Here is a 108144-nt window from a genome sequence, read left to right as displayed (position 1 = left end):
AACGATTCCAACTGCACTGTTGTGAAAAGAGACTCCTGAAAAACATCCATACCGCGCACTGAACCAAAATCCTCTGTGGGTTATCGTTTTCCGTATTGTATCTAACCCAATGTTCTCAGGCGACAAAATCAACAGCCTGCTAGATTGCCGGGTTAATAGTTGCGATAAAAAAGGCCGCCCGGTTGATCCGGGCGGCCTTTTTGTTGCAGAAGGAGTAATTTGAGCGAGCGGCTTATCAGGCCTTGGCCTCCATTTGAGAACCGCCTTCTTCAGCCGCGCTATCACTGCTTTCCCAGTATTTGGATTTCAGGGCGATCAGCGAGAGGATAATGCCGGTGCCGATGATAAACAGGCTGATCTGCAGATACAGATTGGGCAGCTCGGAGATGTTGTTCGGATCGAAGTGCCCCGCCAGCAAACCCGAGAAGATGTTGCCGATGGAGTAGGTCAGTACAAAGACCCCCATCATCTGGCCGGCAAAACGGCGGGGGGACAGCTTGCTGACGGCACTCAGGGCTACCGGGCTCAGACACAGTTCGCCCACTGTGTGCAGAAAGTAAGTGGTGATCAGCCAGTAGGGGGCCACTTTCAGGCCCTGGGCGGCATACTGGGCGGCGAAGAACATCACCACAAAGCCACTGCCCATGATGACCAGGCCGATAGCGCACTTCATCCCGTAGGAGGGGTCCATCATACGCTTGCCCAGGTTGATCCAGAGCGCCGCAAAGAAGGGGGACAGGAGGATAATGAACATGGGGTTGACGAACTGAAGCCAGGACGCCGGAATCTCGAAGGCACCAATGACGCGGTCAGTGTAATCGCGACCGAACAGGTTCAGGGAGGAGCCGGCCTGCTCGAAGCCGGACCAGAAACAGGTGGAGGCGACGCAGACCAGGAACAGGGCCCAGAGTTTCTTTTTCTCCGCGCCGCTCAGCTGGCCAGCGAAGTAGATGAAGGCGTAATAGGCCAGAAACGTGAGGGTGAAGACTACGGCCACATATTGGGCCGCGGTGACGGGATCGATGGTGATGACCCCCTGCATGGTCAGGCCGGTGATCAATGCCACAGCCACCAGTACAGCGCCAATTGTGCGCCAGGCCAGTTTGGCTTTCTGCGGTGACAGGGGGTTTTCCGGTTTCAGGCTGGCATCGCCCAGGTTGCCGATAGTCAGGCGGTACTGAACCAGGCCTATGGCCATACCCACAGCGGCGGCACCGAAACCCCAGTGCCAGCCCACCTTTTCACCGAAGTAGCCGCAGATGATGTAGCCGAGGGTGGAGCCTATGTTGATACCCATATAGTAGAGGGCGTAACCGCTGTCCCGGCGCACGTCCTCTGGCTGATACAGGTGGCCCACCAGGGCGCTGATATTGGGTTTGAGCAGCCCGGTTCCGCTTGCAACCAGTATCAGGCCAATAAAGAAGGTGTGATCACTGGGAATCGCCAGCACTATGTGGCCGCACATGATGATGATGCCACCGTACCAGACGGTGCGTTGTCCGCCCAGCAATCGGTCTGCAATCCAGCCGCCCGGCAGGCCGAGGAAATAGACTGCACCGGTATAGAGTCCGTAGATGGCGGTTGCAGCGGCGACGGTAAAGGCGAGGCCCTCTTCCTGCAGGCTGGCGGTCATAAACAGTACGAGCAGGACGCGCATACCATAGTAACTCATCCGTTCCCACATTTCGGTGAAGAACAGTGTGGAGAGTCCTTTGGGATGGCCGAAAAAGCCATCACTGTTCTGATACGTATTCGACGACATAAGCTGAAGTTCCAGTTGTTATAGCTCTAATCGAGCATACCTCGGCGCGCCGAGGTGCTCCCGGGTTTCAGGGGCGCTCGGGCACGGCACCCATTCGCTGGTCCGGCTATCTGTCCAGACCGCGGAGAGGGTTTCCCCCTCTGGTGTCATTGGCGATGGGACCGCAACTGCGCATACAGTGGCCGCCTCCAAAGCAACCTCCGGAGTGTACCAGCTGTCAGTGATTCAAGCGACTCGTTACAAATGTAACCTTGCCGGTCATCTCATTGCGGTTCACAAGCTGGGGGAATGGTGGTAAACCCTGCGGTGGTAGATAGTGATTCGGCGGATGTATAACGATGAAAACCCCGCTAATGGCGGCCCTGCTGGTCGTCGCCGGCACCTTTGCGGGTTGCGCCGGCAAGATGCCGGTGGAACAACCGGTGGAGATAGCGCCGGAACACCTGCTGTCCGGCGCCGCGATACTCGGCCGGCCAGTGGATCCCGGCGAACTGCCGCGGGACCCGGTGATGACAATCACGGCGGAGATGCGCGATTTCCTGACGACCATAGCGCCGGATGTCTCGCCACAGCGGCGCTTGGCGGCGCTGATAGAAGCCTTTGAAACACAGAAGTTCCACGTCGAATACGACCAGGACAGCACCCTCACTGCCGGGGGTACTTTTAGCGAGCGGCGCGGTAACTGCCTGGCGTTTACCCTGATGATGGTAGCCATGGCCCGGGAACTCGGGGTAGAGGCGTCGTTCAACGAGGTGGACGTGCCCCCTGTATGGGGACATGAAGATCCACAGACGTTCGTTGTTTACCGCCATATCAACATGGTGTCCGAACACCCCCGGGGGCGCCGGGTGGTGGATTTCAATCTGGCCGCCTATGACCCGGTGTACGAGCAGCGCAAACTGCCTGATGTTGTTGTGCTGGCGCAGTACTACAGCAACCGGGGCGTAGAGCTTATGAATGCCGGCGACGGTAAAAGGGCTTTCCTCTATCTGCGCAAGGCATTGGCACTACAGCCGGGAAATTCAAATCTGTGGTCCAATTTAGGTGCGCTGTATAGCCGCTTTGGGCACAAAGAGGAGGCGGAGCAGAGCTATCAGCGGGCGCTGTTGTTCAAGCCGGAAAACCTGGTGGCGCTCAGCAATCTGGAGCGCCTGTATCGGCGTCAGGGAGCTTTTGAGGTCGCGGACTATTATGCCGGGCGGGTGCGCTACCACCGGGAGAGAAACCCCTATTATCTCTATTATCTTGCCCGATCCGCGTACGAAGAGGGGGAATACCGGCGGGCACAAAAGCAGTTACGGCGCGCTCTGTGGAAATATGACAGTGACCATAGGTTCCATTTTCTCCTGGGTTTGACGCGCTACCGGTTGGGCGAATTTGAAGATTCCCAGGACAGTTTTCGTGCGGCCTTTGCCCTGGCGGAACGGGCAGAGACCCGCAGCGCCTATATGAACAAGCTGAAATACCTGATTCGGAATGGGGAACAGAACTAATTAACGGCTATCTCAGTTAGTGTGCACAGGCCTAATAATTCCAGTAAACAAGCCCGAGGGCAGGACAGTGCCGGTCGGGAAAGCTTGTGTCGGTTAACGCGATGTACCATCGGCTCCTAAATCGCGATCTGCTGCAACTCTGCTCGAAGTACTCGCATCACCAGCCCCATAACTTCGTTGACAAAGCTCATCCGCCTTTCAGCCATAAACGGTTGTGCTTGGCGGCTCTCTTCAGGCCAGCCAGCCGGGTGTCTCTATACTGAAAAAACACTGTGTGTTTTTTGGTCAGTGCGATGGTGCGAGACTACTTTTTACCGTTTTTTTCGAAAAATGGTATGACAACGCTGTCATTGATATTGTAGTATCACCCGCACACTGACACAGGTGCCCGGGACTGCGGTAAATCAACCGGCGAGCCCGGATCAGTCATATGGCACTGGAAAATCTTAGGGGCCGGTACAGATGGTTGCTTTCGGGGATAGGCTTTGGATCGGTATTGACGGCGGTGGCAGCAAGTGCCAGGCCGTTATCGTGGATGTGAACGATCGGGTCCTTGGTACCGGATTGGCGGGGCCCGCAAACCCCCTGCATGGTTATGACCAGACCCTTGATTCGATATTGGGCTCCACAACCCTGGCACTGGCCGACGCCGGGCTGCCGCCAGAAACCCTGGGCGAACTGGTCGCCGGAGTGGGGCTGGCCGGGGTCAATATGCCGCGACTCTACCAGGAGATGTCTTCCTGGTCGCACCCTTTCAAGAAAATGTATCTGACCACCGATCAGCACTCGGCCTGTCTGGGTGCCCATCGCGGTGGCAGCGGCGCAGTGCTGATTGCCGGTACCGGATCCTGTGGCTATGCCTGGGTCGATGGTCAGAGCACACTGCTCGGCGGTCATGGCTTCCCTCACGGCGACAAGGGCAGTGGTGCCTGGATAGGCCTGGAAGCGGTCAAGTATCTCCTGATGGCTCTGGACGGCCTGGCCCCGGAATCGCAGCTGCAAGGCGAGTTGCTGAAAGTGTTGGCGGCGACTACCCCCAACGAGGTATTCGAACGAATCCGGGGAGAGTGCCCCAGTTACTATGCGCGATTGGCCATTCCGGTATTTCAGTGTGCGGAAGCCGGCGATCCGGTGGCGGAGGCGATAGTGCGCGACGGCGCCGGCTATATCAGCGCTATGGCGGACAAGCTGCTGCAATTGGAGCCACCGCGGCTGTCGATGATTGGCGGCCTCGCCGCCAGTATGACCCGCTGGCTGGAGCCCCGGGTGATTGAGCGTTTGGAGGAGCCGCTGGAGCCTCCCGAGATCGGTTGTGTTTATCTGGCGCGACAGGAACTGGAGCGCGAGGAAGGCAATGTCAAACCGGTGAGCGCCGGGCTGGGTGGCAAGGCGCTGTTTGGTTAGTGTCAACAGGCCCTAGGCAGCGCGCCCGGGTCTTTTCAACGGTGGCGTTACCGTCGCCAACAATATTGCACAGGTCGACAGGCAATGGTCACAACGGTTATGGAATCTGAAGCCCGTGAGGCGCCGGGCCGTATCGATGAACAGCTAAAGAAGAATGCACCAATTATGGCCGAGCTGGGCGCACGACTGCGTCGCAAGCCTCCCCGCCTGGTAATGATTGTGGGGCGCGGCTCTTCAGATCACGCCGGTGTTTTTGCCAAGTATCTTATTGAGATAGAAACCGGTACCCCCACCTTTGCCGCTGCTCCCTCCGTATCCAGCGTCTACGGCCGCAAACTCAAGCTCGAGGACGCCCTGGTTCTGGTGATTTCACAGTCCGGTCGCAGCCCCGATATTCTCGCCCTAGCTGAAATGGCCCAACAGGCCGGTGCTTACACAGTGGCACTGGTCAACGACGAGAGCGCGCCCGTGGGCGATGTCGTTGATCTGGTGGTGCCTTTGTGGGCCGGGCCGGAAAAGGCGGTGGCGGCCACCAAGAGTTATCTCGCCACCCTGTCGGCGGTGTTGCAGCTTGTTGCGAACTGGACCCAGGACAGCGACCTGCTGGACGCTGTGGAAACCCTGCCCGGGACCCTGGCACAGGCAGTCGAGGCCAGTCCGCAGCTGCGCCCTGAAGACCTGGCCGATGTGAACAACCTGGTGGTGCTCGGGCGTGGGCCCGGCTACGGCATTACCCGGGAATTGGCGCTTAAGTTGAAAGAGGTGTGCAACATCCACGCAGAATCCTTTTCCAGCGCGGAATTCCTGCACGGGCCGGTGACCCTGGTGGAGCGGCAGCTGACGGTGGTCAATGTGCCCATCGAAGATGAATCCTACACAGTGCACAGTGAACAGATTGCAGACGTCATGCGCCGCGGCGGTACCCTGGTGAATCTTCATGTGCCCAGTGGGGGGGTGCATCCGCGGGTGGCACCGCTGGCACTGCTACAGCGTTTCTACCTGGATGTGGCACATGTTGCAGTGAGCCGGGGTATCAACCCGGACCAGCCCGCCGGGCTCAAAAAAGTGACCCGTACCCTCTGACCGCAGGCGGAGATTCCAGTGGCTCAAAATTACATTGTGGAGCAGTTATTTGACGGTGAGCGCCTGCACCGGGATGTATCGATGGTGGTAGATGACGCTGGCCGGGTGCAGTCTATCGACCCAGCTGGGTTGCCGGAGGCGGAGCGGTTGTGTGGACTGTTGGCGCCGGGCCTGATCGATGTGCAGGTAAATGGCGGCGGCGGTGCCCTGTTCAATAACGACCCCTCTCTGGACACTTTGCGCAGGATGGGTGCGGCACACGCCCGCTATGGCACCACGGGTTTTATGCCGACCCTGATTACAGACGAAGCGCCGGTAATGGAAAGGGCCGCGGATGCGGTGGCGGCGGCGTTGCGGGATGCTGTTCCGGGAGTACTGGGCCTGCATTTTGAGGGACCGCACCTGAGTGTCCCCAAAAAAGGCACCCACGAGGAGCGTTTTATCCGTCCTCTCAGCCCAGCGGAATTGCGCCTTTACGGCCGTGGGGACCTGGGGCTGAAAATGGTTACCCTGGCGCCGGAGAATGTTTCGGCGGAGGATATCCGCCGCCTGGTATCTTTGGGGGTCAGGGTTTGTCTCGGTCATTCCGGCGCCGATGGCGATACTGTGGCGGCCGCTCTGAGGGCCGGGGCCACAGGCTTTACTCACCTGTATAACGCCATGTCTCCACTGGAGTCCCGGGAGCCGGGGATGGTGGGATTGGCGCTGATCAGCGATGATGCCTGGTGCGGTTTGATCGCCGACGGCCACCATGTAAGTGCGGAGGCCATGCTGTTGGCGCTCAAGGCCAAACCGCGGGGCAAGCTGATGCTGGTTACCGATGCCATGTCCCTGGTGGGAAGCGATGAAGCGTCTTTTCCTCTGTTTGACCGGGTGGTGACCAGGGAGGGGGACAAATTAACTTCCAGTACCGGCGAGCTGGCGGGGTCGCACCTGGATATGATTGCTGCGGTGCGCAACATACATCATTGGTGCGGCGTGGATCTGTTCGAGGCGTTGCGCATGGCTTCGCTGTATCCCGCGCAGTATCTGGGCATAGAGGGTGGGCGCATCGAGGAAGGGGCGCGGGCTAATTATATTTTGCTCAACAGCGAGCTACAGGTGCAAAAGACCTGGATAGACGGGCGGGAAGTCTTTTCCCAATAGGCCCGTCCCATGGTTGCCCGGTCAACATCGGGCCGTTGGTCGAGCGAATCGCGGAGGCAAAAATGGTATCGAAAGCTGTCGGCCGGAGCGGCTCTACAGTGGGTATAAAAAGGTTTGTTGGATGGCCAAAGTTAAAAAACGATAACAAAGGGTAGGTTTATGATGCGAGCAGCCGTTGTTGAAAGTGAGATAAGCGACAGCAAATTGCCGATGGTGATTATCGGCCTTTTGTTTTTTATCTTTGGTTTTGTCACCTGGCTTAATGGTGCCCTGATCCCCTTTTTACAGACAATTTGTGAACTGAGCGCTTTCGAAGCCATGCTGGTGGCGTCCGCCTTTTATATCGCCTATACGGTTATGGCACTGCCGATGGCCGCCATCATCGAAAAAACGGGTTATAAAAATGGTATGGCGCTGGGGCTGGCGCTGGTGGCGCTCGGTGCGCTTGTTTTTATTCCCGCCGCCTACAGTCGTATGTTCGGTATTTTTCTGCTGGCGCAATTCGTGGTGGGTTCAGGCCTCACTATTCTACAGACTGCGTCCAACCCCTATATCGTCAGGCTGGGGTCACAAGAGACCGCGGCGGTACGGATTTGCATCATGGGGTTGCTCAATAAGGGAGCGGGAATTGTCGCCCCGATAGTTTTTGCCGTGCTGGTGATGTCCGGTATCAGCGGTATATCCACTGTCGAGTTGGATGCTTTGAGTCCATTGGCGAAGGAGGCGAAACTGGACGAGCTGGCGGGTCAGCTGGTCAGTCCCTACCTGGGTATGGCTCTGCTCGGCGGTATCCTGGCGGTGGCCATGCTGTTTGCGCCTCTGCCCGACATCGACGAAGGTGTTGTCGAGGGTCAGGAGGGGACAACCGTAACCCTGGGGGGGCTGATGAAATTTCCCCGGCTGGTATTGGGCTCAGTGGCGCTGTTTTTTTACGTGGGAATGGAGGTCATTGCCGGCGACGCTATCGGCTTGCTGGGGATACAGGCGGGAATGGATACTGCGGATGCGGCTGTTCTGACCTCTTATACGATGATTTTTATGGTGCTGGGGTACCTTTACGGCACCGCCGTCATTCCCCGCCTTATGAGTCAGCAGACAGCGCTTTTGATCTCTGCCATTCTGGGTATCCTTTTTACCTTACTGGTTATGACCGGATCCCTGGAAAATACTGCACTGTCCGCCGCCAGTCTGTCGTTGCTGGGCCTGCCGGAAGTCCCCAATGCAGTATTCTTTGTCGCGTTACTGGGCTTTGCCAATGCCATGTGCTGGCCCGCTATCTGGCCGCTGGCGCTGGATGGGCTCGGCAAGTTTACCTCCAGGGGCTCGGCATTGCTGATCATGGGCATTTCCGGCGGTGCAATCTTACCGCCGCTGTACGGGCATTTTGCGGATACGGGCGATGGTCAGGCGGCTTACCTGATAGCGGTGCCCGCCTATCTTTTTATTCTGTTTTACGCCGTAAAAGGGCACAAGATGCGGAGCTGGTAGCCTGGGAGTGCCGGTTCAAGAGTTTGGGTTATCTCGCCCCTTTGACCAGGCTCTGTTGCCCGAGGTCTAGGCTTTGGGGCGCCGGGCCGCTGGAGTCCCGGATCACCAGTGACGGGGTAAACTTTCTCACAATACCGGCGCCTTTGGAGGCAGCCGCGCTTTCCGCGGGCCCTTTACTGCGGGCCTTGCTCAGGACCAGAGCGGCGGCACATTTGGCAATTTCATTATTGGGCTGGTGCGCGGTGGTCAGTGTCGGCCAGGTTTGGCGGGAGAAGGGGCTGTCCTCGAAGCCCACAATGGAAAGCTGTTCCGGGATCGCTATGCCCATCAGACGTGCAGCGAACAGTGCCCCCGCGGCCATTTCATCGTTGCTGGCGAAAATTGCCGAGGGTGGGTTGTCCACATGCAGCAGTTTTTTGGCGCCCTGTACGCCGGAATCAAAAGAGTATTCCCCCTGGAGGATGAGGGATTCGTCGAGGGGAATGCCGGCGCCCTGCAGAGCCCGCTTGTAACCGTCCAGGCGGCCCTGGGTGGATACATGCTCCTCGCCGCCGCAGAGAAAGCCGATGCGCCGGTGACCGTACTGCAGCAGGTGCTGGGTGAGGTCAAAGGCGGCTTGGCTGTCGTCCACCATAATGCAGTTTTCTTCGTCGCCGCCGGCGGCCGAGGTGGAGATAATCCGTACGTAATCCACCCCGAGACTTTGCAGGGTATCGATCACCTGTTGTTGTTCGGAAAAGGGCGGCGTAAGGACCAGGCCCGCCACCCTTGAGTGTTCCACCAGGTTGCGCAGTTCCTCGTATACCTGAGTGGACTTGAAGTTGCTCGGGTGAATCAGCAACTCGTAGCCCCTTGCCTTGCAGGCATCGAGAATACCGTTCTGCATATCGATGACGTAGTAGGCATTGGGATTGTCATAAATGAACGCGATCGTATAGGAGCGGGTGCCGGCCAGGTTGCGCGCTGCAAGGTTGGGCTGGTAGTTGAGGGCCTCAACCGAGTCCATCACCTTTCGGCGGGTGGCCGGGCGTACGGACGGTTCGTTGTTGATGACGCGGGAGACCGTCTTGATCGAGACACCGGCACGGGCGGCGACGTCACTGATTGTTACTTTCATGGCGGAGTTTGTCCCTGTTGTTAGTGCAGCGGCGATCAGTCGGCCGGCTGGGCCTAGGGAGCTCTGATTAATTCGATGCAAAGTCTGAGGTTGCGCCGGTTTAATCGGGGTTCCCTGGGGTATGTTACCAGCAAATGGCTGCCACTTGATTTTCCGCGACGCGGGACCCCGGATATCCCGACTGGTGTATGGGCCGGCCTGGATACCACTGGCAAAGCATAGTCGATCCCGGTCAATTTGATAGCGCTGTCGTCGCTGGGAGCCTGAGTCAAAAGGCCCAAATACGGCGTTGGCATGCACAAGGGCGATCACCGATGCGGAATCCAAGTTGTCCCCAATCACCTGGGTTGGACTCCCGGCCGATGTGCCAAAGGCGCACTGACTGAATACAAGCTGTAGATTTATTACAAATTTTCGACAAAGAGCGGCGATTGGGCTCAAAACGGGGTGGCTGGCGAATAAGTGACCAGTCCGCCTCCCCGCCCGCCAGATACGATAATCTTGGGCTGAAGGGTAGCTGGGGCCTGCTGGGTGGGGCAGTAGAGGTTCTGACCCCGATGATTGAGTTCGTAGGGGATGGGTTGAAATGTTTTGTAGTTTTACTACATAATGGCACTCTGATGAACCATTTCGGGTGGCCTGCCCGATACCCCCAGCTGGGGGCAAGGCGCCTGTCGCGAGCAAATTGGGTGCAGATCCGTTAGGTGGCGCTTTAGAAGCCAGAAGAACAGGCAGGCAGCAATGGGTCCGCGTGGGGCCGGGTTCGGGGGGAATCAATCCGGTAACGCTATCTTATCAAGGGGGCCATGCGCATTTCGCGGCCACTTTGGTCACCCTGGAACATCACAATACAAAAATTTTCGTCAGGCCGACGATAGTGTTGCTGTAAGAGGGGGGAAGCTGGCAGCCCAAATTGTCCAGGCGCAGTCACTATCTTGCCAGTCGAAGGTTTTCGGCACACAGGCGCAAGTGCCTGGAAGCCACCCTACAGTGAACAACAGAGCGGATGCTACATGGTGCACAGCAAGTTAAAAGCAGTAACTGAGCGTATAGTCGAGCGCAGCGAAGAGACGCGCGGACAGTACCTGGCACAGGTGGAGCATGCGCGCCGGGAGGGTCGTGCAGCCAGCCACCTGTCTTGCGGTAACCTGGCTCATGCAATTGCGGCTTCCGGGGAGCGGGAGAAAAACCTGATCGCCTCTGGCCGCGGCCCCAATCTGGCCATAGTCACCGCCTACAACGATATGTTGTCGGCACACCAGCCCTATGGCACCTATCCGCAAAAATTAAAGCAGGCCGCGGCCAACTGCGGTGCGACCGCGCAGGTGGCCGGTGGTGTGCCGGCTATGTGCGATGGGGTGACGCAGGGCAGGGCGGGGATGGAACTCAGCCTGTTTTCCCGCGATGTCATAGCCATGGCCACCGCCATCTCCCTGTCCCACGATGTATTTGAAGGTGGCCTGTATCTGGGCATCTGCGACAAGATTGTACCGGGCCTGATCATCGGTGCGCTGGCATTCGGCCACCTGCCGGCAGTATTCGTACCCGCGGGCCCTATGCCCACCGGTATTGCCAACGCGGAAAAGGTACGGGTGCGGCAGCTGTACGCCGAGGGCAAGGCCAGTCGGGAGGAATTGCTGGCGGCGGAATGCGCGTCTTATCACAGCCCGGGAACCTGTACTTTTTACGGTACCGCCAACAGCAACCAGATGCTGGTGGAAATAATGGGGCTGCAACTGCCCGGCAGTTCCTTCGTGAACCCGGGCACCGAGCTGCGCGACGCCCTGAGCGAAGCCGCGGTAAGGCAACTGGCACAGATTACCGAACCCAGCCAGTACACACCCCTGGCCAGGATTCTCTCTGAGAAGACTTTCGTCAACGGCATAGTCGGCCTGCTGGCCACTGGTGGGTCAACCAACCATACCCTGCACCTGATCGCCATGGCCCGCGCGGCGGGGATTCAGATTACCTGGCGGGATATGGCGGAACTGTCCAGGGTGGTGCCACTGCTCTGCCACGTCTACCCCAACGGGACAGCGGATATCAATCAGTTTGCCGCCGCCGGAGGTATGCAACTGCTGATCCGCGAGTTGCTGGATGCGGGTTTGCTGCACGACGACGTGCATACCATTCTCGGCCAGTCCGGATTGAAGCCCTACTGTCACGACCCCTTCCTGAGCGAGGATCGGCAAGGGGTGGTCTGGCGTCCCACACCGGCGGAGAGCGGCGATGCCACCATTATCCGGCCCGCCAGTGATCCCTTTCTGGAGCATGGCGGCTTGCAGTTGCTGGAAGGGAATCTCGGCAAAAGTGTTATCAAGGTGTCGGCCCTGAAATCGGAGCAGCTCCATATCAAAGCGCCAGCCATAGTGTTCGAAAGTCAGGATGCGCTGCTGGAAAGCTTCAAGGCCGGTGAACTGGAAAGAGATTTTATCGCCGTGGTGCGCTTTCAGGGACCGCAAGCCAATGGTATGCCGGAGCTGCATAAACTGACTCCCACCCTGGGGGTGCTGCAGGATCGCGGCTATAAGGTGGCATTGGTTACTGACGGCCGCATGTCTGGAGCGTCCGGCAAAGTACCGGCGGCGATTCATGTATCGCCCGAGGCGGCTGAAGGCGGGCCAATAGCGCGGTTGCGCGATGGTGACATGATTGAACTGGACTCGGAGGCGGGTTCCCTGGTGGTCCATGTGGATGAGGCGGAACTGGCTGTGCGCGAGGCTGCCCGAGGGGATCTGAGTAGCCATGCCCGCGGTATGGGGCGCGAGCTGTTCGCCAATGCGCGTGCGCTGGCAAGCGGTGCCGAGAGCGGTGCCAGCATCCTTTATTGATTGAACCCACAGGCTCCAGGGCACAGGGCAGGAAACGGAAAATTAGAGCGAAAATCTATGGTTAACCCTTTTGATGTGGTGTTGTTTGGCGGTCGCGGTGATCTGGCCCTGCGAAAACTGATACCGGCCCTCTATCGCGCAAACATGGAAGGCAGTCTCGCCGAAGGCTGTCGGATTTTGCCGGTGTGCCGCCGTCGGGAAGACGCGGATCTGTATCTGGAGACAGCGCAGACAGCCCTGCAGACCCATCTCCGCGCCGGTGAGTACAGTGATTCCGTGTGGCGGGAGTTCAGCCAGCTGCTGCACTCGGTGGTTCTGGATATCGCCGTGCCGGATGCCCACTGGGATCAATTGGCGGATATCCTGGGTGCCGAGGGGGATAGAGTAAGGATTTTTTATCTGGCTGTCCCGCCGGCAGTATTCGGTCCCTGTTGCGAGAATTTGTCGCTCAAAGGGCTGATCAGCGAGCAGTCCCGTGTGGTAGTGGAAAAACCGCTCGGCTACAACGCGCAGACCTCCGACGAAATCAACGGCAAGATCGCCAGCCACTTCCCGGAAGCGCATATTTTTCGCATCGATCACTATCTCGGCAAGGAAACGGTCCAGAATTTACTGGCACTGCGTTTCAGCAACGTCCTGTTCGAACACCTCTGGGACGCGCAGACCATTGACCATATCCAGATCAGTATTTCCGAAACCGTCGGCCTGGAGGGCCGTGCCGGCTTTTACGATGCGACCGGTGCCCTGCGGGATATGGTGCAAAATCATTTACTGCAGCTGCTGTGCCTTATCGCAATGGAATCGCCCAACAGCATGACGGCGAAAAATATCCGCGCGGAAAAGATCAAGGTGTTGGAGGCGCTGCGCCCGCTGGTGGGTGAGACAGTGGATAACAACACTGTGCGCGGTCAGTACGTCGCCGGTGGTGTGGGCGAAGAATTGGTGCTGGGTTACCTGGAAGAGTTACAGGCGGCATCCAGTGGTACGGAAACCTTCGTGGCAATTCGCGCACATATCGATAACTGGCGCTGGGCGGGAGTGCCTTTCTACCTGCGCACCGGCAAGCGTATGGAAAAGCGCTGTGCGGAAATCGTGATTCAGTACAAGAAAGTGTCACACCGGGTATATCCACAGTCAGCCGGCGAAGTGATACCCAACCGGTTGGTGATCCGGCTGCAACCGGAAGAGAGCATCAAGCTTGTGTTAATGGCCAAGAAGATGGACAGCCTGTCCATGGAGCTGCAACCGGTGGAATTGAATCTGACACTCTCCGACACCTACGACAGCTTCCGCAGCGACGCCTACAAACGCCTAATGTTGGATGCCGCGGCCAACAACTCAGCGCTTTTTATCCACAGGGAAGAGGTGGCCGCGGCCTGGGCGTGGATAGACCCGATTGTGGAGCACTGGCGTGAGACCCAAAACCAGCCGCAACTCTATCGCGCCGGCAGCTGGGGACCCGATTCCTCCGATGTTCTGCTGGAGCAGGACGGGCGCCACTGGTTTAACGCCAAGTAAATGAGGTCGCGACAGAAAGTGACGCAAACATTAGCCGGCAGCCGGCCCCGCTCAGGGCCCAGTTTGAGTTCAAGACCATGATGACAGAAGAGAAATTTTACCCCGACCGGGAACGTTTGGTGCAGGCGCTGGCAAACGACTGTGCCTGTGGCCTGCAACAGGGTATCCGGGACAGGGGAGCTGCGAGTTTTCTGGTGTCCGGTGGAAGTACCCCGGAGCCGGTTTACCGGGAACTGTCCAAGCGACCACTGCCCTGGTCTGATATCACCCTGGCACTGGTGGATGAACGCTGGGTGGGCAAAAACGACAGTGGCAGCAACCAGGCGTTTATCGAGCAGTCCCTGCGGCAAAACTATGCGGCGGAGGCCCCCTTGCTTGGCATGAAGACAGAGCACCGTACGGCCGGGGAAGGGCAGGGTGAGTGTGAACACCGCTACAGTCGTCTGGTGCAGCCTTATGACGTCTGTGTGCTGGGCATGGGCAGTGACGGGCATACCGCTTCCCTGTTTCCCCACGCGGAGGGTTTAAAAGCCGCGCTGGACCCCGCCGGTAAACAACTATGCAGTGCCATCACCGCCCTGCCCAGTAAAGTTACCGGCGACTATACCGAGCGGATGACCCTCACACTGGCGGCAATTCTGCACGCGCGCGATATCAAACTGCTGATTACCGGTGAAGAGAAGCTCTGTGTCTACCGCGAGGCGCTGCTCGGCAGCGACGAGCTGGCCATGCCCGTACGCAGCCTCTTCAGGCAGGGGCAGACTCCGGTCACTGTCTACTGGTCTCCGTAGAAAGGGCAACAAAATAGGTATTTTTTGGAAAGAGTTATGCAACAGAAACTTGCACCCATATTGGAGCAGGCCGGTGTAGTGCCGGTGCTGGTGATCGACCGCAGCGAAGATGCCGTGCCACTGGCGCGGGCACTGTTTGCTGGTGGATTGAACGTGCTTGAAGTGACCCTGCGCACCGAAGCGGCGCTGGCGGCGGTTACAGAGATCAGTAAGCACCTCCCCGAGGCCCATGTGGGCACCGGGACGGTACTCAACGGTGAGGATCTGCGCAGGTCTGCGGATGCCGGTGCAAGCTTCGCGGTCAGTCCGGGGGCCACGCCGGCACTGCTGGATGCGGCCGAAACGGCCGAGATACCGCTGCTGCCAGGGGGCACCAGCCCTTCCCAGGTGATGGAGTTGCTCGAACGTGGCTATCGCTACCAGAAGTTCTTTCCCGCCGAAGCCGCCGGTGGCGCTGCGATGTTGAAGTCCATGGCCGGCCCTCTGCCACAGGTAAACTTCTGCCCTACCGGCGGTATAGGCCCAGCTAATGCCCCGGACTACCTGCGCCTGGGCAATGTCGTTTGCGTCGGCGGCTCCTGGATGGCGAATCCCAGATTGGTAGAGGAGAAAAACTGGGCGGAAATCACCCGTCTGGCCGCGCAGGCAAAGGCCCTTGCACAACCGTAAGGCTTGAGTCCGGTGGCAGTGCAAACTAGTCGACATATACCGCTAATTTAAGATGAAGGTAAAAATACAGAGGCTCCCGCAATGAAACTGAGGATTGCCATCAATGGCTATGGCCGCATCGGTCGCAATGTTACCCGCGCGATTTACGAATCCGCCTACACGGATCGTATCTGTCTGGTGGCCATCAATGATCTCGCTCCGGTGGAGGCCAACGCGCATTTGACGCGCTTCGATACTGTGCATGGACGATTCAATACGCCGGTGTCAGTGGAAGGGGATGCACTGGTGATCGACGGCGACCGGGTACAGGTCTGTCGGGAGCGGGACCCCAGCAAATTACCCTGGGACAAACTGGATGTCGATCTGGTGCTTGAGTGCACCGGCCGCTTTACCGACCGGGAGGCGGCGTCCGCACACCTGGCCGCAGGCGCGCGTGCGGTTCTGATTTCTGCGCCATCCAGGGATGCAGATCTGACCGTGGTCTATGGGGTGAACGAAGACAAGCTCAAGCCCGGTCACAATATCGTTTCCAATGCCTCCTGTACCACCAATTGCCTGGCGCCGGTGGCCCGGGCCCTGCATGCTGCACTGGAGATTGAGCGCGGCTTCATGACCACAGTGCACGCCTACACCAACGACCAAAATACGCAGGATGCGGTGCATGCCGATATCTATCGCGCGCGGGCCGCGGCGGACAATATGATTCCCACCAAAACCGGTGCCGCAGCAGCAGTGGGGCTGGTATTGCCGGAACTCAAGGGCAGACTGGACGGGATGGCAGTGAGGGTGCCCGTGAGCAATGTGTCACTGGTTGATTGCCAGTTTGTGGTCGGCCGTGAAACCAGCGTTGATGAAGTCAACAGTATCCTGCGAAAAGCGGCACAGGACAGCCGCGGCGTGTTAACTTACTGTGCCCAGCCCCTGGTGTCGGTGGATTTCAATCACACCACCGCATCCAGCCACTTTGACGCCAATCACACCCGCGTCAACGGCAACCTGGTCAAGGTGATGGCCTGGTACGACAATGAATGGGGCTTTTCGCACCGCATGCTCGACACCAGTCTGGCCATGGCGGAAGTGCTGCAAGCGCAAGAGCAAATGGCGGAAACCGCGTAATTATGATTCGACATACAAAAATCGTAGCAACCCTGGGACCGGGCACCGACAAACCGAGAGTCATAGAGGAAATGGTCAGGGCCGGCGTGAACATAGTGCGGCTCAATTTTTCCCACGGTGAAGCCGGGGACCATCGCCGCCGGGTCGAGGAAGTGCGCCGGGCCGCCGCTGCCCAGGGCAAGCTGATCGCCGTGCTGGGGGATTTACAGGGACCAAAGATCCGCATCGCCCGCTTTGCCGAGGGCAGTATCTGGCTGGAAAATGACAGTGAGTTCACTTTGGATCTCAACTGTCCGCCCGAGGGCGGGGATGAGCAGCGTGTCGGGGTCGATTACCCGAGCCTGGTGGACGACTGCCAGGCCGGTAATCTTCTGTTGCTGGACGACGGCAAAATCCGGCTGGAAGTTACCGGCAAGACCGCGGACAAGCTTTTTTGTCGTGTACTGCAGGGTGGCCAGTTGTCCGACAACAAAGGTATCAATTTGCTCGGTGGCGGCCTCTCCGCGTCTGCCCTGACCGACAAGGACTACAGGGATATCCAATTGGCGGCGGAATTGGATGTGGATTTTCTCGCGGTGAGTTTTCCGCGCAGCGCGGAAGATCTCGATACTGCGCGCGCCGCCCTGCGCCAGGTGGGAAGCCAGGCGGCCATAGTTGCAAAGATCGAGCGGGCGGAAGCGGTTCGCGACGATGCCCAGATGGACAGCCTGATACTCGCCTCCGATGCGATCATGGTGGCCCGTGGTGATCTGGGTGTAGAGATAGGCGACGCAGCGCTGATCGGGGTGCAGAAAAAACTCATCAATCGTGCCAATGCGCTGGACCGGGGTGTGATTACCGCGACCCAGATGATGGAGTCCATGATCACCAGCCCCACCCCTACCCGTGCGGAGGTGATGGATGTGGCCAACGCCGTGCTCGATGGTACCGATGCAGTGATGCTGTCTGCTGAAACGGCCGCGGGTGAATTCCCCGTGGCGGCAGTGGAATCCATGAGTGAAGTCATTGTAGGTGCGGAAGGATATCTGGGTAGTGTCGCGCGACCGGCAGCGCAGCAGAGCGCCTCTGACCGTATCGACACAGTTATTGCCCAGGCCGCAATCGACGTGGCCGCGAGGGTGGAAAACCTCTGTGCCGTGGTGGCACTGACCGAATCCGGGCGCACGCCACGCATCATGTCCAGAGCCTCTACTCGTCTGCCTATCTATGCTCTGACCCGCCACCCGCGCGTGGCGCGCCAGCTGGTGCTGCTACGCGGTGTGGAACCCGGAGACTTTGATCCAGCGTCGGTGCCACTCGGGCATCTGACCGAGTCGATCATCCAGGTATTGGGCTCCCATATTGAATTGCAGAAAGGTCAGCGTGTATTGATCACCCAGGGAGAGCGGCTCAATGCGGGTGGGCACACCAGCTCAATGCGGATCAAGGAAGTTGAGTGAACTTGTCGTGCAATCCCGGTACGCCAACTTCGTCCCTAAGTGTTTGCGGGAGGGGCTTTGGCCCTCCCTTTAGCACTCTCCAAAATAGCATCCTTGGAATCTTATACTTGTGGTAGGAAGCAATCTATAGAACCGGTTGTTGCTCCAATTAGAGTCCCACCTTACCGCATAACTGCTGGACTTCTTGTGTTAGCGGAAACCATATACCAACTATTGAAAAAAGGCTTAGAAAAATAGGTTGTGTATTTATAGCGTGTGACTTTAACTCCTCTTCTGGTCGCAATAATTTGCTTCTGCGGCATTTCGTCTACCGCACAATACAGGCTTTTCCCCAATCCATTCCGGGTGAAACTTTATCCATCGTTACCTGCCAAACACTGGAATAGTGCCATTTAACATCTGGAACTGGCCAGCGAGGGCTGATATGGCAATGTGAAACAGCTGGCGAAAGGCTTGAGCCTGTCAATTGTTGACAGCTGTACGAAATGAGTGCTGGTTAAATAGTGAGCTGTGGGCTTTTTTTGTGGACGTTAGTAGTAAGAGGAAGCTGATGAAAAGAACAATTTTTGCCCTGATGGCAACGATGACATTTGGGCCTTTGGCGATGGCAGAAGAATACGATGCACAGCAGATAGTTAACTGGGAAGATCGCAGTTTTGTAGGCGAAACACAGTATCGGCTGGACGAACAGCAAGACATGGCAGTGGTCGCTGCCAAGGCGGATAACAGTGCTTCGGGTTTGTTTTTTGAAAAAGACTTTGATGTTAGTAAGAAACCAATTTTGCAGTGGCAGTGGCGGGCCCTGCCCAAGCAGAACAGCCAGGAACGGTTAAAACATGGAGATGATTTTGCCGCTAGGGTTTATGTGGTCGCAAAGACCGGGCCATTTCCCTGGCAAACAATTGCCCTGAATTACATTTGGAGCAGTCAGGAAGCCATAGGCGAGAGCTGGCGCAATCCCTTTGTGCCAAAAAATGCTCAAATGGTGGTATTACAGACAGGCAATGATGGCCAGTGGCATCAACAGCGTCGCGATGTGGTCGCTGATTTCAAGCGCTTTTTTAACAAAGATATCGACGAGATCAAAGCGATTGCTATTATGACGGATAGCGACAACGCTGGAGGTGTCCAGCAGGCGTGGTATGGACCTATCAGCTGGTCGGCGCGTTAAATGGGAGTGTTCAACTGATCGTCCCATGAGAAATTTCGACAGGGTACCGAGGGTTATCAAATGGACGCCAGAATCACAAAGTTACTGATTACATAGAGGCCATGGGTCTGCCTGCGCAGCCCGGGTAAACTCCCGGTACCTCAATGATTATGCCTTAAGAATGAAAAGCAGCTCGATTATTTTGACTTTTATGCCATAAATTAATTTTCATTTTTTTCTTCATAAAAGATATATAAATGATTTCAGTTGCTTGTGTCGGCTCTTGACCCTTTTATGTCGCGGGTGAAGCCGAAGTAATCGCAAATCGCTGTTTCCAAAGTGCTATTTCCTCGCAAAGCGGTAGCTTTTTGATTTTTTTCTGTGTATGGTTTTCAGTTAGATGACAGCGCTATCATCTTTTTATGACAGCGCTATCATTTGGCAGTGCAAGGTAAAAAATCCAAATAAACCTTTTATATCAATAAGAAAGGAAGGGAAACACGATGTATAAGCGCAATAAACTCGCGTTGTCTGTCAGCGCGGCGGTGCTTAGTGGTGGCCTGATGGTGCCGCTGGCAACCGCTCAGCCCGACGAGGCTTTGGAAGAAATCACAGTGGTCGGCATTCGCGGTGCGCTCCAGTCCGCCCTCAATACCAAGCGTGATGCCAATGCTGTAGTTGATGCAATATCGGCCGAAGATATCGGCAAGTTTCCGGACAAGAATATTGCGGAATCCCTGCAGCGTGTGTCCGGTGTATCTATCAACCGCGGCTTTACCGGTGAGGGCAACGAGGTCTCCATTCGTGGTACCAATCCGGAGTTGACTCAGGTTTTGTTGAACGGACAGTTCGTTGCTTCCACTGGTTGGTTCTCTCAGCAGGCGAACAAACGCAGCTTCAACATGGATCTGATGCCATCTGAGATGGTATCCAGTGTTGAAGTTTATAAATCGCCGGTGGCCTCCCAGGATGAAGGTGGTGTTGGTGGCACCGTGGTGGTCAATACCCGCAAGCCCCTTGAGCTTGATCCTCTGACTGTGTATGCGTCTTCTGAGATGATGACCAACACCATAGACGACGAAGATGTGGGCTTGGGTCTCAGTAGCTTGGCCAGCTGGAAAAATGACGCTGAAACCTTCGGTGTTTTGGCCGCAGTTTCTCGTGTGGAAACCATTGGTCGCGCGCACAAAGGAGAAAACTATTGGGAAGAAGGCTGGGCGGGAGCGGGTATCGCCGAGTTCAATCAGGACCGCGTACGCGAAGCGTTTGATATTACCGCGCAGTTCCGCCCTAGCGACAGCCTTGAACTTGGCCTGCACTATTTCGCCACGGAAATTGATGCGGAAAACACCAATCAAAACTTCCTGGTTATTCCCAACCCGGATTCAGTCATCACCGCAGCATCCGGTTCCCGTACAACACCGGGTGGCTACCCGACTATCGGTACCGCTACAGACAACTTCTGGTTGGTGCAGGACACCAACAGCCGCAATGCGGTAATGGATTCCGAAGTGGTCAGTTTCACCGGTGATTTTCAAGGGGATAGCTATACCGTGCATGGCGCTCTAGGTATGACCCAGGCCAATGGGGGTAACGGCGGCAACTACAATGGTGGCTGGGGAACCAACGCTCTCGCAGCCGAAGGCATCACCATCGACTACAATTTTGACGGTACCAGCGGCATGATGATCGCTCCGCAAGGTGTCGATCCAGCGGATCCGAGCTGGCAAAAGTTTGTTTGGGGCGGTGTCAACTCGCTGGACCTGACTGATGAAGAAACCTATGGTCAAGTAGACTTCGGCTTTGACGTGGAGTGGGGTGCCATCAGCAGATTCAAAACCGGCTTGAAAATACGTCAGCACGCCTTTACCACCTCCTCGTACTCACGTGATGCTGACCTGTCCGGCATCGACAGTTTGGAGGAATTCGCCGATGGTACTATCAAGCATTCCGGTGAGGGCCTGTTCGGTTCCTTTACCTCCTTCGTCCGCCTCGATGCCGACGCATATAAAGCCTACGTCGATGAAAATTCCACTGCTACGGATAATGGCCTGAATTTTTTTAATGGCTTCGACCGGGCCGCGTGGGGCGAGGTGGAAGAAGACATCACCGCTTTATACGTGCAGGCCGACTTTGAAGGTGAAAGCTATCGCGGTAACGTCGGTGTGCGCTACGTCGGCACTGACGTGACTGGTACCCGCCACAGGTTCCATCCTGAAACTCGGATGATTGATGACGAGGAAGTGACGGTGGCTGTCTATGAGGAGGGCAAGGAATCCCTTCGGGCGGACTACTCCGATTGGCTGCCTAGCATGAACCTGGCGATTGACATATCCGAAGACGTGATCATGCGGATGTCTGCTGCGCGTGTGATGAGTCGCCCTGGCTACTCGCAGCTGACGCCAGTGATCAGCATCAGCAGTATTGTCACTCAGCAGGCTAACTCAGGAAACATCGAAATCGATCCGTTCCGAGCGACGCAGACCGACATTGGGTTGGAGTGGTATTTTTCAGAGGAGGCACTGGCTTCGGCGACGGTCTTTTCCAAAGATATCCAGTCTTTTGTAGTGCAGTCCACGGTGCCAATGGAGATCAATGGCAGTACTTGGCAGGTGGGCGTACCGACTCAGGGGCGTGGCGGCAAATTGCAGGGTCTTGAATTACAATACCAGCAGAACTTCAATGAATTCGGCGTGGTCGCCAACTACACATATGTAGAAGGGGAAGGTGAAGATGCCAGCGGTAACTCCATCGATCTGCCGGGCACTTCCAAGAACTCGTATAACCTGACCGGTTACTACGAGAACGATTTTTTGTCCGCGCGTCTGGCCTATACCTATCGGGACGAGTTTCTTGCTGAGGGCCTGGGTATTGGCGGTAGCAGTGTGTTTGCTGATCAGGCTTTTCTGGATGGTTCACTGACTTGGCATGTATTGGAAAACCTCGATATCAGCCTGGAAGGTGTAAATCTACTGGGTGAGGTCACTCGCGAACTACATGGAGATGGTCTGGGAACCCTGCGTGTATCTAACGACAATGGTACACGCTACTTCCTGAAAGCCAGTTATCGTCTGTAGGGAAAAATAGTCAAAGGGACGGTAACCTGTGCCCGCAGTAGCAGAAAAAAGGAAGGCTGGGGCCTTCCTTTCTCTGTTTCAGGTTGCCGGGCATGCAGAAAACGGGGAAAATCCATCGCAAATAATCAGAATAAAGCCCCCAGAGGTGCAGGGTGGACGTAAATCAAAGCAAAGTTAGATCAATAGTAATTCTCGGAGGGGGCACCGCAGGCTGGATAACTGCCGCCAAGCTTGCCCGACAGCTCAGTCTTTCTAATAGCACCAATTATAAGGTGACATTGGTAGAGTCTCTCGATATTCCGATTATCGGCGTTGGTGAGGGTACTTGGCCAACGATGCGTAAGACCCTGGCAGAGCTTGGAATTGATGAGGGTGACTTCCTGCGCGAGTGCAGGGCTACCTTCAAGCAGGGGACGCGCTTTGTAAATTGGCGGGCTGATGCTAGTGGTACTGACCGGCATTACTATCATTTATTTGGTTCAATTTTTGATCCTGCCGATTTTAATCTGGCACCTTATTGGTTGGCGGGCCTGGCCGGAGAAAAAGCCTATGCAGATGCGGTCAGCGCTCAGGCTCACGTCTGCGAGTTAGGACTTGCGCCGAAGCAAGTCACGACTCGTCAGTACGATGGGCTGATCAGTTACGCCTATCATCTGGATGCGGGGTCTTTTTCAAAATTTCTCGCCAAACACGCTGTTGAACGGCTTGGCGTGAAACACTGTGAGGGGAACTTCCATGGGGTTCGGTGGGCGGAAAATGGAGATATAGCCGCGCTCCAATTATCGGATGGCCGTGAGATTGAGGGGGATCTGTTTGTCGACTGCAGCGGCTTTCGCAGCCTGTTGCTGGGTAAGGCGTGCGGAATCGGTTTCGAATCGATAAACGATATTCTGTTGACAGATTCCGCCATAGCGATTCAAGCCCCTTATTCCAGTGATGATGCCCCTATTCCCTGCTTTACCAAATCCACAGCGCAGGATGCCGGCTGGATCTGGGATATCTCGTTACAGAACCGGCGTGGCACGGGACATGTTTTTTCGTCGGCACATGTGAGTGATGACGAGGCAGAAGCGACGTTACGCAAATATCTGGTCGACACAGGTGTGGTGGATGTGAGGGAACTGGAGTCCCGTACCATTCGCATGAATATTGGTTACCGGAAGCAATTTTGGCACAACAACTGCTTGGCAATTGGTCTGTCGGCAGCTTTCGTCGAGCCCCTTGAGGCATCCGCCATCTTTTTGGTTGAGGCGGCCGCGAATATGCTGGCGGAGATGTTGCCCCGAACTCGCGGAGATATGCCGTACGTGCGCAAAGTGTTCAATCAGTCCATGAGTTTTCGATGGAAAAGGACTATCGACTTTATCAAAATGCATTATGTACTTTCTGAACGAACCGGAAAATTCTGGCAGGATAACCGGCTCCCGGAAACAATACCGGCATCCCTGTCTGACGATCTGGCCTACTGGCGTAGCCACGGCGTCAGCAAGTATCAGTTCAGCAGTACCTTTGAGCCCTTCCCTCAGGAAAGCTACCAGCATGTACTCTATGGAATGCAAGCCAGTGGATATCAGGTAGAAACTCAGCGCCTTGCTTTCGAGGAGGAGGCAGTAAGGCGTCTAAATCAAGTGAGTGAGATCAAAGCCGCCCTGGCGAATGAACTCCCCGACCACAGAACACTGGTAGAGAAAGTGATTCGTTTTGGAATGCCAAAAATCTGATAATTCAGGAGAAAAATTCATGGCTCGTATCAAGCCCCTAAATAAGGCGGACCACCGGGAATTGACTTTGCGTTTGGATCCCGCCTTTCCGCACGCGGATAAGAGCCATATACTTCCCCTGACCCTTCATGAAGTTTTACAAGCCAGCCGGAGTTATCCGGTTCTTTTTGTCAAGGACTCCTCTACCGGGCAGTTTAACCTGGTAGTCCTAACAGGGTTGCGACCTGGTGAAAATCTGTTTGCTGAAATGGAAGATTGGGGGGGAGCCTATATTCCTCGGCAGGTGAAAGATTATCCATTTGTGTTGATTGCAAATCCAGACAATGGAGAGCAGGCGCTGGTTTGCATTGATGAAGAGGCCCCTGGTTTTGCAGAACCTGGGGGGGAGCGATTATTTACTGATGGGGGCGATCAAACCGAGTTTTTGCAGAATCGCTCAAAAGCGCTGCTCGAAACTGAGCGCCGTATGCGTGGTACAGGGCACTTGATTGACCTTTTAATAGAGAAGCAGCTGCTAACTCCTCGCCGGCTGACGGTGCAGTTAAGTGGTGAAGAACCGTATGATCTGACCGGATTCTATGTTATTGACGAAAGCCGTTTGAATGATTTGCCGGATGCGGACTTTCTGGAGTTACGCCGCAAGGCATTGCTGCCCGTAATTTACGCACTTGTTGTATCTACCGGTATGGTGCAATCGCTGATTCACCACAAGGAGAATAGATAAAATGACACTGGGCAGGCAAGTCGCGAAGGGGGGCAGATGCAACGGCGAACAGATGAAATATTGATCGTCGGGGGTGGTACAGCCGGCTGGCTTGTGGCGGGGATCTTGGCTGCCCGGCTCAATGTCCGTGGCCAGGATGCGGTGAAAATTACTCTGGTGGAGTCACCCACTGTGCCGATAATGGGCGTGGGTGAGGGTACCTGGCCGACGATGCGGACGACCCTGCAGACTATAGGGGTTGATGAAGGTGCTTTCATGCGCGAGTGCGAAGCGACCTTCAAGCAGGGCTCGGAGTTCATTAACTGGAGGGATAATCCGGAGCAGGTCGGCCGACACGGCTACTTTCATCCCCTCAGTGCTGTTTTTCATTCGGCCCACGAGTTTAACCTGGCACCCTACTGGTTGCTGGGAGAAGCAGGTGGCAATGCTTATGATGAAGCTTCGGCAAGCCAGGTGTTTACCTGTCGCAATGGCCTCGCCCCCAAGAAGATCACCACTCCCGCCTATATGGCCATTCAGAATTATTCATATCACCTGGATGCTCACAAATTTGCGTCATTTCTGACCCGCCACTGCACAGAAAATCTGGGCGTGCGCCATATTCGCGCCAATGTAACCCAGGTAAAAGTCGGGCACGATGGATTTATTGAGGGTGTGGCGACAGACCACGCACAATTTCCGGAACTGGAAGCGGATTTTTTTGTGGATTGCAGTGGCTCGCGGGCGCTGCTGCTGGGTGAAGCACTGGGTGTAGGGTGGAAGTCGATCCGGGATACGGTGTTTAACGACACTGCGCTTGCAGTCCAGGTTCCCTATGAATCCGAGGATGCGCCGATAGCGACGCATACAATTGCCACGGCCCACAGTATTGGCTGGACCTGGGATATCGGTCTTCATGCGCGGCGGGGCGTGGGGATGGTATACAGTAGCGGTCATTGCGAGCGCGATGAAGCGGAGCGGATATTGCGTGAATATATCGGGCCCCGGGGCAAAACGTTGGGTGTACGCAAGATAAATTTTTCTTTGGGCTATCGCCGTCAGTTCTGGAAGAACAACTGTGTCGCACTGGGAATGTCCGCAGCTTTTATAGAGCCATTGGAAGCATCCGCTATTTTTCTGATTGAGGCGGGGGCTAATATGCTGGCGGAACAGTTTCCCCGGGTGCGGGAGGCAATGCCTCTGGTAGAGAAAAAGTACAATAAGATATTTGCGTACCGTTGGGACAAAACGGTTGATTTCATAAAACTACATTATTGTATTTCCCGGCGGTGCGACACACAGTATTGGATCGATAACCGTGACCCGGCGACAGTGCCGGAAAGCCTCAGAGAGCGGTTGGAGTACTGGCGCTTCCACCCGCCAAGCAGGTTTGACTTCGATCATGCGTTCGAACCCTTCGTCCTGGATAACTACCTTTTTGTTCTCTACGGTATGGGTTTTAGTACCGACCTGACCATGAACCGGAGCGCTTTCGGGGATGAGGCATTGGCGAGAAGCCACTTCAAGGAAGTTCGGCAGTTGAACGAGAGGCTTGCCGGGGAGTTGCCATTGCAGCGGGAGCTGGTGGAGAAGGTGTACCGGTACGGATTTCCCGCAATATGACTAATCGGTCACAAGCGTGTATATTTTAACCTCTACGGGGTTTCGTCAAAAGCCGGTTTAAGTTGGTTTGCGCGAAAGCTGCGGTTAGTGCTTCCCTTTTCCTGTGCGGAAAATATACTGTCGGATTCGCTAAACCAGAATAACCAACTGACCTGATGGTGTTGTATGACCGATAACGAAGCCCCAAAGATTGTCCCCTTGAGTAAAGAAGCCCACCACAAGCTGAAAGTTCGCGAGCTGGGGGGCTTTGATCACGTCAAAAAGGCACATATGGTACCAGTGACCGCACACGAGATGACTCGTCTGGGGGCTGAATATCCGATTGTTTTTGTCAAGAACTCGGAATCTGAACAGTATCAGGCTGTTGCCCTGTTAGGCCTCAAGGTAGGTGAAAACCTTTTCCTCGATGCCGATGGTAATTGGCAGGGTGTTTTCCTGCCCGCCAGTATTCGCAACCACCCATTTTTGCTCGCTCCAAGTGGCAAGGAAGAGGGTCAGCTGATGGTTGGTATCATCGAAAACAGCCCGCTGGTGAATGAGGAGGAAGGTAATCCACTGTTTACGGAAGAGGGGAGTGAATCTGAATACCTCAAGGCCAAAAAAGAGAGCCTGGTGGGCTATTTGGAAAGCGACCAGATGACCCGTGCGTTTGTACAGGTATTGGTGGAGAAGGACCTGTTGATGGAGCAGACTGTCACCGTTACCGCCGGTGCCGAGAAGATCAACTTGAACGGCCTGCATATGGTTAATGAAAAAAAGTTGAACGAGCTATCTGCGGACGACTTTGCTGATTTCCACAAGCGAGGCTTCCTGCCGCCGCTCTACTGTCAGCTCAGCTCCATGCATCAGCTGACCCGTCTGGCCAAAATGCACGCGACCAATAATGCCTGAGGCTGCTTAACCATTGAGGGTCCCGGGTTATATTTGAGCGGCCTAGCCTGGGGCGAAATAAGTCTCTGGTGGGGAGAAGCGGCAATCAGATAGATCCTGGAGGAGCTGTTTGGTTGCCGACTGTTTCATCGAGAAGCACACAGGTGGTTCTGGCGGCACTGTCGATGACAATCGGCAGCTACTCGACAGTCCCGAGTCTGCGGGGCTGTGCAACAGTGGGTTTGAGGGTTGCGTTTCCTCTATTCTAATTACCCTGCCAGCCTCAGGTGGAGTTTTATCTGCGCAGCGTGCCCCAGCGGCATATTTCCAGTTCCTAGAGCTTGTATCCGCACCTTGTGCCAGCTTGCTGCAAGGTACTTTCTGGTGGGGAGGTACTGGGTGCTTGCCCGGTCCAACTCAAGCAGCTCTACGAGAGGGGTTTGCCGTCCTGTCATTGGCAAGCCTGGACTCTGGCACCCTAAATAGAGACTTGGTGATATGGCTGGGGCGGTAGGATTCGAACCTACGCATGACGGGATCAAAACCCGCTGCCTTACCGCTTGGCTACGCCCCAGTATCTTTGCCGAGAACAGTTTGCTCCCGACTGGAAAAGAAAATGGTAGCAAGGGGGAGACTTGAACTCCCGACCTCAGCATTATGAGTGCTGCGCTCTAACCGGCTGAGCTACCTTGCCATTGGTCGTTGCGGCTGACCGAGGGCGCGCATTATCAGGTGCCGGGCCGGGGCTGTCAACCCCTTGTTTTCGCTGCTAATTCAGTAAGTTAGCTTGACTGAGGGATTCGATTGCGGCCCTCGTGGGGTTCCTATCGGCCCCGGCCTATGGCGGCAAACAGGGAGCCGCAAACCACGAGTGCTGCCCCCAGCCAGCTGATCCAGTTTAGTGGCTCTACTTCTATGTACCCGGGCCAGAGAGCACCGATCACTGTGCTCAACCCCAGTGTCAGCAGGGGTATCAGGGCGAGCGTGGCGCTCACTCGCGAGGCCTCCCAAACCGTCAGGGCTTTGCTGAAGGCGCCGTAGGCAATCAGGGTGTTGGCAGTGAGGAACAGCAGTAAAATCCGGCTGGGTCCATCCAGTGCGCTAACGCTGAGGGGCTCCGCCAATGGCAGAAAGCAGAGGGTGCCGGCGAGATAAATCAGAACCAGCAGATCCTGGGGCCTGGCCTGGGCGAGGATCTTTTTCTGAAAGAAGCCGTAGGCGGCCCAGCCCAGGGCTGCGACCACTATGAGCCCCAGCCCCAGCAGGTAGTCAGTGTTGGCGCCACTGAACAGTTCCGGCAGGCGCTGGTTGAAAAACAGGAGCAGGCCGCCGGTGACCATGATTACGCCCAGCCACTGGCGCGGGGAGAAGTGTTCCCCCAGCCACAATACGCTGGAAACCATCAGCAGCAGTGGCGCCAGCTGAATGACTACCTGGGCCGCCCCGGGTGTGATGAAGTGCAGGCCGGTGGCATAGGTCAAATAGTTGCACAAGAGGCCGGCTACGGCGATGGCGGTGAAAGGCAGCAAGGGTCTGCGCAGCAGCTGGCTCAAATTCAGTTGCCGGGTCCAGGCGTAGTAGGTGCCAGCCAGTAATGCGGCCCCCACAAACCGATACCAGGTGGCAGTGGCGGCGCTGATGGTGTCGATCAGGCCTTTCAGAGCGATGGGCAGCAGGGCCCACATAAAGGCGGTGATGAGGGCGAGTGGCAGGCCGATACGCCAATTGGATTCATTCACGTGAGACTCGCCCTCTGTTATGTGTCCTGGTGCCTATCGGGGGGTAACTCTGGCATCTGAGACCGCCGTCGGCGTATTTGAGTGCCGGGGCAAATGGCCGGCACTGTCACTGCCGGCCGGGGCTCTGGAAAATACTTCAGACGTTGAAGCGGAAATGGATCACGTCGCCGTCGGCGACCACATAGTCTTTGCCTTCCAGTCGCCACTTGCCCGCTTCCTTGGCTCCGGATTCCCCATTGTGGGCCACAAAGTCGGCGTAGCTTACGATTTCAGCGCGGATAAAACCATGCTCAAAGTCGGTGTGAATCTTGCCTGCAGCCTGAGGTGCGGTGGCGCCAAGGGGCACTGTCCAGGCGCGAACCTCCTTTGGGCCGGCAGTGAAGTAGGTGTGTAGGCCAAGCAACTGGTAACCGGCGCGGATAACGCGATTGAGGCCGGGTTCCTCCATGCCCAACTCATCGAGGAACTCCTGCTTTTCCTCGTCTTCCAGCTCGGCAATTTCCGCTTCCAGTTTGTTGCAGATGGGTACGACTACGGCATTTTCCTCCGCGGCGATAGCGCTGACCGAGTCCAGGTGCGGATTGTTGTCAAAGCCGTCCTCATCCACATTGGCGATATACATGGTGGGCTTGACCGTCAGCAGGCTCAGTTCCCGCAGGTCTGCCAACTGGTCCGCATCCAGGCCGAAGGAGCGCAGCGGCCTGGCCTCGTTCAGGTGCGGCAATATTTCCTCCAGCAGGGCCTTCATCTTGATGGCGTGCTTGTCCTGTCCCTTGGCGGCACGGGTAAAGCGTTGCAGTGCCCGCTCCACGGTATCCAGGTCCGCCAGAGCCAGTTCCGTATTGATGACCTCTATGTCGGCCGCAGGGTGCACCTGATTGGCGACGTGGATGACATTGTCATCCTCGAAGCAGCGCACTACATGGGCGATGGCGTCGGTTTCGCGGATGTTGGCCAGGAACTTGTTGCCCAGGCCCTCGCCCTTGGACGCGCCGGCCACCAGGCCCGCAATGTCGGTGAATTCCATGGTGGTGGGAATCAGCTTCTGCGGTTTGACTATCTCCGCCAGTTTGTCGAGGCGCGGGTCCGGCACTGGCACTACACCGGCGTTGGGTTCGATAGTGCAGAAAGGGAAGTTCTCCGCATCGATACCCGCCTTGGTGAGCGCATTGAACAGGGTGGATTTGCCTACGTTGGGCAGGCCGACGATACCGCAAGTAAAACCCATGGTCTGGTTCCTGTTTGCTTTCGCTAATGGGCGGGCATTGCGCACCCACTGACTTGTGTTTGGTGAAGTGTTCCCGCCGGGCCTACTTCGCAGTTGCCTTGGCTGAGTGCAGTGCCTTCATGGCCGCGCCCCAGTCTCCGGCCGCTGCGGTGGCCAGGATATCGACCGCGCGATCGATGGACTCCGCCAGCAGCTGTTGTTCTGCTTGAGGGGCGCGCTGCAGCACAAAATTAACCACGTCGCGGGCGTTGCCCGGGTGGCCGATACCGAGGCGGAGGCGCATGAAGTCGCGGTTGTTGCCCAGCGAGGAGATGATGCTCCGCAGCCCATTGTGACCGCCGTGGCCGCCGCCGGATTTGAAACGCGCGGTACCGGGGGGCAGGTCCAGTTCATCGTGGGCGACGAGAATGGCTTCGATGGGGATCTTGAAAAAGTTCGCCAGCGGTGCAACCGATTGGCCACTGCGGTTCATGTAGGTGGTTGGAATCAGCAGGCGGATGTCCCGCCCACCCATATGTATCCGGCCGCAGAACCCCCGATACTTGCTGTCCTGTGCGAGCTGGGCGCCGTGGTGGCGCGCCAGCTCGGCGACAAAGTCGGCACCGGCGTTGTGGCGGGTCCGGTCATATTCCGGACCGGGATTGCCCAGCCCTACGATCAGTTGGATTGGCGTATCCGGTGCTGTCGACAAGGGGGTTACTCTTCCTCGGTTTCGCCTTCAGCTGCCTCGTCTGTCGCTTCGACAGCGCCGCGCGGCTTGTGTACGGACGCAACCACCAGGTCGTGGTCTTCGCCGTGGCTCAGGTCCACAGACACGACCCCGGAGGGCAGCTTGATGTCAGAGATGTGGATGTTGCCATCGATCTCCAGATTCGCCAGGTCCACTTCGATGAACTCGGGCAGCTTGGAAGCCGGCGCGCTGATCTCCAGTTCGTTCAGGGTGTGGGAGACGATACCGCCAGCCTTTACACCCAGGCAGGATTCTTCGTTCAAAAAGTGCAGTGGAACCTTGATGTGCACCTTGGTGTTGGCGGAGACCCGCTGGAAATCCGCGTGCAGCAGTATCTGCTTGGCCGGGTGGCGCTGCAGGTCGCGCAGGATCACTTTTTCTTCCTTGCCACCCTCGATGCTGATGGTCAGTACGGAGGAAAAGAAGGTCTCGTCTTCCAGGGCTTTAAACAGGTCCTTGCTCAGCAGGGAGATGGCAGTCGGCTTGGCCCTGCCACCGTATACGATGGCGGGGACACGGCCCTCCAGGCGACGCAGGCGGCGGCTCGCACCTTTCCCTTCATCGCTGCGGGCGTTGGCGTTCAATTTAATGTCAGACATGGGTTAAACCTCGAATCGTCTGCCCAGAGCGACCTGCGACCGGACCGCTCTGGCGTTGTCGAAAACTGGCCGGGGATTCCCCGAAGCCAATAGTAAACGCCCGGCATTGCCGGGCGGGCGCGTATTCTAAGGTAATAGGCCGACGGGCGCCAGTGGCTGGGCCCGGCCGGGGGTGGGGGAGAGTGCGGTGGCGGCCCCGCTAGCGGAACATGGCGGAGAGGGATTCCTCGTTGCTGATGCGGCGCACCGACTCCGCCAGCATCGCGGACAGCGTCAGCTGCCGGATTTTGGGGGCTCTTTCCATTTTGTCACCCAGGGGGATGGAATCGGTCACCACCAGTTCGTCCAATACGGAGTTGTTGAGGTTGTCGATGGCTTTGCCGGACAGTACCGGGTGGGTGCAGTAAGCGACCACTTTTTGCGCACCGCATTCCTTCAATGCGCTGGCGGCGTTGCAGAGGGTGCCGGCGGTGTCCACCATGTCGTCCACCAGCAGGCAGGTGCGGCCGTTGACCTCGCCAATAATATTCATGACTTCGGCCACATTGGCCGCGGGGCGGCGTTTGTCGATGATGGCGAGGTCGCAGTCGAGGCTTTTGGCTACCGCGCGGGCGCGCACGACACCGCCGATATCCGGGGATACCACCACCAGATCGCCATAGCTCTGGCGCTCGATGTCGTCCAGCAGTACTGAGGAGCCGTAGACGTTGTCTACCGGTACGTCGAAGAAGCCCTGAATCTGTTCGGCGTGGAGGTCGACAGTCAGCACCCGGTCAATGCCGACACTGACCATCATGTCCGCCACGACTTTGGCGGAAATCGGTACCCGCTGGGAGCGCACGCGGCGATCCTGGCGCGCGTAGCCGAAATAGGGCACCACCGCGGTGATGCGGCCCGCAGATGCGCGACGCAATGCGTCGACCAGGAGGATCAACTCCATCAGGTTGCGGTTGGTGGGCTGGCAGGTGGATTGAACCACAAAGACGTCGCGGCCGCGCACATTGTCGGTGATTTCGACCGCAATCTCGCCGTCGGAGAAGCGTTTCACCACTGCGTCACCCATTGGGATTGCCATCTGGTCGACAATCTTTTGTGCCAGTTCCGGGTTCGCATTTCCGGTAAAGACCATCAAGTCAGCCACTTCGAGTACCCTTTAGATTTTTACGTGAGTGTGGACGTGAAAAGTGTAGATGTCCCTGTTGGCGCAATCCGGCCGGGGTGCGCCAGCGTCATTTTGTTGCCGTCAACAATACAGGCGCCGAAGGGTGTGGTGCGGATCGGCAAAATTTGGCTGGGGCGGTAGGATTCGAACCTACGCATGACGGGATCAAAACCCGCTGCCTTACCGCTTGGCTACGCCCCAGCAGACCACGGCGACCATTTTACTTGGTGGCCGCCAGCTTCGCGAGCTTCTGTTGTAGCGGGGATTCCCGCACGCCAGTAGCGACAAAACCACCCCACTTTTCTGGCAGCTCCGCGAGCGCGGATTCCGCTGCGCGCCGCGATGCAAAAGCGGCGAAAACACAGCTCCCGGTGCCCGTCAATTGCGCTTCGGCAAATTGCTGCAGCCACTCTCTGGCGGAGCGCACCTGTGGACAGAGGCTTTCCACCAGGGCCTGGCAATCGTTTCCGGTATAGCGCCTCAGCCAGTTAGTATCCAGGTGCCCGTTGCGAAGGTGCGGTAATGTAATTGCGGCGGAATCCCTTGTCAATCGGGGATGGCGGAACACTGCCGCGGTGCTGACGCTGTGGCGCGGGTCGACCACCAGGAAGTGGCGCCCTGGTGTGATCACCGGCGTGAGCACCTCCCCCACACCTTCCGCCCAGGCGGTATGCCCGTGAATGAATACCGGCACATCGGCACCCAGCTCGCCGCCGAGCTGCGCCAGCCGTTCAGCTGAAAGCGCACACTGCCAGAGGTAATTCAGCCCCAGCAGAGTGGTGGCCGCGTCGCTGCTGCCGCCGCCAATACCGCCACCCTGGGGCAGAACCTTGTGCAGTTTGATGTGCACACCGCGCGCGCAGTTGCAGTGCCGTTGCAGGGCGCGTGCGGCGCGATAGATGAGGTTGTTCTCCAGTGGAATATCCAGGTCGCCCGCATCGATGGAGATTTTGTCGTCGTCGCGGGTGAAGAATTCCAGTGTGTCGCCGTAGTCCAACAGTTGAAACAGGGTTTGCAACTGGTGATAGCCATCGGCCCGGCGTCCGAGGACACGCAGTAGCAGGTTGAGTTTGGCCGGTGCCGGAAGTTGCAGAGAAGCTGTTGTCGGGATACTGGATTGCGGCATGGCGGGTGCAAGCTTTCTGTTCACCTGAAATGCGCATCTTAACGGGTGAGGCGTGTCGGCGCACCGCTGACCCGAATAGAGGGTTTGCGGACCGCTGCAAACCTGGATTGAGAAAAGCTTGGGAGGGCTTGCGGCAAACGGTCAGAGGCGGCTCAGGAACCTTTCGGCAGCCATTCCTTGATGACCAGGGTTACACTCACCGGCCCGGCGGCCTGGTTGGTTTCAGCCTTGATTCGGGTCGGCAGCGAGTAGGCGCCAATGGCCTGGTAGCCGCTAAAAATCAGCCGCCAACCCGCCTGATGCAAACTCAACAGCTGTCCCTGGCTGTTGCGTTGTTCATCGGCTTTGCTGCCCGGTGCGGCGAGTCCGCGCACCCAGTAGAACATCTCGCCCACCGGAAGCGGCCAGCCGAGTGTCTGCAGGGTGAGTTGGGCGGGATCGCGCGCATGCATGGCGGGTTCGTTGCCCCGTTGCAGGCTGACGCCGGCGGGGCTGCCGCTGATGACGGTAGCGCCGGCTCCAAGAGGGCCACTCAGGTGAATGTGGTAATTGGGTGCGGACTGCTGTTTCCAGGTGAGGTTGGCACTGCCGTTGTCCCGCGGCGAGCGCACACCGAGTTTGCCGATGATGGTCCACTGGTGTAGCTGCGCAACCGATGGCGTTTCGGTCCCGGGCGTCTCACGCGGTTGCTGTTCCGGTTGCGGTTGTGGCTGCTGGGGCTGGTTGCCGGCACAGGCGGTGAGCACCAGTGTCAGTGCCGCGAGGCGGGCTAAGCCAAACAGGAAAGGGCCGGTTTGTAGGCGGTATTCGTCAGTTGTCCGAGGCATGCTGTTCCGTTGCTGGTTTGATTTGTAAACGCTCGATGGCCGCGGGAATTAACTGGCTGTTGGGATTGAGTTGCAGCCCCTTTTGCCAGACTTCCATTGCCTGTTCGCGATTGCCCTGCATCCACAGAACCTCGCCGAGATGCGCGGCTATTTCGTGGTCCGGGTATTTTTCCAGCGCCCGCTGCAAATGCTCTACGGCCGCCGGATAATTGCCGAGACGGTATTCTATCCACCCCATGCTGTCGATAATGGCCGGATCGTCCGGGCGCAGCGCGAAGGCGCGCCGGATAAGCGAAGACGCCTCGTCCAGCCGCGCGTCGTCCTGGCTGAGCTTGTAGCCGAGGGTGTTGAGCAGTGTGGCGTTGTCGGGATCCCTTTGCAGCAGTCCGCGGATGCCTTGCTCGAATTCGGCATCGTACCCCAGGTGTTCGTTGACCAGGGCGCGGATGTACAGCAGGCGACCGCTTTGGGGGTGGCTGGCCAGCGCCCGATCGAGCAGCTCCAGCGCCGCCCGGTGCCGATCGTACTTGCGCAGCAGGTTGGCCTGCAGCAGGTAGAAGTGCTCCGCCTGCTCCGGGTGGTCTTCCCGCAGCTCGTTGAACCAGTCGTTGTTGCGGTCGTCGAGGCCCGCGGCAGCCAGCAGTTCGGTGCCGCGGGAAATGGCCTTGAGATAATCGTTGCCGGGTTCGACCGCCCGATAGTGGCTGACCGCCTCCAGGGCGTTGTCATTCTTGGCTTCGATACCGCCCAGATAAAAATGGGCTGCCGACTGGTGTTGCTGGAGTTGCAGCAGTCGCTGAAACAGTGGTTTGGATCCGGCCAAGTCGCCGGTTTCATAGCGAATCAGCGCCAGCGATAGGATCAGGCCGCCATCATCGGGACGCTGCTTCACCAGGGTGGCGAACTGCTGCCGGGCCAGATCGAGATCCTCGTGAATCAGCAGGCGCGCGTACTGGAGGCGCGGGCGGGTTTTGTCGGGATAGCGATCGACCAGCTGCTCCAGCAGTCGCAATGCCTGTTGCCGGTCACCTTGATCCGCCAGAATACGGGACTCCAGCAGTGGTGCGTCCATCAACAACGGATGCTGTTCCCGCACCCCGCGGGCTATGGCCAGCGCCGGCTGGTATTGCTCCGTGGCCCGCAGCAGCATGGCATGGGCCAGGAGTGCCTCGGGATTGGCGGGGTACCGCAGCGCCAGGCGGGCAAACTCTGGTATCACCCGTTCGGCCACGGCGCGGTTGGAGACAGCGGCGGCGGCCAGCGATTGCAGCGGCGCATTTCCACCCAGTTCCAGGGCGCGCTCCGCGTGCACCAGCGCCGAGTCCAGGTCGCCGGCCAGGGTCAGTTCTGCGGCCGCGGTCAGATGTGCTTCCGCTTCGTCCGGCTCCAGCTCCGCCCAGAGTCTGGCCGAGCTCAGGGCTGCGCGACGGGCATTGAGAAAGCGCGCTATGCGGGTCGCGCGGGCGGCGATACCCGCATCCCGGGTATATTCCGCCTGGTGGTGATAGTTCGCCAGTGCCAAGTCGTATTGTTCGCGACTGCCTGCGACTTCGGCCACCAGCAGGGTGTACAAAGTTTCGATGGGGAAGGGTCTCTCCCTTACCTCCGAGGATGCCGGTTCAGCTTTGGTATTCTGCGGGGGCGGCGGAGCGGGGGCTACGGCGGTATCTTCCGGTGCCGGCGCCTGGCCGACCGGGGCGCAGGAGGAGAGCAGAAAGGAAAGTACTGCGCCAGCAAGCCGGATGGAGACAACTTTGCCGGCGGCTGTGGAAATACTGGCAGACTGCATAGGGGCTTTTGTCCATGGTTGCGATGGCGCCGCAGTTAGCCTAGCGGGTTGTGGGCGGCAAGCGCAATTTCTGTGGTTTGGTGAACCTTGGATTATGCCGGTGAGCCAGAGTGCCGCTCTCGCCAACCGCCGTATAATTCTAGTCGCGATTTGGCCGGCAGGTTGAGCTGCCAGGGGGCCTGGCGGCAGAGGGATTGTCCCGGGCGCTTGCATGCGCAGCGGCTGGCCGGGAAAATGCGCGCCGGAGCACCGGCCGCCTTGCTATGGTTGGTGGGCCCTCCCCAGTCAGAAATTCAATACCGACGGAGTCCTATGCCGATCCTCGTTCTGGGAATCAACCACGACAGTGCGCCGGTTGCGGTGCGCGAACGTGTTGCTTTTGCCCCGGAAGTGGTCGCGGGCGCCCTGGCGGATGCGCGACATGCGCTGCAGTGTGCCGAGCTGGCAATACTGTCTACCTGCAACCGCACGGAGATCTACGGCGCTGTGGACGAGCTGCAGCTGCTCCAGTGGCTGGCGAGCTACCACCGGCTGCCACTGGACCAGTTGCAGCAGAGTTGTTACTCCTATAGCGGTGAGAATGCGGTGCGGCATATGATGGGCGTCGCCTGCGGGCTCGACTCAATGGTTCTGGGGGAGCCGCAGATCCTGGGTCAGATCAAGTCCGCTTACTCGGTAGCGCGGGAAAGCGGCAGCGTCGGCCCGGTGCTGCACAATGTATTCCAGCAGGTATTCGCCGTCGCCAAGCGGGTGCGGACAGAAACCGCGATCGGCGAAAACCCGGTCTCCGTGGCCTATGCCGCAGTGTCCCTGGCATCGCGGATCTTTACGGATTTGAGCCAGCAGACAGCGCTGTTGATCGGCGCCGGGGAGACGATCGAACTGGTCGCGCGCCACCTGCTGGAGCAGGGCATTACCCGCTTGATCGTCGCCAACCGAACCCTCAATCGTGCGGAGCTGTTGGCGCAGAACTTCGGTGCCGAGGCAATTTTGCTGGCGGATATCCCCGAACACCTGCCGCGCGCGGACATCGTTATCAGCTCTACTGCCAGCCAGCTGCCGATTTTGGGCAAGGGTGCGGTGGAGTCGGCACTCAAGCAGCGGCGGCACCGCCCTGTCTTTATGGTGGATATCGCCGTACCGAGGGATATCGAGCCCCAGGTGAGCCAGTTGGACGACGTCTACTTGTACACGGTGGATGACCTCCGCGGCGTGATTGACGAGGGTCGCAGGATGCGCCAGCAGGCGGCCGAAGCGGCGCAGGAAATCGTTGCGGGTGCGGCGCGGGAATTTATGCGCGAACGGCGCTCACTGGAAGCGGTGGACACTATTCGCGGCTATCGTCGCCGGGCCCAGGAAATCGGTGAGGGGGAACTGCGCCGGGTGTTACAGCAACTGGACCAGGGCGGCGATCCGCGGCAGTTGATGGAGCAGTTGGCGCGCTCACTGACCAATAAACTGATTCACGCACCCACAGTCAGCATCAGGCGCGCCACCGCCGAAGGCGATCTGGAACGGTTGCGTGTCGCCAGGGAAATCGTCGGCCTGGATGCCGTCGATGGAACTGAAGCTGAGAGTAAGAAGGACCGATGAAAGTATCGCTGTTAAACAAGCTGGATCATCTCGTTGAACGCCACCAGGAGGTCTCGGCGCTGCTCGGCGATGCGGAGATTATTGGCAACCAGGAGCAGTTCCGGGGTCTTTCCCGGGAGTATTCCGAACTTGAGGAGGTGGTCGAGTGTTACCGCCGCTACAAGCGCCTGCAGGAGGATATGGGTGCGGCGCGGGAAATGCTCGATGAGCGCGACGAGGAAATACGGCAGATGGCGCGGGAGGAGTTGCGCGCGGCGGAGGAGCAGCTGGCGCCCCTGGAGCGCGAGCTGCAGGCGCTGTTGCTGCCCCGGGATCCCAACGACCGCAAAAACGTGTTCCTGGAAATCCGTGCCGGCACCGGTGGCGACGAAGCGGCGATCTTTTCCGGGGATCTGTTCCGCATGTATTCGCGTTACGCGGAAAAGCGTGGCTGGCGCCTGGAAATCCTCAGCGAGAACCCCGGTGAGCACGGCGGTTACAAGGAAATCATCACCCGCGTGGCCGGTGAGGATGTGTTTGCCAGACTCAAGTTTGAATCGGGCGCCCACCGTGTGCAGCGGGTGCCGGAAACCGAATCCCAGGGGCGTATCCACACATCTGCCTGCACCGTCGCGGTCATGCCTGAACCCGACGAGCGCGACGCCATCGAGATCAACAAGGCGGATCTGCGTATCGATACTTACCGCGCTTCCGGGGCCGGTGGCCAGCATGTCAACAAGACGGATTCGGCGGTGCGTTTAACGCATATTCCCACCGGTATTGTTGTGGAGTGCCAGGATGAGCGCTCGCAACACAAAAACCGGGCCAGGGCCATGGCGCTGCTGCAGGCCAGGCTCACCAGTGAGCAGGAGGACGCCGCGGCCAGGGAAATCTCTGATGCGCGCCGCAACCTGGTGGGCAGCGGCGACCGCTCCGAGCGTATCCGTACCTACAACTACCCGCAGGGGCGGGTGACCGACCACCGTATCGGCCTGACTCTGTACAAGCTGGACGAGGTGATGCAGGGCGCGCTGGACGAAGTCATCGATCCGCTGCGCACCGAGCACCAGGCGGATCAGCTCGCGGCACTTGGCGGCTGACGCGGGCCGGCCGGTGGGCAGTGTCCGCGACAATCTGCGCCGTACCGCCGAGCTGCCGCAAAGCGACAGCGCGCGGCTGGACCTGGAGGTGCTGCTGGGCCACATACTGGGCAGAGGGCGCAGCTGGCTCTATGCATGGCCGGAATACCTGTTGTCGGACCGGGAGCAGGACGGCTTCGACAGTCTTCTGCGGCGGCGCGCCGGGGGCGAACCTGTGGCCTACCTGACCGGTCGGCGGGAATTCTGGTCGCTGCCTTTGGAGGTGAATGCCTCCACCCTGATCCCGCGCCCGGAAACCGAACTGCTGGTGGAAGTGGCGCTGGAGCTGAGTCCCCAGGCGCAATGCCGGGCCCTGGATCTCGGTACCGGTAGCGGCGCCATAGCACTGGCGCTGGCGCACGAGAGGCCGGGCTGGCAGATACTGGCGGTGGACAAATCCGCGAGTGCCGTGGCGATGGCGGAGCGCAATCGCGACGCGCTGGGATGCGGGAACCTGGTGCTGGTGCAGAGTGACTGGTTTGCCCGGGTCCCGCCAGAAACCTTCGACCTGATTGTCAGCAATCCCCCCTATATCGACGCCGCCGATCCCCACCTGCGCCGGGGTGATTTGCGCTTTGAACCCCGTTCGGCGCTGATCGCGCCCCGGCGCGGCCTCGCGGATATCGAGTCGATTGCCGCGGGGGCGCCGGAGTTTCTCGCACCGGATGGCTGGCTGGTGGTGGAACACGGCTGGCAACAGGCGCCCGCGGTACGCGATATTTTTACCCGCGCGGGGCTGGGGGAGGTGAGCAGTCGCCGCGACTATGGCGGGCGTGAGCGGCTGACCATAGGGCGGCGAGTCGCGCAATCCACGGAGCGAGTTCATGCACGATCACGTACATCACCATCAGGGTGACGGCCACCTGCGCCCGCTGGTATGGGGGCTGGTAATTACCCTGGCTTTCGCCGTGGTGGAGGCGGTGGGCGGCTGGCTGTCCGGCTCTCTGGCGTTACTCGGCGATGCGGGGCACATGGCCACCGACGGTCTGGCTCTGGCGCTGGGCGCTGTGGCGGCGATGCTGGCGCGGCGGCCGGCCGATCGCCAATTGTCGTTCGGCTGGGGGCGGGCCGAGGTGCTGGCCGCTATGGCCAATGCGGTATTCATGCTGTTGATCATCTTCGCCATCGGCTCTGCCGCCATCGACCGGCTGATGGACCCCCAGCCGGTTCGCGGGGGCATGGTCATGGCGATAGCGGCCATGGGGCTGCTGGTGAATGTGCTGGTGGCCTGGATGCTGCACCGGGGCGAGCAGACCCTGAATATCCGCGGTGCGCTGTTGCACGTCATGGGGGACCTGTTGGGTTCGGTGGCGGCGCTGCTGGCGGGTGCGGTTATCTTCTTTACCGGCTGGACACCCATAGACCCGCTGCTCTCGCTGCTGATTTGCGCCCTCATCGCGGTGTCCAGCCTGCGCCTGCTGCGGGATGCGGTGGACGTGTTGATGGAGCGGGTGCCGCGGGAGTTGAGTCTGCCGGTGGTGGACAGGACCCTGGCGGGGGTTGAGGGGGTGCGATCCCTGCACGACCTGCATATCTGGCGTCTGGATTCGCGCACTATCTCTCTGTCCGCCCATGTTGTGGTGGACGATCTGGAGTGCTGGCCGGCAGTGCTGGAGCGGCTGCGGGACACGCTGGTGCGACGCTTCGACATCGATCATATCACCTTGCAGCCGGAACCCCTGTCGGAGCACCGGCACTGGATTGGCGACTCTATCGGCGACCCACAGGCGCTGGACTAACGCGGAGAGCTGGGCTGCAGACCCGGGTTTAGCAGGCTGTTGAAATTCAAAGAATTTCGACGCCTGGTACCGGAATATGGATGTTCCGGCAAAATCAACGACGCCTAAGTCGTTGATTTTGGGAGAAAAGTGAAAATCACATTTTTCGCTTTTCGTGTGTTGAAACAGGCAGGATGCCTTTTTCAACAACCTGTTAGAAAAAACCGCTAGTCGTCTTCACCATCCGGATCGACGGTTGCAGCGGGATTGGCCTGAACGTCCGGCTCTTCTTCCTGTTGGGGATTCACCTCTCCAGCGTCTACAGGCACAGCTGGCGCAGCTCCTTCCACCCCGGCTTCCGCGGTGGTGATGTCCACCTGCTCTTCAGAACCGCTGTCCGCAGTCACCTCTTGCGGTGCACTGATTTGTGTCTGCGGTGCCTGGATACCTATGTGGTAGGCGGCAAATCCCGGTTGCACCACTTGATTGAGCGCCATTCCCAATACCCGTCCATCGTGCTCCGAGCGAATTTCGGTGCGCACGTTGGTGATGGGGTTGGTGACGGTGCCGAGCAGGTCGCCCTTGCGCACCACTTCGCCCAGTTTTACCTCGCTGAAGATAATGCCGCCGGTGGTGGCCCTCTGCCAGGTGGAGTTGTAGTACACCGGCTCCGGGTCGCCCCAGAGTCGGAACTGTTTGACCATATCCAGTTGGTTCAGCAGCGTACGAATGCCTTTCACGCTGTGGCTCACGGACACTTCGTCCAGTACCATCGGTGCGCCGGCTTCCAGGGTAACCGTGGGAATCCCCACATTGACTGCCGCGCGGCGCAATGTGCCCTTGGCGCCCTCGCTGTGCAGCACCACAGTGGAACCGAAACCCTTGGTGAGGGTGACTACTTTGGGGTCGGTCAGGTCGCCGCGCAGTTGCGGCAGGTTGGTGCGATAGAAAGAGCCTGTGTGCAGGTCCACAACGGCGTTGCAGTGGCTGATGATCTCGTGAAAAAACGAGTGGGCGATACGCGCTGCCGACGACCCCTGCGGGTCGCCGGGGAAGTGTCGGTTCAGATCCCGGCGGTCGGTCAGGTAGCGGGAGCCGCGGTGAAACCCCTGCAGATTGACAATGGGTACACCGATCACTGCTCCGCGCAACGTGGCGGCGTCCAGGTTGTACATCACCCGTCGCACCGTTTCGATACCGTTCAGTTCATCGCCGTGAACTGCGGCGGTGAGACACAGTGTGGGGCCCTCCGCTGCCCCGTTCACAACCAGTACCGCAGTGGGGCTGTAGACACCTTCGAAGTGCTGGCTCGGGGACCAGGCCAGGCGCGTGGAGGTTGCAGGCGGCACTTCCGCTCCCAGCAGGCGCAGGGGCCTGGGCTCCTCTCCGTCGCCCGCTTCCGGCTCTTCGCCTTCGCTCTCGACAGGCTGTGAATCGCTGTCGTCCACCACCGACACCGGCACGGGTGTGGCCAGCGCCTCTTCGCTGGTGGGCTGGTCCAGTTGCAGATTTTCCGCCTGGGGCAGTGATTCTTCACCCGGATTGCTTTCCCCCCCGGTCGAGGCGCCGACCGCTGTGGATGTCAGGCACAGCGCCAGCAACAGGACGCGATACGGCTGGCACAGGGACGGGTGGTGGGGCATACGGAGACTCTGTTGGTTGTATCGGTAAGGGCCTAACCGACCCTTGGGCCAGGGGTTGAGCGAAGGATTGGAGCGCGAGTATAGCGAAACCGTTCCATCAGGGTTGCGTTTCCTTTGCCGACAGCTGAAAGCCGCCCGGATAGTCAATGGCCCTGCGACTGATCCGCCACAGGCGAATCCCCAGCAGAATCGACGCGACACCCAGCCCGATACAAATACCCACCCAATAGCCATAGACGCCCCAGAGATTTTCTCCCAGCCAATAGGCGCTGGTCAGGCCGATGCCCCAGTAGGAAAAGATCTGCAGGTACATGGGGATTCTGGTGTCCTTGTAACCTCTGAGTGCGCCCCAGGCCATGGCCTGGGCCACGTCCACAAGCTGGAAGGCGGCGCACAGCAGCAGCAGATTGGCGGCCACTGCAATAATTTCGCTATCACTGGTATACACGGAGGCAAAAGCCTGGCGCAGTGTGATCAACAATAACCCTGTGCCGCAGGCGTACAAGAGACCGCTGGCAACCCCCACCTTGCTGGAGAAACGCGCCCGCCGCGGGCGCCCCTGACCCAGCAATTGGGCCACGCGAATACTCAGGGCCTGGGCCAGGGCCAGGGCGACAAGATAGAAAATCGAGCCGATATTCATAGCGATCTGGTGGGCGGCGACAATGGTGGCGCCATAGGGCGCCAGCAGTAGCGTGAGGCTGGCGAAGAAGGTCACCTCACTGCCGGAGCCGATACAGATGGGCAAACCGATAGCCATCTGCCGCCGCAGTGTTTCCCACCTGGGCCGGGGCAGGGCCAGCCGCAAATCCAGGTGGCGATAGGTGGGCTCGTGGCGCGCATGCCAGAACAGCGCCAGGGCGACAGCCCAGTTCACCAGGCTGGTGGCCCAGCCGCAGCCGGCGCCACCCATGGCGGGAATGGGCCCCCAGCCAAAAACCATGATCACATCCAGCGGTATATTCAGCAGCGCCGCCGCCAGGTAGATCCGCATCACCGCGCGCACTTGGGCCATGCCCTCACAGTAACCGCGCAGCGCGATGCCCAGGGCGAAAGGCAGGGCGCAGGTGGCCAGTGCCTGCAGGTAGTCCAGCATCACCTGGCGCACCGGCGCTTCGGTATCGATCCAGCCGCTCCACCAGGGTGCCGACAGCAGTGCCGCCAGGACTGTCAGCCCGCCCGCGAGGGCTATCCACAGGGACTGTTTCAGTTCCTGCGCAGCGCCGGCTTCGTTCCGTGCACCCCGCAGGTGGGCGACCAGGGGGGAGACAGCGGCCAGCAGGCCGATCAGGGTCACCGCACAGACCGCCCAGATACTGGAACCCAGAGCCAGTCCGGCCAGGTCCACATCTCCGGCGCGGCCGGCTACTATAGTGTCCGCGACCCCCATACTGATGACCGCCAGGTTGCTGATCACCAGTGGGCCGCCGAGTGTGGCAATACGGGACAGTTCGGCGGATGTGGCCCGTTTGTAAATCTTGACCATGGGGTGCAGCCGGTGGACCATGTTGCGAGATGTGTAACAGATGGGACTACAGCTCGACTAAAGCCAAATTAAAATCAATCGCAAAAGAGGGCGGGATTATGGATGGCGCTGTCAACGGGTTCAATCGACTTTACGGGAATTTTCTCCACTTTGTGCGCAGGCTGGACTGGCTGGGTCCACTGGCCTTGCGGCTGTTTCTGGCGCCGATATTCATTCTCGCCGGTCTCAACAAGGTAGCCAATATCGACGATGTGGCGGCCTGGTTCGGCAACCCCGACTGGGGACTGGGACTGCCCGCGCCGATGTTGATGGCGTGGCTGGCGGCGCTGACTGAACTGCTGGGCGGGGTGGCGCTGTTGGTGGGACTGGCTGTGCGCTTGGTGGCTGTCCCGCTGTTGGTGGTGATGGCAGTGGCCGCGGTGACCGCTCACTGGCAGTACGGATGGCACGCGCTGCCGGAAACCACGCTGACCATGCCCTGGGAGTGGCGCAAGGATCTGATCGAGGAGGCGGTGGTGCGCAAGGCGAAGGCGGTGGAACTGCTGCAGGAATACGGCAACTACGACTGGCTGACGCAAGCCGGCAACTTCACCATTCTGAAAAACGGCATCGAGTTTGCGGCGACCTACTTCATTATGCTGCTGGCGCTGCTCGGCAGTGGGGGCGGGCGTTTCGTCAGTCTCGACTATTGGCTGTGCCGGAGAATGTCGAATGGCGGGTCAGCTGCCACTTAGCTGGGGCCGGGCTTTCTGATACACACCGCGCTTTCTTGTCCATTTAGATGATATACTCGCCGATTATTTGATCATGTCAGCGAGTAATACATTTGATAGGAAAGTTGTTCCGCCGCACTTCAGCCAGCCAGGAAGCGCACAAGTCCCAGCCCGAACCGGCCTCGGCCGAGGTCAAGCCAAAAGGTAACAAAGCTGCCGCCAAAAAGGGTGGTGGCGGGCGTGCTCGTGGTCGTGGGCGCCGGGGTCAGAGATCGCGGCAAACTGCCAAGCCCTGGAGCCTGGATGAGTTCAAGTTGCCGGAGCAGCAGAAGGGCAAGGTTCGATTCCACGATCTGGGCCTGCCGCTGGAGCTGATGCACGGCATCTATGACCTCGGTTTTCAGTATTGCTCTCCGATCCAGGGGCGCTCCCTGCCCCACACCCTCAATGGACACGATCTGGTGGGCAAAGCGCAGACCGGCACCGGCAAGACGGCTGCGTTTTTGATCACCATCATAGATGACCTGCTGAAAAACCCCTTCGAGGGAGAGCGCTACGCGGGCGAGGCCCGTACCCTGATCATCGCCCCCACCCGCGAGTTGGTGATGCAGATCGCCGACGATGCCAAAGCCCTGTGCAAGTACACCGACCTGGAAATCCACACCCTGGTGGGCGGCATGGACTACACCAAGCAGCAGCGTAATTTAAACGAGCGGCTGGTGGACATCCTGGTGGCCACCCCCGGCCGCCTGCTGGATTTTGTCGGTAACCGGGATTGCTACCTGGATCAGGTGGAAGTGCTGGTGATCGATGAGGCGGACCGCATGCTGGATATGGGGTTTATCCCCCAGGTGCGCCGTATCGTGCGCCAGACGCCGCGCAAAAGTCACCGCCAGACCATGTTCTTCTCCGCCACCTTCACCCCGGAGGTCGATTCGCTGGTTGAACAGTGGACGGACAACCCGGTGGTGGTGGAAATCGAGCCGGAGCGGGTGGCCACTGACACAGTGGAGCAACATGTGTATCTCGCTGCCAGTGAGGAAAAGTACACATTGCTGTACAACATACTGCAGAGCGATCAGGTTGACAGCCTGATCGTGTTTGCCAACCGGCGCGACCAGTGTCGCCGGCTGCACGAACACCTGCTTGCCCACGGTGTGTCCGCCGGCTTGCTGTCGGGAGAGATAGCGCAAAACAAGCGTGTGCGCACGCTGGAGGATTTCAAAAGCGGCAGGACCAAGGTGCTGGTGGCCACCGATGTGGCCGGTCGCGGTATCCATATCGACGGTATCAGCCATGTGGTGAACTTCACTCTGCCGGAGGAGCCGGAGGACTATGTGCATCGCATTGGGCGCACTGGCCGGGCCGGCAAGAAGGGCACCTCCATCAGTTTTGCCTGTGAGGACGATGCCATGCGCCTGGAGCCAATCGAGGCGCTGCTGGGGCACAAATTAAAATGTGAGCAGCCCCCGGAGACGCTGTTGGTGCGGCCCCCAAAAGTCAGGGTTTCGCACAGTCAAAGTAGTCGCGGGGGCGGCCGTCGCGGAGCTGGCGAGAGAAGGCGCCGGTAGAGAACACAGGGTTCTCGGCCCCCGGGCGCAAGCCATCGCAAAACGCGCTGTGGCCCGGTGCTCTGTAGTTAGTTGCACAGGGTTGGATCGGTTGTTGAAAAAGTAGTTTTTAACAACCGGCTAAGCGGCCGGTAGGCCAACGATAGGGGATCATCGTTGGCTGGCAGAATTTACCGGGGCCAGGGTTTACCTTTTTTCCAAATCCCTTCCCGGGAGGGCGTCAGCACCCGGATCTCCCTCCTTGCGCAGCCGCTCCACCCACAGGGCTGTGCCGCCGGCAACCGCGGCCGGCATCACAAAGATATTCAATACCGGCACCATTTTGGCCAGCATTACTGTGCCGCCAAAACCCAGAGTGGTCAGCTTGCGTCGCATTAGCACGCTTTTGACTTCCCGAAAGGGGCGCTGATGGTTGTCGAGCGGGTAGTCCACATATTGAATCGCCATACACCAGGCACCCCAGAGTGCACCCAGTGCAGCGGGCAGGAACACGGTCCAGCTGGTCAGGAGTGCGACAATAAAAATCAGAATGCCCCAACCCAGGAAATACCCCAGTTTGCGCAATTCGCGGCCCAGGGTGCGCCAAACCATCCGGTGCAGGGGTTCCGAGGGCGGTGCCCTGCCGGTGAGGAGCTCCTCGACTTTCTCCGCCAGCAGGCCGTTGAAGGGTGCGGCGATGATATTGGTAATGATGCCGAACGCATACCCGTAGATAAACAGAAACATCAATACCACCGCAATGGCGATAAGCCAGGCCAGCCACTGGAACACCATCGCTGCCCAGGCCGCTGCTGTTGCCATCCAGGCGCGCCACCAGGACATGCTTTCCGTATCCACCGGCGAATGTGTAAGCAGACTGCGCAAATAGTCCACAAGGCCGCCGAGCTGCGACAGCATCAGGGCGGTAAGGGCTATAAACAGCACCAGATTGATTAACAGGGGCACTATGATAAAGGGGCGCAATTCCCGCTGAGTCAGCAGCTGCGCGCCGCGTACCAGTGCGTGGGCCCCGTGCGCTGGATTGGATGTCATGGTGTTTCCTGGGGCCTGTTCACACTAACTGAGATAGCCCTGCTGCCATTGGTTTTGTGGCCTGCAAGGCAGGAATTGCGCTGTGTGGTGGGTCCACATAAGCAATTTCTAACGACGCAGGGCGCGAAACCAGCGGCAGCCCTTCGGGTTGTGCCCAAAAAGGCGCCACGCTTCGTTGCTCGTTGCTCATTTGGAACAACCAAACCGCTCTCCTCGTGCCTCGATTGGCACCTTTTCTGTCACAACAGGGCCAACTCAGGTAGTGTGAACAGGCCCTAATTTATTAGCCACTGGCTCCAGCAGCCCGCAGAACTTCAGCATATTCTGCGCTCTGGCGGTGTCCTGTTATGCGCTCCAGCAGGGTTTTCCCGTCGGGTCCGGTACTGTTGATATCCAGGTTTTGCGCCAGGAACAGCTGTACAAAGGTGGCGAAGTTTTCCGCCTTCATGCCGCGGTAGGCGCGCTCCAGCAAATGGTAATCCCGGGAGACACCCGCCGGTGCTTCGCCCACCAGAAAGCCCGCGATACGCTGCTGGTCGAAAACTTCTCCGAGAACTTTCTGTTTGTCTTTCTTCAGGCTCATAGTGCCTCCCTAATTGCGGTGTCGTTGCAGCTCACAGCAATGCGTCGAGTTTTTCCTTGAGGATCTTGTTGATGATCTGCGGGTTGGCCTGGCCCTTGGAGGCTTTCATAATCTGGCCGACAAAATAGCCCATCATTTTCGGGCGCTTGGTTTCATCCGCGTTGCGATAGTTTGCCACCTGGGTGGCGCTGTTGGCGATGACCTGGTCCACCATCTGTTCAATGGCATCGGTATCCGAGACCTGCCGGAGTCCCTGCTGTTCGATAACTGTGTCCGCGTCACCCGCGCCGTTTGCCATGGCCTCGAACACCTGTTTGGCAATCTTGCTGGAGACAGTTTTATCCACGATACGCGCGATCAGCCCCGCCAGTTGCTGTGCGGTTACCGGTGTTTTCTCGATGGTCAACCCCTCGCGGTTCAGCAGCGCCGCCAGCTCGCCCATGACCCAGTTGGCCGCCAGTTTTGCCTCGCCGGACTGGCGCGCCGCTGCTTCGAAGTAATCGGCCACCGGCCGCTCCTGGGTGAGCTGGTCGGCGTCGTAGGCGGACAATCCGTATTCAGTGGCGAAGCGGGCGCTCTTGGCATCGGGTAGTTCCGGCAGTTGGGCGCGCAGCTTAGCGATATAGTCATCGGAAAGCTCGACCGGCAACAGGTCCGGACAGGGGAAGTAGCGATAGTCGTTGGCCGCCTCCTTGCTGCGCATGGAGCGGGTTTCGTCTTTGTCCGCATCGTAGAGGCGGGTTTCCTGTTCTATGTGGCCGCCATCCTCGAGAATGTCGATTTGTCGTTGTGCCTCCACTTTGATGGCCTTTTCCACAAAGCGAAAGGAGTTGATGTTCTTGAGTTCGGTGCGGGTGCCGAGCTTCTCGTCGCCCTTCAGGCGCACTGAGACATTGGCGTCGCAGCGCATGGACCCCTGGGACATGTCGCCGTCGGAAATACCCAGATAGGTGACGATACTGTGTAGTTTCTTGAGATAGGCCACCGCTTCGGCGGCGCTGCGCAGGTCCGGCTCGGAGACGATCTCGATCAATGGCGTGCCGGCGCGGTTCAGGTCTATGCCGGACATGCCGTGGAAATCCTCATGCAGTGATTTGCCGGCGTCCTCCTCCAGGTGCGCATGGTGCAGGCGAACTGTCCGGCGGTGCCCGTCCGGCAGATGAATTTCGATTTCCCCCGGTCCCACAATCGGTTGCGCCAGCTGGGTGGTCTGGTACCCCTTGGGCAGATCCGGGTAAAAGTAGTTTTTGCGTTCGAATACCGAGCGCTGGCCGATTTCCGCATTCATCGCCAAGCCAAACAGTACGGCGAAGCGAAATGCCTCTTCGTTGGGCACCGGCAGGGTGCCGGGCATGGCCAGGTCGATGGCACAGGCCTGGGTGTTGGGTGCAGCCCCAAACGCAGTGCTGGCGCCGGAGAATAGTTTCGACTTGGTGGCGAGCTGGACATGTACCTCCAGCCCGATAACGATTTCCCATTCCACAGCTATGCTCCCGTCCGGTCCGATACCAGGCCGGGTGCGGCGGCCAGATGCCAGTCCGTCGCCCGCTGGTAGATGTGCGCAATATTCAGCATGCGCGCCTCTTCGAGGTAATTGCCGATAATTTGCAGTCCCACCGGTAAGCCGTTCACAAGTCCGCAGGGCATCGACATTGCGGGCAGTCCGGCCAGATTGATGGCGATGGTGTAGGTGTCCTCCAGGTACATGGCAACCGGGTCCGCGCTCTTGGCTCCCAGGGGAAATGCCGGAGATGGCGAAGTAGGCCCCATAATCACGTCCACCCGTTCCAGGGCCTGGACAAAATCCTGCTTGATCAGGCGGCGCACCTGCTGCGCCTTGTTGTAGTAGGCATCGTAGTAACCGGCAGAGAGCACATAGGTGCCCACCAGAATCCGCCGCTGCACTTCTTCACCGAACCCTTCCCCCCGGGAGCGCATATACAGATCGCGCAAATCTTTGGGTTCTTCGCAGCGGTGGCCATAGCGGACACCATCGAAGCGCGAAAGGTTGGCGGAGGCCTCCGCCGGCGCAATGACATAGTAGGCCGGTACCGCCAGATGGACATGGGGCAGGCTGATATCCACCAGTTCGGCACCCAGTTTTTCGAATTCCCGCAGTGCCGCCTCTATCCGCGCGGCGGCATCATTGTCCAGACCGTCGCCAAAGTACTCCCTGGGCACGCCGATTCTCACACCGGAGATTTCCTTGTCCAGCCCTTTGGTGAAGTCTTGGGAGGCGTGCCCGAGATTGGTGGCATCGCGGTGGTCACTGCCGGCCATCACGGACAGCATCAGGGCGGCGTCTTCGGCGCTGCGGGCCAGGGGCCCGGCCTGATCGAGACTGGAGGCGAAGGCCACCATGCCCCAGCGGGAGATGCGACCATAGGTGGGTTTTACCCCGGTGGTATTGGTCAGGGCCGCCGGTTGGCGGATGGAGCCGCCGGTATCGGTGGCGGTGGCTCCCGGTGCCAGCAGGGCAGCCACGGAGGCGGCGGAACCGCCGGAAGAGCCGCCGGGCACGCGGGTGGTATCCCAGGGGTTTTTCACCGCACCATAATGGCTGGTTTCATTGGAGGAGCCCATGGCGAACTCGTCCATGTTGGTTTTCCCCAGGGTGACACTGCCGGCGCGGTTGAAGTTCTCCACCACCGCGGCATCGTAGGGTGGCACGAAATTGTCGAGCATCTTCGAGCCGCAACTGGTGCGCACACCACTGGTGCAGAAGATGTCCTTGTGGGCGATGGGAACACCGCACATGGCCGGCGCATCGCCGGCCGCCAGGCGCTTATCCGCCGCCTGCGCCTGCCGCAGTGCCTGCTCTTCGGTGACGGTAATGAAACTGTTGTAGCGCTGGTCCAGCTGTGCGATCCGGTCCAGAAAGTGTCGGGTGATCTCGGTGCTGGAAAACTGCCTGGCGCGCAGGCCGCGAATGATGTCGGCGATGGTTAGCTGGTGCATTGGGGGTTCCGGGAATGTGGTCAGTCGGCCAAAGTCGGGTCTGTCTCAGTCGATTACCTTGGGCACCAGATACAGGTCCCGCTCGGTCTCGGGAGCCAGAGCCAGTAGGGCCCGGCTCTGATCCGCTTCAGTGACTTCATCGGCGCGCAGACGCTGTACCGCGTCCAGCGGGTGGGACATGGGCTCGATTCCCCGGGTGTCGATACTCTGCAACTGATTCACCAGTTGCAGCACTTCTCCGAGCCGGTCGGCAACCTCTGCCACTGTTTCCGTGGAAATGGCGATGCGGGCCAGCTCCGCCAGTCGGTCGATAGTCTGAGTGTCCACGGCCATGGTGCTTTGGACTCCTTTGGATTGCTTGCTGTCTCTCCGGTGGGCGCTGCCAGATCCGCACTGGACTGTGGGACGCGGCGCAAAGAGGGGCAAATTTAGCACAAAAGAGCCGTTCGCTGACAAACGCCCCGGTTGCGGCTGTGGGTGATGTGCACCCGGACACTGGGCGGCAGGCCCGGATCGGCGGAACTTGAGCCGATGGCGATAACCCGGATTCAGCCTTGCCCTCAATTCCCGCCGTTGTTAGAGTTTGCCGATTCTGGCGCGGCTCTGGCCGGCGCCGGACCTACGGGTAAAAAATGCGGCCCGGAACTCAGAATTTTTTCCGTGGACCAACTAGGCTTTCAGCAGCGATTAACCCGGCGAATCAGGCAGACTGCCGGTTTAATGACGGTGCATTAAGTTCGCACTTGCGTTGCCCTTCTCCGGGCACCGCCATCAGTACAGGGTAACAGAATTTCATGTTTAAACGTTTGCGCGGCATGTTTTCCAGTGATCTATCCATCGACCTGGGAACCGCCAACACGCTGATTTATGTGCGCGACCGGGGGGTAGTGCTGGACGAGCCATCCGTTGTCGCCATTCGCCACTACAACGGCCAGAAGATCGTCGAGGCGGTAGGTGTCGAGGCAAAGCGCATGTTGGGCCGGACCCCCGGCAACATCACCGCTATCCGCCCCCTGAAAGATGGCGTTATCGCCGATTTTCAGGTCACTGAAAAGATGTTGCAGCACTTCATCAAGAAAGTGCACGAGCACAGCTGGATGCGCCCGAGCCCGCGGGTGTTGGTTTGCGTACCCTGTCAGTCCACGGAAGTGGAACGCCGCGCTATCCGCGAATCCGCCATGGGTGCCGGCGCCCGCGAGGTGTGGCTGATTGAAGAACCCATGGCCGCCGCCATTGGCGCCGGCCTGAAAGTGGAAGAGGCCAGCGGGTCCATGGTGGTGGATATTGGTGGGGGCACCACTGAGATCGCCATCATTTCCCTGAATGGTGTCGTTTACTCCGATTCCGTGCGTATCGGCGGCGACCGGTTTGACGAGGCCATCGTCAACTATGTGCGCCGCAATTACGGCAGTGTTATCGGGGATGCCACCGCCGAGCGCATCAAGGAGGAAATCGGCTGCGCCTACGCTGGCAGCGAAGTGCGTGAAATCGACGTGCGCGGCCGCAATCTCGCGGAAGGGGTGCCGCGCAGCTTTACGCTCAATTCCGACGAAATCCTGGAAGCGCTGCAGGAACCCCTGACGGGGATAGTACAGGCGGTGAAAAGCGCGCTGGAGCAGTCCCCGCCGGAGCTGGCATCGGACATCGCCGAGCGCGGCATGGTCCTGACCGGCGGTGGCTCCCTGCTGCGGGACCTGGACCGGTTGTTGATGGAGGAGTCCGGGCTGCCGGTGATCGTTGCCGATGACCCTCTGACCTGTGTCGCCCGGGGTGGAGGCAAGGCGCTCGATATGATGGACAAGAGCCGCCTCTACCTGGTGTCTAACTGAATTCGGGGAATCCCATTAAGCCGTTATTCAGCCGCGGCCCTTCGCCGGAGTCCCGTATCCTGCTACTGGGTCTGGTGGCGGTCGCACTTATCTCTATAGGCCTTTTCACCGATTGGCTGCAGCCCCTGCGCGAGCGTGCCGCGACCCTGGCAGCTCCGTTCTACCAGATCACCGATACCCCCGGTCGAGTCAGCGACTGGGTGGCTGAGAGCCTGCAATCCCGCGAAGAGTTGGAGCAGGAGAACGATCGTTTGCGGCGCCGCTTGCTGCTGCTGGAGCACCGCAGTCAGCTGCTGGCAGCGGTGAGGGCGGAAAATACCCAGCTCAAGGAACTGATGAATTCCGCCGAAACGGTCAGTGAGCGGGTTCTGGTGGCGGAGGTGATTGGCGTGTCCCCGGATCCGCAGGAGCATGTGCTGGTGATCGACAAGGGGCGCGACGACGGAGTCGGGCCCGGCACGCCGATTATGGATGCCACCGGTTTGCTGGGGCAGGTGATTGAGGCCGGCAGCTCCAGCAGCCGGGTTTTGCTGATTACGGATGCCAGTCACGCACTGCCGGTGCAGGTGCTGCGCAACAGTGTGCGCGCCGTGGTGGAGGGCACCGGTGACCTGTATCGCCTCAAGCTTCGCTATATGGCCAACACCAGTGATATCCGCGAGGGGGACCTGTTATTGACTTCCGGCCTGGGCGGGCGTTTTCCCTCCGGTTATCCGGTGGGGGAGGTCATTTCCGTGCGCCGGGATCCCGGGCGGCCATTTGCGGATGCGGAGGTGCGGCCCCAGGGGAGAATGAACCGCAGTCGGTTTGTGCTGGCGGTGATAAGCGAACAAGATGAATCTGCTGGAACCCCATAATCGCTGGTTTATCCTCGCCACCGCCGTAGCGGCGCTGCTACTGGCGGTGATGCCACTGCCGGTTGAGTGGCTGTGGTTCCGCCCGGCGTTTACAGCCCTGTTGGTAGTCTTCTGGACCACTCGTATGCCGGAGAGCCTGGGCGTTGTGTTTGCGTGGCTGGTGGGCATCGTGGAGGACCTGGTGACCGGTGCGGTGCTCGGCTCCCACGCACTGGCGCTGGCGGTGCTGGCGTACTTCAGCCTGCTGACCTACAGGCGCACGCGGGCGTTCAATCCGGCGCAGCAGCTGCTCTGGGTATTCGTTCTGGTGGGTATCAATCAGGTTGTTGGCAACTGGATTCACAGTTTCGCGGGCAAATCGGCTCCCGGCCTGGTCTTTTTGTGGCCGGCAGTCACCAGTGCCCTCCTGTGGCCCTGGCTGGCGTTCTGGCTGAACCTGATGGCCGACCGCCTGCAGGTGCGATGACCTCTGCGGGCGAATGCCCCGAAATCGGCCAGGTGCCGTTATCGAAGGTTAATTTGCGTAAAAATCGCTTATTTTTCGAGCGATATGATTATAATCAGCTGCTGATTCACCAACAATAAGTCCTGAAGTGCCAAATTCCCCCGCAGACAGCCGGCTTCTCCTTGCCTCCGCCTCGCCGCGCCGCGCACAGCTGCTGGCGCAGATAGGTGTGCCCTTTTGCCAGCGGCCGGTAGCACTGGTGGAGTGCCGGCACCCTTCCGAGTCGGCGCGGGCCTATGTGCTGCGACTGGCGCGGGAGAAGGCCGAGGCCGGCCGCCAGTGGCTGTCCGCCGGAGAGGCCGACTGGGTCCTGGGTGCCGACACCCTGGTCCTGGCGGAGGGCGGTGAAGTGCTGGAGAAGCCGCGGGATCTGGCGGATTTCCACCGTATGATGGCGCTACTGTGCGGGTCTGAACACAGGGTGCTGACCGCTGTGTGCCTTGCGGACTCAGGGCGCTCAGACTGCCAGTTGGCGGAGACCCGGGTGTGTTTCCGCTCCCTGGGCCGCGCACAGATCGACGCCTACTGGCGCACCGGTGAGCCGCAGGACAAGGCGGGAGGTTACGGCATACAGGGGCGTGGCGCCGTGCTGGTGGAGGCTATCAACGGCAGTTACAGCAATGTGGTGGGGCTGCCCCTGGAAACGCTGGCGCCGATGCTGGAGCAGGCTGGTATTCACTACTGGCAGGGGGCTTGCGGTGAGTGAGGAGCTGCTGATCAATGTGGCGCCGATGGAAACCCGCGTCGCCCTGGTGGAAAACGGCGTGCTGCAGGAAGTTTACCTGGAGCGCACCGCCCGCCGCGGACTTGTGGGCAACATCTACAAGGGCAAAGTGGTGCGGGTGCTCCCGGGTATGCAGGCGGCATTCGTGGATATCGGTCTGGAGCGGGCTGGGTTTATTCACGCCTCGGACATAGCGCCGCTGGATGATGAGGGCATGGAGGCGCGCGATGCTGAGGTGGCGGATATAGGCGCATCGGTGCGCGAAGGCCAGTCGCTGGTGGTGCAGGTGGTCAAGGACCCCATCGGCAGCAAGGGGGCCCGCCTGACTACCCACCTTTCGGTATCCACCCGCTTTCTGGTCTATATGCCACAGACACGCCACATTGGTATTTCCAACCGGATCGAGGAGGAGAGCGAGCGCGAGCGCCTGCGCGGGCTGGTGGAACAGGCTTCGGCAAAGCTGTCTGAGCAGGGCCAGCACGGCGATGGGGGCTTTATCCTGCGCACCGTCGCCGAGGGCGTGAGTGAAGAGGAGCTGCTGCGGGACATTCCTTTTTTGTACAAACTCTGGAGTGAGCTGGAACAGAGTATTGGCGCCGGTTCCGTGCCGTCGGTGATCTACGAGGACCTGCCGCTGTTTATGCGTGCCCTGCGCGACCTGGCGCGGCCGCATATGGAGAAGATTCGCATCGACTCTCGCGAGGCCCTGGGTCGGGCAGTCGAATTCGCCGACAGGTATGCTCCAGAAATCGCCGGCCGCCTGGAGCACTATCCCGGTGAGCGGCCCCTGTTTGACCTCTACGGTGTCGAGGAAGAGATTCAAAAGGCGCTGCACAACAAGGTGGCTCTGAAGTCCGGCGGCTACCTTCTGGTGGAGCAGACCGAGGCGATGAGCACAATCGATGTCAACACCGGGGCCTTTGTCGGCCACAGGAATCTCGAAGAGACAATTTTCAAGACCAACCTCGAGGCGGCCACCTCCATCGCCCGCCAGCTGCGACTGCGCAATTTGGGCGGAATCATCATTATCGACTTCATTGATATGAAGGATGCCGAGCACCAGCGGCAGGTGTTGCGCACACTGGAAAAGGCGCTGGAGAAGGACCACGCCAAAACCAGCATCACTGGTGTTTCCGAACTGGGCCTGGTGGAGATGACCCGCAAGCGTACCCGCGAGTCGCTGGGACAGTTTTTGTGCGAGACCTGCCCCGTATGCGCCGGGCGGGGCTCCCTCAAGAGCGCCGAAACCGTTTGCTACGAGATCTTTCGCGAAATTCTCCGCGAGGCGCGTGCTTACGATAGCGAAAAGATCATGGTCCTGGCGAGCCAGGTGGTGATTGACTTGCTCCTCGACGAGGAGTCGGCCAATGTCGCCGATTTGGAGGAGTTCATCGAGCGTCCGATTCAGTTTCAGGTGGAGCCCATCTATAACCAGGAGCAGTACGATATTGTTCTCGTGTAGCGTCGCAACAGACCGGCCGTACCCCAGACCGGGGCCGCAAAGGGCCAGCTCGCTGTGATGCGCGCCCTGCGCTGGTTGGCGCGCAAGTTCTGGCTGTTGGTGATCACACTGGTGATCGCCCTGGCGCTGATGGTGCAGACGGGTCGTCTCCTGTCGCCACAGGTGGAGCGGTACCGTCCACAGATCAGCGATTGGTTGGGAGAACAGCTGGGGGTGCCGGTACAGGTGGCGGGGCTGTCACTGCGCTGGCGGGCGCTGGAAGTAGCGCTGGAGCTGCACAATCTGCGACTCGGTGACGCCGGCCAGGTACAAATGGGCTTCGGTCTCTTCCACCTGGACCTGCTGGCCAGCCTGTGGAACCGCGAACTGGTCTGGAAGAACCTGGAGGTACACGATTTCAGCGCCGCTATTCGCCAACTGGACAATGGCCGCTGGCATATCGAGGGATTTCCCATCCCCGCAGCGGAGCCGCCAGCGGGTAGCGGCGGCTCCACCCTGGCTCTGGGGGATCCGGCGCGTATTTTTCAATTGAGTCCAAAGGTGCTGGTGCGGGATGCCGCGCTGGCGGTGCGCCTCGAAGACGGTGGGACCGCACAGTTGAATGTACCGCAGGTGTTGCTGGAGTACAGCGGCAACTTTCGCCGCTTGAGTGCGCGGGCATTCCTGTCCCGGGACAGTGACGACACGGATGCTCCGCCGGTCGGCCGGGAAACCCTGCGCCTGATACTGGAGGGGCGCGGCAATCCGCGGGACAGGGAAAACTTCGCGCTCAGCGGCTATCTGCATCTGGACGATCTGCAGGTGGATGAGGAGGTGATCACTCTGTTGCATCAGCTGACCCCGGTGCCGGAGCGCTTCCACTGGACGGGCAGCAAACTGGCCAGCGGCAGCCTGTGGTTAAGCTCCGATTCCCAGGTGGGCTACCGGTTGCAGGGCCAGGTGAGCCTGGCACAGGTGGGGGAAGCGGCGCCGGTGGCAGAAGGTGATGCGGAAGCGTCTGCGGACAGCCGGCCGCCGTTGCTGGCGCCATTGCAATCCCTGGCCGGAGATATTTCCGGGCAGTGGCAGCCGGGCCAGAACTGGCAGCTGGCGTTGCAGGATGTGCGCCTGGACTGGCGGGACCAGCCGATACCGGCGCTAAATCTGCTGGTCCGCAACGATGAGGAGACCGGTCTGCGGCTGTCCGCCGACCGGCTGGAGCTGGGGGCCTGGAGTCGTATATTGCGGCGGCTGCAAGTGTTGCAGGGGCCGGCGCGGGACTGGTTGGAGGCGCTGGCACCGGAGGGTCGACTGGAGTCAATCCAATTTGCTCGGGGCGTCGATGGAAAAATCACTCTGGCGGCCAACCTGGTGGATGTCACCGCCCAGGCGCATCTCGGCGCGCCGGCGGTGCGCGGCCTGAGCGGTTATCTGGAGTTGCAGGGCGCCAACGGGCGTGTCGACCTGGATAGCGGCAGCGCCCTGGACCTGCATTTCCCCAAACTCTATCCCCAGGGTTTCGAATTTGAGCGCACCGCCGGCTCGGTTGCCTGGCATGTGGATCGCGATCGAAACTCGGTGCAGGTCTATTCCGGCGAATTGCAAATGGACGGTGCCCTGGGGCAGGTTGCGGGGCAGTTTCTGTTAAGGCTGCCGTTCACTCCCGGCAGCCGCGCAACTGAATTCACTTTGGCGCTGGGGTTGCGCGATGCACCCGTATCCGCCCAAGGGGCGCTGGTACCGGTGACCACCAGTGAAAGTCTCCGCGCCTGGCTCGACGGGGCACTGGGAGCGGATAACCCCGGGCGGGTGCCCCAGGCCGCCTTTATCTATCGCGGCTACTCCTTCCAAAAGGGCGACGACGCGCAACTGCTGGCACTGGGCCGGCATGCGGAACGGCAGACTGTGCAGTTGCAGGCGGAGGTCAGTCAGGGGCGTATCGACTATGCGCCGGGGTGGCCAACAGCCCGCGAGGTTGACGCCCGGCTGCTGGTCAATGATCGCAATGTCCAGGTCAGCGCCAGTGCTGCAAAGCTTTGGGATATCACCGCGCGCAACATCGAGGTGGCCCTGACGCCGGCGCCTTTGGGAGAGGGTTCCTTACTGGGAGTGCGCGCGCAGGTGGCGGGGCCGGCCCAAAGTGGCCTGCGGTTGCTGCGGGATTCCCCTCTGCGCGAGCATCTGGGCGACGCTTTCGACAGCTGGGAACTGGATGGCGATCTGAGCGGCAGCTTGACCCTGTCCCAGCCGTTGGGGGGCAGTAGCCTGAAACCGCAGCAAACTGTGCAGGTGGATTTGCGGGAGGGAAAACTGCAACTGGGCGACCTGCGGCTGGATATCGAAGAACTCGCCGGGCGGGTGCTCTACGACAGCGACGGCGGCCTGAGCGGGACCCGCTTGAACGGCAGTCTGTGGGGCCGCCCGCTGACTGCCGAGATAGAGCACCCGGGTCAGGGTTCGCAGCGCGATACGCAGGTGGTGGTCCGCGGCAGTGCCGACGTGGCGGCGGTGGGCGACTGGTCCGGGCGCCCGGAGCTGAAGTGGCTGGATGGCATATTCGATTACCGCACCCTGGTGACCATTCCCGCGCGGACCAAAGAGATGCCCTACGCAGCGGTGGTGGAGGTGACTACTGACCTCAAAGGAGTGGCGGTTAACCTGCCGCCGCCACTGGACAAAACCGCAGAGGAGAGGAGCAATCTCGTACTGCGCGTACCGGTGGGCGAGCAGGGCAGTCTCTACCATCTCAGTTACGGCGAGCAACTGCAGGGGCGCTTTTGGCAGGTCGGGGGCGAGCTGGTGCGCGGCAACATCGCCCTCAATACAGCGGCCAAGCTCCCCACCGCTCGTGAACTGTCGATTACCGGGGACCTGTCACAAGTGGATTTGACCTCCTGGCGCCGGGTACTGGAAGTCTATGATATCGCCGCCGAAGGTCAGGCGCAGGGCGAGGATACGCCGGCGGCGGACAGCAGCCCGCTGCCCGTCACCCTGGATCTGGGGACCGACCGGCTGATCCTGGGCCAGAAAGAGATCGCCAACCTGCATGCGCGGGGTCGCGGGGTCGGCGCGGACTGGCGTATCGATTTCGACAGCGAGACCGCGAGTGGCCAGTTCAGCGGTATTTTGAATGCCGAGACCCCGCTGCAGCTGAAGTTGCGGTATCTGCGCCTGCCCGCACCAAAGGCATCGGAGAAGCCGTCACCGGAATCCGCCGAAGGCGAGTCCGAGGCAGTGGAGCTGGTCGCCGATCCCTGGTCGGGTTTCGATTTCAGCAGTTTGCCCCAACTGGACTTCAGTGCCGACAGTGTCAGCCTGGGGGAAGAGGATTTGGGCCCCTGGTCCTTTCGCCTGCGTCCCTCCGCGGACCGCCTGGTGTTGAGTGATATTCGCGGCACCGCGCGCGGGATCACGGTGGAGGGGCGCGGCTCGGGAGAGGACAGGCTGGGCGCACAGCTGATGTGGTTGCGCCACCCGGACGGCAGCGAGTCGTCCCAGTTTATCGGCGCTCTGCGCTCCGCCGACCTGGCCGATGTGCAGAAGGCCTGGGGGCAGGAGCCCGCGATCGAAAGTGAGTATGCGCGGTTTGATACCGCCCTGAGCTGGAGTGGCTCGCCGGCAGCGGCAGTGGGCAAACAGCTGGTGGGGGAGCTGAAAATCGATATCCGCAAGGGGCGCTTCTTGCGCTCCACGGGCAGCGCCGGTTCGGCGCTGCTGCGGCTTTTGTCGCTGTTCAATTTCGACACCTGGGCGCGGCGGCTGCGACTGGATTTCTCCGATCTGTATCAGAGCGGCATGGCGTTCGACCGGGTGCGCGGTGAAGTGAATTTCGAGGGGGATGGCCAGTTGTTGATCGCCGTGCCTATTCAGGTGGACGGGCCCACCAGTGAGTTGCAGATGGCGGGGCAGCTCAACGTGGCCCGCGAGGACCTGGACCTGACCCTGGTGGCCACCCTGCCGGTGGGCAACAACCTGGCGCTGGTGGCGGCGATTGCCGGTGGACTGCCCGCTGCCGCGGGTGTGTATCTGATCAGCAAGGTGTTCAAGAAGCAGGTGAACAAAGTGGCTTCGGTCAGCTACCGCATCAGTGGTGACTGGGCGGACCCGGATATTCGTTTCGACAAGATGTTTGATGACGAGGGAGCCCAGCGGCAGGGCAGTGCGGCCAGCGAACAGGGTGCCAAACCGGACGTGGCCGAGTGGCCGGGACCGGGCACGCCTTCGTCCCCTCCGCCCTAGGGACTGTTGAAAGAGGCTTTCCCACAGGTTGCCAGTTGAACTGTGGCGCGAAAGAATACTCAAAGCTGTACCCAATAAGTCAACATGAGAGGCAGTCTTCCATGGGTAATCTAAGGTTTCTCGCGCCGCTGTTACTGGTGTTCGCCACTCTGTCGGCCTGTACCGAGGCGGAGCACGAGCGGGACAAGTCGATGACCGCGGCCCAGGCCCGGGAAAATATTGCCGCGGGGACCAACCTGACTGCGATTCCCAAGTCGGTCTGGCGGCAGCTTTTGCCACCGGACCAGTTCGAGATACTGTGGGAAAAGGGCACTGAGCGCCCCTTTACGGGCAAGTGGCTGAACAACAAGGCGGAGGGGGTTTACGTCTCTGCCGGCTGTCGCCTGCCGGTGTTCAGCTCCTCTCACAAGTACAAGTCGGGCACCGGATGGCCGAGCTTCTGGGATGTGGCGCATCCGGAAAATGTAGTGCTCAAAGACGACTACAGTTGGGGGCTGAAACGCACCGAAGTTCTGTCGGCCTGCGGTGAGCACCTGGGCCATGTGTTCAAGGATGGCCCCGGACCCACCGGCCTGCGCTACTGCCTGAACTCACTGGCACTGGATTTCGTTCCCAGTGTTGCAAAAACCGAATAATTGTTCGATATTGTTGCCTGCGGCCCAAGGGTCGTGCCGCAGGCAGGGATTGAGCAGTGGTATTGCGAAGCGCCGGTTGCCCGGCGTTTTGCCACTCGCTGCACAGTGACAAATGTACCCGCCGCCGGCTTCCGCGAAGCATAATCAATAAGCTGAGGTCCGTGCAGATGTCTGATGCCACCACGGCGGGAATACCCATAGACCGCTACACCCTGTTCCGGGTGTTCAAGTACACCGTCTACCTGTTGCTCGTCTTCAATGTGGGCGCGTTTTTCCTGGAAAACCATGCGGTAGCCGCGGCTGTGTTTGCCGACGGCGTGCAGCCGGGTCGGGTGATCGAGGCCTACAACGATTCCATTGACACCCTGGCCTGGGTGATCCTGCTGTTGGTGTTCGAACTGGAGACTTTCGTCCTGCCGGACCACATGCTGCGCGGTGGGGTGAAATGGTCCCTCAATGCAATTTCCGCTGTCTGCTATCTGTTTATCGTGTATTCCTTTTACGGCTATGTGGTTGAAATGATTTCGCTGGGCCAGTTGCTGCCCAATCTGCAGCCGGTTTGCGAGCTGGCGGCGCAGGGCGGTTGGTCGCTGGTCCAGGAGGCTGATGACTATGTGGCGCTTACTACAGCAAATTGCGCCGCTCTGGGCAGCGGCGAAACACTGCGGCTGGCCGGTGCCCAGGTGCTCGGCTCAGTGGACTCCTGGCATAGCATCCAAAGGCTGGCCTGGACCGATGTGATCAATGCCGGCGCCTGGCTACTTTTGGTGGCTGTCCTGGCGTTCGATGTGTGGCTGCAACTGCGGCACGAGCTGTCCAACCGGATAATGCACTACTCGCGGATGATCAAGGCATTGTTGTATTTCACCCTGTTGCTGTGTGCCCTTTACTGGGGGATCAATGGCACTTTTCTGGATTTCTGGGATGCCTTTCTGTGGCTGGTGGCCTTCTTCTGTATCGAGATGAACCTGTTCCAGTGGCAGGCGGAAACCTGCGCTGAGCCGGCGGTGCAGACGGGCTGAACCGATTGCCTGTGATTGATTGCTGTCGTCGCTTGGATACCATCGGGCGACGAGGGTTGCGTGGGCCCGGATATTCCTGTCCATGACAAAAGGTGTTGAAAGCTACTTTTTCGACAGCCCGCTAAAGTGATGCCAGAAGGTCGCGCAGGTAACGGAACAGTTTGCGCTGATTGGCGGGGGGCCTGTTGTGTTGAATCTCCCGCTTGGCATCGCGCACCAGTTGTCGCAGGTGTTGGTGGTCTGCCTGGGGGAAACGATCAAAAAATTTCTTTTGCGCGTCTTTGCCGCCCTCCAATAGCTGCCTGCGCCACTCCTCCGCCAAGCGGTCCACACGCAGGTGTTGCTGGTCCCTTTCCCTGAATTGGTTCAGGGCCACTTCAATGGCCTCGCTATCGACCCGTCGCATCAGCTTGCCGATGTACTGCAGCTGTCGCCGTCGCGCTTCGTTGGACTTGATCCGGTGCAAAGTGTCGAGCGCTTCGCGCAGATCATTTTCCAGGGGAATAGTGTCCAGCTGTGCCGGTGACAATTTACTTAAACGGCGCCCCAGTTCCTGCAGCGCGTGCATTTCCTGTTTGACCTGGGTCTTGCTTTTTGGCAGTTCGTCGCCGGAGTCGCTAAAGTCGTCGGGTTGTTCCATACACAAATTCTTTTGCAGTCTTATCAAAACTCTGGGTCAGGCAAAAAACCAGGTGGCCAGGCCGAGGAACGACAGGAAGCCCACCACGTCGGTGACGGTGGTCAGTGCCACGCCCCCGGCCAGCGCCGGGTCTATGTGCAGCGCGCGCAGTATTACCGGCAGTGTGGCGCCCGCCAGCGCGGCGGTAATCAGGCTGATGACCATCGCCGCGAGGATGGTGATGGCGATCCTGCTGTCGTTAAACCACAAGCCGGCGATGGCGCCGAGGACCAGGGACCAGAGCAGGGCGTTGAGGGCGCCGGACAGCAGTTCCCGGTTGAGCAGCCAGCTGAGATTGCTGCGGCCTATCTGCCCCAGTGCCATGCCGCGAATCACCACCGTCAGAGTCTGGTTGCCGGCGACGCCGCCCATACTGGCGACGATGGGCATCAGCACGGCCAGGGCCACCACCTTGTCGATGGTATCCTGAAACAGATTAATGACCCAGGAGGCCAGCAGTGCAGTCAGCAGGTTGACGCCCAGCCAGATGGCCCGGCGCGGCGCTGTGCGGCGCACCGGGGCGAAGGTGTCTTCCTCTTCGTCCAGGCCGGCGAGGCTCATCAGCGAATGGTCCGCCTCCTCGCGGATCACATCCACCACATCGTCGATGGTGATCCGCCCGAGCAGACGCTTGTGCTCGTCCACCACAGGGGCGGTGATCCAGTCGTATTTGGTAAACAGCCGTGCGACCTCTGTGTCACTGAGATCCGCCGGAATCGGGTCTACATCCGTGTTCATCACTTCCCGCACGGTGATCGATGGATCGCTGGTGAGCAGGCGGGATAATGGCAGCAGGCCGATATACTGGTCTTTGCGGTTGACCACGAACAGGTTGTCAGTGGATTCCGGCAGCTGTTCATGGCGGCGCAGATAGCGCAGTACCACGTCCAGGGTGAGATTGGGGCGCACGGAAATGGTGTCCGTGTTCATCAGACCACCGGCGGTCTCCTCGTCGTAGGCGAGGACACTCTCCACCCGCAGGCGGTCGGTTTCACTCATCGCTGACAGCACTTCCGCCATTACCCGCTCCGGCAGGTGCTGCAAAATATCGGCGACGTCGTCGGCGTCCAGCCCCTCCATGGCGGCCACCATCTCTTCGGTGTCCATGGTTGCCAGGATCTGGCTCTGTACCTCTTCGCTCAGTTCCTGCAGGACTTCGCCTTCCACCTCCTTGTCGATCAGTTTCCACAATACCTGGCGGATTTTGGGTGGAGAGCTTTCCACCAGCTGGGCGATACTCTGCGGGGACAGGGTGCTGAGCATGTGCCGCACCTCGCGCCCGGTACCACTGTCCAGGGCGGCAAACAGTTCGCCGAGGCGATTTTGAGCGGGAAACTGGATTTCCGCGGAAGGCGGGTTGGACACAGGCTTCCCCTTGCTGCCGGAATGAGGTGAGGCGGGAATTATAGCTGCCGACCCCGGGCCGGCGCGAGTGTCGGCAATAGCGGTACCACCAGTTTGTTGAAAAGCGTATTGCCTGGCTTTCTCACCGGGCCTGCGCCGCTCTCAGTTCGGCGCTGGCACATGCGTGTACCCTGCAGCTTTTTGAGTCGCCGGGTCAATGATATGCGGGATTGATCTCTACTCAGCTTCGCCGAAACGATCGGTCACCAGTGAGCTGATGGCGGCGAGCGCGACATCCTCATCTGCACCACACACTTCCAGTTCCAGCTCTGTGCCTTTGGCTGCAGCCAGCAGCATCAGTGCCATGACACTCTTGCCATCGACGGACTTGCCGCGACAGTGGACCCTGATATCCGCCTCGAAGCGCGCGGAGGTCTGCGCAAACTTGCTTGCGGCGCGCGCGTGCAGTCCGAGTTTATTGACGATGAGCAGACGGTTTTTCAGCATCTTTTTCTGCGACTTGCGGGGGATTGACGAATTATTTCTGTTGCTCCCGGTGGCGAATCTGGATGTTGCGGAACTGCTCCCGGAATATCCCAGCCAGCTGTTCAACCATGTAGACAGAGCGGTGGCGCCCCCCGGTACAACCGATGGCTACGCAGGTGTAGCTGCGGTTGCTCTTCTGATACGACGGCAGCCAGCGCTGCAGGAAGTGGGTGATATCGCTCTGCATGGCCCCGGTTTCCGGGTGCTGGCGCAAAAACTCCACCACCTCCGGATCGAGACCGGTTTTATTGCGCAGTTCCGCCACCCAGTAGGGGTTGGGCAGGCAGCGCAGGTCAAACACCAGGTCGGCATCAATCGGTACGCCGTGTTTAAACCCGAACGACTGGAACAGTATTGCCATCTCGGGGGAGTCGTCGCCCACGACGCGGTTTTTTACCAGTTCACGGAGCTGGTGCAGGCTGAGGCTGCTGGTATCGATCACCAGGTCGGCCATGGCGGCGAGCGGGGCCAGCAGCTCCTTCTCGCGGTTCAGCGCCTCGACCAGATGGGTGCGATTGTCGCTCAGGGGGTGTTTGCGGCGGGTCTCGCTGAAACGCTGGACCAGCACCGGCGAGCGGGCATCCAGATAGAAGACGTCGCATTTGACCCCGCTCGTACGCAGTTTCTCGATGACTTCCGGGGCCTGCTGGATGTCCTGCCACAGATTCCGCGCGTCGATGCCGAGCGCCAGGCTGGTCTCCTCTCCGCGTTGCTGTTCCCGGACCCGGTTGATCAGCTCCGGCAGCAGGCTGGCGGGAATATTGTCGATACAGTTGAAGCCGACGTCCTCCAGCAACTGCAGCGCAGAACTCTTGCCGGAACCGGAACGACCGCTGATGATGACCACGCGCATGGGGAAATCCCTTTGTGACTGGCTTGCCGCCTCATGCAAACGGGGTATGACAGGTGGGTTTGAGCTCTGTCCCGGGCGGCAATAATTCTCACCACTGGTGCATTATGCGGCGGCAGCGCTGTCAATTGCCAGTGCGTACAGCTCGTCGCCACTCTGGGCTCGACGTAATTTGGTTCTAACCCGGCTGTCGCTGAACAGTGCCGCTATCTCGGCCAGGGTTTCCAGGTGCTGTTGCTCGGAGTTTTCCGGCACCAATAGGGCAAACAGCAGGTCGACTGGCTGGCGGTCAGCAGAGTCAAAATCCACTGCTGGGTCGGTAGTACACAGAACGCCAATGGGCCCTTCGCAACCGGGGAGGCGGCAGTGGGGAATTGCCACTCCCTCACCGATGCCGGTGGAACCCAGCCGCTCCCGGGCGATAAGCCGGTTGAACACGGTATCGGCGTCCAGTTGCGGATACTGTTCGGCGATGGCTTGGGCGATGTTCAGGAGCAGCTTTTTTTTGCTGCTTCCCGGCAGTTTGCACAGACTCAGGGTGGGTGAGAGTAATGCTTCCAGGATCATAACTTAGCGGTGCTTGCGCAACTTTTCTTTATGTTTTACCAACTGCCGGTCAAGTTTGTCGGTCAGTGCATCGATTGCAGCGTACATGTCGTCCGCTTCGGAATTGGCGAAGATTTCGGCCCCGTTCACGTGTATCAGCGCTTCGGAGCGCTGAAGCTCCCGCTCGATGGACAGGGTGATCTGGACGCTGGTGATCAAATCGTTGTGGTGGGAGAGCCGTTCCAGTTTTTCACGACAGTAATCGCGCAGAGCCGGGGTCAGTTCCAGGTGGCGGCCACTGATGTTGATCTGCATGGAATTCTCCTCAAAGAGAGTATTGCTTGCTGGCGCTAGCTCCGCCAGGGCGGCAACCCTACTAGGAAGTACGCCAAAATGGAAGGATACACTCAAAGTCGGGGGTTTGGAGATGCGCCGGGTTGATTTATCTGTCGGCGACAGATTGGTGTCTCGAATTGGTGACCCCGGGCCCGGAGCTGTAACCGGGGGTCTTGCAGCTTGGCGGGGCGGGGCGTCCTGAGACAGTGCCACCGCCGGTGGAGACCGTTGCAAGCTTTTGAAAAGTAACCGATTTCGCGTAATCGCACAGGTTTTCAAGGGCGACAATCCAGTCGATAATCTCTCAGCGATTGGGTTTCCTAGGGCCTGTTCACACTACCTGAGTTGGCCCTGTTGTGACAGAAAAGGGGCCAATCGAGGCACGAGGGGAGAAGTTTGGTTGTTCCAAATGAGCGACGAGCAACGAAGAGTGGCGCCTTTTCCGGCACAACCCGAAGGGCTGCCCCTGGTTTCGTGCCTTGCGGCGTTAGAAATTGCTTATGTGGGTCCACCACATTGCGCAATTCCTGCCGTACAGGCCACCAAATCAGTAGCAGCAGGGCCAACTCAGGTAGTGTGAACAGGCCCTAGACCAGTCTCTTGCGCTCGCTGGATGAGGGGATTCCCATGGACTCGCGGTACTTGGCCACGGTGCGGCGGGCCACCTTGACCCCGCTCTGGCCGAGTTCCTGAGCAATTTTATTGTCGGACAATGGCTTGCGGGGTGATTCGGCGTCGATCAGCTTGCGGATGATGGCGCGGATGGCTGTTGAGGATGCCTCTTCCCCGGAATCGGTGCTGACCTGATTGGAAAAGAAGTACTTGAGTTCGAAGGTGCCGCGCGGCGTCAGCATATATTTGTTGGCGGTGACCCGGGAGATGGTCGATTCATGCATGCCGATGGTTTCGGCGATATCCGCCAGGATCATGGGTTTCATCGCCTCCGGCCCCAGTTCAAAAAAATCGCGCTGCCTGTCAACGATACTGGAGGCGACCTTCAGCAGGGTTTCATTGCGGCTCCGCAGACTCTTCAGAAACCAGCGCGCTTCCTGCAGGTTGTCCCGCAGAAAGTTATTGTCGCTGGATTTGTCGGCCCGCCTGATCATGGAGGCATAGTTACCGTTGATTCTCAGTCGCGGCGTGGCTTCCGGGTTCAGTTCCACCAGCCAGCGTTGCTGTTTCCGGGTGACCACCACGTCGGGCACCAGGTACTGGGGCTGATCATTGTCAAATGCGATCCCAGGGTGCGGATTGAGGGTTTGGATCAGCCGTACGACTTCACCCAACTGGGCCTCGCTGAGGCGGGTGCGGCGGCTGAGCTGGCGAAAATCCCGCTTGCCCAGAAGCTGCAGGTGCTCGCCTACCAGGGTCTGGGCCTGTTTCAGCCAGGGGGTGTCTGCCGGTAACTGGCGCAGTTGCAGCAGCAGACACTCGCGCAGATCGCGGGCTCCGCAGCCAGCCGGGTCGAGCTGTTGCACCGTTTTCAGCACCGCCACGACATCGTCGGTGTCGACGCCCAGTGCTGCGCCCAGTTCTTCGACGCTGGAGAGCAGAAACCCGCTGGGAGAGATGCAGTCGATAAGATTTTCCGCGATGCGCTTGTCTTCCACCGAGAGGGTGGTGAGGTTCAATTGCCACAAGAGATGGCTGCGGAGATTGTCGGGGGTGGCATTGCCCTGCTCGGTGGAGAGTTCGTCCCCGGTGTCGAAGCCCCCACTGTAGCTGCCTCCGCCATAGATATCGTCCCAGCGGGTGTCCACCGGCAGCTCGCTGGGGATGTCCTGGCTCCAGTCGCCCTCTTCGGTGGTGCGCTCATCGCTGCTGTCGGTACCCCGCTCGGGCTCCCGCTGCTCCCCGGACCACTCGGAAGGCTCCTCCTGGTCCGCCTCAAGTAGTGGGTTGCTGTCGAGTATGGACTGGATTTCCTGCTGCAGGTCGGGCGTCGACAACTGCAATAGGCGAATGGCCTGTTGCAGCTGAGGGGTCATGGTCAGCTGGGTACCGAGTTTTAGCTGCAGGGACTGCTTCATACCAGGAGTCGCACACTGAGTCGGCGGAGGAATCGTCTTTAGGGAGACGAGGAAGCAGACTAAACTCCTGACTGGTCAATTACAAGCAATAACTGTGCCGCTTGGAATGGGCGAGGGAAAGGCTGGGTAAATATGGGCGCCCCAATGTAATCGGGCCGCGGCAAATCAAGCGTGAGCTACTTGATTTGCCGTGGAGGGGTTGCGGACACGCCAGATTGAGGGAAGCCAGGGAGGGCTTTCGACAACCAGCTAGATGGTAAACTCGTGACCCAGATAGACCTCCCGGACCTGCTGGTTGGCCAGTACTTCCGCCGGAGTGCCGGCGGCGATGATATGGCCCTCACTGACTATGTAGGCGGTTTCGCAGATATCCAGCGTTTCGCGTACATTGTGATCCGTGATCAAGACCCCGATACCGCGATCGCGCAGATGGCGAATTATCTGTTTGATGTCTTTGACGGAGATGGGGTCCACCCCGGCAAAGGGTTCATCCAGCAACACGAAGTCGGGATCCGTGGCCAGCGCGCGGGCTATCTCCACCCGGCGACGCTCGCCACCCGAAAGCGCCATACCCAGGCTCTTTTCGATATGGGTAATATTGAATTCCTGCATCAGTTCACGCAGTTGCTGCAGGCGGTCGGCCCTGCTCAGGTCCCGGCGTGTCTCGAGGATGGCGAGAATGTTGTCGCGCACCGTCAGGCGGCGGAACACCGATGCCTCCTGCGGCAGGTAGCCGATACCCCTGCGCGCCCGGCCGTGCATCGACAGGCGGGTGATATCCAGATTGTCGATCATCACCTGTCCGGCATCGGCCCGTACCAGGCCTGCGATCATGTAGAAGCAGGTGGTTTTACCGGCGCCATTGGGGCCCAACAGTCCCACCACCTGGGAGCTGCTGACGCTTACCGAGACGTCCTGTACAACCTTCCTTTTGTTGTACTGCTTGGCGAGGTGTAACGCTTTCAGCGTCGGCATAGTGTCTTCCACTTACTTCCCACCCGGCTCCTGCAGCGGCACCCAGGGTGCCAGGGGGAGCGGGTCGCAAATTTCTAGGGTAACAGCGCAGGGTGTTACTGGCTTTGGGCTGTATCGTCGGTGGATTGCCCGTTGTTTTGTGTTTCCGGCTTCCAGATCATCTCAACCCTGCCACCGTCGGATTGTCCCTTGGCCTGCATCTGCTCACTGTTGAGATCGTAGTCAATGCGCTCGGCGGCCAGGGTATTGCCGTCACGGTCCACATGGGCACTGCCGGTGAGGAGCAGCTCGGCGGTTTTCACAGTGTATTCGATACGCTGGGCGCGGGCTTTGACCGGGACTGTGCTCTGCGCCATTTGCTGCTGGAAGCGCGCCGGCTTGCCCACCGCGATCACCCGCCGGATTTTGCCCCCTTCACTCAGGTGGGCTTCGACCCGGTCTGCGTGAATTTGCAGCGACCCCTGGGTGATCACCACATCGCCGCTGTAGATGGTTAGGTTGGTGCCGCCATCGGCGTCCAGATTGTGTGCGAGAATCCTGACCGGCTGTTCCCGGTCTTCCGGCAGTGCCAGTGCCGGCCCGGAAAGCATTGGCAGGGCCGCACACAAGGCCGGCACCAGGTAACTAATCGCTTTCATAGGTACTCTTTACCTCGGAGAGGATTTTCACCCGATTCTCTTTCAACAGTGCGTGCATACCAATGCCTTCCGTTATGCTGGTGCCGGAGGTAATGGTAACAAGTTTGTCGGTCTCGGCGAATTCCTGTTGCGGCAAAACGGTTATGGCCTGGGTCTCCAGCGTCAGGCCGCCTGGCTCGGGTAATTCGTTGATGACCACATCGCCGCTCAGTTCCACTTTCTGGCCGTTATTGTATGCGATGCCCTGTCTGGATTCTGTAAGCCATTTGGGTCTATCGTCCTGATAGAACACGATGCGGGGCTCGGCCAGGTCGGCCTGGTCGCGACGGGCAAACTGAAAATAAGTGATTTGCTCCGCGTTGACTATGTACGCCAGCGCGCCTTCAGTGTCGAAGTGGCGTGTGTGGGCATCGCGAATCACCAGGTCCGCAGCACGGTTTTTCTCCTGCTGGGTGGGCCTTTTGCCCAGCAGTTGCTCCGGGGCACTGTCGGCGTACCAGAGGCTGACGCCAATCAGCGTGGCGAGGATGAACAGCGGCAACCAGCTGCGCATAGGGTTCCTCCGTCAAACATTTTCGCGCCCGGACCCAAAGGTGGCCCCGAGCCCGATGAGACAGCCAATGCGTTATTCTGTCTCACTTTCCAATGGGGGTGTCTGTGTCAATATAGGGGGCCAGGGCGGCTGCGAAAGTGCCCTGCACCCGCATGATCCGGTCGCAGACTTCCCGCACCGCGCCTTCGCCACCCCGGGCCTCGGTGACCCATATTGCTCTCTCGCGCACTGGCGGCGCGGCGTTGGGCACTGCGATGGGGCATCCCACCCGCGTCATTACCGTCAGGTCGGGATAGTCGTCCCCCACATAAGCCATGTCTTCCATCCGACACCCTTCCTGGGCAAACAGTTCGTGCAGGGCAGTGAGTTTGTCTTCGCGGCCCTGGATCAGCTTGTGGACTCCCAGATCATGCGCCCGTCGTTCCACTACACTGCTGCGCCGCCCGGTAATGATGGCCACTTGCACACCGGACTTCTGCAACATTTTGATACCGTGGCCGTCCAGCGTGTGGAAAGTCTTCAGCTCATTGCCATTGTTGTCAAAGTACAGTTTGCCATCGGTCAGCACGCCGTCCACATCCAGTATCAGGTGGTGCACCCTGGACAGCTGGCGTTCAATTTTTTCTTTCGAATTTGTTTTTGAGCTCACGATTTACCGTCCTGATCAGATTACGCCGGCGCGCAGTATATCGTGCATATGCAGCACACCAATGGGATGGTGGGCGTCGTCCTCCACCACCAGTGCTGTAATCCGGTTGTCCTCCATGACCCCGAGTGCCTCGGCGGCGAGAGTGTTGGCCGCGACCGTCTTGGGGTAGCGGCTCATGACTTCTGCCATGGTGGCACTGTCCAGTTCAACCTTGTGGTCGATTACCCGGCGCAGGTCGCCATCGGTAAAGACGCCCAACAGAGTGCCCTGTCGGTCGACCACAGTGGTCATGCCAAAGCCTTTGCTGGTCATTTCGAGCAGCGCCTGGTACAGCGGTGTTTCCGGGAAGACCTGCGGCAATTCGTCGCCGCGGTGCATCACATCCTCGACTTTTAGCAGCAGGCGCCGCCCGAGGGCGCCGCCGGGGTGCGAGAAGGCAAAATCCTGCGCGGTAAAACCGCGCGCTTCCAGCAGAGCCACCGCCAGTGCATCGCCCATGACCAGGGTCACTGTGGTAGAGGAGGTTGGGGCGAGGTTGAGCGGGCAGGCCTCGGTTTCCACCGCAATGTCCAGGTTGACGTCGGCGGCCTGGGCAAGGGGTGAGTCGGCCTTGCCGGCCATGCTGATCAAGGGGGTGCCCAGCCGCTTCAGCAGGGGGAGCAGGGTCAACACTTCCGCGGAGGAGCCGGAATTGGATATGGCGATCACCAGATCGTCGCGTGTAATCATGCCCAGGTCGCCGTGGCTGGCTTCGCCCGGATGCACAAAGAAACTGGGGGTGCCGGTACTGGCGAGGGTGGCGGCGATCTTCTTGCCGATATGGCCCGATTTACCCATGCCGGTGACAATGGTGCGTCCGCGGCACTGTAAAATCTGTTCACAGGCGCGTTTAAAATTCTCGTCGATACGGCTTTCCAGGGCGGCAACCGCGGCATTTTCCATGCGTACAGTGCGGCGCCCCGCCTGCAATATAAGGTCCTGCGTCATTGCGTCACTCCGCGTCGGGTTCTGTTGAGTTTAGAAACATCCTGCGTATACCGTAAATCCCACCTGGCCGCCGACCGGGCCTCCCCAGTGCTAACCTTTAAGGAGGGATCGATGCCACACCGCCCCCGCCACGGGCAAAACCTCCACAGACGTCTACAATAGCCGTGCGTTGAGCGCAGTAGGGTCACGCCAAGGGGGGCGACATGGTATAGTCTGGCGCCGTTGCTGTCAGCTGTGTGGCCGCTCGCATCGCACCCAGGCCGGGTGGGTCGAGCTGCCGGTTATACATCGGGCAGTGGCGTCACGGCACTTTATGGCTCTGTGTGCGTCCAAGGAATGATTTACCAATAGGAGTTTTTTGTGAGTCTGATATCACTGTTCCGCCGCTCGGAGTTCAAGCAATGGTTAAGCGCGTCATGCGTCGCCCTGTTGATTTCCGTCTGGGCGCCTGTCGCCAGCGCGGCCCAGAATCCCTATGCGATGATCGAGGGTGTGTCCCAGAATCTGCTGGGAGTAATCCGTGCCAATGCTCAGTATCTGCACTCGGACCCCCAGCGCTACTACAGCGCTGTGGATAGTGTACTGGCGCCGGTGGTGGATTTCGATTTTATTGCCCGCGGGGTCATGGGGACCTATGCGAAGCAGGCCACGGCAGCACAACGCTCGCGCTTCACCAGTACTTTCCGCCGCGATTTGGTGTCGACTTTCGCCAGGGGCATTGCCAACTTTGGGGATATGGATGTCAGGGTGGTCAACCCCGGCTCCACGCCTACCAAAAGGCGTGTAAACGTGTTGCAGGAAGTGCGCAGCAAGGAGGGGGTCACCAAGGTTTCCTATACCCTGGTGCGCAATCGTGCCGGGCAGTGGAAGCTGATCAACGTGATCCTGAACGGGGTCAATCTGGGTAAGACTTTCCGCAGCCAGTTCGCCCAGGCTATGCAGACCCATCAGGATATCGACAAGGTCATCGCCACCTGGTCAGCCGAGCAGGTGGCCAACACGGTGGGTTGAGTACCGCTTCCGGGTTGCGAGGCTGCGCAACCCGGCAGTTTGCAGTAAACTGGCCCGCTGTCTTGGGCAACTCAAATATTTCCCACCTATGCAAGCCGATGAAATCAAAGCCCTGGTGGAAGGGCACATTCCCGAAAGTCACGCTGATGTCGCCTTCGAGGGCAGCCATCTGGTGGTAACTGTGGTCAGCAGCGCATTTGCAGGCCTCAGCAGGGTAAAAAAACAGCAGCTCGTATACGCGGCCCTGGGCGACAAGATCGCCGATGGCACGCTGCACGCGGTTCAGATGCAGACGCTGACGCCGGAAGAAGCCGGCAAATAGGGCTCGATAGCGAATGGACAAATTACTGATCGAGGGTGGCAACTCCATTTCGGGGACCCTCAAGATTTCCGGTGCCAAGAATGCGGCGCTGCCCATTCTCGCCGCTGCAATACTGGCGGACGGCCCCGTGCAGATACACAATCTGCCGCATCTCAATGACATCACCACCATGCTCACCCTGCTGCGGTGCATGGGTTGCGATGTCACCATCGACGAAAAACTGGGCGTGGAGATAGACCCGCGCTCACTCAACGAACTCACCGCGCCCTACGAGCTGGTCAAGACCATGCGCGCCTCCATCCTGGTGCTGGGTCCGATGCTCGCCCGCCACGGCTTGGCCAATGTGTCCTTCCCCGGCGGCTGCTCCATCGGCAGTCGGCCTGTGGACATTCACCTCAAAGGTCTGGAGGCCATGGGTGCTGAGATTACGGTGGACGGGGGCTTTATCCGTGCCCGCTCCCGGGGCCGCTTGAAGGGCGCCAACATAGTGATGGAAAAGGTGACCGTGGGCGGCACCGAGAACCTGCTAATGGCGGCGGTGCTCGCCGAGGGAACCACGGTACTGCACAATGCAGCGCGCGAGCCGGAGATCGTCGATCTGGCCGAGTTCCTGATTGCTATGGGCGCCCAGATCGAAGGGGTGGGCACCGATACGCTGCGAGTACACGGTGTAGCCAGGTTGAATCCCTGTACCTTCAGTGTAATGCCCGACCGAATCGAGACCGGCACTTTTCTCGCGGCGGCGGCGGCGGCGCGGGGGAAGGTGCGGCTCACACACACCCGCGCGGATATTCTCGATGCGGTGTTGGTGAAGTTCGAGGAGGCGGGTGCGTATATCAATACCGGCGACGACTGGATCGAGCTAGATATGCGCGGCAATCGGCCCAAAGCGGTGAGCTTTCGCACCGCACCTTACCCGGCCTTTCCCACCGATATGCAGTCGCAGTTGATGGTGGTGAATGCGGTGGCCGAAGGCAAGGGGGCGGTGGTGGAGACTATTTTTGAAAACCGCCTGATTCAGGTTCACGAGTTGAACCGCATGGGCGCTGACATCACCCTGGAGGGCAATACAGCTATCGTGACCGGGGTCGAGCGGTTAAAAGGGGCCCCGGTGATGGCCTCCGATCTGCGCGCATCAGCCAGCCTGGTGATCGCGGGTATGCTGGCTGAAGGCACCACGGTGGTCGATCGGATTTACCATATCGACCGCGGCTATGAATGTATCGAGGAGAAGCTGCGGCAACTGGGGGCGAATATCCGCCGCCTGCCGGGCTGACGCCGCCCGGGCTAAAAAGGGGTCCTCGGATGTGGCCAATCGATATCAGCAGGCCAGACACACACGGGCTCCACCGTTTTTTTTCACGCGACCCAGAACAGGACCCCATGCAAATCACCATCGCCCTGACCAAAGGCAGAATCCTTGAGGAAACCCTGCCGCTGCTGCATGCTGCCGGACTGGAGCCGCTGGAAGACATTTCCAAGAGCCGCAAACTCATTTTTCCCACCAATCAGCCAGGGGTCTGTTTTCTGCTGTTGCGGGGCACAGACGTGCCCACCTATGTACAGCACGGCGCCGCCGATATGGGGGTGGCGGGCAAGGATAACCTGCTTGAACATGCGATCGACGGCATTTACGAACCCCTGGACCTGGGTATCGCTCGCTGTCGGCTGATGACTGCGGGTATCCGGGGTGCCCAGCCGCCGCGCGGAAGGATCAAAGTGGCCACCAAGTTTGTACAGAGCGCCAAACGCTACTATGCAGCACAGGGTCGCCAGGCGGACATTATCCAGCTGTACGGGGCTATGGAGCTGGCGCCTCTGATGGGGCTGGCGGATGAGATAGTGGACATCGTGGATACCGGCAATACGTTGCGGGCCAACGGTCTGGAGGCGCGGGACACTATTGCCCACATCAGCAGCCGTCTGATCGTCAACAAAGCATCCATGAAAATGAAATACCAGTCGATCAGCAGTTTGATCGGCAAACTGTCCGATGTGGTGGCAGCGCGCTGGGAGGGGGCGGATGCACAGTGACTTGATTCGCCGCCTGGACGCGGGGGACAGTGATTTCGACGCGCAGCTGGCCCAATTGCTGGCCTGGGAATCGGTTGTCGATTCCCAGGTGGAGCAGATAGTGGCCGACATACTGCGGCAGGTACGCCGGCAGGGTGATGCCGCCCTGATCGAATACAGCAACCGCTTGGACCGCCGCCGGCTGGTCAACGCCGAGGATTTTTGCGTGACCCCAAAGGAAATGGCGGTGGCACTGGGGCGCATTTCCGAGCAGCATCGCCTCGCACTGGAAACTGCAGCCCAGCGGGTACACAGCTATCACCAACACCAGTTACAGGATGGCTGGCAGTACACCGAGGCCGACGGCACTGTTCTGGGGCAGAAAGTTACACCTATGGAGCGGGTAGGGGTCTATGTTCCCGGGGGCAAGGCGAGTTACCCCTCGTCAGTGCTGATGAATGTGATTCCCGCCAAAGTCGCGGGCGTGAACTCGGTGGCCATGGTGGTGCCGGCGCCGGACGATCAGCTCAGTGACCTGGTACTGGCAGCGGCGGCGATCGCCGGGGTGGATGAGCTGTATACCCTGGGCGGCGCTCAGGCCATTGCGGCCCTGGCTTATGGCACTCAAAGCATACGTCGGGTCGACAAGATAGTGGGGCCGGGCAACGTTTATGTTGCCGCCGCCAAACGCGCCGTGTTCGGACAGGTGGCGATCGATATGATCGCCGGGCCGTCGGAGATACTGGTGATCTGCGACGGCGCCACCGATGCGGATTGGGTCGCCATGGATCTGCTGTCACAGGCGGAGCACGATCAGCAGGCCCAGTCCATATTGCTGAGTCCCGACGATAGCTTTCTCGATGCGGTGGCGGCCGCCCTGGAAAGGCTGCTGGCAGAATTGCCGCGGCGGGACATTGCCGGCGCCTCCCTGGCGCGGCGGGGTGCCCTGATCTCTGTGGATTCCATCGAATCGGCCATCGCGCTGGCCAACCGCATTGCTCCGGAGCACCTGGAGGTCTCGGTGGACAACCCGCAGCAGTATCTGCCGATGATCCGCCATGCCGGGGCAATATTCCTCGGCCGCTATACTGCGGAAGCACTGGGGGACTATTGCGCCGGGCCCAGTCATGTGCTCCCCACCAGCGGTACCGCGCGTTTTTCATCACCGCTGGGCGTGTACGATTTTCAGAAGCGCAGTTCAATCATCTGCTGTTCGCCCCAGGCTGCGGATCGGCTCGGGCGGGTCGCCGGCACTCTGGCCCGGGGCGAGGGCCTGGAGGCTCACGCGCGCTCGGCGGAGTACCGATTCAGGAAAGAGTAGCGCTAGTGTCAACAGGCCCTTGGCGGTGCTGATTGGTGTTCGACCGGACCTTTAGGTGCGTTTTTCCGACTGGGGCATTTCCGATACGGTGACTTCCACCGTATTGACGGCGCCCTCGCGCATAAAGGTAATCGAAACCGTATCTCCGGGGCGCAGGGTCGCCATAGCGGCGGCGCCGCGTCTGCCATCGTTGATCGGCAGGCCGTCGATATGGGTGATCACATCTCCCGGCTTCAGTCCCGCCCGGTGTGCCGGACCCTGGTTGTAGATTCCGGTCACGATGACCCCGTGGGTGGACGTGAGATTGAAAGCGCGCGCCACTTCCGGGGTGACTCCACTGGCCTCTATGCCGAGCCAGCCTGGCACCACGCGGCCGTACTCAATAATGTCCTGCATGATTTTTAAGGCGATATTTGCCGGTATGGCAAAGCTGATACCGCCGGCGTAGCTGGACTGGTTGAGAATGGAGGTATTGATACCCAGCAGGCGGCCGTGGGCGTCCACCAGTGCTCCGCCGGAATTGCCGGGATTCACTGCCGCATCGGTTTGCAGGAAGTTTTGCAGGTAGCCGCCGGTACCATTGCTACCCAGTTTGACGTTGCGTGCGCCTGTGGCACTGATAATGCCCTGGGTCACGGTCTGCCCCACCCCAAAAGGGTTGCCAATGGCCAGTACCACATCGCCGACCTGTGCGTGTTCCGGATCTCCCACCTCGATAGAGGTGAGTTGCGGCAACTCCACCTTGAGCACCGCCAGGTCAAAATCCGCATCGCTTCCCACCAGCTCCGCCTGTGCCTCGCGTCCATCCGCCAGCAGTACGACGATGGCATCAGCTTGGTTGACCACATGGTGATTGGTGAGGATATATCCCCGGTCGCTGACGATAACGCCAGAGCCCAGGTTGGATTGCAGCCGTTGTTTTTGCGGTGGGTTCATGCTGTTGAACAGGCGTCGAAACAGCGGGTCATTAAACAGCGGGTGACTCCGCTGGGGTATGGCAGTGCGGGTGTAGATGTTCACCACCGCGGGCCCAGCCCGGTCGACCGCATCGGCGTAGGAGACAGGCCCCTGCCACTGGCTATCGCCTGGATCGACGTCGACGTCGCGCAGTTGCGGGAACACCAGCAAGGCTGCTGCGGCCAGGGCCAGGCCAATGGCCGCGGGGATTGCCCAGTCTTGCAAAAATCGTTTCAGGGACACAGGTAACTCCTAGATTTGTGTTTATTATACGGTTTTCCGCCGCGTGCGCACCGGCGGCCTCTGTCCTGCGCCGCGCCCCTTGGGCGGTGGACGCGAATCCGTATAATGGCGGCTGCAAAATCCCGCTAATTTCGTCTAGCTCTCAGTTTGGAGACCTCTATGTCCCTGGTTCGCCCCCACGGCAGCGCCGAGCTGCAACCCAGATTCGTCTACGACAGCGAAAGGCACCACCAGCTGGCGCACGAGGCCGAATCCCTGCCGTCCATAGTGGTCAGCTCAGCTGCGGCTGCCAATGCGGTAATGCTGGGTGCTGGCTACTTCAATCCTCTGCATGGGTATATGAATCTTACGGACGCCCTGAGCGTTGCCGAAACGCTGCGCACTGAGAACGGACTCTTCTGGCCGGTACCGGTCCTCAATATAGTGCGGGATGCCAGCGCCATTGCCGGTGCCGGGCGTATTGCGTTGCGCGACCCCCGGGTGGAGGGGCACCCGGTGCTGGCAGTGATGGAAGTGCAGGGAATAGAGTCGATTTCCGAGCGGCAGATGGACGACATGGTCGCACAGGTGTTTGGTACCCGGGACGAGGGGCACCCGGGCGTGGCCAACTTCAGGTCCTCCGGTCGCCAGCTGATTTCCGGGCCCATCGAGGTATTGAATTTCAGCTATTTTCAGAATGACTTTCCGGATACCTTCCGCACCGCGGTGGAAATTCGCAACGAGTTCATCGAGCGCGGCTGGAGCAAGGTGGTGGCCTTCCAGACCCGCAACCCCATGCATCGCGCCCACGAAGAGCTGTGCAAGATGGCGATGGAGGGTGTGGACGCAGATGGTGTGCTGATCCACATGCTGCTGGGACAGCTCAAATCCGGCGATATCCCCGCTCCGGTTCGCGATGCCTCTATTCGCAAAATGGTGGAACTCTATTTCCCCGCCAATACCGTGATGGTGACCGGCTACGGTTTCGACATGCTGTACGCCGGCCCGCGGGAAGCGGTGCTGCACGCGGTGTTTCGCCAGAACTGTGGCTGCAGCCACCTGATTATCGGGCGCGACCACGCCGGTGTTGGCGACTACTACGGGGCCTTCGATGCCCAGTCCATCTTCGATGACAGGGTGCCGGAAGGCGCGCTGGAAATTGAAATTTTCCGCGCCGACCACACCGCCTATTCGAAAAAGCTGAACCGGGTGGTGATGATGCGCGATGCGCCGGATCACAGTAAGGAAGACTTTATACTGCTGTCCGGCACCAAAGTGCGTGAAATGCTGGGTGACGGGATTGCGCCGCCCCCGGAGTTTTCCCGCCCGGAAGTGGCGAAGATCCTGATGGATTACTACCAAAGCCTGTAGCGGGCTCTAATTTACCGCCCGCCGGGCTCCCGCGGGCGCGTATCTACCGGGGTTGCTGTCAGCGGCTAACACCGGTCTCGGCGGCATCGGTGTTTTCCAGCCCCGCCATAGCCTCTTTGTCCAGGCCGAAATCCTCAGCCAGGGTTCCTTTCGCGCCGGGTTCTTTGGGGGCCCAGTCCCGCGGTGGGACCACATCGCGGAGACTTTCGTCATTGTCGCTCAGTTTGCCGCTGCCGGCCTCCAGCATCTGCCGGCCAATATCCTGACTGGAAAGCCGCACTGCGCTGTTGGCCAGGTATTCGTGTACTTCGCGGTAGCTTTTAGTCAGGTTGTGAACCAGTTGTGCAGTCTGGTCGAAGTGTTCATTGACCTGCAACTGGAAATCCTCCAGCTTGCTGTTGGCCTCGCTCAGGCGCAGCTCCAGTTCCTGGGTGCGATCTGTACCGCCGCGGCCGCGGTTGGCGAGAAATGCAAGTATGGCACCCAGTGCCAGACCGACGACGCCAACCAGGATCAAAACCGATGTAGAGTGCACTGATACTTTCTCCTCGACTGTTAACCCGGCCATCTGACAGGCTTTTGGGGCCTGCCGGGTTACTGCTCCTGACGTAGTGCTGTAGCCGCGCGGATTGTCCGTTTTTCCAGGCTGGCGCGACAGCCCTTAGTATACGCGATTCCACCTCCCGCGTCGGCCGCGCTGTCGGGTTGCCGCCTGAAACCGCCTAAATATCAACGCGGCAGCTGAATAGACTGCCGGGCTAGTGTGGCTCAAGGGCGTACCCTTGCCGGTCGGAGCCCGTCGTAACTCATTGAAAAACATGAGATTCTACGTAATTGTTCAAGTTTTCAAGGAGGACAATCCGGTAGGTGTCAAGGGTTTCCAGCTCAGGGCCACCTATTATTGCCCGGTTAATAAGTGGCCAGGTGCTGACCGTAGCCAGAGGCGGCGGGGGCTAGCGGTTTGCGGCACGATTTTGGTAGAGTGCCGTCGCCTCCACTCTCAGTTCAGTAGGTCATGTCTCCAGTCGAAGTAGTACCCTTCACACCCATGCAGCGCTATCAGTGCGATCTGGCGCGCCCGGACTTTGTCGCCGATCCGGCCCAGAGGGTGGCGCTGGGGGAGCTGCAGGATCTCTATGAGCGCCTGTTGGCAGCCCGCGCGCCAAAGGGGGTTGTTGCGCGCTTGAGAAAGCTATTGGCGCCACGTCCGGCTGCACAGAAAGGGTTGTACCTGTGGGGTGGCGTGGGCCGCGGCAAAACCTACCTGATGGACACCTTTTATGAATCCCTGCCGTTCCCGGACAAGTGCCGTACCCACTTCCACCGTTTCATGCGCGATGTGCACCGGCAGCTGCAGCGCCTGGGTGGGGTAAAAAACCCCCTGGAGAGGGTGGCCGAGGACATTGCCAGGGATGCCCGGGTAATCTGTTTTGACGAGTTCTTTGTATCGGATATTGGCGATGCCATGATTCTGGCGAACCTGCTGGATGCCCTGTTTCGCCGCGGTGTCACCCTGGTAGCAACCTCCAATATCGAGCCGGCGGGACTCTACCGCAACGGTTTGCAGCGGGCCCGCTTCCTGCCGGCCATCGACCTGCTGAACCGGCACACCAGGGTAGTGAACGTAGATGGCGGGGTGGACCACCGATTGCGGGCACTGGAAAAGGCCGAACTCTACCATTCGCCGCTGGATCCGGAGGCGGAGGCCAGCCTGATGCGAAGCTTTCACGGCTTGATGGTCGGGGGAGGGGCGGTGCACGAGGCGGCTGTACTGGAAATTGAGGGGCGCAACATCAATACGGTGCGGGAGGCGGACGGTGTCGTCTGGTTCGAGTTCGCACAGCTCTGCGATGGCCCCCGCTCGCAAAACGACTATATCGAGCTGGCGCGGGAGTATCACAGTGTGCTGCTGGCCGGGGTGCCCAGGCTGACAGGGCTGATGGACAGTCAGGCGCGCCGGTTCATCAACCTGGTGGATGAATTCTATGACCGCAGCGTCAAGCTGGTGATCTCGGCCGAGGTGCCGGTGGAGGAGCTGTACGCTGGCAGGCACCTGGGGTTTGAGTTCCAGCGTACCATCAGCCGCCTGCTGGAAATGCAGTCACGGGAGTATCTGGCGCGCCCGCACCGGTCGGATTAGGCGTCGGATAGCGGCCACAAATCCCTTGAAAAGCCCGTGGCGCTTATGTAGTATTCGCGCTCTTTTGTGGGACGGCCGCCTCTTTTGCGGCCCAGTGCAGGTGTTTTATAACATGAAGACTTACAGTGCCAAGCCGGAAGCGGTAAAACGCGACTGGTATATTGTCGACGCTGCGGGTAAGACTCTCGGCCGTATTTCCGCTGAGATAGCTCACCGTCTGCGCGGCAAGCACAAGCCTGAATACACGCCCCACGTGGACACCGGTGATTACATCGTTGTAATCAACGCTGAAAAGGTCCGCGTGACCGGCAACAAGGCCAAGGACAAGATCTACCACAGCCACTCCGGCTACCCGGGAGGTCTCAAATCCATCAGCTTTGAGAAGCTGATCGAAAAAGCGCCCGAGCGCACCATTCAAAGCGCAGTGAAAGGTATGCTGCCGAAGGGTCCGTTGGGTCGCGCCATGTTCAAGAAGCTGAAAGTGTACAGCGGCAGCGAACATCCTCATGCGGCGCAGCAGCCGATTGAACTGGCGATCTAAACGGGAAAGACTCAAATGGCAACGACTCAATACTATGGTACCGGCCGCCGCAAGACCTCGACCGCCCGCGTGTTCGTCGAGCAGGGCGAGGGCAAGATCACCGTCAATGGCCGCAACCTCGATGACTATTTCGGCCGCGAAGTGGCGCGCATGATTGTGCGACAGCCGCTGGAGCTGGTCGATATGGTGGATAAGTTCGACATCAACGTCACCGTAAAGGGCGGGGGTTCCTTTGGCCAGGCGGGCGCTATCCGTCACGGCCTCACCCGCGCGCTCATGCAGTACGACGAAGCACTGCGGCAGCCACTGCGTGGCGCCGGCTATGTGACCCGCGACGCCCGCGCCGTGGAGCGCAAGAAGGTGGGTCTGCGCAAGGCGCGCAAGAAGCCGCAGTTCTCCAAGCGATAATTTGCTTTCAAAACCCGGTCCGCGACCGGGTTTTTTTATATCTGCGATTTTTGGACCGGCCCCGGTGTGGCGCCGGTCCCGGTATTTTTGTGCAATTGCTCGCCAATTCCATGGGCATTTGACGACGTTCGCCACAGTCTTCGCCTTGTATCAAATTGGCATTTTCTTTAACATTGCGCGGATTTGTATCCGCTTGATTTCTGGGGTTAATTGGGCGCGAAACGCGTTTCCGGGGACCTCGGTGTGGGAAGAATATATTGGGTTTGGGTCAGCGAAATTTCGCTGTGATGGGAGAATAACGTCATGAGTGACGGTGTAAACGTAGGCCGGCGCCGATTCCTGACCGCCGCCACCTCGGTGGTGGGAGGGGCCGGTGTTGTGGGCGTGGCTGTACCGTTTGTCGCATCCTGGAATCCGAGTGCCAAGGCCAAGGCCGCCGGCGCCCCGGTGAAGTACAACATCAGTAAGCTGGAGCCGGGCCAGATGGTTACCGTCGAGTGGCGGGGCAAGCCGGTGTACGTGGTGCGCCGCACCGATGCAGTGTTGGAAAACTTGGTGAAGGTGGAGCCATTTCTGCGCGACCCCTTTTCCGAGGAGTCCGTCCAGCCGGAATATGTGAATCCCGAAAACCGTGCGATCAAGGCGAAGACACTGGTACTGGTGGGTCTGTGCACTCACCTGGGCTGTGCCCCCATGTATCGCCCCGAGGTCGGTGCTGCAGACCTGGGTGGCGCCGAGTGGATGGGCGGCTTTTTCTGTCCCTGTCACGGCTCCAAGTTTGACATGGCCGGCCGTGTCTACAAGGGCGTACCTGCCCCCACCAACCTGGAAGTGCCCCCCTACTTCTATGAAAGCAATGACATCATCGTGATCGGTGTTAACCAGGAGGGCAGCGCATGAAGTGGCTGGCAGATTTCGGTGACTGGGTAGACCAGCGCCTGCCGATTTACCAGGCCTGGGACAGGCACATGGGCAAGTACTATGCGCCCAAGAACTTCAACCTGTGGTATTTCTTCGGTGTCTTCTCGCTGCTGGTCCTGGTCAACCAACTGTTGACCGGCATCTGGCTGGTGATGAACTACAACCCCTCCGCTGACGGCGCTTTCGCCTCGGTGGAATACATCATGCGCGACGTGGACTGGGGCTGGCTGATTCGCTATCTGCACTCCACTGGTGCGTCGGCGTTTTTCGTTGTTGTCTATCTGCACATGTTCCGCGGGTTGATGTACGGCTCCTACAAGCCGCCGCGCGAGCTGGTGTGGATTTTCGGCATGTGTATCTACCTGGTGCTCATGGCCGAGGCGTTTATGGGCTATGTGCTGCCCTGGGGGCAGATGTCCTATTGGGGCGCCCAGGTCATCGTATCCCTGTTCGGGGCCGTCCCCGGTATCGGGGAAGACCTGGTGGAGTGGATTCGCGGCGACTATCTGATTTCCGGTATCACCCTGACCCGGTTTTTCTCCCTGCATGTCATAGCGCTGCCGCTGGTGCTGGTATTGCTGGTGGTACTGCATATTCTGGCGCTGCACGAGGTGGGCTCCAACAACCCGGATGGTATTGAGATCAAGAAGAACAAGGATGAAAACGGCGTACCCCTCGACGGTATCGCCTTCCATCCCTACTACTCGGTCCACGACCTGGTGGGCATCGCCGTATTTCTGTTTATTTTCTGTGTGGTGGTGTTCTTCTTCCCGGAGATGGGTGGCTTCTTCCTGGAGCATGCCAATTTCGAGGAGGCGAACCCGCTGAAAACGCCGGAGCACATAGCGCCGGTGTGGTACTTCACTCCCTTTTATGCCGTCTTGCGCGCGGTGACAATCGATATAGGGCCGTTTACCGCCAAGTTCCTCGGCCTGATAGCCATGGGCGCAGCCATCGCCATACTGTTTGTGCTGCCCTGGCTGGACAAGAGTCCGGTGCGCTCTATCCGCTACAAGGGACTGTTGCCGAAGGCGCTGCTGCTGGTATTTGCCGCTGTCTTTATTATCCTGGGGTATCTGGGTGTGCAATCGCCGACACCGGGGCGCAACTTTCTGGCACAGGTGGGCACTCTGTTCTATTTCGCCTATTTCTTCACCATGCCGATTTGGACCAACCCCACTGGCCGCAAAGGCGCTGCCTCCTGGGTGGTTAGTGGCGTGTTCGGCTTCCTGTTCCTGTGGATGGCAGTGGGTAGCTGGGATGTGAATCTGTTTGTGACGCTCATGGCGCTGGCGATGGCGGTCTTTTTCGCTGCACTGCCCTGGCTCACCGCGCGTGACCATGTGAAGCCAGAGCCGGAGCGCGTGACTAGCCCCTCCGGGGAGAAGACCTTTGGCACCCTTTTCGGCGGCATAATCGTTGTGCTACTGCTGGCCTTTATTCCAATCAAGGCAGTGGGTGCCGAGAGCACTATTGAGCTGGACCAGATCAATGTGGATCTGCAGGACAAGCCGTCCCTGCAGCGAGGTGCCAAATACTTCGTCAACTACTGCATGGGCTGCCACAGCGCCAACTTCTCGCGCTGGGAGAGAGTGGCCACCGACCTGGGAATCCCCAATGAGCTGATGGTGCAGAACCTGGTTCTGGGTGATGGCAAAATCGGGGAGCTGATGCAGATCTCCATGCGCACGGATGATTCCAAGGTGTGGTTCGGCGCTGCGCCGCCGGACCTCACCCTGTCGGCCCGCTCCCGCTCGCCGGAATGGCTCTACACTTATCTGCGCAGCTTTTACCGGGATGACAGTCGTCCCACCGGCGTGAACAACAAAGTGTTTCCCAACGTGGGTATGCCCCATGTGCTGATGGAACTACAGGGTTTGCAGGAGTGCGCACCGGGTCCAAAGCGGGAGCACGGCAGCGTGGTGCGGGATGAACTGGGCAATCCCATCATGGATGCCGATTGCGGCAGCCTCGAAGTCGGCAGCGTCAAGGGCTCCATGGATCCGGCGGAATTCGACCAGGCTATGTACGACCTGGTGAATTTCATGGAGTACATCGCCGAGCCTATGGCTCTGGAGCGCAAGCGTATCGGCTTTTTCGTGTTGGCGTTTATCCTGGTATTTTTTGTCTTTGCCTGGCTGCTGAATCGCGAATACTGGAAAGACGTGCACCACTGAAGGTGCATTGGATAGTAAAAACTTCGGGTGGTGGAGTCGCTCCGCCACCCTTTTTGTGTTTTTGATCATTGGCCGGACAGTGACGGCCAGATAGCCTGAGGTAGTTAGAAAATGGGTGTGCCCGCCAACAAGCGCTCCTCCATGACCTTCTTTTCTGATGGTCGCAGTCATTTAAGCCACCGTGTGCGCATTGTACTCGCCGAAAAAGGGGTTTCCGTGGACGTCATTGACGTGGAGCCGGACAACCAGCCCGCTGAGCTCGCTGACCTCAACCCCTACAATTCTCTGCCGACTCTGGTGGACCGGGAGCTGGTGCTGTTCGAAACCAAGGTAATGATGGAATACCTAGACGAGCGCTTCCCGCATCCACCCCTGTTGCCGGTATACCCGGTGGCAAGGGCGCAGAGCCGCCAGATCATGTACCGTATCGAGCGCGACTGGTGTCCGCTGGTGGACAGGATTGTCGCCGGGGGCAAAGATGCCGCCGCTGCGCGCAAGGAGCTTCGGGACAGTCTGGTGGGTATAGCGCCAATGTTTACCGATCTGCCGTATTTCTTGAACGAGGAATTCTCACTGGTGGATTGTTGCATGGCACCGCTGTTGTGGCGCCTGGAGCAGTTTGAGATCAGCCTCCCCAAGACCAAGCAGGCCAAACCCCTGCAGGATTACATGGACCGCCTTTTTTCCCGGGAGGCATTTCAGCAGAGTCTGACCGAATACGAGCGCGAGATGCGCTGAGGGATTACTGTTGAGCAAGCCGGCTATGACATCCAATCGCCCGTATATTCTGCGGGCCTTTTACGAGTGGATTACCGACAACCGGTGCACGCCTTACATTTTGGTGGATACCGCTATGTCGGGTGTCCTCGTGCCCCAGCAGCATGTCAACGAAGACGGGCAAATGGTGCTGAATATTTCCGAGACGGCGGTGGTGGGGCTCAGTATGGATAACTACGCCATCCGTTTTAGCGCCCGTTTCGGCGGAGTCCCCACCGATATCCAGGTACCGGTCGGCGCAGTGGTGGGAATTTACGCGCGGGAAAATGGACAGGGTATGGTCTTTGAGGCGGAGGAGACGCCGGAGCCACCGGAACCCACACCCCCAACCAGTCTCGGCCGCAAGTCCGCCAAGAAACCGGCACTGCGGGTGGTCAAATAGCGCCGAAAGCTTCCCCCTGTAGCGCCACCGATTGGTTGTGGCGCTTAAACTTCTCTAGCGGCGGCACTTAACCCCGCAGTCAAAGTTGCCTGTGGGCACTCCCTGAATACTCGTTGAGTTTCACGACTTATTTCTCCCGGGCATTGATCTATCGCGAGCCGGCCCCCGATACTGCTATGGAACCTTAGTATCGCTACGCTATGTCTCTGTCGGTCACACAGACCGGTGTCCTCTGTCGCCGGCTATTGCGCCCGGCGATGGGTCTGGATACCCAGCGGAAATTGCGCTGAAAGCCTCACAGGGCTGGCGGCAATAACCGGTGGCCCGACCTGCCAGTGCCCGCAGAGACAATAGGGACTGCGGCGGAGGTTCTGCAGCCAAAGCACACCAGGGAGACTCACCATGCGATTCCTCAGCCATACCCTCGGAATTCTCATCAATCCCGATAAAGAGTGGAAATCCATCCGTGCCGACAAGCACTCCTTCGTACAGGTATTTCTCAGCCATGTGCCGATTCTGGCCCTGATCCCCTGTGTGTCGCTGTACTTTGGCGTGACCCGAGTGGGTTTCACCATCGGTACCAACACCGCAAAACTGACCGAGGGCAGTGCACTTTCCCTGGCGATCGTCACTTACGTTGCAATTCTCGTCGGCGTCTACCTGTTTGGAGAATTTATTAACTGGATGGCCCGGACTTACGCCGTAGAGGGGGATGAGGCGACCCGCCACTACGAGGGTACGGCTCTGGCGGTTTTTGTGACCACTCCTATTTTCCTGGTTGGGTTCATCGGTCTCTACCCGGATCTGTGGCTGAACGTGGCGGTGCATATGCTTGCCGCCTGCTATTCCATTTACCTGATTTACGAGGGGATTCCCATATTAATGAATCTCAACAAGGAGCGGTCGTTCATGTACGCCACTTCGGTGGTGACGGTGGGATTGGTATTGTTGGTGACGGTGCGCATTGGCACCGTCATTCTCTGGTTTATAGGAGTAGAGCCGGTCTATCAGTAGGGGGGTAAGTTGACGAACCCTATCCGGTCGCCACTGGCCTAGCAGGTTGTTGAAAAAGGCATCCTGCCTTTTTCAAAACACGAAAAGCGAAAAATGTGATTTTCACTTTTCTCCCAAAATCAACGACTTAGGCGTCGCCGATTTTGCCGGAACATCCATATTCCGGTAGCAGGTGTCGAAATTCTTCGAATTTCAACAGCCTGCTAGGGCTCTACCGGGGGGCCGCCTGAAACTGCTCGGAATCGGCAAACTCCAGCAGTTTGCCGTCCTGTCGGTGGCCAAAAAAACCGGCCACGAATACCGGCGGAAAGCTCTGTTTGTAGATGTTGTAGGCCATCACCGAATCGTTAAATGCCTGGCGGGCGAAAGCCACCTTGTTTTCAGTGCTGGTCAACTCCTCGGTGAGCTGCAGCATATTCTGGTCGGCCTTGAGTTCGGGATAGGCTTCCATGACCACCTGCAGGCGGCCCAGGGCAGTGGCTAGGGCGCCTTCCGCCTGGCCCAGGTCGGCAATAGCGCTGGCACTGCCGGGGTTGGCGGCGGCAGCTTGTAGCCCTGTCAGGGCCAGGTTCCTGGCGCTTGTGACCGCCTCCAGGGTTTCCCGTTCTCGCTTTAAATACACCTTGGCGGTATCCACCAGGTTGGGTATCAGGTCGTAGCGCCGTTTCAGTTGTACCTCTATCTGTGCAAAAGCATTTTGGCAGCGGTTCTTCAGCGCGATCAGCTTGTTGTAAACCCCAACAACATAGAATATCAACGCAGCAGCGGCGATTGCCCATATCCAGATCGCGCTCGAGTTTTCCACAGGAGTTTCCGCTTTGTTATTGGTTTGGTGGGATAGTAACACGGCGGCCTCGCCGGGAGAGGCTGTGGCTACTCCATCCACCTGCCGGTTCTCTGTCGATACATCGTCTGAGGGCGCATCGGGTATAATGCCGCACCGATAATGAGTCCGTTGTCGCCAACAGTGGCGATGGCACCAACCCTGGGAGCAGTTTTATGAGCGAAGTGAACGCAGATCCGGTCGTCATAGTAGGTATGGCGCGCACGCCCATGGGAGCCATGCAGGGCTCCCTGGCAGCGGTGACGGCGCCACAGCTCGGCGCGGCTGCGATCGCCGCGGCCATGAAGGATGCGGGCGTGGCTCCCACCGATATTGACGAAGTGTTGATGGGGTGTGTACTGCCCGCGGGAGTGGGACAGGCACCGGCGCGCCAGGCGGCACTGGCTGCGGGAATTCCTGTCGGCACGCCCTGCACCACCGTCAACAAGGTCTGCGGATCCGGTATGAAAACCGTCATGATGGCCCGCAATGCGCTGCTGACCGGCGAGGCGAGGGTGGTTGTGGCCGGTGGTATGGAGAGTATGAGCAACGCGCCCTATCTGTTGCCCAAGGCCCGGGGGGGCATGCGCCTGGGGCACGGTGAGGTCAAGGACCATATGTTTATCGACGGTCTGGAAAACGCCTACGATGGCCAGCTGATGGGCAGCTTCGCCGAGTGCACCGCCGACAAGTACACCTTTTCCCGCGAGGAACAGGACAGTTTCGCCCTGGAGTCCCTGGCGCGCGCCCAGGCAGCCATCGAGTGCGGTCGCTTCGCGCGGGAGATCACCCCGGTGACAGTGGCGTCGCGCCGCGGGGAAGTGGAGGTGTCTGTGGACGAGGGGCCGGGCAGTGCCCGCCCGGAGAAAATTCCCCAGCTCAAACCCGCCTTCCGCCGGGACGGCACTGTGACCGCCGCCAACGCCAGTTCCATTGCCGATGGCGCCGCGGCTCTGGTGCTGATGCGCGAGAGTGAGGCCCAGCGGCGGGGCCTGAAAGTGCTCGCAGTGCTGCGCGGCCAGAGCCAGTATGCGCAGCAGCCGGAGTGGTTTACCACCGCGCCGGTGGGAGCCGTGCAGAACCTCCTGCAGCAGACGGGCTGGGCCCTGGATCAGGTGGACCTGTTCGAGATCAACGAGGCATTTGCCGTGGTCACCATGGCGGCAATGCGTGAACTGGAGCTGCCCCACGACAAAGTCAATGTGAATGGTGGTGCCTGTGCCCTGGGACATCCACTGGGTGCCAGCGGAGCGCGGATCATCGTCACTCTGCTGGGCGCGCTGGAAAATCGCAACCTGCGCCGGGGCGTGGCGAGCCTTTGTATTGGTGGTGGCGAGGCCACAGCGGTGGCGATTGAACGGGTGTGAGCACCCCTTAGTTTTTGCCGCGCCCATTGGCAGTGTGTTGTGAAAAAGTAGTTTTCAACCACCTGTTGGAGCAAAGCGCGCAGGCACAGCCCGCGCGTTTTGCTGCTTCCGGGGAGGCCCGGTTCAGTCGATATATTCCACGGCTTTGACCACTTTCTGCACGCCGCCCACACCGCGGGTTACATCTGCAGCGCGTTCGGTCTCCCCCCGGGTCAGCAGACCCATCAGGTAAACCACACCGTTTTCGGTAACCACTTTGATGCGGCCGCTATCGACTTCCTTGTTGGCCAACAGGGTGCTGCGCACCTTGGTGGTCAGCCAGGTATCGCTGCCGCTGGCCAGAAGTGAGGTCTTGCCGCGTACCTGTATCTCGTTGTACACCTGGCGCACATTGTGTACCTGCTGCGCAGTGCGGCCCGCCAGCATACGCAGTTCATTGCTGCCCACCTGCCCGGTCAACAGCACCACGCCGTTGAATACATTGACGTTGATGTTAGCGGCCTTGAGTTCCGGGTCTGCCTTGTTGATGTTTACTGTGGCCACCGTCTCGATCTTTTGGTCGTCTATATAGGTACCGAAGGAGCGTTTGCCCGGGTCCTGCTTAATGGGGCCGTCGTGGGTGGCCTCCAGTAAGGTGGCGCAGCCGGTGAGAAGTACAGCGCTGCACAGGGTCAGCAGCAGGCTGATGCCTTGTCTGTTGTTTGATTTGTTGGTCATGGTCAGTCCTCATATCCACCGAACAAGCTGCTGTCGATGAGGTCGCACAGGCAGAAAATGGTTAACAAGTGTATTTGGTGTACCTCTGAAGCGACCTCAGAAGGCACGCGCAGTTCAATATCGTGATTGTCCAACAGGGCGGCGCAGTCGCCGCCGTCGCCGCCGGTGAGGGCCAGGATACCCATATCCCGGTGCCGGGCGGCGCGCATCGCCTGGACCAGGTTGGAGTCGCGCCCGTCGTTACTGATGATGATCAAAAGATCTCCCGGCTGGCCCAGGGCGCGCACCGGCCCGGCGAATGATTCCGCCCCGCCGTGGTTGCTGGCCACGGTACCCATGGAGACGGCGTCGCCGTTGAGGGCGATGGCGGGCAGCCCCGGGCGCTCGCGTTGAAACCCGCCCAGCATTTGTGCGCAGAAGCTCTGCGCCAGGGCACCGCTCACGCCGTTGCCGCACAGCAGCAGCTTGTTTTCCGCCAGCAGCGTATGCGCCACCATTTCGCTGGCCTCGGCGATCAGGGGAGCCAGTTCCTCGCCGGCGTTCATGGTGGCTTCGAGGCTGCGGTGGAAAAGTGTTACGACTCTTTGTTCCATCGTTGATATTCCCTATCCCCGAGCTTCGAACGCATGGGGAATCCAGCGGATATTGTCGATCCCGCCATCGATGGCGACCACGTCGAAGCGGCACGGGCAATCCACTTTGTGACGCTGCAAGTAATCGGCGGCGGCGGTGTGTAATTTTTGTTGTTTGCGCCTATCGATACTGGCGCTCGCGCAGCCGAAAGCATCGCTGCGCCGGTAGCGGACCTCCACAAACACCAGAGTGTTTCCGTCCCAGGCAACGATGTCGATTTCACCACCGGGGCAGCGATAGTTGCGGGCCGCAATGCTAAGCCCCGTTTCTGTCAGGTAGCGGGCTGCGACGGCCTCCATGGCGGCTCCTGTCCCGCCGGCGGCCGCCACCTGGTCAGAAGTCACTGGTGCCGGACAGATCGAGATTGTCCGGGGGAGGAACCAGGGGGCCGCTGGCAGTGGTTATGGGTACTGGTGCCCCTTTGTCGATCTGTGCCCAAATCTGCTCTCTTTCAATACGGCCATCCGCCGAGAGGCTCAGGGCACCGGTCAGGCCATAGACCTTTTGCGCCGGAAACTGGCGCAGCATCGGCAGGCGCGGGAGCAGTCGAAAAGCGTCCGCCCCCAGCGCATAGAGGCGGGCGAAGGCCGGTGCCGGAGACGCCTCGTCTTCGATACTGCGCTTGGTGCGATTGTCGCTCTCAAACAGCCACGGCAGTGCAGTAAAGCGAACACCGTTGATATCGCGATCGCGGGTGCGGTCCACACTGCCCTGAAACACATGTGAGGTGGCGTATACCGGCAGGTCGCTGGCGTAGAAGTAGGTCAGCATCGGATTGATCTGCCGCGCCTGCTGTGGCTGGGCCACCAGGAATAACATGTCCACATCGCCGCGACGTCGAGGGGTGAATTCCAGCGGGGCGGCCAGCTTGCGGCGCAGGGCGCTCTCGCGGGCTTTGCTCTCGGGAATGAGCAGCGCATCGCTCACCAGTTTGGAGAAGTTGGTGCTGTTGTGGAAGCTGGAGCTGAAATTGACACTGCCTCCCAGCCGCTGCCACTCCTCGCGAAACGCGTCGGCTCCGCGCTGGCCCCAACCGCTGTCGGTGGCCAGGATCATCGCCTGGCGATGGCCCTGGCGATAGGCCTGACGCGCAACCTGGCGCGCCTCATCCTCCACGGCCAGCCCAAACTGGACCAGGTCGTCGGTGAGGCGGCCCTGTTCCCCATAGTTGAGCGCCAGCGTCGCCACCGGCAGTTTTTCCGTGGCCAGAAGGTTGGCCACCCTGGTTTTGTCCAGCGGACCGACGATAGCCTGGGCGCCGGCGTCAACCGCCGCCTGATAGATTTCCTCAAATGGCTGCTCAGTGCCGGTATCGTAGACCTGCACCTCAGGGACGGGGGCACCGGTGTTCAGCCCGGTGTAGTAGGCGGCCATAAAGCCGTCGCGAATCGCCCGCCCGGCACCGCCCAGTTGGCCGCTGAGCGGCAGCAGCAGGGCGATGCGCTGGGCCCTCTGCGCGGCCAGCTGCTCTATCAGTTGCAGCGCCCGGGGCGGATAAAGGCTGGCGCTGTGATGGGGCCAGTGCTGGTGCCAGCGGCTGAGAGCTGCCAGCTGGGCACTGATGTCACTCTGGGTATCGCGTCCCACCAGCGCCAGCTGGTACCAGCCGCGCATCTGTGCGTCGCTGGCCTCGTCTGCGCGCAGTTGCAGCTCACTGGAGGGAAGTTGGGTCAGCAGTTGCCAGAAGCCGTCGTTGTTGGCCTCAATTGCCGCCTCACCGGAGGCGATGCCGGCGATATGGCGCCGCTCCTCAATCGCGCTGTCCAGATCCCCCAGCAGGCCCCAGAGGTCCGCCCTCAGGCTGCGCAGCGAAAGGGCAGTGGATACCGGAATCCGCGCCCAGGAGTGTTCCAGGCGCGGGGCAGTGGCCAGGTCCAGGGCGCGAAAGAACTCGTCGTCAGCGGCCAGCAGGCTGCCGTATACCTGGACGTATCTGGCAAACTGTACATCGTCGAGCCGGGCCGGTTCCACGCTTGCTACGGCGCTTTTGGCACTCCCGGCGTCCCCCAGCTCATATAGAATGGCGGCCGCCTGCAGTTGCTGTTGATCGCGCTGGGGCGAGGGCAATTTCTGCGCGTTTTGCAGCAGTTGCACCGCGTCGGCGCGCGTTGCCGAGGCAGCACTGGTACCCGCCGGTGCCTGGTTGTCCCGCTGCGGGGCCACTGTCTGGCATGCGGTCAACGCCAGGCTCAGCACGCCTGTGGCGATGATTGCCGCAAGCGGACAGCGGCGCCGTGAAAAGGCGGACATATTCTTCTCCCGCAAAACTTACAATTGGAGTGAACTATGGGGCCGGACAAGGTGCTTTATATCGTTGCTACACCCATTGGTAATCTGGCCGACATGGTACCGCGAGCGATTGAAGTTCTACAATGCGCGGATTTGGTGGCAGCGGAAGACACGCGTCACAGTCAGCGACTTTTATCCCATTTTGATATCGATACCCCGCTGGTCGCCTATCACGACCACTCCGGTGGACGGCGCAGCGAGCAGTTGCTGGAGCGCCTGGAGCGCGGACAAACCCTAGCGCTGATTTCCGATGCGGGCACACCGCTGATCTCCGACCCTGGTTACCGACTGGTGCGGGAGGCCCGCGCGCGCGGGGTCAAAGTGATACCGGTACCCGGTGCCTGCGCCTTTGTGGCTGCCCTCAGTGCCGCCGGGCTGCCCTGTGACCGCTTTACTTTTGAAGGCTTTCTGCCATCGCGACCCACTGCCAGACAGGTTGCCCTACAGGCCCTGGCCCGGGAGGAGCGGACCCTGGTGTTCTATGAAGCCCCGCACCGGGTGTCGGATACCCTGCGGGCGATGGCGGAAGCCTTCGGTGCCGATCGCGAGGCGGTGATCGCCCGCGAGCTGACCAAGGCGTTCGAGACTATCCACCTGGCGCCTCTGGGCGAGCTGGCGGACTGGGTGGCGGCGGACAGCGACCAGCAGCGGGGTGAGATAGTGCTGCTGGTGCGGGGTGCCGAACCCCGCCGGGAGGAGGAGCTGAGCGGTGAAGCGGAGCGGGTCATGGCACTGTTGCTGGGGGAGTTGCCGTCCAGGCGGGCCGCCGCGCTGACGGCGGAGATTACTGGGGCGAGTAAGAAGGCGCTTTACAACTGGAGCCTCACGCAGAAATAGCGCTTGCGCTTCTGCCCGCGGCTCATTAGGCTTGCGCGCGAGCTGGCTGGACAATCGCTGTTTCCTTTTTGGAGGCGGAGGAAAGTCCGGGCTCCATAGGGTGGGACGCCAGGTAACCCCTGGGGGGCGTGAGCCTACGGAAAGTGCAGCAGAGAGTAGACCGCCGATGGCTCTTCCGGATTTCGGTCCGGGAAAGTACAGGTAAGGGTGAAAGGGTGCGGTAAGAGCGCACCGCGCGGCTGGTAACAGTCCGCGGCACGGTAAACCCCGTCCGGAGCAAGACCAAATAGGCCCTCTACAGGTGTGACCCGCACTGAGGGCGGGTAGGTCGCTTGAGGTGTCTGGTGACAGACATCCCAGATGAATGATTGTCCTCGACAGAACCCGGCTTACAGGCCAGCTCACCCAATTCGACCTCAATCCCCCTGCGACCTTGCCGCGGGCGGCCTTTTTTCGGCGCGCAAAAGATCCGCATCAAATCCGCTGCACAGCCCCCTGGCGGGCAGCCCCGGTTGTCGTCTGTGTCGTTGCCGTGGATCAAAAAAGCTCCTTTGTGGCGATGAACGGGTGAGTCGCCGGGGACCTGCGGCGGAATCTTACAATGTTAGCGGCCACTAACACGTGGTTTGCGTAGTGGATTCTTGTGAATCGGCCGCTGTCAGAGCCGCCCGGGCGAGGATTGACGCTGGCCCGAGGCGAGGTCATTAGCTGCCCCAAGGAACTTAAAGTAGACTCTTAGCTTCTATAAGTAAGCACTTGCTTCAGTGGCAGTTTTGCCTGGTTAAAAAATGCACTTTCTACGCCCGCCGAGCACCTGAAACCCCCGTAGATACTGGTACCCAGTCGGTTTTTCCCGGTCTATTTCCTTGACTTTGAGCCGGTCAGATTTATAGTGTCGAAAGTGGGGAAAAGTGGGATTTTGTGGGTATCGGTGGCGCGTAAGTGCTAATTGGTGGTTATCTGCATGGCGCGACATTGATTTTTATCCGCAGTTTTCCGACCACTGTCGCGTCTGTTTCGAGGCGGTAGCAGTCAACCGGGAAGAGTAGTGTATCTAGGCAGCCACGCCATCAATATGGACGCCAAGGGGCGTCTGGCGATACCGGCGCGCGTTCGCGACACGCTGCGGGAGGATTGTGCCGGGCGGCTGGTGGTCACAGCGCACACAGAGGAACGCTGCCTGCTGGTTTACCCGGAGCCCCAGTGGCGTGAAATTCTGCCAAAGATTGAAGCGCTGTCCAGTTTTAACAAGGTGGCGCGCCGTGCCCAGAGGCTGTTGATCGGCTATGCCTGCGAGCTGCAGGTGGACGCCAGCGGGCGGGTACTGGTCCCGCCGACCCTGCGCGAATACGCCGGTCTGGAAAAGAAACTGATGTTGGTGGGGCAGGGCAAGAAGTTGGAGTTGTGGAGCGAGGACCGCTGGATGGACTGGCTCGACAGTAGCGAAGGTGAGGGTGATGTGCCGGAGGAGATGGCTTCGCTCTCGCTGTAGACGAAGGAGAAGGCCCGGGTGTCCCAGGGTTTGCATCGCAGTGTGTTGTTGCACGAGGCCGTCGATGCCCTGGTCACTGATCCGGGCGGCTTTTACATCGACGGTACCTTTGGCCGCGGAGGGCACAGTGCCCTGATCCTCCAGCGCCTCAACGAGGGCGGGCGGCTGGTGGCTGTGGACAAGGATCCGCAGGCGGTGACCTACGCCAGGGAGCGTTTTGCAGCCGAGCCCCGTTTCGCGGTCTGGCACGGCTCATTCGCCGACATGGATAGGGCTGCGGAAGTCCGGCCCGGCCGGGTGACAGGTATTTTGCTGGACCTGGGCGTCTCGTCGCCCCAGTTGGACCAGGCCGAGCGGGGTTTCAGCTTTACCCAGGACGGCCCGTTGGATATGCGCATGGATAGCGGTAGCGGCGTCAGTGCGGCGGAGTGGGTGAATACCGAATCCGAAGCTGAGCTGGCGCGGGTTTTTAAGGAGTATGGCGAGGAGCGGTTCGCCAGGCGAATGGCCGCGGCAATCGTACGCCGCCGGGCCGAGAGACCCTTCGAACGCACCCTCGATCTGGCCTCAGTGGTCAAGGCGGCCAATCCGGCCTGGGAAAAAGGTAAACATCCGGCCACACGGGTGTTTCAGGCCATCCGGATTCATATCAATGGAGAGCTCAGGGACCTGGAGCAGGCGCTGGGCCGGTCGGTCGACTTGCTGGCGCCCGGTGGCAGGCTGGTGGTGATCAGCTTTCACTCGCTGGAGGACCGTATGGTGAAGCGCTTTGTGCGCGACCGGGCGCGGGGTCCGCAGCTGCCGCGGGGCCTGCCCGTGATGGAGAGCCAGATCGACAGATCCCTGCGCCCCCTGGGCAAGGCGGTGAAGGCGGGCGATGTGGAGCTGGACGAGAATCTGCGCGCCCGCAGCGCGGTGATGCGGGTGGCGGAGAAACTGGTATGAAGCGGGCCGGTCTGCTGCTCCTGTGCGCATTGTGGCTGGCGGTGCTTGGGTCCTCACTGGCGGTGGTGCACAGCACGCAGCGCAGTCGCGAGCTGACCGCGCAATTGGGAGCCGCACAGAAGATGCGCGACCAGCTGCGCACCGAACAGGAGCGCCTGCTGCTGGAAAAGGGCGCCTGGTCGGCATACAGCCGCATCGAAAAGGTGGCGCGGACAAAGCTGAATATGCATGTGCCGGCTCCCGAGGAGCGGGTCATGGTCACCGGGCAATAGTTTTATAAGGCGAACAGGGAGTTTCATGGGCGCTGTAAAAAAACAACAGAGATCAATGCAGGGTATCGCCCGCTGGCGCTTTGCGCTGGTGGCTCTGCTGCTGTGTTTGTTCGCCCTGTCGCTGATCTTTCATCTGGCGCGCCTCCAGGTACTGCCGGAAGAGGAGCGGGGTTACCGCTTCCTGCAGGACCAGGGCCGTGCGCGCACCATCCGCACGGAAGAAATTGCCGCTTACCGGGGTTCGATTCTGGACCGCAATGGCGAACTGCTGGCGGTGAGCACCCCGGTGCAGAGCCTCTGGGCCAACCCGGCGCTGCTGCGCGAGTCAGGGCCGGACCAGCTGCGGCAGCTGGCAGTAGCACTGGCGATGGAGCCCTCCGCCCTGGCCGAGCGCCTGCAGCGTTACCGCGGTAAAGAGTTCGTATACCTGCGCCGTCACATGGCACCGGAGCAGGCGGAAAAGGTCCTGGGCCTGCACATAGCGGGTGTTTACAGCAAGAAGGAATACCGCCGTTTCTATCCCGCCGGCGAGGTGGTGGCGCAGCTGGTGGGCTTTACCAATATCGACGATCGCGGCCAGGAGGGGCTTGAACTGGCCTATGACGACTGGCTCACAGGTAAGCCGGGACGCCAGCAGGTGGTCAAGGATCTCAAGGGGCGCACCGTCCAGGATCTGGCCACTCAACAGGAAGCCCGCCCCGGCCGCGACCTCAAACTCAGCATCGATATGCGCCTGCAGTATCTCGCCTATCGGGAGTTGAAGCGGGCCGTCGCTGCAAATGATGCCGCATCCGGTTTTATGGTGATCCTCGATACCCGCAGCGGCGACGTGCTGGCCATGGCCAACCAGCCTTCGTTCAACCCCAATAACCGTATCGGTGTCGGACCGGCGGCAATGCGCAATCGGGCCCTGATCGACCAGTTCGAGCCGGGTTCGGCAGTCAAGCCCCTGACGGCCCTGGCGGCGCTGGAAACCGGCCGCTACCAGCCCCATACGGCAATCGACACCAATCCCGGCTATGTGCGACTGCCGGGAAAGACCCTGTTGGATCCGGTCAATTACGGCAGGCTGGACCTGACCAGCGTGATTACCAAGTCGAGCCAGGTGGGTATTACCAAGATTGCCCTGGACCTGCAGCCAGACAAGTTGCGCGAACTCTTTGCCCGCCTCGGTCTCGGGCAGGCGCTGGGCAGCGGCTTTCCCGGGGAGGCGTCGGGTATATTGCCCACCCGCAGCCGATGGCGGCCCATTGAACGGGCCAATTTTGCCTTTGGTTACGGGTTGACCGTCAACGGGGTGCAACTGGCCCGCGCATACAGTGTCTTTGCCAACGCCGGGCTCAAACGCCCGGTTTCCCTGGTTTTGGGCAGTGACAAAACGGCGTCGGCCAGTGAGCGGGTGGTGGAGGCGGACCTGGCCGGGGAGGTTACGGCCATGCTGGAGACTGTTGTCAGCGCGCGGGGTACCGGCAAGCAGGCGGCGGTCCAGGGCTATAAGGTCGCCGGCAAAACCGGCACGGTGCACAAGGTCGGTCGCCAGGGCTATGCGGATAATCGCTACCGGTCGGTGTTCGCGGGTTTTATCCCCGCGGAGCGCCCCCGCCTGGCGGCGGTGGTGGTGATCGATGAGCCGACACACGCCAAATACTATGGCGGTGAAGTGGCGGCGCCGGTGTTTGGAGCAGTGATGGCGGGTGCCATGCGCCTGTTGCAGGTGCCGCCTACGCAGGTGCCCCCCGCGGAACAACAGCTGGCAGTGCAGTTGAGCGAAAGAGGTAGTAAATCGTGAGTCAGCGCAGGGTTTCTCTCATACAACTGGTCCCCGGTTACGCGGGCATTCCCGAGGTCGAGGTTTCCGGTGTCGCCCTGCACAGCGGTCAGGTGCAGCCCGGCGATTTGTTTATGGCGCTGCGCGGCAGCATCGTCGATGGCCGGCAGTTTATCGACGCGGCTATCGAAGCCGGCGCCGCCGCCGTACTGGCCGATGGCGACGCTCTGAGCACTGAGACCCGCGCGGGGGTTCAGGTGGTTGTGGTACCCGGGCTGGCGAAGCGTGTCGGCGAGATTGCCGCGCGTTTTTACGACCATCCCACCGGCGCCATCTACCTGGTGGGGGTGACCGGCACCAACGGCAAATCCACCTGCGCTTATCTCACCGCCCAATTGCTGGCGCAGCATTTCGGCAGTGCCGGTGTCATGGGTACCGTGGGCAACGGCGTGTGGCGGGACGGCCGTATCGAGCTGCGGGAAACCGGCCTGACCACACCGGACCCGGTGCATTTACAGGCGGACTATGCGGCCTTTCGCGACCTCGGCGTCAGGGCTGCGGCGATGGAAGTATCGTCCCACGCGCTGTCCCAGGGGCGTGTGCACGGATTGGTGTTCGATACGGCGATCTTTACCAACCTGTCGCGGGATCACCTCGATTACCACGGCACCATGGCGGCCTATGGTGCGGCGAAAGAAAAGCTGTTTGGCCTGCCCCAGTTGAAGCGCGGCATTATCAATCTCGACGACCCCTTCGGCGCCCAGCTGGCGGAGCGCTGCAAGCTGCGCGGGCTCAAGGTGCTGACCTACGGTCTGCAGGCGGGTGATTTGCACGCGACAGACCTGCGGCGTCACGACAGCGGTTTTTCCGTGCAGTTGACCACGCCCTGGGGCAGTGGTGAGTTGCGGGCGCCGCTGATCGGCGACTTCAACATCCACAACGCGTTGGCTGTGGTGGCTGCCGCTGCCGCAGGAGGCATGCCGTTCGCCGATATTCTCGCGGCCTTCCCGACTATCGCGGCGGTTCCCGGCCGCATGGAGCGGGTCCGGGTGCAGGGAGCGGAGGACATCAGCGTACTGGTGGACTATGCGCATACCCCGGAAGCGTTGCGCGCCGCACTCGCCGCCGCGCGGCCCTACTGCAAAGGCAGACTTTGGTGCGTGTTTGGCTGTGGTGGCGACCGGGACAGTGGCAAGCGCGCACCCATGGGGCGCATCGCTTCGGAAATGGCGGATTACGCCATTGTCACCAGTGACAATCCCCGCAATGAGGACCCGCAGAAAATCATTGCGGATGTGCTGGAGGGCGCTGCCAGCAATATCCAGGTAGAGGAGGATCGCGGGCGCGCCATCGATCGTGCTGTGGCGGCGGCAGAGCCGGGCGATATTGTCCTGATTGCCGGCAAGGGGCACGAGAACTACCAGATCATCGGTGCGGAGAGGATTCATTTCTGCGACCGCGAGCAGGCCGCGGCGGCACTGCAGCGGCGCGTGGCACAGACGGGTACAGAGGGCGGTACGGAGGCGGCGCCGTGATCAGCCCGATTTCCCTGCAGCAGCTGCAGCAGCGATTTGGCGGCGAGCTGATCAATGGTTCCGTCACCTTTGATCGCGTGTGTACCGACACCCGCAACCTGGATCCACAGTCCCTGTTCGTGGCCCTGGTGGGTGAAAATTTCGACGCACACGATTTTGTCGCCGAACTGGAGGGTTCGGTACTCGGCGCGGTGGTCGAGCGGGAGATTCATGCTTCGAACCTGCCCCAGTGGAAAGTGGCTGACACCACCATTGCGCTGGGGCAGATAGGCCGGCTGTGCCGGGAACAGTTTTCGGGTCCGGTCATTGCAATTACCGGCTCCTGCGGCAAAACCTCGGTGAAGGCGATGCTCGCGGCAATTTTTTCCCGCCGTCACCAGGTCTGCGTCACGCGGGGAAATCTGAACAATCATATCGGCGTGCCCCTGACCCTGTTCGGATTGACCCCCGACGACCAGGTGCTGATTTTGGAGATGGGCGCCAATGGGCCGGACGATATCGGTTATCTCTGCGGCATCGGCGGGCCGACGATCGCGGCGGTCAACAACGTAATGCCGGCGCATGTGGAGGGTTTCGGTTCGGTGGCCGGGATCGCCGCCGCCAAGGGGGAAATTTATACCGGCCTGGGAGCGGGTGCGACGGCGGTGGTCAACGCGGATGAGCACTATGCCGGCTACTGGCTGGAGCGGATGCCGCCGGGGGTTCAGGTGCTCCGGGTTGGGCTGGGGCGGGACTGCGCGGTGCACGCCGACAATATTGCCCTGGACGATGAGGGGCGGGTGGGTTTCGACCTGGTTGTCGACGAACTGGCGCACCCGGTCAAGCTGCAGATGCTGGGTGAGCATATGGTGCACAACGCCCTTATTGCTGCTGGCTGTGCCCGCGCGGCGGGAATTCCGGCGGCTGAAATTGCCGGGGGCCTGGCGCAGGCCGGGGCGGTGGAAGGGCGGCTGCAGGTAATGCGGGGCTGGAAGGGTATTACGGTGATCGACGACAGCTACAACGCCAATCCGGGCTCAGTGTCGGCGGCTATCGAACTGCTGGCGCAACGCAGCGGCAGAAAAATTCTGGCCCTGGGAGACATGGCGGAACTCGGTGCGGATGCGGAAGCCATGCATCGGGAGGTGGGCGAGCTGGCGCGCCAGCGGGGGCTGGATGCACTCTACACACTGGGGCCTTTGGGTGTGGCGGCCAGCGAGGCCTTCGGCCGCAGCGCCGCCCAGCCGCTGCACAACTTCCGCGCGCACCAGGCACTGGTTGCGGCGTTGAAAAATGAACTGGATGAAAACACCACGGTACTGGTGAAAGGCTCGCGCAGCGCACATATGGAGCTGGTGGTGCGGGCGTTGACTGACACCGGTGAAGGTGGAGGATACAACTGATGCTGCTCTGGCTGGCAGAACTTCTGCAGCAACATGTGAGCACCTTTGCGGTGTTCAACTATCTCACCATGCGGGCAATTCTGAGCGTGCTCACCGCGCTTGGAATTTCGCTGCTGGTGGGACCGCACATGATTCACTGGCTGAACCAGCTGCAAGTGGGCCAGGCCGTGCGCGACGACGGGCCACAAACCCATCTGAGCAAGTCCGGCACCCCAACCATGGGCGGTACATTAATTCTGGCTGCGATTTTTTCCGCGGCCCTGCTGTGGTCCGATCTCACCAATCGCTATGTGTGGGTCACACTGTTTGTCACTTTTGTCTTTGGTGCCGTGGGCTTTGTGGACGATTACAAAAAAGTCGTGGAGAAAAACCCCCGAGGGCTGATTGCGCGCTGGAAGTATTTCTGGCAGTCGGTGGCGGGTTTGGGCGCAGCTCTTTATCTGTATTTCAGCGCGACCATTCCGGCGGAAACCCAGTTGTTCGTGCCCTTTTTCAAGGATGTTGCCATCAACCTGGGGCCGGTGTTTTTTATCCTGCTGACCTATTTCGTCGTGGTCGGTTGCAGTAACGCAGTCAACCTAACCGACGGCCTGGACGGCCTCGCCATAATGCCAACGGTCATGGTGGGCGGGGCACTGGGCATCATCGCTTATCTCGTTGGGCATGTGGAATTCGCCAGCTATCTGCACATTCCGTCGATCCCCGGGGCCGGTGAGCTGGCGGTGTTCTGCGCTGCGCTGGGCGGTGCCGGGTTGGGTTTCCTGTGGTTCAACACCTATCCGGCGCAGGTATTTATGGGTGACGTCGGCGCTTTGGCGCTGGGGGCTGCATTGGGAATTATCGCGGTCATCACCCGTCACGAGATAGTGCTGTTCATCATGGGCGGCGTCTTTGTCACCGAGACGGTGTCGGTGATTATACAGGTGGCTTCATTCAAGCTGACCGGGAAGAGAGTTTTTCGCATGGCGCCTCTGCACCATCATTTTGAATTGAAGGGTTGGCCGGAACCGCGCGTCATAGTGCGGTTCTGGATTATCACGGTGGTACTGGTACTGGCGGGGCTGGCGACGCTGAAACTGCGTTGACAAAATTATGGCACTGATCGCGACTTCGCAAAAAAAGGTGGTAATCGGCATCGGCGCTACGGGCGTTTCGGTGGTGCGCTACCTGCTGCGCGGCGGTCACACACCCGTGGTTGTGGACAGCCGCAGTCAGCCGCCGGGGCTCGAGGCTTTCCGCCGTCAGTTTCCCCAGTTGACACTGCAGACGGGTCCACTGGACCCGGCAACCCTGCTGTCCGCAAGTGAGATTATCGCCAGCCCCGGTGTGGCGTTGAGCCAACCGGCGCTGGTCCAGGCGGCCGGAGCCGGGATTCCCATTGTCGGTGACATAGAGCTGTTTGCGCGGGAACTGGACGGACTGGCACAGAAGCCGCAAATCGCCGCCATTACCGGTTCCAACGGCAAGAGCACCGTCACAACCCTGCTCGGCATGATGGCCGCGGAGGCGGGGACAAGGGTAGGTGTCGGCGGCAATATCGGCGTGCCGGTGCTGGATATGCTGGAGCAGCCGTTGCCACAGCTGTTCGTTCTCGAGTTGTCCAGTTTTCAGTTGGAAACCACTTTTTCCCTGGCGCCCGACGTGGCGACGATCCTTAACCTCAGCGCGGATCATATGGATCGCTATGCGGACATGGCCGCTTACCACAGTGCCAAGCAGCGCATATACCGGCACGCTGGGCAGGTGGTAATCAATCGGGCGGATTCCCTCACGCGGGCTCCGCTGAACACTCATATGCGCGAGTGGAGTTTCGGTCTGGACAAGCCGGACCTGCACCAGTTCGGGATCGAACACAGGGGCGGACAGGAATGGCTGGTGCAGGGTACAGAGCCCTTGATGCCGGTCTCTGAGCTGGCGCTGGTGGGGCGACACAATGTCGCCAACGCCCTGGCGGCCCTGGCCCTGGGAAATGCGCTGGGGTTGGCGTTCGAGCCGATGCTCAGTGTGCTGCGCCGTTTTAACGGCCTGGCTCATCGCTGCGAAAGGGTTGCGGATCTGGAACAGGTGGTATTCGTCAACGATTCCAAGGGAACCAATGTGGGCGCGGCCTGCGCCGCGGTGGAGGGGTTGGCCGACGGGCGGCGCAAGGTGGTATTGATTGCGGGAGGCGACGGCAAAGGTGCCGATTTCTCGCCCATGGCCAAAAGTGCCGGCAAGCTGCGGGCCCTGGTGTGCACTGGGGCCGACGGAGAAAAAATTGCCAGTGTATTCGCCGGCAAATGCCCGCTGCTGCGCGCGCACTCCATGGAGGATGCGGTTGCGAAAGCCTACGCACAGGCGCGGGCCGGGGATTATGTGCTGCTCTCCCCCGCCTGTGCCAGCTTCGATAGGTATCGCAATTTCGAAGAGCGGGGTGAGGATTTTCGCCGCGCCGTCACCGCCCTTATGGACACGGCTCCCGCGGGAGGTGCGCCGTGAGTTGGCGGCAGGGAATTTTGCCCCAGGGCGGTCAGCAGTCCGTAGCGATTTTGCTGTTTTGTGTGCTTGCGCTCGCCAGCATCGGCATAGTGATGGTGGCGTCGGCTTCAATCGCATTTGCGGCCGACGTCTACGACGATCCCTGGTTTTTCCTCAAGCGGCACCTGATATTTTTGTCGCTGGGCATCGCTGTGGCGGCCATTGTCAGTCAGATTCCCCTGTCGGTCTGGTCGCGGCTCTCCTGGCCGCTGTTGTTTTTTTCCTGCCTGCTGTTGCTGCTGGTGTTAATCCCCGGTATTGGCCGCGAGGTAAACGGCAGCCGCCGCTGGTTGATGTTCGGTCCGGTCACAGTGCAACCGGCGGAAGTGGCCAAATTCTGTATGCTGATTTTCTTTGCCAGTTTCCTCACTCGCCGCAATCAGCGCCTGCGCCACTGGAGCAGTTTTATGGTGCCGGTGGTCATTCTCGCCTGGGTGGCTGCGCTGCTGCTGTTGCAGCCGGATTTCGGCTCGGTGGTGGTGATTTCGGGAACCGCACTGGCGATGGTGTTCCTGGCCGGGGCGCGGCTGCCCCACACCTTCGCACTGGTGGGGCTGGCCGCCGGTGCACTGGTGGTTATGGCACTGGTGAGTCCCTATCGCCTGCAGCGCCTGACCACATTTCTGGATCCGTGGCGCGATCAGTTTGCCAGCGGCTACCAGCTGACCCAGTCGTTAATCGCCTTTGGCCGCGGCGAGTGGTTTGGCGTCGGGTTGGGGAACAGTGTGCAGAAGCTGTTTTACCTGCCCGAGGCCCACACGGATTTTATCTTTGCAATTTTGTCCGAGGAATGGGGCCTGGCCGGGGGCCTGCTGGTGATCTCCCTGTTCGCCCTGCTCACCTGGTCACTGCTGCGCCTGGTTCGCAGTGCACTGGATCGGGGGGAGATATTTCCCGCACTGCTGGCGTTTGGTATTGCCGTACTGCTGGCGAGCCAGGCGTTCGTCAATATGGGGGTGGCGTCGGGCCTCCTGCCCACCAAGGGGTTGACCCTGCCGTTTGTCAGTTCGGGCGGAAGCAGTCTGGTGGTTTGCTGCGCACTGTTTGCATTGGCACTGCGGGTACAGATGGAAGTCTCCCAATCCGCCGCCGGGAAAAAATCGCCCAAGGGTGTGGCCCGCCCGCTGCCGATCGTCAATCCAGTGCAGTTGGGTGACCGGCAACTGGAAGGGGAGGCCGCATGATGATGACGAATCGCAGTGCGGTACCGGACGAAGGGCTTTTTGCGGGGCGCAAATTTCTGTTGATGGCCGGCGGTACCGGCGGCCATGTGTTTCCCGCACTGGCAGTTGCCCGTGCACTGGAACAGAGAGGCGCGCGGGTCGAATGGCTGGGTACACAGGGCGGCATAGAGGCACAGCTGGTCCCGGATGCGGGTATACAGCTGCACACCATTGCTGTTGAGGGTGTGCGGGGCAAGGGCAAGCTGGCACTGTTGAGAGCGCCGCTGCAGATTGCCCGGGCACTGGGTCAGGCAATGGCTTTAGTGAAGAAAGTTAACCCGGACGCGGTGCTGGGATTCGGCGGTTTTGCCACGGGACCGGGCGGGGTGGCTGCGCGGCTGCGCGGCATACCCCTGGTCATACATGAACAGAATGCCGTGGCCGGCACCACCAATCGCCTGCTGGCCCCGCTGGCGACCCGGGTTCTGGAGGCATTTCCCAGCGGCCTGCGCAAGGGGCGGCAGGTGGGCAACCCGGTGCGCGCGGAAATCGCGCAGCTACCGGCGCCGGAGCAGCGGATCGGGACAGGGTCCCATCCCCGCCTGCTGGTACTGGGGGGAAGCCTGGGTGCTTTGGCGATCAATGAAGTGGTCCCCCAGGCCATAGCGCTACTGGAGGAAGCTATTCGCCCCCATATTGTCCACCAGGCGGGTCAGCGTCACCTGGATATCGCCGCCGCCACCTATCGCAAGCTGGGGGTGGAGGCGGAAGTGGTGCCGTTTATTACCGATATGGCCCGGGCCTATGGTCAGGCCGATCTGGTTATCTGTCGCGCAGGGGCGCTGACGGTGTCGGAAATCGCCGCAGCGGGTGTCGGGGCAATCATGGTGCCTTTCCCCTTCGCGATCGACGACCACCAGAAAAAAAATGGCGATTGGCTGCAGCGTGCCGGTGGCGCCCTGGTGATGCCGCAGGACGCGCTGAGTGCGGAGAAACTTGCAGTGAAGTTACAGCAGCTTTTCGCACAGCCGGAAGAACTGCTGCAAATGGCGCGGGCGGCGAGAAGTGTCGCCAGGCCGGATGCCACCGAACAGGTGTTGGCGAATTGTGCTGAAGTCCTGGGGCTGGGTGCGACCGGGCGCGGGGAGGTGATTTGAATATGTCTTTGCAAGTGCCGGTGGAGAAAAACGGCTACAGGGTGCCGGCGATGCGCCGTATCCGCCGCATTCATTTTATCGGTATTGGCGGTGCCGGTATGAGCGGCATAGCCGAAGTGCTGCAGAACCAGGGCTATGAAGTGTCGGGCTCGGATTTGCGCACCTCATCGGTGACCGAGCGCTTGCGCAAGCTGGGCGTCGCGGTGCAGATCGGCCATGCGGCCGAGAATATTCAAGGCGTGGATGTGGTGGTGAATTCATCCGCTGTGCACGAGGACAATGCGGAACTGGTGGCCGCGCGGGAAAACCGCATACCCGTGGTGCCCCGGGCGGAGATGCTCGGTGAGCTGATGCGTTACCGCTATGGCATCGCCGTGGCGGGGACCCACGGCAAGACCACCACCACCAGCCTGATCGCCTCTATTTTTGCCGCCGACAAGAAGGATCCCACCTTTGTTATCGGCGGGCTGGTCAATGCGGCCGGGGCCAATGCCGCCCTTGGAGCCAGCCGTTACCTGATTGCGGAAGCGGATGAGAGCGATGCATCTTTCCTGCATTTGCAGCCCATGGTCACTGTGGTCACCAATATCGACATGGATCATATGGAGACCTATGGAGGTGACTTCGAGAAGGTAAAGCAGATCTTCGTCGACTTTGTACACAATCTGCCGTTTTACGGCCTGGTGGTGGCTTGTGGTGACGATCCCCATGTGCGCGCGGTGATACCGCAATTTTCCCGCCCTGTCTCCACTTACGGTTTTGAGGAGGGCAACGACTACCGGATTCTGAATGTGAATCAGGAACCGCTGCGCAGCCATTTTAAGGTGCAGCGACCCGGCGGCGATCTATTGGAAGTGTGCGTGCAGACGCCGGGTATCCACAATGTGCTCAATGCGACCGCGGCGATTGCGGTGGCCACTGAAGAGGGTGTCAGCGACGAGGCCATCAAGGAGGGCCTGCGGAGCTTCCAGGGTGTGGGGCGCCGCTTTCAGATCTACGGCCATTACGCGGTTAGCGACATCGACGGGGCGCACAAGGTGATGCTGGTGGATGACTATGGTCACCATCCGCGCGAGGTGGCGGCCACCATACAGGCGGTGCGCGACGGCTGGCCGGAGCGACGTCTGGTGATGATCTACCAGCCGCACCGTTACACCCGTACACGGGATTTATTCGAGGATTTTGTACAGGTGCTGTCGCAGGTGGACAAGCTGGTGCTGTTGGATGTTTACAGCGCTGGCGAAGCGCCGATCCCCGGTGCCGACGGTCGCACCCTGGCGCGCAGCCTGCGCAATCGCGGTCAGGTGGACCCGATTTTTGCCGAAGTGATCGAGCAGGTGCCGCCGATCCTTGCGGACTTGTTAGAACCCGGGGACATAGTGCTGACACAGGGGGCCGGCAACGTCGGCGCTCTGGCACAGAAGCTCGCCGAGTGGCGGCTGGGAGACAATGACGGTTAAGCGGGTGGCGAATTCGCCGGGTAAGAAGGCGGCCGTCAAAAAAACGCGGGGGCGGGGAGCGAGTCGCCGCCCTGAAAAGCAAGGGCATACCGGTATGGGCCGGGTGCCAAAGTTGCTTTTGTTGGCGGTTGCGTTGGTCGCTCTCGTCGCCGGTGTCGGTTATGCAGGCCTGCAGGGCTGGCGTCAACTTCCGATCGGCGGACTGGTCG

95 protein-coding genes, 3 tRNA genes and 1 other RNA gene (1 of these 99 cut by a window edge) are annotated in these 108144 nt (G+C 59.9%); 60 read left to right on the top strand and 39 right to left on the bottom strand.

Annotation, left to right across the window (positions count from 1 at the left end; translation table 11 throughout):
• Window positions 1–235: 235 nt before the first annotated feature.
• Window positions 236–1762 (bottom strand): peptide MFS transporter, encoded by a 1527-nt coding sequence (locus tag AB1S50_RS00685; RefSeq protein WP_367148431.1) that lies wholly within the window; start codon window positions 1760–1762, stop codon window positions 236–238.
• A 338-nt stretch (window positions 1763–2100) separates the two neighbouring features.
• Here AB1S50_RS00685 and AB1S50_RS00680 point away from each other — a divergent pair, with 338 nt between their 5' ends.
• The 5 genes from AB1S50_RS00680 to AB1S50_RS00660 all read left to right on the top strand — a co-directional run bounded on the left by AB1S50_RS00680 (window position 2101) and on the right by AB1S50_RS00660 (window position 8376).
• Window positions 2101–3255, top strand: coding sequence for a tetratricopeptide repeat protein (locus tag AB1S50_RS00680; protein ID WP_367148430.1), 1155 nt, complete (start codon window positions 2101–2103; stop codon window positions 3253–3255).
• A 462-nt stretch (window positions 3256–3717) separates the two neighbouring features.
• A complete protein-coding gene (nagK, locus tag AB1S50_RS00675; RefSeq protein WP_367148429.1) occupies window positions 3718–4659 on the top strand; it encodes an N-acetylglucosamine kinase in 942 nt (313 codons plus the stop codon).
• Window positions 4660–4743: 84 nt separating this feature from the next.
• The gene (gene nagB-II / locus AB1S50_RS00670; protein ID WP_367148428.1) at window positions 4744–5742 is read left to right on the top strand and encodes a glucosamine-6-phosphate deaminase NagB-II; all 999 of its coding nucleotides are present in this window, start codon (window positions 4744–4746) and stop codon (window positions 5740–5742) included.
• An 18-nt stretch (window positions 5743–5760) separates the two neighbouring features.
• Window positions 5761–6888, top strand: coding sequence for an N-acetylglucosamine-6-phosphate deacetylase (nagA, locus tag AB1S50_RS00665; protein ID WP_367148427.1), 1128 nt, complete (start codon window positions 5761–5763; stop codon window positions 6886–6888).
• Window positions 6889–7047: 159 nt separating this feature from the next.
• Window positions 7048–8376 (top strand): sugar MFS transporter, encoded by a 1329-nt coding sequence (locus AB1S50_RS00660; RefSeq protein ID WP_367148426.1) that lies wholly within the window; start codon window positions 7048–7050, stop codon window positions 8374–8376.
• Between the two features lie 28 nt (window positions 8377–8404).
• On the opposite strand, the gene AB1S50_RS00655 is transcribed toward AB1S50_RS00660, so the two are convergent.
• Window positions 8405–9493 carry a LacI family DNA-binding transcriptional regulator gene (locus tag AB1S50_RS00655; RefSeq protein WP_367148425.1) on the bottom strand — a complete coding sequence of 363 codons (1089 nt, stop codon included), beginning with the start codon at window positions 9491–9493 and terminating at the stop codon, window positions 8405–8407.
• Between the two features lie 1013 nt (window positions 9494–10506).
• Here AB1S50_RS00655 and edd point away from each other — a divergent pair.
• The 12 genes from edd (at window position 10507) to AB1S50_RS00595 (ending at window position 27022) form a co-directional block, all read left to right on the top strand.
• Entirely contained in the window at window positions 10507–12324 is a 1818-nt protein-coding gene (gene edd, locus AB1S50_RS00650) for a phosphogluconate dehydratase (protein ID WP_367148424.1), read from the top strand.
• Between the two features lie 57 nt (window positions 12325–12381).
• Window positions 12382–13842, top strand: coding sequence for a glucose-6-phosphate dehydrogenase (zwf, locus tag AB1S50_RS00645; RefSeq protein ID WP_367148423.1), 1461 nt, complete (start codon window positions 12382–12384; stop codon window positions 13840–13842).
• A gap of 77 nt (window positions 13843–13919) precedes the next feature.
• Window positions 13920–14633: a 6-phosphogluconolactonase gene (pgl, locus tag AB1S50_RS00640; protein ID WP_367148422.1), complete on the top strand. Its 714-nt coding sequence runs from the start codon at window positions 13920–13922 to the stop codon at window positions 14631–14633.
• A 36-nt stretch (window positions 14634–14669) separates the two neighbouring features.
• Window positions 14670–15302, top strand: a complete 633-nt coding sequence (gene eda / locus AB1S50_RS00635; protein ID WP_367148421.1) for a bifunctional 4-hydroxy-2-oxoglutarate aldolase/2-dehydro-3-deoxy-phosphogluconate aldolase — start codon at window positions 14670–14672, stop codon at window positions 15300–15302.
• Window positions 15303–15383: 81 nt separating this feature from the next.
• Window positions 15384–16418, top strand: a complete 1035-nt coding sequence (gene gap / locus AB1S50_RS00630; RefSeq protein WP_367148420.1) for a type I glyceraldehyde-3-phosphate dehydrogenase — start codon at window positions 15384–15386, stop codon at window positions 16416–16418.
• Window positions 16419–16420: 2 nt separating this feature from the next.
• Window positions 16421–17857, top strand: coding sequence for a pyruvate kinase (gene pyk, locus AB1S50_RS00625; RefSeq protein WP_367148419.1), 1437 nt, complete (start codon window positions 16421–16423; stop codon window positions 17855–17857).
• Window positions 17858–18407: 550 nt separating this feature from the next.
• Entirely contained in the window at window positions 18408–19028 is a 621-nt protein-coding gene (locus AB1S50_RS00620) for a DUF3047 domain-containing protein (RefSeq protein ID WP_367148418.1), read from the top strand.
• Window positions 19029–19510: 482 nt separating this feature from the next.
• A complete protein-coding gene (locus tag AB1S50_RS00615; protein ID WP_367148417.1) occupies window positions 19511–22084 on the top strand; it encodes a TonB-dependent receptor in 2574 nt (857 codons plus the stop codon).
• A gap of 152 nt (window positions 22085–22236) precedes the next feature.
• Window positions 22237–23805: a tryptophan halogenase family protein gene (locus AB1S50_RS00610; protein ID WP_367148416.1), complete on the top strand. Its 1569-nt coding sequence runs from the start codon at window positions 22237–22239 to the stop codon at window positions 23803–23805.
• 19 nt (window positions 23806–23824) lie between these two features.
• On the top strand, window positions 23825–24529 hold the full coding sequence (locus AB1S50_RS00605) for a SapC family protein (protein WP_367148415.1): 705 nt from the start codon (window positions 23825–23827) through the stop codon (window positions 24527–24529).
• Between the two features lie 36 nt (window positions 24530–24565).
• Window positions 24566–26131, top strand: coding sequence for a tryptophan halogenase family protein (locus AB1S50_RS00600; protein WP_367148414.1), 1566 nt, complete (start codon window positions 24566–24568; stop codon window positions 26129–26131).
• Window positions 26132–26296: 165 nt separating this feature from the next.
• The gene (locus tag AB1S50_RS00595; RefSeq protein ID WP_367148413.1) at window positions 26297–27022 is read left to right on the top strand and encodes a SapC family protein; all 726 of its coding nucleotides are present in this window, start codon (window positions 26297–26299) and stop codon (window positions 27020–27022) included.
• 478 nt (window positions 27023–27500) lie between these two features.
• Here AB1S50_RS00595 and AB1S50_RS00590 read toward each other — a convergent pair.
• From AB1S50_RS00590 to AB1S50_RS00540, 11 genes are all read right to left on the bottom strand, one after another.
• A tRNA-Gln gene (locus AB1S50_RS00590) sits at window positions 27501–27575 on the bottom strand.
• A gap of 43 nt (window positions 27576–27618) precedes the next feature.
• Window positions 27619–27695, bottom strand: a tRNA-Met gene (locus tag AB1S50_RS00585).
• A 130-nt stretch (window positions 27696–27825) separates the two neighbouring features.
• Window positions 27826–28740, bottom strand: coding sequence for a DMT family transporter (locus AB1S50_RS00580; protein WP_367148412.1), 915 nt, complete (start codon window positions 28738–28740; stop codon window positions 27826–27828).
• A gap of 136 nt (window positions 28741–28876) precedes the next feature.
• Window positions 28877–29968 carry a redox-regulated ATPase YchF gene (ychF, locus tag AB1S50_RS00575; protein ID WP_367148411.1) on the bottom strand — a complete coding sequence of 364 codons (1092 nt, stop codon included), beginning with the start codon at window positions 29966–29968 and terminating at the stop codon, window positions 28877–28879.
• A gap of 82 nt (window positions 29969–30050) precedes the next feature.
• Window positions 30051–30659 (bottom strand): aminoacyl-tRNA hydrolase, encoded by a 609-nt coding sequence (gene pth / locus AB1S50_RS00570; RefSeq protein WP_367148410.1) that lies wholly within the window; start codon window positions 30657–30659, stop codon window positions 30051–30053.
• Between the two features lie 5 nt (window positions 30660–30664).
• Complete coding sequence (locus tag AB1S50_RS00565) at window positions 30665–31297, bottom strand: 50S ribosomal protein L25/general stress protein Ctc (RefSeq protein WP_367148409.1); 633 nt, start codon at window positions 31295–31297, stop codon at window positions 30665–30667.
• Between the two features lie 199 nt (window positions 31298–31496).
• The gene (locus AB1S50_RS00560; protein ID WP_367148438.1) at window positions 31497–32426 is read right to left on the bottom strand and encodes a ribose-phosphate pyrophosphokinase; all 930 of its coding nucleotides are present in this window, start codon (window positions 32424–32426) and stop codon (window positions 31497–31499) included.
• Window positions 32427–32585: 159 nt separating this feature from the next.
• A tRNA-Gln gene (locus AB1S50_RS00555) sits at window positions 32586–32660 on the bottom strand.
• Window positions 32661–32679: 19 nt separating this feature from the next.
• A complete protein-coding gene (gene ispE / locus AB1S50_RS00550; RefSeq protein WP_367148408.1) occupies window positions 32680–33609 on the bottom strand; it encodes a 4-(cytidine 5'-diphospho)-2-C-methyl-D-erythritol kinase in 930 nt (309 codons plus the stop codon).
• 128 nt (window positions 33610–33737) lie between these two features.
• A complete protein-coding gene (gene lolB / locus AB1S50_RS00545; protein WP_367148407.1) occupies window positions 33738–34412 on the bottom strand; it encodes a lipoprotein insertase outer membrane protein LolB in 675 nt (224 codons plus the stop codon).
• The gene (locus tag AB1S50_RS00540) at window positions 34396–36201 is read right to left on the bottom strand and encodes a tetratricopeptide repeat protein (RefSeq protein ID WP_367148406.1); all 1806 of its coding nucleotides are present in this window, start codon (window positions 36199–36201) and stop codon (window positions 34396–34398) included. The genes lolB and AB1S50_RS00540 overlap by 17 nt, the downstream gene beginning before the upstream one ends.
• Before the next feature lie 312 nt (window positions 36202–36513).
• Between AB1S50_RS00540 and hemA the strand changes: the two genes are divergently transcribed.
• From hemA to AB1S50_RS00520, 4 genes are read left to right on the top strand one after another with little or no spacing between them, the layout of a single operon-like run.
• On the top strand, window positions 36514–37794 hold the full coding sequence (gene hemA, locus AB1S50_RS00535; RefSeq protein WP_367148405.1) for a glutamyl-tRNA reductase: 1281 nt from the start codon (window positions 36514–36516) through the stop codon (window positions 37792–37794).
• Complete coding sequence (gene prfA, locus AB1S50_RS00530; RefSeq protein ID WP_367148404.1) at window positions 37791–38873, top strand: peptide chain release factor 1; 1083 nt, start codon at window positions 37791–37793, stop codon at window positions 38871–38873. The genes hemA and prfA overlap by 4 nt, the downstream gene beginning before the upstream one ends.
• Window positions 38874–38886: 13 nt before the next feature.
• The gene (gene prmC / locus AB1S50_RS00525; protein ID WP_367148437.1) at window positions 38887–39768 is read left to right on the top strand and encodes a peptide chain release factor N(5)-glutamine methyltransferase; all 882 of its coding nucleotides are present in this window, start codon (window positions 38887–38889) and stop codon (window positions 39766–39768) included.
• The gene (locus tag AB1S50_RS00520; RefSeq protein WP_367148403.1) at window positions 39737–40651 is read left to right on the top strand and encodes a cation diffusion facilitator family transporter; all 915 of its coding nucleotides are present in this window, start codon (window positions 39737–39739) and stop codon (window positions 40649–40651) included. Before prmC ends, AB1S50_RS00520 begins: the two co-directional genes overlap by 32 nt.
• A gap of 206 nt (window positions 40652–40857) precedes the next feature.
• Here the strand turns inward: AB1S50_RS00520 and AB1S50_RS00515 are convergent, their stop codons facing one another.
• Both AB1S50_RS00515 and AB1S50_RS00510 read right to left on the bottom strand, forming a co-directional pair.
• Window positions 40858–42273, bottom strand: a complete 1416-nt coding sequence (locus tag AB1S50_RS00515; protein ID WP_367148402.1) for a succinylglutamate desuccinylase/aspartoacylase family protein — start codon at window positions 42271–42273, stop codon at window positions 40858–40860.
• Window positions 42274–42370: 97 nt separating this feature from the next.
• The gene (locus AB1S50_RS00510) at window positions 42371–43759 is read right to left on the bottom strand and encodes an MATE family efflux transporter (RefSeq protein WP_367148401.1); all 1389 of its coding nucleotides are present in this window, start codon (window positions 43757–43759) and stop codon (window positions 42371–42373) included.
• 98 nt (window positions 43760–43857) lie between these two features.
• Here AB1S50_RS00510 and AB1S50_RS00505 point away from each other — a divergent pair, with 98 nt between their 5' ends.
• Both AB1S50_RS00505 and rhlB read left to right on the top strand, forming a co-directional pair.
• On the top strand, window positions 43858–44493 hold the full coding sequence (locus AB1S50_RS00505) for an HvfX family Cu-binding RiPP maturation protein (protein ID WP_367148400.1): 636 nt from the start codon (window positions 43858–43860) through the stop codon (window positions 44491–44493).
• A 92-nt stretch (window positions 44494–44585) separates the two neighbouring features.
• Window positions 44586–46043: an ATP-dependent RNA helicase RhlB gene (rhlB, locus tag AB1S50_RS00500; protein WP_367148399.1), complete on the top strand. Its 1458-nt coding sequence runs from the start codon at window positions 44586–44588 to the stop codon at window positions 46041–46043.
• Window positions 46044–46229: 186 nt separating this feature from the next.
• On the opposite strand, the gene cysZ is transcribed toward rhlB, so the two are convergent.
• From cysZ to gatC, 5 genes are all read right to left on the bottom strand, one after another.
• A complete protein-coding gene (gene cysZ, locus AB1S50_RS00495; RefSeq protein ID WP_367148398.1) occupies window positions 46230–47075 on the bottom strand; it encodes a sulfate transporter CysZ in 846 nt (281 codons plus the stop codon).
• A 283-nt stretch (window positions 47076–47358) separates the two neighbouring features.
• Complete coding sequence (locus AB1S50_RS00490; RefSeq protein ID WP_367148397.1) at window positions 47359–47658, bottom strand: PA4642 family protein; 300 nt, start codon at window positions 47656–47658, stop codon at window positions 47359–47361.
• Between the two features lie 31 nt (window positions 47659–47689).
• A complete protein-coding gene (gene gatB, locus AB1S50_RS00485) occupies window positions 47690–49141 on the bottom strand; it encodes an Asp-tRNA(Asn)/Glu-tRNA(Gln) amidotransferase subunit GatB (RefSeq protein WP_367148396.1) in 1452 nt (483 codons plus the stop codon).
• A 2-nt stretch (window positions 49142–49143) separates the two neighbouring features.
• The gene (gatA, locus tag AB1S50_RS00480) at window positions 49144–50616 is read right to left on the bottom strand and encodes an Asp-tRNA(Asn)/Glu-tRNA(Gln) amidotransferase subunit GatA (RefSeq protein ID WP_367148395.1); all 1473 of its coding nucleotides are present in this window, start codon (window positions 50614–50616) and stop codon (window positions 49144–49146) included.
• Between the two features lie 45 nt (window positions 50617–50661).
• Window positions 50662–50949: an Asp-tRNA(Asn)/Glu-tRNA(Gln) amidotransferase subunit GatC gene (gene gatC, locus AB1S50_RS00475; RefSeq protein WP_367148394.1), complete on the bottom strand. Its 288-nt coding sequence runs from the start codon at window positions 50947–50949 to the stop codon at window positions 50662–50664.
• Window positions 50950–51410: 461 nt separating this feature from the next.
• On the opposite strand from gatC, the gene AB1S50_RS00470 reads away from it, so the two are divergent.
• From AB1S50_RS00470 to AB1S50_RS00435, 8 genes are all read left to right on the top strand, one after another.
• Window positions 51411–52445: a rod shape-determining protein gene (locus AB1S50_RS00470; protein WP_367148393.1), complete on the top strand. Its 1035-nt coding sequence runs from the start codon at window positions 51411–51413 to the stop codon at window positions 52443–52445.
• Complete coding sequence (mreC, locus tag AB1S50_RS00465; RefSeq protein ID WP_367148436.1) at window positions 52442–53302, top strand: rod shape-determining protein MreC; 861 nt, start codon at window positions 52442–52444, stop codon at window positions 53300–53302. The genes AB1S50_RS00470 and mreC overlap by 4 nt, the downstream gene beginning before the upstream one ends.
• The gene (gene mreD, locus AB1S50_RS00460) at window positions 53280–53768 is read left to right on the top strand and encodes a rod shape-determining protein MreD (RefSeq protein ID WP_367148392.1); all 489 of its coding nucleotides are present in this window, start codon (window positions 53280–53282) and stop codon (window positions 53766–53768) included. The genes mreC and mreD overlap by 23 nt, the downstream gene beginning before the upstream one ends.
• 127 nt (window positions 53769–53895) lie before the next feature.
• Complete coding sequence (locus tag AB1S50_RS00455; RefSeq protein ID WP_367148391.1) at window positions 53896–54513, top strand: Maf family protein; 618 nt, start codon at window positions 53896–53898, stop codon at window positions 54511–54513.
• Entirely contained in the window at window positions 54506–55993 is a 1488-nt protein-coding gene (rng, locus tag AB1S50_RS00450) for a ribonuclease G (RefSeq protein ID WP_367148390.1), read from the top strand. Before AB1S50_RS00455 ends, rng begins: the two co-directional genes overlap by 8 nt.
• Window positions 55994–56050: 57 nt before the next feature.
• A complete protein-coding gene (locus AB1S50_RS00445) occupies window positions 56051–60211 on the top strand; it encodes a YhdP family protein (RefSeq protein ID WP_367148435.1) in 4161 nt (1386 codons plus the stop codon).
• Between the two features lie 101 nt (window positions 60212–60312).
• Complete coding sequence (msrB, locus tag AB1S50_RS00440) at window positions 60313–60846, top strand: peptide-methionine (R)-S-oxide reductase MsrB (RefSeq protein ID WP_367148389.1); 534 nt, start codon at window positions 60313–60315, stop codon at window positions 60844–60846.
• Between the two features lie 167 nt (window positions 60847–61013).
• On the top strand, window positions 61014–61868 hold the full coding sequence (locus AB1S50_RS00435) for a hypothetical protein (protein ID WP_367148388.1): 855 nt from the start codon (window positions 61014–61016) through the stop codon (window positions 61866–61868).
• 121 nt (window positions 61869–61989) lie between these two features.
• Here the strand turns inward: AB1S50_RS00435 and yjgA are convergent, their stop codons facing one another.
• From yjgA to AB1S50_RS00375, 12 genes are all read right to left on the bottom strand, one after another.
• Entirely contained in the window at window positions 61990–62508 is a 519-nt protein-coding gene (gene yjgA / locus AB1S50_RS00430) for a ribosome biogenesis factor YjgA (RefSeq protein WP_367148387.1), read from the bottom strand.
• A gap of 36 nt (window positions 62509–62544) precedes the next feature.
• On the bottom strand, window positions 62545–63912 hold the full coding sequence (gene mgtE, locus AB1S50_RS00425) for a magnesium transporter (RefSeq protein WP_367148386.1): 1368 nt from the start codon (window positions 63910–63912) through the stop codon (window positions 62545–62547).
• 216 nt (window positions 63913–64128) lie between these two features.
• Window positions 64129–64398: an HPr family phosphocarrier protein gene (locus tag AB1S50_RS00420; RefSeq protein ID WP_367148385.1), complete on the bottom strand. Its 270-nt coding sequence runs from the start codon at window positions 64396–64398 to the stop codon at window positions 64129–64131.
• A gap of 31 nt (window positions 64399–64429) precedes the next feature.
• Window positions 64430–65290 carry an RNase adapter RapZ gene (gene rapZ / locus AB1S50_RS00415; RefSeq protein WP_367148384.1) on the bottom strand — a complete coding sequence of 287 codons (861 nt, stop codon included), beginning with the start codon at window positions 65288–65290 and terminating at the stop codon, window positions 64430–64432.
• 102 nt (window positions 65291–65392) lie between these two features.
• Window positions 65393–65854 (bottom strand): PTS IIA-like nitrogen regulatory protein PtsN, encoded by a 462-nt coding sequence (gene ptsN / locus AB1S50_RS00410; protein ID WP_367148383.1) that lies wholly within the window; start codon window positions 65852–65854, stop codon window positions 65393–65395.
• A gap of 3 nt (window positions 65855–65857) precedes the next feature.
• Window positions 65858–66148, bottom strand: coding sequence for a ribosome hibernation-promoting factor, HPF/YfiA family (gene hpf, locus AB1S50_RS00405; RefSeq protein WP_367148382.1), 291 nt, complete (start codon window positions 66146–66148; stop codon window positions 65858–65860).
• Window positions 66149–66756: 608 nt separating this feature from the next.
• A complete protein-coding gene (locus AB1S50_RS00400; RefSeq protein WP_367148381.1) occupies window positions 66757–68199 on the bottom strand; it encodes an RNA polymerase factor sigma-54 in 1443 nt (480 codons plus the stop codon).
• 249 nt (window positions 68200–68448) lie between these two features.
• A complete protein-coding gene (gene lptB / locus AB1S50_RS00395; RefSeq protein ID WP_367148380.1) occupies window positions 68449–69174 on the bottom strand; it encodes an LPS export ABC transporter ATP-binding protein in 726 nt (241 codons plus the stop codon).
• A gap of 95 nt (window positions 69175–69269) precedes the next feature.
• Window positions 69270–69812 carry a lipopolysaccharide transport periplasmic protein LptA gene (gene lptA, locus AB1S50_RS00390; RefSeq protein WP_367148379.1) on the bottom strand — a complete coding sequence of 181 codons (543 nt, stop codon included), beginning with the start codon at window positions 69810–69812 and terminating at the stop codon, window positions 69270–69272.
• Window positions 69799–70365 (bottom strand): LPS export ABC transporter periplasmic protein LptC, encoded by a 567-nt coding sequence (gene lptC, locus AB1S50_RS00385; protein WP_367148378.1) that lies wholly within the window; start codon window positions 70363–70365, stop codon window positions 69799–69801. Before lptC ends, lptA begins: the two co-directional genes overlap by 14 nt.
• 82 nt (window positions 70366–70447) lie before the next feature.
• A complete protein-coding gene (locus AB1S50_RS00380) occupies window positions 70448–71014 on the bottom strand; it encodes a KdsC family phosphatase (RefSeq protein ID WP_455363725.1) in 567 nt (188 codons plus the stop codon).
• Between the two features lie 15 nt (window positions 71015–71029).
• Entirely contained in the window at window positions 71030–72001 is a 972-nt protein-coding gene (locus AB1S50_RS00375) for a KpsF/GutQ family sugar-phosphate isomerase (protein WP_367148377.1), read from the bottom strand.
• A 360-nt stretch (window positions 72002–72361) separates the two neighbouring features.
• On the opposite strand from AB1S50_RS00375, the gene AB1S50_RS00370 reads away from it, so the two are divergent.
• The 5 genes from AB1S50_RS00370 (at window position 72362) to hisD (ending at window position 76668) form a co-directional block, all read left to right on the top strand.
• Window positions 72362–73012: an MlaC/ttg2D family ABC transporter substrate-binding protein gene (locus AB1S50_RS00370; RefSeq protein ID WP_367148376.1), complete on the top strand. Its 651-nt coding sequence runs from the start codon at window positions 72362–72364 to the stop codon at window positions 73010–73012.
• A gap of 88 nt (window positions 73013–73100) precedes the next feature.
• Entirely contained in the window at window positions 73101–73334 is a 234-nt protein-coding gene (locus AB1S50_RS00365) for a BolA family protein (RefSeq protein ID WP_367148375.1), read from the top strand.
• A gap of 13 nt (window positions 73335–73347) precedes the next feature.
• Window positions 73348–74610, top strand: a complete 1263-nt coding sequence (gene murA / locus AB1S50_RS00360) for a UDP-N-acetylglucosamine 1-carboxyvinyltransferase (protein ID WP_367148374.1) — start codon at window positions 73348–73350, stop codon at window positions 74608–74610.
• Window positions 74611–74717: 107 nt separating this feature from the next.
• Window positions 74718–75368, top strand: coding sequence for an ATP phosphoribosyltransferase (gene hisG, locus AB1S50_RS00355; RefSeq protein ID WP_367148373.1), 651 nt, complete (start codon window positions 74718–74720; stop codon window positions 75366–75368).
• On the top strand, window positions 75358–76668 hold the full coding sequence (hisD, locus tag AB1S50_RS00350; RefSeq protein ID WP_367148372.1) for a histidinol dehydrogenase: 1311 nt from the start codon (window positions 75358–75360) through the stop codon (window positions 76666–76668). Before hisG ends, hisD begins: the two co-directional genes overlap by 11 nt.
• Window positions 76669–76719: 51 nt before the next feature.
• On the opposite strand, the gene AB1S50_RS00345 is transcribed toward hisD, so the two are convergent.
• Window positions 76720–77868, bottom strand: a complete 1149-nt coding sequence (locus tag AB1S50_RS00345) for a S1C family serine protease (protein ID WP_367148371.1) — start codon at window positions 77866–77868, stop codon at window positions 76720–76722.
• Between the two features lie 159 nt (window positions 77869–78027).
• On the opposite strand from AB1S50_RS00345, the gene sat reads away from it, so the two are divergent.
• On the top strand, window positions 78028–79218 hold the full coding sequence (sat, locus tag AB1S50_RS00340) for a sulfate adenylyltransferase (protein WP_367148370.1): 1191 nt from the start codon (window positions 78028–78030) through the stop codon (window positions 79216–79218).
• A gap of 58 nt (window positions 79219–79276) precedes the next feature.
• Here the strand turns inward: sat and AB1S50_RS00335 are convergent, their stop codons facing one another.
• Window positions 79277–79753, bottom strand: coding sequence for a YhcB family protein (locus tag AB1S50_RS00335; protein WP_367148369.1), 477 nt, complete (start codon window positions 79751–79753; stop codon window positions 79277–79279).
• A 480-nt stretch (window positions 79754–80233) separates the two neighbouring features.
• On the opposite strand from AB1S50_RS00335, the gene zapE reads away from it, so the two are divergent.
• From zapE to AB1S50_RS00295, 8 genes are all read left to right on the top strand, one after another.
• Complete coding sequence (zapE, locus tag AB1S50_RS00330) at window positions 80234–81358, top strand: cell division protein ZapE (RefSeq protein ID WP_367148368.1); 1125 nt, start codon at window positions 80234–80236, stop codon at window positions 81356–81358.
• A 112-nt stretch (window positions 81359–81470) separates the two neighbouring features.
• Window positions 81471–81899, top strand: coding sequence for a 50S ribosomal protein L13 (rplM, locus tag AB1S50_RS00325; RefSeq protein ID WP_367148367.1), 429 nt, complete (start codon window positions 81471–81473; stop codon window positions 81897–81899).
• Between the two features lie 15 nt (window positions 81900–81914).
• On the top strand, window positions 81915–82307 hold the full coding sequence (gene rpsI, locus AB1S50_RS00320) for a 30S ribosomal protein S9 (RefSeq protein WP_367148366.1): 393 nt from the start codon (window positions 81915–81917) through the stop codon (window positions 82305–82307).
• Window positions 82308–82610: 303 nt separating this feature from the next.
• Window positions 82611–83207, top strand: a complete 597-nt coding sequence (gene petA / locus AB1S50_RS00315) for a ubiquinol-cytochrome c reductase iron-sulfur subunit (RefSeq protein WP_367148365.1) — start codon at window positions 82611–82613, stop codon at window positions 83205–83207.
• The gene (locus tag AB1S50_RS00310; protein WP_367148364.1) at window positions 83204–85405 is read left to right on the top strand and encodes a ubiquinol-cytochrome c reductase; all 2202 of its coding nucleotides are present in this window, start codon (window positions 83204–83206) and stop codon (window positions 85403–85405) included. Before petA ends, AB1S50_RS00310 begins: the two co-directional genes overlap by 4 nt.
• Window positions 85406–85516: 111 nt before the next feature.
• Window positions 85517–86143, top strand: a complete 627-nt coding sequence (locus AB1S50_RS00305) for a glutathione S-transferase N-terminal domain-containing protein (RefSeq protein ID WP_367148363.1) — start codon at window positions 85517–85519, stop codon at window positions 86141–86143.
• Window positions 86144–86168: 25 nt separating this feature from the next.
• On the top strand, window positions 86169–86564 hold the full coding sequence (locus AB1S50_RS00300) for a ClpXP protease specificity-enhancing factor (protein ID WP_367148362.1): 396 nt from the start codon (window positions 86169–86171) through the stop codon (window positions 86562–86564).
• A 402-nt stretch (window positions 86565–86966) separates the two neighbouring features.
• Window positions 86967–87578, top strand: coding sequence for a Yip1 family protein (locus tag AB1S50_RS00295; RefSeq protein ID WP_367148361.1), 612 nt, complete (start codon window positions 86967–86969; stop codon window positions 87576–87578).
• 211 nt (window positions 87579–87789) lie between these two features.
• On the opposite strand, the gene AB1S50_RS00290 is transcribed toward AB1S50_RS00295, so the two are convergent.
• Window positions 87790–88383, bottom strand: coding sequence for a LemA family protein (locus tag AB1S50_RS00290; protein ID WP_367148360.1), 594 nt, complete (start codon window positions 88381–88383; stop codon window positions 87790–87792).
• 194 nt (window positions 88384–88577) lie between these two features.
• Here AB1S50_RS00290 and AB1S50_RS00285 point away from each other — a divergent pair, with 194 nt between their 5' ends.
• Window positions 88578–89768: an acetyl-CoA C-acyltransferase gene (locus AB1S50_RS00285; RefSeq protein WP_367148359.1), complete on the top strand. Its 1191-nt coding sequence runs from the start codon at window positions 88578–88580 to the stop codon at window positions 89766–89768.
• 123 nt (window positions 89769–89891) lie between these two features.
• Here AB1S50_RS00285 and AB1S50_RS00280 read toward each other — a convergent pair whose 3' ends face one another.
• The 4 genes from AB1S50_RS00280 to AB1S50_RS00265 are packed head-to-tail and all read right to left on the bottom strand — an operon-like array spanning window position 89892 to window position 93368.
• Complete coding sequence (locus AB1S50_RS00280; protein ID WP_367148358.1) at window positions 89892–90485, bottom strand: BON domain-containing protein; 594 nt, start codon at window positions 90483–90485, stop codon at window positions 89892–89894.
• Window positions 90486–90487: 2 nt separating this feature from the next.
• Window positions 90488–91078, bottom strand: a complete 591-nt coding sequence (locus AB1S50_RS00275) for an SIS domain-containing protein (protein WP_367148357.1) — start codon at window positions 91076–91078, stop codon at window positions 90488–90490.
• 12 nt (window positions 91079–91090) lie between these two features.
• Entirely contained in the window at window positions 91091–91447 is a 357-nt protein-coding gene (locus tag AB1S50_RS00270) for a YraN family protein (protein WP_367148433.1), read from the bottom strand.
• 4 nt (window positions 91448–91451) lie between these two features.
• Window positions 91452–93368, bottom strand: coding sequence for a penicillin-binding protein activator (locus AB1S50_RS00265; RefSeq protein ID WP_367148356.1), 1917 nt, complete (start codon window positions 93366–93368; stop codon window positions 91452–91454).
• A gap of 36 nt (window positions 93369–93404) precedes the next feature.
• Here AB1S50_RS00265 and rsmI point away from each other — a divergent pair, with 36 nt between their 5' ends.
• The 14 genes from rsmI to AB1S50_RS00195 form a co-directional block, all read left to right on the top strand.
• A complete protein-coding gene (rsmI, locus tag AB1S50_RS00260) occupies window positions 93405–94244 on the top strand; it encodes a 16S rRNA (cytidine(1402)-2'-O)-methyltransferase (protein WP_367148355.1) in 840 nt (279 codons plus the stop codon).
• 38 nt (window positions 94245–94282) lie between these two features.
• Window positions 94283–94652, top strand: an RNA gene (gene rnpB, locus AB1S50_RS00255) — RNase P RNA component class A.
• A 640-nt stretch (window positions 94653–95292) separates the two neighbouring features.
• Window positions 95293–95736 (top strand): division/cell wall cluster transcriptional repressor MraZ, encoded by a 444-nt coding sequence (gene mraZ / locus AB1S50_RS00250; protein ID WP_367148354.1) that lies wholly within the window; start codon window positions 95293–95295, stop codon window positions 95734–95736.
• A gap of 18 nt (window positions 95737–95754) precedes the next feature.
• On the top strand, window positions 95755–96681 hold the full coding sequence (gene rsmH / locus AB1S50_RS00245; protein WP_367148353.1) for a 16S rRNA (cytosine(1402)-N(4))-methyltransferase RsmH: 927 nt from the start codon (window positions 95755–95757) through the stop codon (window positions 96679–96681).
• The gene (gene ftsL, locus AB1S50_RS00240) at window positions 96678–96953 is read left to right on the top strand and encodes a cell division protein FtsL (protein WP_367148352.1); all 276 of its coding nucleotides are present in this window, start codon (window positions 96678–96680) and stop codon (window positions 96951–96953) included. The genes rsmH and ftsL overlap by 4 nt, the downstream gene beginning before the upstream one ends.
• Before the next feature lie 25 nt (window positions 96954–96978).
• Window positions 96979–98742 (top strand): peptidoglycan D,D-transpeptidase FtsI family protein, encoded by a 1764-nt coding sequence (locus tag AB1S50_RS00235; RefSeq protein WP_367148351.1) that lies wholly within the window; start codon window positions 96979–96981, stop codon window positions 98740–98742.
• Entirely contained in the window at window positions 98739–100256 is a 1518-nt protein-coding gene (locus tag AB1S50_RS00230; RefSeq protein WP_367148350.1) for a UDP-N-acetylmuramoyl-L-alanyl-D-glutamate--2,6-diaminopimelate ligase, read from the top strand. The genes AB1S50_RS00235 and AB1S50_RS00230 overlap by 4 nt, the downstream gene beginning before the upstream one ends.
• Complete coding sequence (locus AB1S50_RS00225) at window positions 100253–101638, top strand: UDP-N-acetylmuramoyl-tripeptide--D-alanyl-D-alanine ligase (RefSeq protein ID WP_367148349.1); 1386 nt, start codon at window positions 100253–100255, stop codon at window positions 101636–101638. The genes AB1S50_RS00230 and AB1S50_RS00225 overlap by 4 nt, the downstream gene beginning before the upstream one ends.
• Window positions 101638–102723, top strand: coding sequence for a phospho-N-acetylmuramoyl-pentapeptide-transferase (gene mraY, locus AB1S50_RS00220; protein WP_367148348.1), 1086 nt, complete (start codon window positions 101638–101640; stop codon window positions 102721–102723). The genes AB1S50_RS00225 and mraY overlap by 1 nt, the downstream gene beginning before the upstream one ends.
• A 7-nt stretch (window positions 102724–102730) precedes the next feature.
• Window positions 102731–104116, top strand: coding sequence for a UDP-N-acetylmuramoyl-L-alanine--D-glutamate ligase (gene murD / locus AB1S50_RS00215; RefSeq protein WP_367148347.1), 1386 nt, complete (start codon window positions 102731–102733; stop codon window positions 104114–104116).
• A complete protein-coding gene (gene ftsW, locus AB1S50_RS00210; protein WP_367148346.1) occupies window positions 104113–105339 on the top strand; it encodes a putative lipid II flippase FtsW in 1227 nt (408 codons plus the stop codon). Before murD ends, ftsW begins: the two co-directional genes overlap by 4 nt.
• Entirely contained in the window at window positions 105336–106475 is a 1140-nt protein-coding gene (gene murG / locus AB1S50_RS00205; protein ID WP_367148345.1) for an undecaprenyldiphospho-muramoylpentapeptide beta-N-acetylglucosaminyltransferase, read from the top strand. Before ftsW ends, murG begins: the two co-directional genes overlap by 4 nt.
• A 2-nt stretch (window positions 106476–106477) precedes the next feature.
• Window positions 106478–107935 (top strand): UDP-N-acetylmuramate--L-alanine ligase, encoded by a 1458-nt coding sequence (gene murC, locus AB1S50_RS00200; protein ID WP_367148344.1) that lies wholly within the window; start codon window positions 106478–106480, stop codon window positions 107933–107935.
• Between the two features lie 94 nt (window positions 107936–108029).
• On the top strand, window positions 108030–108144 hold the beginning of the coding sequence (locus tag AB1S50_RS00195) for a cell division protein FtsQ/DivIB (RefSeq protein ID WP_367148432.1). The gene runs 614 nt beyond the window's last position; only the first 115 of its 729 coding nucleotides appear in the window; the start codon lies at window positions 108030–108032; its stop codon lies beyond the right edge, outside the window.

The sequence above is a fragment of the Microbulbifer discodermiae genome (assembly GCF_040742695.1).
Lineage (GTDB): Bacteria > Pseudomonadota > Gammaproteobacteria > Pseudomonadales > Cellvibrionaceae > Microbulbifer.
The sequence above is the reverse complement of the archived record's forward strand: the minus strand, read 5'-3'. Positions and strand labels throughout refer to the sequence as shown.

Excerpts from the sequence above, each read along its gene's own strand:
- AB1S50_RS00685 (WP_367148431.1), bottom strand. The coding sequence starts at position 1,762 with ATGTCGTCGAATACGTATCAGAACAGTGATGGCTTTTTCGGCCATCCC.
- AB1S50_RS00680 (WP_367148430.1), top strand. The coding sequence starts at position 2,101 with ATGAAAACCCCGCTAATGGCGGCCCTGCTGGTCGTCGCCGGCACCTTT.
- nagK (WP_367148429.1), top strand. The coding sequence starts at position 3,718 with ATGGTTGCTTTCGGGGATAGGCTTTGGATCGGTATTGACGGCGGTGGC.
- nagB-II (WP_367148428.1), top strand. The coding sequence starts at position 4,744 with ATGGTCACAACGGTTATGGAATCTGAAGCCCGTGAGGCGCCGGGCCGT.
- AB1S50_RS00660 (WP_367148426.1), top strand. The coding sequence starts at position 7,048 with ATGATGCGAGCAGCCGTTGTTGAAAGTGAGATAAGCGACAGCAAATTG.
- AB1S50_RS00655 (WP_367148425.1), bottom strand. The coding sequence starts at position 9,493 with ATGAAAGTAACAATCAGTGACGTCGCCGCCCGTGCCGGTGTCTCGATC.
- edd (WP_367148424.1), top strand. The coding sequence starts at position 10,507 with ATGGTGCACAGCAAGTTAAAAGCAGTAACTGAGCGTATAGTCGAGCGC.
- zwf (WP_367148423.1), top strand. The coding sequence starts at position 12,382 with ATGGTTAACCCTTTTGATGTGGTGTTGTTTGGCGGTCGCGGTGATCTG.
- pgl (WP_367148422.1), top strand. The coding sequence starts at position 13,920 with ATGATGACAGAAGAGAAATTTTACCCCGACCGGGAACGTTTGGTGCAG.
- eda (WP_367148421.1), top strand. The coding sequence starts at position 14,670 with ATGCAACAGAAACTTGCACCCATATTGGAGCAGGCCGGTGTAGTGCCG.
- gap (WP_367148420.1), top strand. The coding sequence starts at position 15,384 with ATGAAACTGAGGATTGCCATCAATGGCTATGGCCGCATCGGTCGCAAT.
- pyk (WP_367148419.1), top strand. The coding sequence starts at position 16,421 with ATGATTCGACATACAAAAATCGTAGCAACCCTGGGACCGGGCACCGAC.
- AB1S50_RS00620 (WP_367148418.1), top strand. The coding sequence starts at position 18,408 with ATGAAAAGAACAATTTTTGCCCTGATGGCAACGATGACATTTGGGCCT.
- AB1S50_RS00615 (WP_367148417.1), top strand. The coding sequence starts at position 19,511 with ATGTATAAGCGCAATAAACTCGCGTTGTCTGTCAGCGCGGCGGTGCTT.
- AB1S50_RS00605 (WP_367148415.1), top strand. The coding sequence starts at position 23,825 with ATGGCTCGTATCAAGCCCCTAAATAAGGCGGACCACCGGGAATTGACT.
- AB1S50_RS00600 (WP_367148414.1), top strand. The coding sequence starts at position 24,566 with ATGCAACGGCGAACAGATGAAATATTGATCGTCGGGGGTGGTACAGCC.
- AB1S50_RS00595 (WP_367148413.1), top strand. The coding sequence starts at position 26,297 with ATGACCGATAACGAAGCCCCAAAGATTGTCCCCTTGAGTAAAGAAGCC.
- ychF (WP_367148411.1), bottom strand. The coding sequence starts at position 29,968 with ATGGGTTTTACTTGCGGTATCGTCGGCCTGCCCAACGTAGGCAAATCC.
- AB1S50_RS00565 (WP_367148409.1), bottom strand. The coding sequence starts at position 31,297 with ATGTCTGACATTAAATTGAACGCCAACGCCCGCAGCGATGAAGGGAAA.
- AB1S50_RS00560 (WP_367148438.1), bottom strand. The coding sequence starts at position 32,426 with ATGGTCTTTACCGGAAATGCGAACCCGGAACTGGCACAAAAGATTGTC.
- lolB (WP_367148407.1), bottom strand. The coding sequence starts at position 34,412 with ATGCCTCGGACAACTGACGAATACCGCCTACAAACCGGCCCTTTCCTG.
- AB1S50_RS00540 (WP_367148406.1), bottom strand. The coding sequence starts at position 36,201 with ATGCAGTCTGCCAGTATTTCCACAGCCGCCGGCAAAGTTGTCTCCATC.
- hemA (WP_367148405.1), top strand. The coding sequence starts at position 36,514 with ATGCCGATCCTCGTTCTGGGAATCAACCACGACAGTGCGCCGGTTGCG.
- prfA (WP_367148404.1), top strand. The coding sequence starts at position 37,791 with ATGAAAGTATCGCTGTTAAACAAGCTGGATCATCTCGTTGAACGCCAC.
- AB1S50_RS00520 (WP_367148403.1), top strand. The coding sequence starts at position 39,737 with ATGCACGATCACGTACATCACCATCAGGGTGACGGCCACCTGCGCCCG.
- AB1S50_RS00515 (WP_367148402.1), bottom strand. The coding sequence starts at position 42,273 with ATGCCCCACCACCCGTCCCTGTGCCAGCCGTATCGCGTCCTGTTGCTG.
- AB1S50_RS00510 (WP_367148401.1), bottom strand. The coding sequence starts at position 43,759 with ATGGTCAAGATTTACAAACGGGCCACATCCGCCGAACTGTCCCGTATT.
- AB1S50_RS00505 (WP_367148400.1), top strand. The coding sequence starts at position 43,858 with ATGGATGGCGCTGTCAACGGGTTCAATCGACTTTACGGGAATTTTCTC.
- cysZ (WP_367148398.1), bottom strand. The coding sequence starts at position 47,075 with ATGACATCCAATCCAGCGCACGGGGCCCACGCACTGGTACGCGGCGCG.
- AB1S50_RS00490 (WP_367148397.1), bottom strand. The coding sequence starts at position 47,658 with ATGAGCCTGAAGAAAGACAAACAGAAAGTTCTCGGAGAAGTTTTCGAC.
- gatA (WP_367148395.1), bottom strand. The coding sequence starts at position 50,616 with ATGCACCAGCTAACCATCGCCGACATCATTCGCGGCCTGCGCGCCAGG.
- gatC (WP_367148394.1), bottom strand. The coding sequence starts at position 50,949 with ATGGCCGTGGACACTCAGACTATCGACCGACTGGCGGAGCTGGCCCGC.
- AB1S50_RS00470 (WP_367148393.1), top strand. The coding sequence starts at position 51,411 with ATGTTTAAACGTTTGCGCGGCATGTTTTCCAGTGATCTATCCATCGAC.
- mreD (WP_367148392.1), top strand. The coding sequence starts at position 53,280 with ATGAATCTGCTGGAACCCCATAATCGCTGGTTTATCCTCGCCACCGCC.
- AB1S50_RS00445 (WP_367148435.1), top strand. The coding sequence starts at position 56,051 with ATGCGCGCCCTGCGCTGGTTGGCGCGCAAGTTCTGGCTGTTGGTGATC.
- msrB (WP_367148389.1), top strand. The coding sequence starts at position 60,313 with ATGGGTAATCTAAGGTTTCTCGCGCCGCTGTTACTGGTGTTCGCCACT.
- AB1S50_RS00435 (WP_367148388.1), top strand. The coding sequence starts at position 61,014 with ATGTCTGATGCCACCACGGCGGGAATACCCATAGACCGCTACACCCTG.
- yjgA (WP_367148387.1), bottom strand. The coding sequence starts at position 62,508 with ATGGAACAACCCGACGACTTTAGCGACTCCGGCGACGAACTGCCAAAA.
- AB1S50_RS00420 (WP_367148385.1), bottom strand. The coding sequence starts at position 64,398 with ATGCTGAAAAACCGTCTGCTCATCGTCAATAAACTCGGACTGCACGCG.
- rapZ (WP_367148384.1), bottom strand. The coding sequence starts at position 65,290 with ATGCGCGTGGTCATCATCAGCGGTCGTTCCGGTTCCGGCAAGAGTTCT.
- ptsN (WP_367148383.1), bottom strand. The coding sequence starts at position 65,854 with ATGATCCTGGAAGCATTACTCTCACCCACCCTGAGTCTGTGCAAACTG.
- hpf (WP_367148382.1), bottom strand. The coding sequence starts at position 66,148 with ATGCAGATCAACATCAGTGGCCGCCACCTGGAACTGACCCCGGCTCTG.
- AB1S50_RS00400 (WP_367148381.1), bottom strand. The coding sequence starts at position 68,199 with ATGAAGCAGTCCCTGCAGCTAAAACTCGGTACCCAGCTGACCATGACC.
- lptB (WP_367148380.1), bottom strand. The coding sequence starts at position 69,174 with ATGCCGACGCTGAAAGCGTTACACCTCGCCAAGCAGTACAACAAAAGG.
- lptA (WP_367148379.1), bottom strand. The coding sequence starts at position 69,812 with ATGAAAGCGATTAGTTACCTGGTGCCGGCCTTGTGTGCGGCCCTGCCA.
- lptC (WP_367148378.1), bottom strand. The coding sequence starts at position 70,365 with ATGCGCAGCTGGTTGCCGCTGTTCATCCTCGCCACGCTGATTGGCGTC.
- AB1S50_RS00375 (WP_367148377.1), bottom strand. The coding sequence starts at position 72,001 with ATGACGCAGGACCTTATATTGCAGGCGGGGCGCCGCACTGTACGCATG.
- AB1S50_RS00365 (WP_367148375.1), top strand. The coding sequence starts at position 73,101 with ATGCAAGCCGATGAAATCAAAGCCCTGGTGGAAGGGCACATTCCCGAA.
- murA (WP_367148374.1), top strand. The coding sequence starts at position 73,348 with ATGGACAAATTACTGATCGAGGGTGGCAACTCCATTTCGGGGACCCTC.
- hisG (WP_367148373.1), top strand. The coding sequence starts at position 74,718 with ATGCAAATCACCATCGCCCTGACCAAAGGCAGAATCCTTGAGGAAACC.
- hisD (WP_367148372.1), top strand. The coding sequence starts at position 75,358 with ATGCACAGTGACTTGATTCGCCGCCTGGACGCGGGGGACAGTGATTTC.
- sat (WP_367148370.1), top strand. The coding sequence starts at position 78,028 with ATGTCCCTGGTTCGCCCCCACGGCAGCGCCGAGCTGCAACCCAGATTC.
- zapE (WP_367148368.1), top strand. The coding sequence starts at position 80,234 with ATGTCTCCAGTCGAAGTAGTACCCTTCACACCCATGCAGCGCTATCAG.
- rplM (WP_367148367.1), top strand. The coding sequence starts at position 81,471 with ATGAAGACTTACAGTGCCAAGCCGGAAGCGGTAAAACGCGACTGGTAT.
- rpsI (WP_367148366.1), top strand. The coding sequence starts at position 81,915 with ATGGCAACGACTCAATACTATGGTACCGGCCGCCGCAAGACCTCGACC.
- petA (WP_367148365.1), top strand. The coding sequence starts at position 82,611 with ATGAGTGACGGTGTAAACGTAGGCCGGCGCCGATTCCTGACCGCCGCC.
- AB1S50_RS00310 (WP_367148364.1), top strand. The coding sequence starts at position 83,204 with ATGAAGTGGCTGGCAGATTTCGGTGACTGGGTAGACCAGCGCCTGCCG.
- AB1S50_RS00305 (WP_367148363.1), top strand. The coding sequence starts at position 85,517 with ATGGGTGTGCCCGCCAACAAGCGCTCCTCCATGACCTTCTTTTCTGAT.
- AB1S50_RS00300 (WP_367148362.1), top strand. The coding sequence starts at position 86,169 with ATGACATCCAATCGCCCGTATATTCTGCGGGCCTTTTACGAGTGGATT.
- AB1S50_RS00295 (WP_367148361.1), top strand. The coding sequence starts at position 86,967 with ATGCGATTCCTCAGCCATACCCTCGGAATTCTCATCAATCCCGATAAA.
- AB1S50_RS00285 (WP_367148359.1), top strand. The coding sequence starts at position 88,578 with ATGAGCGAAGTGAACGCAGATCCGGTCGTCATAGTAGGTATGGCGCGC.
- AB1S50_RS00280 (WP_367148358.1), bottom strand. The coding sequence starts at position 90,485 with ATGACCAACAAATCAAACAACAGACAAGGCATCAGCCTGCTGCTGACC.
- AB1S50_RS00275 (WP_367148357.1), bottom strand. The coding sequence starts at position 91,078 with ATGGAACAAAGAGTCGTAACACTTTTCCACCGCAGCCTCGAAGCCACC.
- AB1S50_RS00265 (WP_367148356.1), bottom strand. The coding sequence starts at position 93,368 with ATGTCCGCCTTTTCACGGCGCCGCTGTCCGCTTGCGGCAATCATCGCC.
- rsmI (WP_367148355.1), top strand. The coding sequence starts at position 93,405 with ATGGGGCCGGACAAGGTGCTTTATATCGTTGCTACACCCATTGGTAAT.
- ftsL (WP_367148352.1), top strand. The coding sequence starts at position 96,678 with ATGAAGCGGGCCGGTCTGCTGCTCCTGTGCGCATTGTGGCTGGCGGTG.
- AB1S50_RS00235 (WP_367148351.1), top strand. The coding sequence starts at position 96,979 with ATGGGCGCTGTAAAAAAACAACAGAGATCAATGCAGGGTATCGCCCGC.
- mraY (WP_367148348.1), top strand. The coding sequence starts at position 101,638 with ATGCTGCTCTGGCTGGCAGAACTTCTGCAGCAACATGTGAGCACCTTT.
- murD (WP_367148347.1), top strand. The coding sequence starts at position 102,731 with ATGGCACTGATCGCGACTTCGCAAAAAAAGGTGGTAATCGGCATCGGC.
- murG (WP_367148345.1), top strand. The coding sequence starts at position 105,336 with ATGATGATGACGAATCGCAGTGCGGTACCGGACGAAGGGCTTTTTGCG.
- murC (WP_367148344.1), top strand. The coding sequence starts at position 106,478 with ATGTCTTTGCAAGTGCCGGTGGAGAAAAACGGCTACAGGGTGCCGGCG.